This window comes from Apibacter sp. B3706, assembly GCF_011082725.1.
Classification (GTDB): domain Bacteria; phylum Bacteroidota; class Bacteroidia; order Flavobacteriales; family Weeksellaceae; genus Apibacter.
Window position 1 is genome coordinate 461,371 of record NZ_CP049715.1, and the last position, 115,343, is coordinate 576,713.

The window sequence follows — 115,343 nt, forward strand, 5'->3', positions numbered from 1 at the left end:
TTTTTCAAAAATATAATATTTAGTTATAAAATAGTTCAGCAAAATTAGAAAAAAAATTATTCATAATTAAGAACATAGGTCATGTAATAATTATTTATTTTCTTATAGTAGGCATAATATTTAACACTCGCTTTTTCATCAATAATCCAACATACAATAGGTTTATCACTTTTCAATTGAAAGGGTTCTACTCTATAGTGATTTAAAAAAGACCATAAGTTTCCATGGTGTATTTTATACAGGGCTTCTTTTAATCCCCATAAAATATGATAATAGTCCTTTTCCTCACCTTTCGGTATGAATTCAAATTCATCTTTTCGAATAAATTTATATTTTATAGTATTAATTTTTTCATCCCTTTCCAATTCAATATCTACTCCAATATTAAAAGACGAAGCACCAACACAGACTACTCCGTGTGAATGAGATACGGAAATATTGTAAGTTCCTTCAACATAGGGTTTACCTTCTTTAGTGTATTTCACGGTACTATCTAAACCTAAAGCCATTAAACAAGCTCGTAATCCCAAATATTCTCGTTTTCTTTTAGGGGTTAACGAATCATATTTACCTTGTCTTATGTTATCTAATTTTAATATCCGTAACAATTCCTCATTAGTTTCACTGACTTTCCAAGTAACTATTCTCGTAAAATAATCAGGTATAATAAAATCTACAATAGGCATTTAAGATAATTTAAATAGATTAGTAAGTAAATATATAAAATTATAATAATTCTCTTATAACTCTGAATTGTAAAATACTTTGTAATAAAACATTTTCTTTTCTTCATCATACCCTTGCTCAAGAAAATCTTCGGAAGCTTCAGGTCTGTTAATGTCTAATTTAATTTGAATATATGTATCTAATTTGATATCAGTTTTAATTTTTCTTTTTTCCCTAGCTAATGCATTGGTGGAAACATCAAAAATTTCCGAAAATTGAACCCCTGAATTTTCTGAATAATCTTTTTTATATGATTTGAATTCATCAACCATATCATAATTATCCAATAATTCCTTCTCTAAAATTTCTTCAGTTATCGTTTCATTTTCATTAAATACTTGAAGACAATTACTGATAAATTCAGTTTGAATTTTCTTTCCTTTTTCCTCAAAAATTACTTGTTGTGAAAAATCAGATAATAAATTAATGTAATTTTTAGTTTGATACGAATCATCTTTAATATAATCTACTTCCAGAAATGACTTTTTCCAATATTCGGATTCTACATGAGCATCATCATGTACCAATATTTTATAACCACTTTCTTTATGTGTATTAAGTATTAAACAACTCTTATCAATGGATGAATCTAATCGAAAACCTTTCTGTATGGCGCATTCAACAATGTCAGAATGTTTAAATCGAAGAAATTTGTTCTTATTTTCAAGTTTGAATATCCCGATGCCGGAAATTTTAGATTCCTGTCCAATATCAATATCATTGAATAAAGCGATAAAAATTTCGCCTTTTTTAATTTGTGGGTGATTGGATCTTTCGTAAAGATGATCCAAAACTTTGTCTGAAAAACTTACAAAATCGATGGCATCTTCAAAAACATCTTTACATAAAGAATATAAAATATTAAAATTTATGTCTTGGGTATAATGAGTAAATTCATAGTATTCCAAATTTTTTTTAAAAGGAGAAAGAAAATAGGGTTGCATAGCCTCTTCCTCTTTTTCATTTAAATGAAATAAATCACCGGCATAAATATTTTTTTCTTCACGTAGTTTATTACCGGAAAATTGTAATGTTAATTTGGAAATTACAGCATGTTTTAAATTAATCGTCATAAATTTGCCTGATAAAGAATTACAAAAGTAATTCATTTAAAAATATCAGTAAATAATATTCATTACTAATTTATTTTGATTAATGAAATAATGTAATTTACTCAAAACAAACTCCTTGTCCTAAATTAATTTGTGAAATCCAAAATCAAAAAATCTTATTTTCATTTAAAATGATATCAATATTTTTTTAGAATTCAGTATAAAGCTATTTAAAATAAAAACATTTATAAATTGACTCTAATATTCTTCTAAAAAAATTGAATAGAATTTTTATTAATTTTTTATCTTATTTATTACAGAAATTCTACGAAAAACTAATCAGTTACATTAAAATTAGAAATTTTAAATAGTTTATATTTGCAAACATTTAATAAAATATGGGAACCACTCTAGAAAAAGAAATTAAAAGAAGGAAAACTTTTGGAATTATATCCCATCCGGATGCTGGTAAAACAACCTTAACAGAAAAATTACTTTTATTTGGTGGAGCGATTCAAGAAGCAGGAGCTGTAAAAAGCAATAAAATCAAAAAAGGGGCAACCTCAGATTTTATGGAGATTGAAAGACAAAGAGGTATTTCGGTTGCTACTTCCGTATTAGCCTTTGAATATAAAGGAAAAAAAATAAACATATTAGATACACCCGGGCATAAAGATTTTGCCGAAGATACCTATAGAACACTAACTGCCGTAGATTCAGTAATTGTAGTTATAGATGTAGCCAAAGGAGTTGAAGAACAAACCGAAAAATTGGTTCAAGTTTGTAGAATGAGGAATATTCCTATGTTGGTATTTATCAATAAACTCGATCGCGAGGGTAAAGATGCCTTTGATTTATTAGATGAAGTTGAACAAAAGTTACAATTAAGGGTTACACCATTATCTTGGCCCATCGGTATGGGATTAGATTTTCAAGGAATCTTTAATATGTGGGAGAATAATTTTAAATTCTTCACCGAAGAAAAAAAACAAAAAGTAGGGGAGAGTATTGAGATTAAAGATATTAATGATCCAATAGTAAATGAACTTATTGGCGACCAAGCAGCAGAAAATCTAAGGAATGAACAAGAATTAATACACTCGGTTTACCCAAAATTTTCAAAAGAAGAATATTTGAACGGAACCTTACAGCCGGTATTTTTCGGTTCCGCATTAAATAATTTTGGAGTTCAGGAATTATTAGATGCATTCGTTGAAATTGCACCCAATCCGCTACCTAAAATGAGCGATATACGATTAGTTAAACCGGAAGAAACGAGTTTTACGGGATTTGTATTTAAAATTCATGCCAATATGGATCCTAAACATCGGGATCGTTTAGCTTTTGTAAAAATTGTATCCGGAACTTTTAAACGAAATACCAATTATCTGCATGTACGTCAAAATAAAACCATGAAATTTAGCAGTCCTGCAGCTTTTTTTGCCGATAAAAAAGAGGTTGTTGAAGAAAGTTTTCCCGGAGATATTGTTGGTTTGCACGATACCGGTAATTTCAGGATCGGGGACACCTTAACAGAAGGAGAAAAATTAAATTTCAAGGGAATTCCATCGTTTTCACCGGAACATTTCCGTTATATAAATAATGAAGACCCTATGAAAACCAAGCAGTTGGCAAAAGGTATTGATCAATTAATGGATGAAGGAGTTGCGCAATTATTCACATTGGAAATGAATAACAGGAAAATCATAGGAACAGTGGGTGCGCTGCAATTTGAAGTAATACAATATCGTTTAGAACATGAGTATTCAGCAAAATGCAGTTATGAACCAATTCATATACATAAAGCATGTTGGGTGGAAACAGAGGATGAAAAATCATCGGAATTTTTAGAATTTAAGAGGGTGAAACAAAAATTCTTAGCTAAAGATAAGTTTGGGCAATTAGTCTTCTTAGCTGATTCTGCATTTAGTATAACCATGACTCAAGAAAAATTTCCATCGGTAAAACTTCATTTTACGAATGAATTTTAGGTAAAATATATAAAAAAACATTGTAAAAGAGAGCTAAAAAAAATTTAGCTCTCTTTTTTTTAACGAACAATAGTATCTGTTACTATTATCTTAAAATATAAAATGCTATGCCTTCATATCTATAGACATTAATGGGAATATAACTTTTACCTTTACCTAAAACTAACGAACCATCTTCGGATATCCAGATTTTAAGTTCATTTTTGTTGGTGGTGAGCAAATGATCCGATTTCTTTTTATATGATTTGTAAAAACGATAAACCGGAATTGTATTAGGTTTTTGAGTATTGAATGCATAACCGGATATACCTTCAAAAATCCATCCTCCTTGTCCACCGTTTTTTAATTCGTTCCAATCAAGTGTAGATAAACGATCACCGTTTAAAAAATTATAATATCTGTATATAGGATAAGATCCTTCCACTTGATTAGCATAAATTTTTCCTAATATCCCCTCAAAATGTTTATTTCCTAATTCATTATAATTTGATGTATAAAAATGCTGTCCGTTTATATTATATCTGTAGAAATTTTTTGTTTCCACATATGTATACCTGCCGGGATATTGTTCAGATATAAATCTTTTATCCATTTCGCTAAGTACGGTATTCCAACCGCTTGACCACCCATTTAAAGTTAAAGATGCAGGAATAGAATAAAGCATGATTGATTGACTGTCAAAAGAAGAATAATTAGTTGTAGTTGAATTATATTTATTTAAAACATTACTATCAACATACGCTTGGTTCCAATAATTAGGTTCTCCGGCATAATATTCATATACTTTCTGTCTATTCCACTGAATATTAGCAGCGGGGCTTTGATGCTCATGTTGTAAACCAAGTGCATGTCCGAATTCGTGAATTATTGTCCTTGAAAACTCGTAATCAGGAGTTGAATCTGTAAACCACCCGAAATTCATGGTAGGAATACGTTGAGTAATAGATCTAGCATCAGTTCCAATATAAGACCAAGACTGACCACTATTATCAAAATTTATTTTTATATCAGCATATTGATAAGCAGGAACATATTCAAAGTTTAAATTAGCATATTTCAACCATTCACCGGCAAATTGTTTTACTTTATTCTGTAAATAAGAGTTTCCGTTTAAAAATTTAATTTTTATAGTTTGTCCTGTATTCCATTTATTAAATTTATTAATTACTCCATTAGCAATAACGTCTTGAGTTGAATCTTGGGGTTGAATAATGTCATTTGGTAAATAAGCATCTAAACAAAAATGTTCTTTTTGAACTGTACTTTTGTCCGGTACAATATCAGAATTTAATGAATCTTCAGTACAGGAAACTATATATACAAATAGACTTACAATTAATAAAAATAAATACGTAAATTTTTTCATATTTAAGATTTTTTAAGGTTTTATAAATCCAGAATAAATGTTTAATAATATTACTTTATATAAAATAATTAGAGTTATATAAAGTGATTTTAACATTTATTTACTTTTTGGATATTGCTTAGCAATAAATTTCTTGTCAGTAGAAGATAATTTATAATTGGGTTGACTATGCCAATGATTTAAAGTGAATGAAGAAGGAAATGAAATAAGCATGATAGAATGTTTATCAAATGCCGAATAATTAGTTAATGCCTTGCTGTATTTATAAAAAATTTCAAAATCCACTTTGTCCTTATTCCAATAATTAGGTGCACCTTCAAAATAAGCATATACTACCGGTTTATTCCATTTTATATTTGAATTAGGGTTTTGATGTTCATGATGTAATCCAAGAACATGACCGAATTCATGAAGAATTGTTTTAGATAATTCATTTTCAGGAGTAAAATCCGTAAACCAACCAAAGTTCAAAGAAGGACTTTGTTGAGAAATGTATTTTGAATCGGTGCCCACATAAGACCATGATTTTCCACTGTTATCAAAATTGATTTTAATATCGGCATATTGATCCGCAGTAACATATTTGAATGTTAAATTAGCGAAATGAAGCCATTCACTTGCATATGTTCTGACTTTATCTTGCAAATACGATGAACCATTTAAAAATTTGATTTTAATAGTATCTCCGGGATTCCATTTTTTTATAATGGTGGTTACACCATAACCGGAAACTTCTTTATCCAATTCTGGGGTCTGAAAATTATCTCCGGGTAGAAAGACATCTACACAAAATTTTTCATTTTCTGAGGATTTATTCTCAGGATAAATGTCAGAAGTTAATGATTCCTCATTACAAGAAACCAAGAAAGCAGATGAAAATAATAGTAAAAAAAAAGTAAAATTTTTCATAATCATAATATTTATAAATTTATCAAATATAGGAAAAAATATTTAATTTTATATTCTGAATTAAAATTAAAAGTATATATAATATTGTGATTATGTGATATAATTGTGTTTTTAAATTATTATATGATAATTATATTTGATTAACCAATTGTCTTTTATAAAATTTTAAATACTGCAAAAAGCAGAAGTTGAATAAAAATTTAATTATTTAGATTTTATAAAAAGATAAAAAAATAAGTTTATTATAATTCAAATAATAAGTAAGTTTGCCTATCAGTTTAATAGGAATTAAATTTTGTTGTTTTTTTTTATATTGAATAAAATAATATTGCTTGTGAATAATCAATTATTTAAAATAGATCTTCGATTTTACACTTTGTTTTCTAAATATGTATACGTGCTAATCTTTCTATTTAGTACAACGATTTATCAATCACAAACTCTAAAAAAAGGCGAATTAGCGGTTGGTATTGATCTAACTTATGCTCCCTATGCCTATTTAGAAGGAATTCCCAGTGGTTTTGACCCTGATTTAATGAGATTAATAGGGGAAAAATTAAATCTTAAAGTAGTCTTTAAAGATACCAGAATAGAAAATATAATTATGGGCTTAAATGCAGGACATTATGATCTTATAGCATCTGCATTGTATATTAATCCGCAACGAGCTCAACAAGTTTCATTTTTACCCTATCTGCAAACCGGAGGTGTATTAGTTGTTAGAAAAGACGAATCCTACCGACCGTTATCTTTACAAGACTTATGCGGAAAGAAAATTTCTTCCATGAAAGGGGCGGCATGGATTCCTAAATTAAATGATGTTACCAAGAATTTCTGTTTTAAGAATAATAAACAAGCAATTGAAGTTAAAGAATACCCCAGTGCTCCCGAGGCTTCACAGGCGCTATTATCCAAAGGCGTGGATGTACAATATGAAGATGCGGCAGTAGCTAAAATGTTAATTGACAGATTAGGAGATAAATTGGTAATTTCTACACACGAAATGATAGATCCCGTATTAATAGGTTTAGCATTTAAAAATGAAAACATAGCCTTAAAAAATAAAATCGCACAAGTTATCCAAGAACTAAGAAAATCGGGAGAATATCAACAGTTATTGGATAAATATAATTTGGCTTATCCAAGTCAAGAATTAGTACATAAATATCAGATAGAAGAAGAATCGATTTCATCTCAAAAAAAGAATACAATTTTAAATTGGAAATATTTTAAAAATCAATTTATTAACACAGATTTTTGGAAAGCTTGTTTAACTGTATTCGAGTTAAGTACATTAACTTGGTGTATAGGAGTAGTTTTAGGCTTTTTAGTAGCATTAATGGGACAGAGTTCTCATTCATTTATAAGAACTATTTCCAAAGGTTATATTTGGTTTTTCAGGAGTTTACCTTTATTGGTATTATTAATATTTATATATAATCTACCTCAAATTTGGCCTCAAAGCTCGATAATACTATCCAATCCCTTCATATCCGGTTTAATAGCTTTAGTTTTAAGTGAAACAGCCTATATAGCGGAAATACATAGAGGAGCATTACAAGCGATACCCAAAGGACAATATGAGGCGGGAAAAGCACTGGGGTTATCCTACTGGGGAATCATGAGATTGATTGTTGCCCCTCAAACATTTAGGATAGCCTTACCGTCACTCGCTAATCAATACGTAACCATAGTTAAGTTAACCTCACTGGTATCGGTGATTTCCTTGACCGAAATATTGATGGTTGGACAGCAATTGTATACACGTAACTTTCTGGTTATGGAAACCCTGTTAGCAGTTGCTATCTATTATATACTAATAGTTACTTTGGTAACATGGATTATTAACAAATTTGAAGCAAAATTTGATGTCCATAAAAAAAGCACAGACATTGATAGTTCAATACAAGTTGATTTTGAAAAAATAAGAGAATATTCGAACATAAAAAATACGAAGAAGGGGTCAACCGCTTTAGAATTAAAAAATATAACAAAAACATTTGGAACTACTTTAGTATTAAAGAATATATGTTTAAGCGTTCCTTGGGGAAAAGTAATTAGTATTATAGGTCCATCAGGATCCGGAAAAAGTACCTTAATAAGATCCATAAACGGTTTAGAAACAATAGATGAAGGAGATATTGAAATGGGAGAAGTTTCTCTTATAGCTAAAAATAAAAGTAAATTTCATAAATCAAAAATGAAACTTCAGGAAATGAGGATAGGTATGGTTTTTCAATCGTATAATCTTTTTCCACACAAAACGGTATTAGAAAATGTAATGTTGGCTCCTTTATATCATAAAAAAAACAATGATAAACAGCTGCTGCGTATGTATGCATTGGCAATGTTAGATAAAGTAGGTATGTTGGTTCATGCCAATAAATACCCTCACCAATTATCAGGAGGGCAGCAACAGCGGGTAGCCATAGCAAGAGCATTGGCTATAGAGCCCGATATTATGTTATTTGATGAACCAACATCCGCTTTAGATCCCGAATTAGTTCAAGAAGTATTGAAAGTTATAAAAGAATTATCTACTGAAGGCATGACTATGATAATTGTTACTCATGAAATGAAATTCGCATTTGAGGTATCAGATAGAATTGTTTTTATGGAATCAGGAAAAATTTTATACAATGAAGAACCTCAACAAATGAAAAAATCCAAGGATGAAAGATTACTAAAATTCATTGGAAATGTTGCTCCCATCGATTATACTATTTAAAATAAACATAAGTAAATACAAGTATGAAGAATCAAAAAGAAGAAATAGGTATTTTACAAAGACGAAAAATTGAAGCAGAAATAATAAAACCTATATACGATATTTTAAAGAGAGAGTATGGACTTGAACAGGCAAAATCGATTATTGAAGAAGCCGTAGCTAATGCAGCCATTCAGGCCGGAAAAGATTTTGCCCAAAAAGAAGATGAGCCAACCTCAGTACAAAGTTTTGTAGCTCTCCAATATTTATGGGAAAAAGATGATGCACTAGAAACAGAAGTGGTTGTTAATAATGAGAACCAATATGATTATAACGTGAAAAGATGTCGATATGCAGAAATGTATCATGAAATGGGTTTGGGCGAAATTGGATTTTTACTTTCCTGCAACAGAGATGCTAAATTTATTGAAGGATATGCTCCAAATGTAAAATTAACTCGTCCCCATACCATAATGAACGGAGACGGTTTTTGTGATTTTCATTATAAACTTGAAAAAGGGAAAACAGATATTTCCAATGAATGATAATTTACATATAAATTCTAAGAGACTACAAACGTGGTTAGCCGATTTCGCTACCATAGGAGGTACGCCAAATGGAGGGGTACATCGTTTAACGCTCACAGATTTAGATAAACAAGCTCGTGATTTGTTTGTATCTCTGGCGAAGAAAGCCGGGTGTTCAATAAAAATAGATGCAATGGGAAACATTTTTGCCAGACGATCCGGTGAAAATAACCGTTTGAATCCTGTCCTTATAGGTTCTCACATAGATAGTCAGCCCTTAGGAGGTAAATACGACGGGATCTATGGGGTATTAGCAGCCCTGGAAGTTGTTTACTCATTGAATGACCATAATATAAAGACTGATCGCCCCATAGATGTTGTAAGCTGGACCAATGAAGAAGGTTCACGATTCGCTCCTGCCATGATAGGTTCGGCCGTTTTTTCAGGTTTAACTACTTTACAAGATGGTTGGTCGTGTAGAGATAGTGAAGGTAATACTATTAAACAAGAATTAGAAAGAATCGGATATGATGGAAAAGATAATTTTTCAAATTATAAAATCCATGCTTCGCTGGAACTGCATATTGAGCAAGGGCCGATATTAGAAAACCATAATGAAGTAATAGGAATCGTGACCGGCGCTTTAGGTCAAAAATGGTACGATGTAGAATTCACAGGGATGGCCTCTCATGCCGGAACAACTCCTATGGAAGTACGTCAAGATGCCTTACTTGGGCTTGCCGAGGCAGTTCTTGAAGTCAATACGATAGGAAAAAATGAAAAACCGGAGGGCAGGGCAACCGTTGGAATGATAAAAATTACCCCAAATTCCAGAAATGTTATTTCCGATAAAGCTTGGTTTTCAGTTGAATTTAGACATCCTTCAGAAAAGGGATTACAAAGGATGGATCAACAATTGTCCGAAAAAATACATCAAATAGCCGAGAAATTAAATCTAACCTATAACATCCGTCCTATATTATCCTTTCCTCCCTTACCTTTTGATGATACCTGCATTGAAGTGGTACGCCAAGTAACTAAAAATCTAAACTATCCCCATAGAACGATGGTTTCAGGAGCCGGGCATGACTCGTGTAATATTTCTAAAATAGCCCCGACTTCCATGATTTTTATACCTTGTATTAATGGAATAAGTCATAACGAAAAGGAAGAAATTAAACCGGAATGGATGAGTTCCGGTGCTAATGTTTTACTAAATGCAGTAAAACATTTATCTAAGAGATAAAGAATAAGCCAATTTATAGATTAAATAGATTAAGTGGGTAAGGTAGAGCATTAAAGTTCTACCTTTTCAATTACCATTATAGATGAAATTGTAAGGTGAAGTAAAAATGCTTAGACAATATGTCAGCTTGAAAAAAATTAATTATGACAAATGTTTATATAATGCTTCATGGCATAATCATTGAAATTGCATAAACAATTATATAAGTAATAGTAGTATTTAGTATAATTAATAACCATAAGTAATTAAAGAAAAAATATAAACATGAGTAAAATTATAGGAATTGATTTAGGAACAACGAATTCTTGTGTAGCTGTAATGGAAGGTAGCGATCCTACCGTTATTACTAATGCTGAAGGAAAAAGAACTACTCCATCCGTAGTTGCTTTTATGGAAGATGGAGAAATTAAAGTGGGGGACCCTGCTAAAAGACAAGCAGTAACCAATCCACACAATACCGTATATTCCATAAAAAGATTTATGGGTACTAGATTTTCATCAGATGCAGGTGAAATTTCAAGAGTTCCTTATAAAGTAGTAAAAGGTGATTCCGATACTCCAAGAGTAGATATTAACGGAAGATTATATACTCCGCAAGAAATTTCTGCTATGATTCTTCAAAAAATGAAGAAAACAGCAGAAGATTTCTTAGGAGAAACTGTAGATCGAGCAGTAATTACAGTTCCTGCTTATTTTAATGATGCGCAAAGACAAGCAACGAAAGAAGCAGGTGAAATTGCCGGTTTAAAAGTGGAAAGAATTATAAATGAGCCTACCGCGGCAGCCTTGGCTTACGGATTAGATAAAGCTCATAAAGACCAAAAAGTAGCAGTATATGACTTAGGTGGAGGTACTTTTGATATTTCTATTCTTGACTTAGGAGACGGAGTATTTGAAGTATTGTCAACTAATGGAGATACACACTTAGGAGGGGATGATTTTGATGATGTAATCATTAATTGGTTGGCAGAAGAATTCAAATCTGCAGAAGGTGTAGATTTAAAAGCAGATCCAATTGCATTACAAAGATTGAAAGAAGCCGCTGAAAAAGCGAAAGTAGAATTATCTTCATCTACTCAAACAGAGATAAATTTACCTTATATTACCGCTACAGCTTCCGGTCCAAAACACTTGGTAAAAACGTTAACAAGAGCAAAATTTGAACAATTAGCAGCCGATCTTGTTAAAAGATCTATGGAACCTTGTAAAAAAGCGTTAGAAGATGCAGGATTAAAAACTTCAGATATTGATGAAGTATTATTAGTCGGAGGTTCAACACGTATACCGGTGATCCAAGAAGAAGTTGAAAAATTTTTCGGTAAAAAACCTTCCAAAGGAGTAAACCCTGATGAAGTGGTTGCTATTGGAGCTGCAATTCAAGGAGGTGTATTAACGGGAGATGTAAAAGATGTTTTATTATTAGATGTTACTCCGCTTTCTTTAGGAATTGAAACTTACGGAGGTGTATTTACCAAATTAATTGATGCCAATACCACCATTCCAACTAAAAAATCTGAAACGTTTTCAACTGCAGCAGATAATCAACCGGCAGTTACTATTAGAGTAGGGCAAGGAGAACGACCTATGTTCAACGATAATAAAGAAATCGGAAAATTCGATTTAGTGGATATACCACCGGCACCAAGAGGAGTTCCACAAATTGAAGTAACCTTCGATATTGATGCTAACGGTATTTTAAGCGTATCGGCTAAAGATAAAGGAACCGGAAAAGAACAATCCATAAAAATTCAAGCATCTTCCGGATTAAGTGAAGCAGAAATTGAAAAAATGAAGAAAGAAGCAGAAGCTAACGCTGAAGCAGATAAAAAGAGAAAAGAAGAAGTTGAGAAATTAAATTCTGCGGATGCAATGATTTTCCAAACAGAAAAACAATTAAAAGAATTTGGAGAAAAATTACCAGCAGAGAAAAAACAACCGATTGAAGATGCGTTGGCAGACTTGAAAAAAGCACATGAAAGCAAAGACATTCCGGCAATTGAAACGGCAATGGAAAAAATTAATGCTGTATGGGCTTCCGCTTCAGAAGATTTATATAAATCCGGTCAAACAGCTGAAGGAGCAAATCCGGGAGCTCAAGGCGGAGGAGAAGGATCATCAAGTAATCCTAATCAAGGGGGAGATAATGTTGAAGATGTAGATTTCGAAGAAGTGAAATAAAAATAGAAATAATACACAGTATAATTGGAAAACCTCAGAATTAAAATTCTGAGGTTTTTTTAATGTATATATAAGAGGAAAAAACAAATTGTACATTTTTGATAAATTAAAAAATTAGGAAAATTCAATCTAGTAAAGGGTTTAAATGATTTTGAAAATATTGGCTAGAAAAATAAAATTTCTACTTACTACCATTAAAAATGCTTAATACCTCATCTTTATTGATAAACATTCTAAAAATCCTTGAATCCTATAGAGGCATAATTTAAAAGGGTTTATTTAATATTTAAAACTAAAAAAGAGTATGTATTATCATAACTCTTTTTTTATTTGTTTTATATAATAAAGAAAAGTTGGTTAGTCTATTAATTAGTCAAAACATGAAAAAACAGTATATTAATGTATGAATATTGCTTTAAAATGGTAAAAAAAGCAGAATAATAAATTATTCAAAGTCATAATATATTTAAAAAAAATAACTGACTATGGATTTAAGTAATTAATAATCAGTCATTTGTTTTAATTGTATTAAAGTTAAATGTGTATATTAAAGTAAATTTTATTATATGAGATAATTGATAGATATGATCTGCATAATTAAGTGGGGTTGTTAACTTATTTGGATTCAATTTTATATATAATACTAAAAAGATATCAGGCTATAATCATTGCGAAGACTTTTTAGCATATGTTACTTTTGATGAAAAAAAGCAGATGCAATCCTTATTTAAACTTGTAAACAAGAATAAATTATCATTTTATTATTAAAGCAAAATATATTATACAAAAAAAGCCTTTTATTTTTAAGGCTTTTTTTGCGTTTTATGTACAATTTGTTTTTCTAAAATGACACATTTTATTTTTCCAATTATAAATTAAAACAAATAAAAAAAATGTTAAAAATTGTATTTGGTATATAACCAATTAAAAATGCAGCAATATTTGTTAAAAAAATCATTTTAAATTTTTATTTACAAATATTTTTTCTTAAAAAATTAATATTAATTTAATAGAAAACGCAAAATTTGCATGTAAAAAAATAAATTAAGTATCAAATTACTTTATAAGAGAGTATTTAATTATATTTGCATGCTAAATTTAGATATTGTTTATAAAAATATAACTGAATAATTATGCAAAGTTAATTTATTTGTATATTGATCCAATATAAATTAATAGTAAATATGATGTTTTTTTTAACATAATGTTAACTTTGGCACGGTATTTAGTATAGTTTTAACACGAAATTAGCTAAATTTAGGTTCTACTACGTTTTTAAGTGGAAGAATTAGAATTAAATAAATTTTGAATTAAATTATTTTACAAAAAAGAAAATTATGAAAAAGTTAGTGTTGTTTGCAGCAGTAGTTTTTGGATTATCAACTATGAATGCACAAAAAAACAGTATTTTATTAGGAGGTAATGTAGGTTACAACCACACCGAAAACAAATTTGGAGGAAATTCAGGAAAACAAAAATTGGACACTTACGAATGGGCTCCTTATTTAGGATATCAATTTACTGATCATTTAACTATTGGAGCAAAAGTAGCTTTTACAAAAGCGGATTTAGATAGTAAAGCACTTCAAGAATCTAATTTACTTGATGGAGATACTAAAACTTCAAAAATCGGAGGTTTTATACGTTATTCACAACCATTAAGTGAAACTTTTGCAGTGTATGCTGATTTGGGTGCAGGTTGGCAAGAGCAAAAAACCAAAGGACATGATGCTTTCGCAAAATATGAAAATAAAGCAGATGGATTTTACATAGGATTTAACCCTGCACTATTCATTAATTTCAAAAATAATTTTGGATTGAATTTTAGCATTGGTGGAGTTGAATACAACCATTTAAAAGAAAAAGGAACAAAAAATAAATCTAACGGGGTTGATGTAACGTTTGGAAATGCTTTCAATATTGGTATTTCTAAAAACTTTTCACTATAATTTAATTATAGGATAAAATTATTTAACGAAAGTTATATAACTAATTAAAAAGAAAAAGCATGAAAAAAATTATAATAGCAACCCTTACCCTTTTTAGTGTGTTGTCTGCTCAAGCTCAAAAGAATTCTATCCTTTTGGGTACAGATTTTAGCCTTAAAAGAGTTAATGGTTATAATGAAGAAAAAACCAATAATGTTACTTTTACACCTGTAATAGCTTATGAAGTAGCTGATAATTGGTTTGTAGGAGCCAAAACCAGCTTATCTTATGATAAACATACTTATGAAAAGCTTCCAAACTACAGTATTCAAGATAAAGCATACGAAAGTAGAATTGGCGGTTTTGTTCGTTATTATAAACCTTTTAGTGAAATTTTTGGTGTATACGCAGATTTAGGAGCCGGGTATCAACAATACCGTTCTGACAGCAAAAAAACTCCAGGTAATTCTATCTACAATGAGGCAGATATGTTAGTTGAAAATAGAGTTAGAGGATATGGATATTACATCGATTTTGCCCCTGCTTTATTTATAAACTTTAAAAATAATTTTGGTTTAAATGTTTCTTTTGGAGGAGTTGAATGGAGCGATACAAAAGAAAACGTAGCCTTGGATTATAAAAATTATAACAAAAGCAAAGATTTTGACTTAACGTTTGGAAAATCTATTCACGTAGGAGTTACTAAAAAATTCAGTTTTTAATTTTATAAATTAAAAAAAATAATATAAAAAACCTCTGATTTATTTCAGAGGTTTTTTTGTTGATTACATGTGATAAATAAGTAAATTTGCTAGTATTTACTAATAAATAAATGTATTATGGCATTATCTAAGATTAATCCAACAGAAACCCGTGCATGGCAATTATTAAAAGAACATTACGACCAAATAAAAGATAAACACCTTCGTCAATGGTTTAAAGAAGATCCTCAAAGATTTAATAAATTCTCAATACAATTTAATGATATTCTTTTTGATTATTCTAAAAACAGAATTGAAGAAAAAACATTGAAATTATTAATCCAACTGGCTGAGGAAACCCAAGTTAAAGAAGCAATTGAAAAACAATTTAGTGGCGATAAAATTAATGAGACAGAAAATAGAGCAGTTTTACATACAGCATTAAGAAATCGAAAAAATACACCGGTTATAGTTGACGGGGAAGATGTAATGCCTAAGATAAACAAAGTCCTTTCGCAAATGCAAAAATTTTCTGAATTAGTAATTTCAGGCGAATGGAAAGGGTATACAGGAAAAGCAATTACTGATGTGGTTAATATTGGTATTGGTGGTTCTGACTTAGGACCTTTAATGGTTGTAGAAGGGCTAAAATATTATAAAACCAGACTCAATTTACATTTTGTATCCAATATTGATGGAACTCACATAGTAGAAACATTGAAACCGTTAAATCCGGAAACAACAATGTTTATTGTGGCATCTAAAACATTTACTACTCAAGAAACTATGACCAATGCTCAAACAGCAAAAGATTGGTTCTTAAAATCAGCAAAATTAGAATCTGAAGTAGCTAAACATTTTGTTGCCCTATCAACCAATCAAGAAGCCGTTACAAAATTTGGAATCAACCAAGACAATATGTTTGAATTTTGGGATTGGGTAGGTGGAAGATATTCTATTTGGTCAGCTATTGGACTGAGCATATGTTTAGCTGTCGGATATGACAATTTTACCGAATTGTTAGAAGGAGGAAATGAAGTTGATATACATTTTAGAAATACGGAACTAAATAAAAACATACCGGTAATTTTAGCTTTATTAGGTATTTGGTATAATAACTTTTTTGGCGCTGAAGATGTTGCTTTACTTCCCTATGAACAATATTTACATCGGTTTGCAGCCTATTTTCAACAAGGAGATATGGAATCCAATGGAAAATATATAGACCGGAGCGGTAAAAAAGTTGATTATCAGACCGGACCAATAATTTTCGGAGAACCGGGTACAAATGGACAACATGCATTTTATCAATTGATACATCAAGGAACAAAACTTATTCCTTGTGATTTTTTTGCAGGTGCCCAAACACTAAATAAAGTCTCAGATCATCATGAAAAACTTATATCCAACTTTTTCGCACAAACAGAAGCTTTAGCTTTTGGTAAAACGGAAGAAGTAGTTTATAAAGAATTAAAAGATCAGGGGAAAAATGAAGAGGAAATTAATAAATTAAAACCATATAAAATATTTGAAGGAAATCGTCCAACCAATTCCTTTTTATATAAAATTCTTACACCTAAATTACTAGGAAAATTAATTGCTATATATGAGCAAAAAATATTTGTACAAGGAGTTATCTGGAATATTTTCAGTTTCGATCAATGGGGCGTAGAATTAGGCAAACAATTGGCCAACAAAGTGCTGCCTGAATTATCAGGAGATCAAGAAATAACTACACATGATTCTTCAACTAATGGGCTGATAAATGCCTATAAAAAAATGAGATAATTTTATATATGTCTAAATAAAAAAAAGATCGTCTCATCAGACGATCTTTTTTTTATTCGTAAAATCAAAAGTTTACGGTTCACTATAAAAAACAAATTACAGCTTTATCATAGGTTTTTAAAATAATATAGAGTTAAACGCTTTAGGTCTGATATTTGCATTTTATAAATACAAATCAAATATTAATAAATAGAAAACTAAAAATTTAAAATTATGATCAAAGAACAAAACGTAGTGAAAAGCACTTACAACGACTCTTCAAAAAACAAAAAATTAGGTAAATTTTTTGGTGAAATTTTTTCATATAACAGCAGTTTAAAACTATATCATTGGCAAGTAACCGGCAAAGGAAGTTATGCAACACATATTGCTTTAGATCAGGCTATTGATTCAGTATTAGATGTAATTGACCGCTTGGTTGAAACAGCTTATGCTCAATTTGGAGATATTGAAGTAACTATCAAAGAAACTCCTACGCCTAAAGATATTATTAAACATTGTGAGAATTTTTACCTATTACTACAAGACGGTAGAGAATTATTTGTCGATGACTATGCATTGTCCATTTTTGATGATTATCAAGAAGCCATTCAACAATTATTGTTTAGATTGAAAAGGTTACAATAATCATTTATTTATTATTATAGAGTATGTAAAACCTATAAAACATAAATTTATTTTGAAAACAAAAACCAAAAAACCTGTGTCTGAAAAAGTAAGGCACATAGAAGCCAACATAGGGCTTAGTGAAGAAAATAAACAATTAGTGTCCGATGCACTAAACAGATTGTTAGCCAATGAATATTTTCTTTATACGAAAACCAGAAAATTTCATTGGAATGTAGAAGGTCCACATTTCAGATCTATACATTTATTATTAGAAGAGCAATATAAAGAAATTGCAGAAATTATTGACGAAGTGGCAGAAAGGATAAGGAAATTAGGTCATTATGCGCTGGGATCATTTAAACAATTCAGTGCAGTAGTTGACTTACTAGAACATGACGGAGAAGAAGTAGATGACGAAAAGACTATATTAGTAGAATTATGTCAGGATCATGAAACGATCATCCGTTTGATCCGGGCAGGATTTATACCAACTGCTGACAAAAATAAAGATGATGGAACCAGTGATTTTTTAACCGGAGTTATGGAACAGCACGAATCTATGGCATGGATGCTACGTGCCTCAGCTAAATAATTATAAATTAAGTACAAAAAACCTCTTTTAAAGAGGTTTTTTTTGTTACAAACCTGAATATTTAGCTATAATTTTTTCAAACCACAATTGTGGAATTATGGTTTTAACCCAAATAGATAATTTTTGGATAGCTGTTCCAAAATAATAATGGGGTTTTAATTTATTTTTTTGAGTAAATAATTTTTCTATAAAGGGAGCAATAGTCTCGGGGTCTAAACCATTTGAAACATCCGCATTCATATGATCATATACTTTATCAAAAACTTTAGCATAGTCAACCGAAATATCACTTTTAATCCTATGAGCTGCTATATCTGTTCGTATGTCCCCTAAATTTACTGTACATACCTCAATACCCGAATTTTTTAATTCATAACGCAACGATTCTGTAATCATGTCTAAAGCAGATTTTGAACCCGAATAAAAACCTCTGAATGGTAGACCCATTTCACTTCCAATCGATGATATATTAAAAATTTTACCTTTATTACTTTTACGCATAATTGGTAAAACCTTTGAAGTCAGATAAGAGGGTGCCACAATATTTAGGGTGAATAAATCTATAATTTCATTTTTTTTAGCGTTTTCAACAGGCCCAACCATACCTTTACCTGCATTATTGATTAACAGATCAATGGTTGAATTTTTAGCAAGAATTTGATCTAATGCATCATCAACTTCTTTTTCATTAGTTATATCAGTTGGAATAGTAGTAAATTTAGCATTTTTAGGTACTGAACGACTCAAACCGTATACATTGTAACCCTTCTTAAATAAATAATTTCCCAAAGCCAATCCCACGCCGGATGAGGTTCCTGTAATTATAATTGTTTTAGACATTTTTATAGTTTAATACTAAACAAAAATAAAATTAATTTTAAAATCTAGCTATCCAAAAAGAAAAAAGGAATGACATACTCATTCCTTTTAAACCAATTAAAATTCAAATTTTAAGTAAGTCTATGAGTACAGATATAGTCAATTAGACCATCAATAGGTCTTCGTAAAGCTATACCTAATTTCATTCCATTTTCAGATAATTTTTTCTCTAATTCATCTTTTAAATAAAAACCGATAGAACCATTAAAATTGATTGGGACTTGAGTACAATTATCGTATTGTTTTATATATAAATCGATAAAGGTTTGAATTTGTTTATCAATGATTTGCTGGATAAATTCATGATCTTTGTTTTGAATAATAAATTTAGCAAATGTGGCAAGATAAGCATTGGGATTAGGTTTTTTATATAGATTTTCTTTTATAAAATCTATATCCATATTATACTCTTTCGACAATTTTATTGATAATTCATGAGGAAGTGTTTTAAAATTATAGGCACGAATCAAATCTGCTCCTAATTTATTACCGCTGCAATCATCCATTAAAAGATATCCTAGAGATAAAACTTTTTGATGTAAAAGTTCTCCGTCATAATAACTGCAATTGGATCCGGTACCTAAGATACATACTATGGCTTGAGTTCCCGGAGGCGTGGTTGCATAAACGGCTCCATAGGTATCTTCTTCAACCACAATTTCTTCAGCATTAGGGAAAGATTCTGTTAATGCATTTCTTACAATATCTTTCATATTATCAGTTCCACATCCTGCCCCATAAAAAAATATTTTTTTTACAGCGGGTTTATTTTGGTAAATGTCAAAACGTTCATTTAATCTTTTGATCATTTCCTCTTTATTTATGGCTTCGGGACTTAAACCTTTAGTTTGTGTTGAGAATAGACGATTGCCATTATTATCAATGGCTATCCAATCGGCTTTAGTAGCACCTGAATCTGCTAGAAGAATCATATTTTTTGTTTTTAATTTTAGTTATGTTTCAAAAGTACAAAATAAAAATATTTATAGTAAAAATAAATATTCTATAAATGTTGGTTAAATTATCTTATTAGTAATGGTTAAGATGCTCAATTTATTACAACTAATAAGTATATATACTAATGTTTGAAATAGCTTAACTATCTCTTTACAGACTAAAATTAATAAAAGATATCATTGAAACTGTAAATATTTATCAAATGTTGATTTAAATCATACGATTAGGTATAAAAAATAAAATAAATTTAAATTTATGCATATTAAATTTATAGATACCCTGTTCTGCCAATAAAATATGGAGAAATTAAAATTTTGTTAAAAAATTAACATTTACTTCAAATAAGTCAATGAAATGGTAAGGTTTCCAAGTATCAAAAACACCATTTTAACCTTAAAATTAGATAAAATTAATCATTTCTAAATATGATATTAATCAATTAGAATATTGTTAATTATATGATAATGATATATTTAAATGTATAATGATTTAAGGTTAGCTTACATATCTTTGATAATTTATATTATCATAGGATATTTAATTTATATTTGTATAAACACGTAAAACTTACATGTTTATAGTAATTTTTATAAAAAATAAATTAAAAACTACATATATGAGAAGAAAGATTTTTACTACTTTAACAATCTTGTCTCTTTTTTTTTCAAAAGCGCAGCAAAAAGAATTTATTTTAATCGATAATGGAAATGGAGTCAATTTAGGGTATTCCCCATTATCAGGTGTAAAAATTATAACTGTTGACGGTTTGAAATTCAAAGACCTTAATAGAAACGGAAAACTTGATAAATATGAAGATTGGAGATTATCCGCAGATGAAAGGGCTAAAGATTTAGTTCAAAAAATGTCCTTGGAACAGATCGCAGGATTAATGCTTTATAGTAATCATCAAGCTATACCTTCAAACGATAGTGGATTTGCATCTGGAACCTATAATGGAAAAATCTCTTCTGCCAGTGGAGCACAACCTTGGGAACTATCAGACGCACAGAAAAAATTTCTGCAAAAGGATAATTTAAGACATATATTAATAACTTCGGTTCAAAGCCCTGAAGTTGCAGCACGATGGAATAATCAAATGCAAGCATACGTGGAGGGGTTGGGATTAGGAATTCCGGGAAATACAAGTTCAGATCCCCGACATTCTGACCAAGTTACCGGAAATATAAAATCTGAATTTAATGCAGGAGCAGGAGGCGCCATATCACTTTGGCCGGATGGGTTAGGCTTAGGAGCAACATTTGATCCGTCACTTGTACAAAAATTTGGTAATATAGCAGCACAAGAATATAGGGCTTTAGGAATAACTACAGCTTTATCTCCTCAAATAGATTTAGGAACAGAACCCCGATGGTATAGAATCTACATGACATTTGGAGAAAGCCCGGAACTAACTACAGATATGGCCAGGGCCTATATAGATGGTTTCCAAACTTCTTTTGGTAAAGATGAAATTGCAGACGGATGGGGATATAAAAGTGTTAATACAATGGTTAAACATTGGCCGGGTGGAGGACCGGAAGAGGGCGGTAGAGATGCACATTGGGCGTTTGGAAAATATGCAGTATATCCAGGGAATAATTTTGATACACACATGAGCCCTTTTGTTAACGGAGCTTTTAATCTCAATGGAAAAACTTCCAAAGCTTCAGCAGTTATGCCTTATTACACCATTTCATATAATCAATCAAAAGACGGAAGTAATTATGCAAATGGCTTCAATAAATATATCATTACCGATTTACTTAGAGATAAGTTTGGGTATGATGGGGTGTTATGTACAGATTGGCTGATAACAGCCAATGAGGGTAAAACTCCGGATGAATTTAAAGGTAAGCCTTGGGGAGTGGAAAATAAAACCATAGCTCAAAGACATTATATTGCCTTAATGGCCGGAATGGATCAATTTGGAGGCAACAATATTATGCAACCCATATTAGAAGCCTACAAAATGGGAGTAAAGGAATACGGGAATAAATATATGAGAAATCGTTTTGAGCAATCAGGAATACGATTATTAAAAAATATTTTCAGGCTGGGATTGTTTGAAAATCCGTATTTAAACGTTGAGCAAAGTGTTAAAACAGTTGGAAATCCTGAATTTATGCAAGCGGGTTATGAAGCACAAATAAAATCAGTGGTATTGCTTAAAAATAAAAAACGAATACTACCTATAAAAGATAAAAAAACGGTATATATACCAAAAAACTATCAACCTTCCATAAAAGATTGGTGGGGAAAATGGTCTGAACCAAAATTAGATTATTCGGTTAATATAGAGTTAGTTAAGAAATATTATCATGTTACAGAAGATCCTGAAAAAGCAGATTTTTCCATAGTCTTTGTTTCAAGTCCTCAAACTAACAACGATGGCGGGGGATATGATATAGCCGATAGAAATAATGGAGGAAATGGATATGTTCCCATTTCCTTACAATATAACAGCTATACGGCTTTAAATGCGCGTGAGCACAGTATAGCAGCAGGAGATCCCGTAATAGATCCTTCAATTAAAGATCGAAGTTACAAAGATAAAACGGTTACCGTTTCCAATTCATCCGATCTATCTACCATATTAACTACAAAAAGTCAAATGGGAAATAAACCGGTCATAGTAGTAGTAAATATCAGTCGCCCTATGATTTTTAATGAATTTGAATCTAGAGTTGATGGAATAATAGCAAGATTTGGAATTGGAGAACAAGCCATAATGGATATTATTTCCGGGAAATACGAACCCTCCGGATTATTACCCCTTCAAATGCCTGCAAATATGAACACGGTTGAAAAACAGAAAGAAGATATTCCTTTTGACATGGAATGTCATCAAGACAGCGAAGGGAATGTCTATAATTTTGGTTTTGGTTTAGATTGGAAAGGTGTTATCAAAGATTCTAGGACCGCAAAATACGGTATAAAAAAATAAATATAAATTTAGGTTAATAATATGCTATAAATAAAAAAAACAAATTATAATGATATAAAATATAAAGTCATAATTAAACTAAAACCACAAAAAGATTAATTAAGTATGAGAAGAGCAGTTAAGTCTCTTAGTGCTATTATGATTGTTTCTACTATGAATTTGATACAGGCACAAGAGAATAAATCTGATAGTTTAAAAACTAAAACAGATGTAAAAAAAGATCAGAACACTTCCGTGATGTTAAATGCCTCAGCCGATAACGGGCCAAGAAATGTAAACATTGGTTTACCGGCAAGTGTGGGAGGAACTACTATTTTAGAAAATGGGTTACCGGTTGTGATGGACTACGTCGTACAAATGCCCGTGAGGGCCTGGAGGTCAGATTCCAGTTTTGAAAAGATGGACGTATTAGATGTTGCAAAGACCGCTATAAGCGTAGGGGATGTGGGAGTATCAGTAAATACTTATACCAATAAAGGAACAGATAAATTACAAGGTAAAGGTGAATTTGTCACCAATTCTTACGGATTATTAAGAGGAAGCTTTAATGTAAGTGGACCGATGAAAAACGGATTTTATTATTCGGTTAGTGCTTATGCTAACATGGATCCCGGAACATTTACATCTGCCTTTTCGCAATTTTTAGATAAAACTCAAATTTATAAAGTATTTATAAATAAAAAATACAATGACGGAAAAGGAGAAATTGGAGTACAATATAAATTTATCAGTTCACAAGCGATAACAACTAAACAAAATCCTTATTACTATCGTTCCAACGGAAAAGTAGATGCAGTAGAAGGATTCAAATTAGGCAGAGATTCCTATCTGGAAAAATCCGGATTGGTGCATTATATAGATCCGCTTTCAGGAGAATATACTACTCGAGATATAATGAAAGGAAGTGGAGGTGAAAATCATATTTTCGATATCATCGGAAAAAATAGTCTTACAAATGGGATGAAGCTGGATTATATTTTTAGATATCAATATGCTGAATCCGGATATTTTAATCCGTACTATTCATCCATAAGTAACCCGGTTGAAGGTAAAACACGTTTCCGCTATGTAGGTTCCGATAACATTTATAATGGAAAAGTACAATCGGTTTTAATGCTTTTCACCCCCCGAGCTCCATTCAATACTTATATGAGCCGCGTGGAATTAAGCAAAAAAACGTCTAAACACAATTGGAATATCGGATTTAATGAATGGTATTACCATATCAACAATTATAATACGGCCTCTTATTCCTATTATCATGAAGTGGCTCCAAATCCATCACTGTTAATTCAAGAAAATTACGATCCACTTACCGGGACTTGGACACCAAGAAAAGGTTCAGACGAATTTGGAGGATATAATCATAATGGCGCTATGCAATATTATACCGGTGGAGAAAATAAGATGGCTGTATATGGTACTGAAAAATGGACGCCTTCTGATAAAATACAAGTGGGTGGAGGTGTGAGATTGGAATGGCAAAACATTAATGGAGAATGGTATAAAGGGGAAGACAGAAAATTAGCCGGAACAAATTGGGTATCCGGAAATAAAACAAAAGTTAAAAAAGATTGGATTAATAAAACTTTTACAGTCAATGCACTATGGAAAATCATCCCTTCATTTGGACTTCAAGGAGAGGCAACCTATGGGGAATTAGGTGGAAAGTTAAGTAGTTATGCTGGTGCAGACGACCCGGGAATTAAAAAGTCAAAAATACCCGGAGCTTCATTCGGAATATACTTTAACCATGCTTTGGTAAGAGTAGTATCTAAAGTTACCTACATTCAGAGAAGTAATTTTACGAATAATTCCACTTTTACCAATCCAAAAGATCCAACCGATTATATGAAAAAAACTATTAGCTATGATGTTAAAACCATAGGATGGACAACCGATGCTTTGGTTACACCATTTAAAAATTTTCAATTTCATATGTTACTTACCCTACAAAATCCCGAATACAAAAATTACAAATTTGAAGCGTATGATGTAAAATATGATTACGATGGGAATATAGCAAGAAGCGTATCAAAAACCATAATAGAATTAGACCCAAGCTATAATTGGAAGAAATTTAAATTTTGGGGAAGTGCGCGATATTTCAGTAAAGAATATGCAAATTATACGAATTCATTATTTTTTGCAGGAAGATGGGAAACGTTTGCGGGTATAGATTTTAAATATAACAGTAACCTGAGTTTTGGAGTAAGTGCGGTTAACTTATTAAACCAAAGTGGTGCACAAGGCTCTATTTCTGGAACTAATACAGCTGTAGATCCTACTCCTTATTATAATAAACCGGTAGCAGGAACTTACATCCGACCTTTTACCCTGGAATTTAAAACTAAGTTTAAATTTTAAAAAATAAAAAATGAGCAAGTATTGGATTTATTTTAAATATAGGTTAGTATTCTTTTTATTCCTTCTAATTCCTTTAAGCCCTATTCATGCACAAGGCAATATCAAAAAGAAAATAATGAAGTTGATTAGCTACAATGTTTACTGGGGAATGAAACAGGACTCAACTAAAGATAAATTCAAATTTGCTGAATGGATTCGTAAACAAGATCCGGATATTTTGGCCCTGCAGGAAATGAATGGATTTACTGCAGGAATTTATGAGTTTGCCCCTGAAGGAGCAAATCCAAAAAATTTAAGAAAATTAGCAGAAAGTTATGGTCACCCTTATTGTGTTATTGTCAGAGAACCTTCTACCGATGGCTCTGTAACTTTTCCGGTGGCTATAACTTCAAAATACCCGATTGTAAATGTTCATCGGGTATTAGATAATAATATTCATGGATATATAGAAGCTGAAATTGAAGGATTTCATTTTATAGTTACTCATTTTCACCCATTTTCATCTGAGAAAAGAGGTTATGAAGTGGATCAAATTTTAGCTACCATCCAATCCAAACCATCTAGTGATAAATGGTTGTTTATGGGGGATTTAAATTCAGTTTCTCCATTGGATAAAAGTGCATATAAAGATAATAAACTCAGAAATTTTATACGGGAAGACAGAAAGAAAAGACCGTATAATTTGAATTTGGGTAAAGACAACGAGTTAGATTATACTATCCAGCAAAAAATACTTGATTTTGGATTTATAGATGCACTTCGTTTATTCCATCCTGAATTTGAAGCGACCGCGCCAACTAAATTATTTTATGATCAATCTAAATCTCCGGTAAGATATGATTATCTCTATGTTAGCGGAAATATGAAAAATGATCTTATAAAATGTGATGTAATTAAAGATGAATTTACTGATCTCTATTCAGATCATTATCCGGTGGTGTTGAATTTTAATAATTAAATAAATAAAATGTAAATAAATGAAAAACTCTGTACTATTAAATGTTAAGTTGATAGTTTTCATGCTATTGACCGTATCAATTAACCCACAAGTTTATGGGCAAAATAAAAAATCAACGAAACAAGATAAGACGGTAATCTTATATGTGACTCGCCATGGTAAGACTATATTGAATACCATGGATAGAGTGCAAGGTTGGGCAGATACCCCTTTAACACCCGAAGGAGTGGAAGTGGCTAAGTTTCTAGGGGAAGGAATTAAAGATGTTAAATTTAAATCAGCTTATTCCAGTGACTTAGGAAGGGCCAGGCAAACAGCTCGTATAGTCTTAGATACTAAAGGTCAAGAAAAATTAGCAATAACAGAAGTACCTCAACTAAGGGAAACCAATTTTGGTAGCTACGAAGGTGATTTAAACTCGAAAATGTGGGGGGATGCGGCTCTCTATTTACACTATAAATCATCAAAAGAACTTTTTGCCGATATGGCAAAAAATCCTGAAATATTAAAAAGAGCCATGAACACATTTAAAACGTTAGAAACCTTAGGAATAGGAGAAAATTATGAAGATGTTAAAGCGAGAGGCCAGAAAGCCATTCGTGAAATAGCTGAAAAAGAGGCTTTATCAGGAGGAGGAAACATATTATTAGTCGCTCATGGAATGGCAATTAGCGTTTTTCTTTCAGATTTAGACAGTAGCGGTAAAAAAATAACAGGAACACATATGGGAAATGCAGCAGTTTCAAAGGTAATCTACAAAGACGGAAAGTTTACGATTGAATCTTTTGGAGATATGAGTTATGTGGAAAAAGGAAAAAAGGTATTAGGCAAATAAAAATAAATCAAGTAAGAAGTTAAAGAACAACTAAGATTTACTGCATTCTAAATAATTGAATAAGATGTTTTATACGCATTTACATAATAGTATAAATACTTTAATTTATTTGTAATATATGGTTTTCATGAAAAACTATCATTTAGTCGGCTTAAAAAATTTTTAGTGTTTGATACTGTTATAATTCATCAATTTCAAAGAACATAAAACTCTGTGTATATAAAAAAGAACAGAGCACGTAACCACTGAAATAAAATTTATAAAAGATGAGAAATAAAAATAGTATATATTCATTGTCAGTACTTTTATTACTGATTAGTACCAATGAAATATATAGTCAAAATCAAACGAAAAATGATACGATAAAAGTAGACATAGAACAGAAAAATGATAGGAATGTCATGTTAAATGCAGCAAATAGTACCGGTCCCAGAGATGTAAATATCGGTCTACCCGCTTCAGTAGGAGGTACTACTATTCTTGAGAATGGTCTTCCGGTAGTATTCCACTATTGGCCGGAACTACCTACTAAAGCATGGAGATCCGATGTTACGCTTAATCGTACGGGTTTGTTTGACTTAGGACAAACCTTTATCAATATTGGAGATGTAGGTTTTTCCTTAAATACGTTTGATAATCTAGGCACAGATAAGCTTCAAGGTATAGTTAATTTAGAATCCAATCATTTTGGATTAATGAGAGGAAGTGCAAATGTGAGCGGACCTATAAATACTAAGGGACTTAAATATTCAGCCGGTGCTTATCTGAGCTTTGACCCGGGAACTTTTAAACCATCAATTATAGATAAATATTATGCCGATAAAACTCAAATGTATAAAATGGCCTTAACTCAAGATTATAAATACAGAGGAGGAGAAGGCTCAGTTTCAGTATTATATAAATATGTTAATGTTAAAAATCTAACGTATAATTACAGCCCTTTTATGTATGGAAAAGATGGGGATGTAAGTGAAATATCGGGATTTAAAATTGGGCGGAAATCGTATCATGAAAGATCCGGAAAAATAACATTAATGGATGCTTTTACCGGAAATTTGGTAGAAAAAGATATATTAGACGATTTCGGAACAGAATCCCATACAGTTGATTTACTAGGTAATAACAAATTTGATAATGGATTTTATTTAAATTACATGGTTCGTTACCATTCATCCAAAGTGGGAATTTACATACCTATTATGGCAGGAGTTTCCGAAGCAAAACCGGGAGAGTATGTATATGCTGATACGGGAGAAGCTTATATGGGAAATAACGCACAAGGGGTATTAATATTAGCAACAAGAAAAACTCCTGTTAAATCTATAACCGGTACTGTTGAATTAGGTAAAAAGATAGGAAACCACGATTTGAAAGTTGGTTTAAACGAATGGCATTATAAAGTGGATAAATATGCTACAGAATCTGCTATGTATTTTCAAGAGGTGGCACCGAATCCAAGAAAATTAATTCAAGTAGGAGGTACGGCAAATGCCAATGGAGATTTTAATTTAAATCAAGGACTAGAATATCATAATGGGAATGAAAATAAATTAGCATTATATATATTAGATAAGTGGTTATTGGCCGATAAATTAGAATTAAATTTGGGTGGACGTATTGAGTATCAAGCATTACGGGGAGATTACCAGGACAGAAATTTAGGATTGCAAACATTAACAGGACCTAAAACTGATATAAATAAAGATTGGGTTAATCAATCCTACATGTTAAATGCAGTATATAAAATGACCACTAAATTTGGTTTACTAGGTGAGGTTAATTACAATGAACAAGCCGGACACCTAGAATATTATAACATTGGAGTTGATCCTAAAATCAAAAAATCTAAAATACCAACTGCAGGGTTTGGAGTATATTTCAATCATCCGTTAGCAAGTATAGTTTCTAAGGCAACCTATATCACTCGTAATGAATATCGTTCAACAGTAAATTTTTCCAATCCCAATAATCCGGGAGAAGTGAAAAGAGAAACTACAAATTATGATATTGAAACTATAGGATGGACTACAGATATCATATCAAAACCCATAAAAAACTTTGAATTACACTTTTTGATCACTTTACAAAGTCCAAAATATAAAAATTTTGTCGGAGAAGTTAAATTTAAAGACGGTGCAGCAGCTAAATATGATTTCACAGACAAATATGTAACGGGTATTTCTAAAGTTTTATTAGAGATTGATCCGAGTTATGTTTGGAAAGATTTAAGGATTTGGGCGAGTGCAAGATATTTTAGTAAACAATATGCCAATAGACCGAATACAATATATTTTGCAAGTCGTTGGGAAACTTTTGCCGGTTTACAATATGCTATTACCAAAAACTTAAGTTTCTCATCAACTGTGATAAATTTATTCAATCAAAGGGGAGCTAAAGGAGATATGGGGGATTCTGATTTGATCTTAACTTCCGAAGAAGCTAAAAAGAAGGAAGGAACTATTCTTTCAGGAACTTACATCCGTCCTTTTACAGTTGAGTTTGGTCTTAAATACTCTTTTTAACCTATAATAATAATTAAAAAATAATACTAAATATGACTAATAAAGAAAAAAATTACGCATTACCTATAGCAATGATGTTTGCCCTGTTTTTTATGATTTCATTTGTAACAGGCTTACAAAATCCGATGGGAATAATTGTCAAAAATCAATTTGGGGCATCCAACTTTATGTCTCAACTAGGTAATGCTGCAAACTTTATAGCCTATGCATTTATGGGTATTCCGGCGGGTATGCTGTTACAAAAAATAGGATATAAAAAAACAGCCTTAGTAGCCATTGTGGTTGGATTTTTAGGCGTTGGAATTCAATACTTATCCGGAGGAATGGAAAGTTTTGTTGCCTATTTAATCGGAGCTTTTGTTTCCGGTTTCTCTATGTGTATGTTAAATACCGTTGTAAATCCTATGTTAAATACGTTAGGAGGAGGTGGTAAAAAAGGGAATATTTTGCTACAATTAGGCGGTTCAATAAATTCAATGGGAGCAACTATTGTACCTGTGTTGGTAGGATATTTAATCGGAAATGCATCTCGAGCAACCATAAAAGAAGCGAATCCCGCTCTTTTCTTGGCTATGGGGATATTTGTCCTTGCCTTTATCGTGTTGTTGTTAGTAAATATACCGGAACCTTTTTTAGATAAAAAAGAAAAAATTGAAGGAAAATATAGCGCATTTTCATTTAGACATTTTTGTTTAGGAGTAGTAGCCATATTTATATATGTAGGTATTGAAGTAGGAATTCCCAATACCGCCAATTTATTTATGACTTCTGCACCAGACAAAGGAGGTTTAGGTATTGATACAACTGTGGCTGGAACGGTGGTAGGAACCTATTGGTTTTTAATGCTCATTGGTCGATTAATAGGAGCATCATTAGGAGCTCGAATTTCCAGTAAGGCTATGTTGGCCTTTACCTCACTTCTAGGTTTAATATTCATAATTTTAGCAATTATTAGTCCTATTTCTTCTACGGTAAGTATGCCAGTATTTAAATCGGATATATCTATAGGTTTTGCAGAATTACCTATTACCATCGTATTTTTTGTATTGTGTGGTTTGTGTACTTCCGTAATGTGGGGAGGTATATTTAATTTAGCGGTAGAAGGATTAGGAAAATACACATCAGCAGCATCCGGAATTTTTATGATGATGGTATGTGGAGGAGGAATTTTGCCCCTCATACAAAATTATTTTGCTGATTTATTTGGCTTTTTATCCAGTTATTGGTTAATTATCATAGAATTTGCTTATATCCTTTATTATGCATTAATCGGAAGTAAAAATGTAAATAAAGATATACCCGTCAACTAATCATATTTTTATATAAAGATCTATTCCCCTAACATTTTAGGGGAATTTTTTTATAGGTAAAACCGCATATTTAAACTACAGAAATTAAAAAACCTACGAACATTCCACTAAATACTAAAAGTAATTTTTGCCAATTTAAGGAATGCTTCTCATTACTTTCAAATATAATCACAGAAGAAATATGTAAAAAAATTCCGGCTACGATACCCAACAATTTAGGATAAATATGAGGATCTAAGAATGAACCAAAGAAAGCCCCAATAGGAGCTGAAACGGCAAACAAAACGAGAATAGAGAAAGAATATATCCTTTTAATAGGTAAAGAAAATAAAAAGGTAGATAAAACAATGGATTCCGAAACTTTATGGATGCTTAGCGCCCATAAGATATTTGAAGAATGCATGGAATGATCATGAGCACCATGATTATGTATATGATGAACTTCCAATGGAGTTCCTTCTAAAAATGAATGAATAAACAAACCCAGCATTACACTAATCGGAATAACGCTGTCCGCATGATGTTCTGAGCTGTGTAAGTGACCGTGTTCGATTCCCTTAGATAATCCTTCTAAGATTAATTGTATGGAAACCCCGATAATAATCCATACACCTGCATTTATTCCTCCATCTATATACAAGGAAGGAAACATGTCTAATACAGTTATTGCTAAAAGCAATCCCGCACTAAACATTAAAAGTTGTTTATTAAATTTTGAATTATTTTGGAAAAAATAAGCTATTCCTGCTCCGATGATTACAGCAGAAATTAATACGAAATAATCCATTTATTTTTCAAAAATTAAAATTAGACGGGGGGAATTTTTTTCATCAAATGGGAGAAGTTGATAATCACCGAATACATTTTTTAAAGTAAATCCTACTTTTTTGGCCAGACTTTCAAAATAATTCAGTTTAAAAGTTCTTACTCTTTCTTGAAAATGAAAATTTTTACCTTTATCTTGAAATTTAATATCTTTTATAATAAAACCATCTTCAATTTTCCTTTGCAGATGAAATAAAATACCGTCTACTTCTTTGTCCTCATGTTTAACAAGCGTATCCATTGCTAAGGAAACATTCATAAAATCCATCACAAATATTCCTTTACTTAACAATTGTTCAAAAACAGATTGAAAAACTTTTAAATTATCTTCATCATCACTAAAATAGCCAAAACTGGTAAATAAATTGAAAATGGCATTAAAATGGTTCGGGAAATTACTTCTTCTCATATCTGCAACAAAGAATTTAAGATGTTCATTTTCAAAACTCTTTGCATAAGCAATGCTTTCCGGTGCAAGGTCAACGCCGATAACATCGTATCCCAATTTATTTAAAAAAATACTATGCCTACCTTTACCACAAGCCAAATCTAAAATTTTACTTTCCTTACGTAAGGCAAGATATTTTAATAAATTTGTTATAAATCCTTGAGCTTCCTGATCATCACGATTTTTATATAATATATGATAATAAGGAGTATTAAACCATTCTGCAAACCAATCCATACCTCAAATTTAATACAATTTTTTTACCTATTAATAACATTATTCCTAGAATTAGTAAGATTTTTATTTATAATAGATAAGTCTTATTTTAACTTATTTTAATTTTAAAAACCAAAAGATCATTATAGTATATCTAGTATAAATTGTATTATAATTTAATTTAATAATTGAACCGGGAATATAAATTTATATGGCTTTGTGTTCAGGATACTCGAATTCATGAGTTTACAAAAACTTATTTGGAGTTATCATTTGATTTTTATTTTAATGGTTAGTATTTTTTACTTAGTATTTTTGTAAAGAAAATTAGTTTTTTATATAGTAGTCATCTGAAATATAGGTGGTTAATAAATTAAATAAAGGTATAATAAACTATTTTTTTAATTATTTATATTTCTATGAGCTAAAAGGGACTAATTTTTAATAAATATTGATTAACTTAAAGTAAATCAGCAAAAAAGAAGATAAAAATTAAGTTTAATTAAAATTTTTTTAGTATATTTGCGCCTCGATTTGGCGAAAGTAAGAAAATCGTAATAACATCAAGTATAACCACTTCCTAAGCATCAATTTCGCCTTTATCTTACATTGAAAAGCAAAGGAATACAATGTTTATAAAAATATGTCCGAAGAGACTAAAAATTTAGTAGAAGAGCAAGAAACTCTTAAAAATGCAAATGTTGCTCCTGAGCAATTTGACTGGGATTCATTTGAATCCGGATTAAATGCTGAGGATAGAAAAGAAAAGTCTGAGTTAGAAAAAATGTATGATACTTCTTTGAGAGAACTTGACGAAAATCAAGTTTTCAAAGGTAAAGTTGTTCGTATTACTGACAAAGAAGCAATCGTTGATATAAACTTTAAATCAGAAGGAGTTATCTCTTTGAATGAGTTCCGTTACAATCCAAATCTTAAAGTTGGAGATGAGGTTGAAGTTATGGTTGCTCAAAGAGAAGATAAAACCGGTCAATTACAACTTTCTCATAGAAAAGCAAGAATGCTTAAAGCATGGGATAGAGTTAATGAGCTTCATGAGACCGGCGAAATCGTTGAAGGTTATGTAAAATCAAGAACTAAAGGAGGAATGATTGTAGATGTATTTGGCATCGAAGCTTTCTTACCGGGTTCACAAATTGATGTAAAACCAATCCGCGATTACGATCAATACGTAGGAAAAACTATGGAATTTAAAATCGTTAAAATTAACCACGAATTTAAAAATGTAGTTGTTTCTCACAAAGCATTGATCGAAGCAGATATTGAAGATCAGAAAAAAGAAATTATCGGACAACTTGAAAAAGGTCAGGTATTAGAAGGAGTTGTTAAAAATATAACTTCTTACGGAGTATTTATTGATTTAGGGGGTGTGGACGGATTAATCCACATTACAGACCTATCTTGGAGCAGAATAAATCATCCATCTGAAGTAGTTCAATTAGATCAAAAAGTTAATGTGGTTATTCTTGATTTTGATGATCAAAAATCTAGAATCCAATTAGGAATGAAACAATTAGAACCACACCCTTGGGATGCATTAGATCCAAACTTACAAGTAGGAGATAAAATCAAAGGTAAAGTAGTTGTTTTAGCAGACTATGGAGCTTTTGTAGAAGTTGCACCGGGAGTAGAAGGATTAATACATGTTTCTGAAATGTCTTGGTCTACTCATTTAAGATCAGCTCAAGATTTTGTTAAAATCGGGGATGAAGTAGAATGTGTTATTCTTACCTTAGATAAAGAAGAAAGAAAAATGTCTTTAGGTATGAAACAATTAACTCCGGATCCATGGACTGATATAACAGCAAAATATCCAATTGGTTCTAAACACAAAGGAACAGTAAGAAACTTTACCAATTTTGGAGTATTTGTTGAATTAGAAGCAGGAGTAGACGGGTTAATTTACATTTCAGATCTATCTTGGACTAAGAAAATTAAACATCCTTCCGAATTCTGTTCAGTTGGTGACGTATTAGATGTAGTAGTTTTAGAATTAGATACTGATGCTAGAAGATTGAGCTTAGGTCACAAACAATTAACAGAAAACCCTTGGGAAAAATACGAAGTTAAATATGCTGAAGGAACTGTACACACAGGTAAAGTAGTTCAGCTGTTCGACAAAGGAGCTACTGTTCAATTTGAAGACGCTGAAGTAGAGGGTTTCTGTCCATCTAGATTATTAGAAAAAGAAGACGGTTCCAAAATTAAAAAAGGTGATGAAACTGAATTCAAAGTAATTGAATTTAATAAAGAATTCAAAAGAATTGTAGTTTCTCATACCGGAACTTTCCGTGAAGAAGAAAATAGAGAAGAAACTGAAAAACAAGTTAAATCACAAAATCAAACTGTTGAAAAATCTACTTTAGGTGATTTAGACGAATTACAAGAATTAAAAAGAAAAATGGAAGAAGGACAATAACCTTATAATATAAACATTTCCTAAAATAATTCATAAAGAACCGTATTTATTTACGGTTCTTTTTTTATTTAATATAACCAATATGTAAATTTGTTATTTAGATTAACTTATTGAATATAAATTTATTACCTATTATACCGCCTGTTTATATTTTATCTTTAAAAAAATAAACTTTATATCGGAAAAAATTTATATATAATTTTGTACAATATTTGTAATTATATAAAAATTAAGTTTAATGATAAAAATTTAAATATGAAGGTATCATTTTTTTCAACACAGCCCTATGATATAAAATTCTTTAATGAATGTAACAAAAATTTTAATTTTGATTTAGAATATTTTGAACCCAATTTGGATGAACATACAGTCAATATAATTGAAGAAGGAACCGATGCCATTTGCGTTTTTGTAAATGATAAATTAAACGAAGGGGTAATTAAAAAACTAAAAAAAAGAGGAATTAAATATATAGCATTAAGAAATGCAGGATTCAACAATGTAGATTTAGAAGCTGCTAAAAAATATGAAATAAAAGTATGCAGAGTTCCTGCATATTCTCCTCAAGCAGTAGCAGAGCATACCTTGGCGATGCTTTTAACCTTAAACAGAAAAACACATAAGGCATACAATAGAGTTAGAGAGCAAAATTTTTCCCTTAATGGATTACTGGGTACTAACATCTATAAAAAAACGGTGGGTGTTATAGGAACAGGTAATATTGGTAAAGTATTTTGTAAAACAATAAAAGCCTTAGGTACAAACGTTTTAGCTTACGATGTCTATCCCAATGAAGAACTAAAAAAAGAAGGATTTCAATACGTTACCTTAGAAGAATTACTAAAACAATCCGATATAATTTCTTTACATTGCCCTTTAACACCTGAAACACATCACATAATAAACAAACATACGATAAGCTTAATGAAAAACGGCGTGTATTTAATTAATACCAGTAGAGGAGGTCTAATTAATACACAAGATATTATTGACGGATTAAAATCTAAAAAAATTGGTGCATTAGGAATTGATGTTTATGAACAAGAAGATAAATTATTCTTTAGGGATTTATCTGAAACCATCATTGAAGATGACAAAATACAATTATTACTTTCGTTCCCTAACGTTTTAGTAACGGCGCATCAGGCATTTTTCACAGAAGAAGCATTAACACAGATAGCATTAGTAACATTAGATAACTTAAGACAATTAAGCAAAAATAACAGTATTGACAATAAAGCGGCAGAATTAGTATAGGTAGCGAAACTTTATTTTCATTTTTGAAAGCTTAAAAGAAAATAAAATCGAATTTCAACTTCATATAGGGTAAAAAATAAATTCTATATATATTATATTTCTTTATAAAATAAAATATATTTTAAGTATTTTTTTTAAAATTATAAATAATTTGATAAATGTTTGATATATAAATAAAAAAAAATTGATTTTATCAGGTGATTTTAGATAAATAAAATAAAATGTTATTTTTATTAATCAAATTTTATTTTAATAACTTATAATTCAAAAAAAGTACTTATTTTTACCGATGTGAAGATAAAATGAGAATCGATACTAAATTTTTTCAAAAAGAAGCATTTTTTGTAGCGCAGGAATTATTAGGGAAAAAAATCGTAAGAGCTTATGATTCCGGAGAAATAGTAAAATATACTATTACGGAAACAGAAGCATACGGAGGAGAAGAAGATTTAGCCTGTCATGCAAGTAAAGGTAGAACCAAAAGAACAGAGATTATGTACCATGAAGGAGGAAAAGTATATGTTTATCTGATATATGGAATATATTGGATGCTAAACTTTGTTACGGGTAAAAAGAACGAACCTCAAGCAGTATTAATAAGAGGCGTTGAGGAATGTTCCGGTCCGGGACGAGTTGGCAAATTATTACAGTTAAATAAAGATTTTTATGGAGAAGATTTAGCTTCTTCTAAAAAAATTTGGGTTGAAGATTCTCAAATTAAACCAAATTTTATTACCACCGTACGAGTAGGAATAGACTATGCAGGAGAAATTTGGAAGAATAAACTTTGGAGATTTATAATAACTAGAAACTAACAATACTTATGAAGATATTAACATCAACGCAAATAAAAGAATGTGCAAGTCAATTCATCGAAAGTGAAATGACAACATCCTTAGATTTAATGGAAAAATCAGCTTTAGCTTGTTTTGATTGGCTAAAAAGCAGATACTCGAACGAATATACCTATTACATTTTTTGTGGAAAAGGAAATAATGGAGGAGATGGTTTAGCTTTAGCTAGATTGTTGAATAATGAAAATTATAATGTTGAAGCTTTTATTATACAATCCTCTTCTGACTTTACAGAAGATACTCAGATCAATTTTGATAAATTTCCAAAATCAGTAGATTTTATTGAAGGAGACGATTTTGAAGTTAATGAAGAAAAAGCGATTATTATTGATGCTTTATTTGGTATAGGATTAAATAACAAATTGAAAGGAGAAGCTGAAAAAATAGTTTCAAAATTAAATGAAATCAATGCTATAAAAATTTCAATTGATATACCTTCAGGATTATTTACAGATTCACTTCCCGAAGAAAACCAAACGGTGTTTAGGGCAGATGAAACCTTGACTTTTGAATTTTATAAAAGATCTTTTTTACATCCTGAAGCAGCACAATATGCCGGTAAAATACATGTACTGGATATAGGTTTGGATAAAAAATTCATTGAAAATGAACAAACCGATAATTACCTTATAGAAAATGATTTTTTTGAAAAAAATTATAAAAGAAGAAGTCCGTTCAGTAATAAAGGAACTTTCGGAAAAGCCATTATAATAGGTGGGAGCTATGGAAGAATGGGATCTATTACCTTTTCTACATTGTCAGCCTTACGCGTGGGTACCGGATTAGTATTTACCGGAGCTCCGGAATACGGAAGTTTAGTACTTCAAACCGTTGCTCCCGAAGCTATGTTTTTCTCATGCGGAGATAAATACATAGAAGATATACAAATTCCATTTAAAAATTATACCATAGGTATAGGTCCGGGGCTAGGTACAGAGGTTTTAACAAAAATGGCATTTGAAAAAATGCTGCAAAATGAAAAAAATCCGATGGTTTTGGATGCTGACGCACTCAATATAATTTCAGAAAGCAAAGATTTATTAAATTTAGTTCCTAAAAATTCTATTATCACTCCACACCCTAAAGAATTTGAGCGATTGTTTGGTAAAACTAACTCTACTTTAGAGCAATGCGAACTTGCCAGGAAAAAAGCAAAAGAGCATGAAATTGTTATAGTCATTAAAGGACATAACACAGCAATTTTATTACCGGATGGTCTTTGTTATTACAATGCTACAGGTAATGCCGGAATGGCAAAAGGGGGAAGTGGAGACGTTTTAACAGGTATTATCGCCGGACTATTGGCACAAGGTTATGACTCGAAATTGGCAGCTATTTTAGGGGTTTACATTCATGGTAAAGCAGGGGATTATGCCTCAGAGAAATTTTCTCAAGAAGCTATGACAGCTCAAAGTATTATACAGTGTCTTTCCGATGTTTTCTTGGAATTAAATAAGTAAACACAAATAAACATAATTTTTTAGTAAACATTACCGGCATTACACTTAATACTTAGCGACATAAGAAATCTATTATTCCAATAGTTTTTAATTCCGGTAATGTATTATTAAATAAATAACTTAATCTTCTGAAAAATCTACGATTAATTTTCGGTATTTATCCAATAATCTAGATTTAGAAAGCATTCCGATAAATTGATCATTTTCAACAACCGGTAAATACAATGAATTTGACTTATCGAAAACTCTAAAAATAGTTTCATTATCATCAAGTAAAGAAATACACTCAGACGGCTGGGTTATAAGATCAACAATATGTAAACTTTCATAACGTTCCTTATGGAGCAAAATATTAATAAGATCATCCAAAATGATATATCCTTTAAATTTCTGATCAGAATCTTCAACGATAAAAAACTTTTTACTTGAAGAAGGAATTACCTCATTTATAAACTCAGAAAAAGATAAAGATAAAGAAATTTTAACGAAATTCTTTTCTATAAGATTTTTAATATTCATTCTACGAATAGCCTCTTTGTCTTTATTATGAGTAATCATCTCATTATTTCTTTTTAAATTATAGGTATACACAGAATGTTTATCAAAATGATATTTCACAAGATAAGCAATGGTAGAAGTAATAATTAAAGGAAATAATAAACTATATCCGCCTGTAATTTCAGCAATAAGGAAAATCGAGGTCATGGGAGCATGCATGATACCTGCCATTACACCCGCCATTCCCACTAAAGTAAAATTATGTTCAGAAAGCTTGGTAAAGCTAGTAAGATTAATAATTTTTGTAAAAACAAAACCTAAAATTCCGCCGGTAAAAAGAGCAGGAGCGAATACCCCGCCAATACCCCCGGACGAAGTAGTAAAGCTACTGGCAACCACTTTTATAAACAAAATGCCTACTAAAAAAAGAATAAGAAAATAATCATTTTCTCTCAATATATAAAAGAAAGAATTTTTTGCTATACTTTCCGGGTGAGAACTCATTAAATGTTGCAGCCCGATATACCCTTCACCAAAAAGCGGAGGAAAAATAAAGATAAGGATACCTACTGCTAAACCGCCCAAAATAGCTTTTAAATAGATGCTTTTACTGGTTGAAAATTTCTTCTCAATTAAACGACCGATTTTTATAAAATACAATGAAAAAAAACCACAAATGACACCTAAAATTATATAGTAAGGAATTTTCGATTTATCGAATGGCTCAAAAATCGCAAAATAAAACGATATATTATCACCTAATAAAAAATAAGAAATTAAAGCCCCTGTGGTTGAAGAAATTAAAATAGGTATTAATGACCACATACTTAAATCGATCATAATAACTTCAAGCGAAAAAATAATGGCAGCTATCGGAGCCTTAAAAATACCAGCAATGGCTGCTGAACATCCACAAGCAATGAATAAAGTTCTTAATTTTAAGTTAAGTTTAAATTCCTGGGCTATATTAGAGCCAATGGCTGCTCCTGTATATACAATGGGAGCTTCGGTACCTACAGATCCTCCAAAACCGATGGTTAAACAACTGGCTATAATCGAACTGTATGTATTTTTTTTATCTATTATACTACGTTTCTTGGATATGGCAAATAAGACTTTTTCAACTCCATGACTTATATCCATTTTAACCCAATATTTAATAAAAATAACGGTCAAAATAATACCGATGGTAGGGAAAAAAATAGTCCAATAATTGAAATTAAAATTTTTATTATGATAAATCAGTTCTTCAGTTAAACTAACTAAATTTTTTAAAATTACCGCACTTATTCCTCCAATTATTCCAATTAATGTACTTGCTAAGTAAATAAATGCTTGAGGATTTTGATTCCTGAATTTTCGTATTACGATGTTATATTTTACTCGTAATTTTTTAATTGAATCCCAATAGGACTCAAAATGTTTTTTTATAATAGATTGATTAATTTTCATTTATTTCATCATCAACATCTATTGAGCCAACAGTATTTTTATACAAAGAATAAACCATGGCTTGAGAAAAAGAATACGTGAAAATTATACCTACAACACACAAAAAGATTCCTAAAACTTTACTAACCAAACATGAAATTACTAATAATAAAAATATTTTTCCAAATTTCTTATTTACGATTCTAAAACTATAAGTAATAGCTTGAATTAAGGGGACATCATCAATAATTATTAAAGCTCCGGCTAAAATAAAAGCAGGTGTAAAATAAAGAGAAGGAATAAACAAAAAGAAAGTACTAATGAAATGTAAAATTAGTACAATGAAAGCTAATCCAATAAGTTTAAAAAACTTAGTACCTTGATAGCCACTTATAAACTCTTTAAAACTTGCTTTTTCGTTTCTATCTGTTTGATAAGCACAATAAACAACGCCTGCAGTTAAGGGATATAAAAGAATGCCAATAACTGAAGACAATAAATTTTTTACAATTATTAAAGGATTAGATATATAGTTTTGAACTAATGGGATAATTTTGTTGAACGCTTGAGGATTATTTAATTTATTAATCGCTTTAATAAATTCCAGATCAATTATATTAGTTCCTAGATAGCGACCCAATAAATTATTAATCAAGTTAGTAAAAATATAGGTAAACAAAACACTAAATACTCCATAAAAAATAATATTTTTCCAAGCAGTAAACCCATCCATAATTACTTGATTCATAGATAAATTATAACCGTTCTCCTTTAATTTATCTAATTTACTTTGTAGAGTACTATTCATAAATAATTTATTAGCTTACAAAATTAAACAAATATTACCTATAATATATATATTTAGGCGCATTTCGTAAGGGTAAGCCCGTTAAAAATAAATATCTGAAAAATAAAATATAAAAACCATTGGAAAAGCTAAGTAACTATATTATTACGATATAATTAATAGGATTATATATTTTAAAAAAATATAAATTCATGGATATGTAACATTTAATTTAAAAATATACTAATTAAGTGATTGTCTATAAGTTAATAAATTATTAACCCTATATATTTTTATCATATAAACTCTAGGTGAAAAATAGTATCTATGTTATAAAATAAAAATATTTACTTTTGTATGTCAAAATATTATTAAAACAATGTCACGAGAAAAAAATTTAAGAGAAGCTGCTTTAGAATATCATAGTTCCAAACCAGAAGGTAAAATAGAAGTTATACCTACCAAACCACATTCAACTCAAACAGATTTATCATTAGCCTATTCTCCGGGAGTGGCGGAACCCTGTTTAGAAATACAAAAAAATAGTGCAGATAGTTACAAATACACCTCAAAAGGAAATTTGGTAGCAGTAATTTCCAACGGAACCGCCGTGTTAGGATTGGGAGATATTGGTGCAGATGCCTCTAAACCTGTTATGGAAGGTAAAGGTTTATTATTTAAAATTTTTGCCGGAATCAATGTTTTTGATATTGAAGTAAATGAAAAAGATCCGGACAAATTTATTGAAATAGTTAAATCGTTAGCTCCAACCTTTGGAGGTATTAATTTAGAAGATATAAAAGCTCCTGAAGCTTTTGAAATCGAAAAACGATTAAAAGCGGAATTAAATATTCCGGTAATGCATGATGATCAACATGGAACAGCAATTATATCAGCCGCTGCCTTATTAAATGCATTGGAAATTTCCAAAAAAAATATAGCAGAGGTAAAAATTGTAGTCAGTGGCGCGGGTGCAGCGGCCATTTCTTGTACCCGATTATATAAAGCATTAGGAGCCAGCCCACAAAATATATTAATGTGCGACAGTAAAGGGGTGATTTATAAAGGACGAACCGGATTGAATGAAGAAAAGCTTGAGTTTGCTGTAGATACTCCGGATAGAACTTTGGAAGATGCTATGAAAAACAGCGATGTATTTATTGGATTATCTAAAGGAAACTTGGTTTCTCCTGAAATGCTTTTGTCTATGAATGAAAATCCGATTGTTTTTGCCATGGCTAATCCAACTCCCGAAATTGATTATAATTTGGCGGTTGAAACTAGAAAAGATGTTATTATGGCTACCGGTAGAAGTGATTATCCTAATCAGGTAAACAATGTTTTAGGTTTCCCATATATTTTCAGAGGAGCATTAGATGTTAGAGCAACTGACATAAATCAAGAAATGCAATTAGCTGCAGTAAAAGCCTTAGCTGATTTAGCTAAACAAAACGTCCCTGAGCAGGTGATACAAGCCTACAATGTTAAAAATATGAAGTTTGGAAGAGATTATATCATCCCTAAGCCATTTGATAAGCGATTAATAACTAAAGTTTCAATGGCAGTGGCTAAGGCTGCAATTGATAGCGGGGTAGCACAACACATTATTACTGATTGGAATGCGTATGAAGAAGAATTGTTAGATCGAATGGGAAGTAACGATGAAAAAATTATAAGACAATTTAAGGCAAAGGCTAAAAGTAATCCAAAAAGAATAATTTTCGACAATGCTGAAGAGTACAATGTATTAAAAGCTGCGCAAATCATAGCTGAGGAAAAGATCGCTCAACCAATTTTGTTAGGTAAAAAAGATCTTATTGAAAAAACAAAGCGATACTATAATTTAGAAATTGAGGCAGAAATATTGGATATTGATACGGTTTCGTCTACTCATAAATTTGACAAATATGTAGAGTATCTTTATGATCTAAAGCAAAAAAATGGAAAAGGAATAACCTCTCAACAACAAACTGCTCAATTATTAAATAACAGCGAATATTTAGGAGCCATTGCTGTTGAAATGGGTGAGGCAGATTCATTTTTAACCGGATTTACTAAAGATTATACAGAAGCTTTAAATCAAATTATAAAAGTGGTAGATTATTCTGAATCATCAAATATAAAAGTAGCATCTGCCATGGTTCTTCTTTCTAAAAATGGACCGATATTTATTTCGGACACTTCATTAAGCAGAAATCCTTGCAGTAATGACTTAGATTTAATAGTTCAAATTACAGCCGATTTCGTAAAGAAAATGGGTATTGAACCTAGAATAGCTATGGTATCTAATGAAAATTTTGCTGGAAATTCAGTAGCATCTAAAAGTGCTGATGCAGTAGTTAAGAAACTTAACCAAACAAATCCTGATTTGCTGATTGACGGAGAAATTCAGCCCGAATATGCATTAAATGATCAATTAATCAGTGAATTTCCTTTTAGCAAATTAGGAGGTAAATCGGCAAATATTTTAATATTCCCTGACATAACCTCAGCTAATTTAAGTTCGAGTTTAGCAAAAGGTATTGGGTCTATAAAATCTATTGGTCCGGTTCTATTAGGATTAGATAAATCTATTCAAATAATTACAGAAAATTCTAAGGTAGAAGATATAGTAAATCTGGCAACCCTAGCTGCCCTTGCTGCTCAAGAAAGAAAATAATTAGTATTTCCGTAAAATAAACAAAAATGATAACCCATTTGTCAGGAATTATTTTTGAAATATCCCCTTCCAGTGTAGTTATAGATTGCAATGGAGTGGGGTATTTTGCCACTATAAGTTTACAAACCTATAAAGACATTCAAAACGAAAAAAAAGCCCTAGTATATATTCAAGAAATTATACGGGAAGATTCCCATTCGTTATATGGTTTTTCAACTAAAACCGAGCGATCCTTATTTAATCTTTTAATAAGTGTTAATGGAGTAGGTCCGGCTTCTTCCATTATGATGTTGTCCTCAATGTCTGTATCGGAAATAACCTCGGCTATTTCCGGCGGCAACAACCTGACACTTCAAAAAATTAAAGGAATAGGTGCTAAAACCGCTCAAAGAATAATAGTTGATTTGCGGGATAAAATTTCTATATTTGAAACGTCTGAAATATTAGATTATAATTTAGGCAATAAAAACAAATCTGAAGCGTTAAGTGCATTGGAGGTGTTAGGTATTTCTAAAAAAATTACCGAAAAAATAATTGATAAAATTTTAAAGGATAATCCGGATATCGAAGTAGAAGAGCTTATCAAGGATACTTTAAAAAAACTATAAACGTTGAAAGTGTTAAGGTATATTCGTGACTATTTGCTATTGGCAACCATATTTTGTTTAAGTGGTAGTGTTTTATTTGCTCAAGAAAATGATGATGAACAAGTTTTGCAATTGGATGACCCTGTAAAATATGAGGCGTATTATGATTATAAAAGTGGAAATTACATATTATATCCCAAGCTGGGAGGTGTAGTTGTCGGTACTCCGATAACTATGACAGCCGAGGACTATACTAAATATGTAATGCAACAAAAGTTTGATGAATATTACAAAGAACGTTCACGTTTACAAGATGAAATAGGAAGAGCGAAAAAAGAAGGAAGAGAAGTAGAAAAAAAAGGTTTTATTCCGGGAATTACGGTTAAATCCAAATTATTTGAGCAAATATTCGGAGGTAATAAAATTGAACTAAAACCTTCAGGATTTGCATCCTTTGATTTAGGAATATTGCATCAAAAAATAGACAATCCGCAAATTTTACCACAAAACAGAAAGAACTTTACCATCGATTTAAGGCAAAGAATACAAATGAGTCTTATAGGAAATGTTGGTAATAATGTACATTTAGGGGTAAACTATGATACTCAGGCAGGTTTCAACTTCGAAAATAAATTAAATTTAGCATGGATTCCGGGCTCGGGAAGTGGGGCGAACTTACCCAATGGGACAAGCGGTGGAGAGGATAATATAATTAAGAAAATCGAATTTGGTAATGTAAATATGCCCCTAAGCACCAGTTTAATTACAGGCGCTGAATCACTTTTTGGAATCAAAGGGGAATTTCAATTCGGGAGAACATTTTTGACTACCGTATTTTCAGAACAACAATCCGAAGCACGAAATATAACAGTTCAAGGAGGAGGAGTAATTAATACATTTAAAATTAAAGCAATTGATTACGATGAAAATCAACATTATTTCTTAACGCACTATTTCAGAAACAATTACGATAAAGCTCTGGAGAATTATCCGGTAATTGGTTCAACCATTAATATCACTAAGATGGAAGTGTGGAGAATCGATTTAGGAAACTCAAACCTTCAAGAGCAGCATCCCGTTATAGCATTAAGAGACTTAGGAGAAAGTACCACGGGACAACTTCCCGATAATTCAAATTTAAATTTATATAGTACCATTTCAAATTTATCTGGAATCAGGGACGCTTCCACAGCATACAATAGCGTGAATGGTGTTTCTTTACCGGTTGTACCCACCTCAAGTTCTTCAGCAACTATGAAGAATTATGAAAGTGGAAAAGAATTTGTTGTTCATAAAAGAGTAAAAAAACTTTCTGAATCAGAATATACTTATAATCCACAATTAGGATATATATCATTAAATCAAAAACTAAATAATGATCAACTTTTAGCGGTAGCATTTCAATATACAGATTCTAAAAATCCGGGCAAAATATATAAAGTTGGGGAATTTTCCAATGAAGTTACCGGAGTATTGATCTTAAAATTGCTAAAACCTAATCAAATCGTCTCTCCCGAATCACCTATGTGGGATTTAATGATGAAAAACATCTATTCAATGGATGCATCTCAAATTTCTCCTGATGGTTTTATGGTTAATGTTATGTACCAAGACGCCTCTCAAGGGAAAATCAATTATTTACCGGATCCCAATGTAAGAAATTTACAGTTATTGCAATTATTAAATTGGGACAGGTTAAATCAAAATAACGATGCTACCGGTACAGGTAAAGGAGATGGTATATTTGACTTTGTAGAAGGAATTACCATAAACTCAGAGAAAGGTAAATTGATATTTACTAAAGTAGAACCATTCGGGGAATTCTTAAAAAGTAAACCAGTAGACGAAAAATTTATATTTGAAAATTTATACAAAAATCTAAAAGGAGGTAATATAGTCACATCAGATCCTCTAGCTAATCGATACACCATTGAAGGTAGATTCAAAGGAAGTATAGGTAACGGCATATCCCTGGGAGCATTTAACGTTCCGAGAGGGTCAGTTAAAGTTACGGCAAATGGTCAAACATTAAATGAAGGAATTGATTATGTAGTGGACTACCAAATGGGAATGGTAACCATTATTAATGAAACCTACAAAAATTCAGGTGTTCCAATCAATATAAGCCTGGAGAATCAATTTGCATTCAATATGCAGAAAAAAAGGTTCATGGGATTAAATGTGGAACATAAATTCAGTGATGAATTTATAGTGGGAGCGACCTTTCTTAATTATAAAGAAAGACCGTTAACGCAAAAAGTACAATTTGGTTCTGAACCGGTTAATAATTCAATGATCGGATTTAATATGATGCTGAATAAAGAATTTCCTTTTTTAACAAAGCTTACCAACTGGATTCCGGGAATTAAAACGGAAGCAGAATCCAATGTAAGTTTTAAAGTAGAAGGAGCAGCTTTATTACCGGGTGAAAATAAAACAATAAATGATAACTCTTACATTGATGATTTTGAAACAACTGCATCAAAAATAAGTCTTAAAGAACCCGGCTATTGGGGAATCGCAAGTAAACCCGAAAAAGGTGGATTTGGTAATACTTATATGAATGATATAAGAAATGGCGATGGAAGGGCATTGATTAGTTGGTATAATATTGACCCTAGATTTTTTGGAATTGGTGGAGGTCAACCGGCGGGTATAGATAATAATGCATTATCCTTACACTTACAACGAAGAGTTAAATATCAAGAAATATTCACGGATAGAGATTACATTGCCGGAGAACAATTATACATGAATACGTTTGATGTATCTTTTTATCCCAAAGAAAGAGGGCCGTATAATTTTAATACACGTAATGAAGATCCTGAATCAGAACGATGGGGAGGTTTAATGAGACCCATATCGGTAACAAATTTTGCTGAAGCGAATATAGAATATCTTGAATTTTGGATGATGGACCCGTATGCTGACAGTAAAACACCGGGATCTAATCCGTTAGGAAATAAGCCTGAACTAATTCTTCAGTTAGGAAATGTGTCTGAAGATGTGTTAAAGGACGGCTTTATGCAATATGAAAATGGTATCACTGACGATATAAGTCAAATGACAACCACTAATATTGGGAAACAACCTAAAAATTATCCGTTAGTATATGCTTTTGATACAGAAGGAGAAGCCAGGAGAAAACAAGACGTTGGATATGACGGATTAACAAGTTTTGAAGAAGCAGATTACTATAAAAATAAAGGATACGATATAGGCAGTAACGCCAATTATGTAAATCCTATAACGGGTGAAGTTGACCCGTCTGCAGATGATTACGTATTTTATTTACATGGCGCCTGGGATTCATCTAATGAAAAAAATTCAATCATAGGAAGATATAAATATTACAGGAATTTAGAAGGCAACTCACCTTCAAATTCTATGGACGCTTCTTCAGCATCTCCGGATACAGAAGACTTGAATAAAGATTTTAACTTAGATGAAACAGAAAATTATACACAATATCGTCTTTCTTTACTAGATTCCGATTTAAGAAATAATCAAAATCCATTGGTTGTTGATAAAAAAGAGGTTGAAGTATCACTACCCAACGGAAAAAAAGGAAATACAACTTGGTATTTGGTTCGAATTCCCGTGAGTGCATATGAATTTGGTTCCGCTGAAATTTTAAACAACGTACGATATATACGTATGTTAATGAAAGGATTTTCCAATACTGCAACGTTACGTTTTGCAACTCTAGATTTAGTTAGAAGTGATTGGAGAAAATACGAAAAAAATATTTCCTCAGTTAGTGGAGAAAGCAAACAAGATACAGACGAAGGAAATGCAACCCTATTACCGGTATCAAATGTCATCATCAGCGCTGTTAACTTAGAAGAAAATTCTACATCGCGACCACCATATGTATTGCCTCCGGGAATAAGCAGAGAAATTTTAGGTAATACTACCGGAACGCAAATGCAAAATGAATCCTCATTAAAGTTAGAAATAAAAGATTTAAAAAATTCAGAACCTAGAGGTATTTATAAAAATATTGCATTAGACATGAGACGTTACAAAACATTAAAAATGTTTGTACACGCTGAAAATATGCAAGATGCCTCAAGTAATATTGTAGATAAAGAAGCTAAGTTTTTCATCCGTATCGGTAGTGATTTGTCAGATAATTACTATGAATATGAATTCCCATTAAAATACACTCCGAATACTGCTACGTCTGCTATTGATATATGGCCGATTGAAAATACGATTGAATTAAAATTAAAAGATTTAGTAGCTGCAAAAAATGAAAAAGATAAGAATAACTTATATAATAGTACTGTTCGATATCGTAGTTATGTAACTGGTAGTGATGATAAAATCATCTATGTTAAAGGTAGACCTTCCATAGGAAATGTTAATTCCATAATGATGGGGGTACGAAATACTTCCAGCATAGACAAGCATGTAGTTTTATGGCTGGATGAACTTCGTTTATCTGATATTGATAACGAAGGAGGATATGCAGCCAATGCAAGTATTAATTTTAATTTGGCTGATTTTGCTCAAGTATCCGCATCCGGAACGTATCAATCGGTTGGTTTTGGAGCAATCGATAGTAAACCGAGTGAAAGAAGCCAAGACGAAACCAAACAATATATGGTAAGTGCTGCCGTAAATGTAGATAGAGTTCTTCCGGATAAATGGGGAATGAAAATACCGGTTAGCATTAGTATGTCTGAAACATTTATAGATCCAAAATATAATCCGTTGGATAATGATGTGAAGTTAAAAAATGATCCAAGAAAAAATGAACTTAAAAAAGTGGTGAGAAGCTATTCCTCACAAAAAAATATTTCTATTTCGAATTTAAGAAAAGACAGAACCACCGGTAAAACACCTAGATTTTATGATGTAGAAAACTTATCGGCTTCTTTTTCTTATTCCACGGATTATTTTAGAGATATATATACAACTTATAACATATACCAAAATTTACAAGCCTATATTGATTATAACTTCTCGCCTAAAGGTGTTTATTATCAACCATTTAAAAAAATGAGAGCGGTGCAAGATACCAGCCGATTTGCTAAATATTTAAAATGGTTAAAAGAAGTTAACTTTAATCCGGTTCCTTCTCGTTTATCTTTTAAAGCTGATATTGCGAGAACCTATAATGAATTCCAATACAGAGATATCAATGCTTATCTCAATAATAATCCTAACAGTTATACTCCTATTTTTGCCAATAATTTCTTGTTCGGTTGGCAATACAATATAGGATTTAATCTAACACGTTCGCTTAAATTAGATTTCTCTTCAGGAACAAGAACCATATTAGATGATATAGGAAACGGAGTACCGGATGACGGAATGATCTGGAATGGATTGTTTACTGCAGGAAGACCTATCAATTTTAATCAAAGATTCCAATTAAATTATAGAGTACCTATACATTTACTTCCTTATTTAGATTTCACGTCTATAGAAGTTGGATATACAGGTCAATACGATTGGCAGGCCGGTTCTAATTTCCAAACTTCATACGATCCTGCAAATGCCGATCCAAGAAAAAGAAGTTTGGGAAATACTGCACAAAATGCTCAAACTATAACAGTCATAGGAAATGTTGATTTCAGTAAATTCTATAATTATTTTTCAAACTATAAAAAATTTGAAGAAAAAAAACGTAAGAGACAAAGAGAAATAGATTCTTTAAATAGGGCTTATGAAACAAATTTTGCCTTAAAAAAACCTAAATCCTTTAAAAAATATACTATTAAAAATAAGTATAAGGCTACGGATTATTTATGGATGATTGCAAGTAGTTTTAAAAGAGGTCAAATTCAGGTAAACGAAAATAAAGGAACAATTTTGCCGGGATTCTTGCCTGAACCAAGTTTTTTTGGAGTTGGTAGATATGCCGGTTCAACAAGTGGTCCTACATTCGGATTTTTATTTGGTTCTCAATTCGATTTAAGGAATAAAGCAGTAACAGAAGGTTGGGTTTCGTTAAATGAATATATGACCAGTCCATATGTGAAAACAAATAATTCGCAATTGTCAGCTACCCTTCAATTAGAACCGATTAACCATTTACAAATTGATTTAAATATCATGCGTAATCATCAAAAGACATTATCTCATTCAGGGTTTAATTCTATAGATCCATTGACAGGACAAATTGCTAATACATTCGTCAATCGATCTGCAATGTTCAGTTCTTCAATTATATCTTTTGCGACTGCATTCAAATCAGGAGATTATGTATATAATAAAATGATTAGCAACTCAATGATTTTATCACAAAGAGTGGCTGCAAAACAAGGGCAACCTTTAATCGATACCAATAATGACGGATATGTAGATGGTTATGGGTTAACCAATTCAGAAGTTTTATTACCTTCATTTGTATCTGCATTTTCAGGAAGAAGTGCAGGAAGTCAAAAGTTAGGTTATAAACGCAGTATGCCGGTTCCAAACTGGAAAATTACCTATGGAGGATTAAAAAACATTCCATTTATTAATTATTGGTTCAAAGAATTTAGAATTAATCATAGTTATATTTCAAACTATACCGTTAATGGGGTACAAACCAATCCCGATTATTATTTAGCACAAAACGATTCGACAGCACCTGAACGAGATTTAAACGGGAACAGATACAACTATTACACCTACGGAACAGTAGTCATGTCTGAAGGGTTCAGTCCACTTGCAGGAGTAGATGTCACTATGAGAAATAATATCCAAATTAGAATAGCTTACAATAAAGATAGAATCTATTCTTTAGGATTAACAAATTACACCCTACAAGAAGATTATGGCAATGAAGTAGTTTTCGGTCTGGGATATATTGTAAAAGATGTTAAGTTAAAATTGCGTTATCGAGGAGCTACTAAACCGGTAACGGGCGATTTAAATATTAGAGGAGACGTTTCAATTAGAGATAACAAAACCACCATTAGACGATTGGTAGAGTTAGATTCTCAAGTAACGGGTGGACAAAATTTAGTTTCATTGAAATTTTCAACAGATTATAACTTTACTAAGAATTTTAATCTTAAATTCTTCTATGAGCAAATGATTACTAAATACAAGGTTTCAACTGCATATCCGCTTTCAACGATAAGAGCGGGATTAAGTGCTACATTTACTTTTGGAAATTAATTATATAGGTAAAGATAAAATATTGATATGAAGACTCCATCGGATTTACTTTATAGTTCTAAACATATTTGGATAAAAATTGAAGGTAACACAGCACTTATCGGTATAACTGATTACGCACAACAACAATTGGGAGATATTATTTATATAGATGTAAATAGCATCGGTAATCAACTAAAGTTAGATGAAATTTTTGGAACTGTGGAAGCTATAAAGACCGTATCAGACCTTTTAATGCCTCTTGATGGAAAAGTGCTTGAAATGAATCTTGAGCTTGAAAATTTGCCGACATTAGTAAACACCGATCCTTATGGAAAAGGTTGGATTATAAAAGTTCAAATACAAAATAATACTTTACTAGATCAACTATTGAATGCTGAAGACTATAAAAAACTGCTTACTTAAACAGTATAAAAAAGTACGTATTATACTTTTCTTATATTTTGGGATATTGACATGGTTATTATTACGAGCCCCCCAAGGAAATAAAAATTTATTAAACTATTTTCCTCATTTCAGTGATAAGTTAATCCATACCCTAACATTTTTAGGATTAGCTTTTTTAGCTAAAATTTCATTTCCTAAAAAAAATCAATTGCTAATAATAGGAATAGGTACTCTCTATGGAATTTTGATTGAATTTTTACAAGAATATATGAAATTGGGAAGAACCTTTGAATATTCTGATATGGTGGCGGATTTTATAGGTTGTATAATTGGTTATTATATGGCAAAAAAAATGATTGAAATATTATAAGCTATTTTTTTACTTGAAATCAATGATTATTCGAAAATATAATTTCAATTAAAGTTAAAATTTCATTAATCAAAAGAAATTTTAGAAATTTAAAAATACACCCGTTCGCAACATATCGCAGATTTACTTCTAAATTAGATAAAATAAAAATATTTTGCATTTAAATTTTATAATAAAATACTCTTAAAATTTAAGATAAGTGTAAAAACTAAGTATGAAAAGCATTTTTTTATTCTTATAAAAAATAAAAAATAAAATTAGAGTTTATTGATAAAATTGTGTAAATTAGCACGTTGAGATTGTTATTATACTTCCTTCTACTTTTTAATTTGAATAGCTAGTTTTTAGTCTGATTTCTTCTCAATTAATTTTTTACCAATTTTTTAAAATTTTTATATGAACATTTTTATTTCAAACCTGAATTACAGGTTGACCAACGAAGATTTACATGACTTATTTTCAGAGTACGGAGAAGTTGAATCAGCAAAAATAATACAAGATCGTGAAACCGGAAGATCCAGAGGTTTTGGATTTGTTGAAATGGCAGATGCAGAAGCTAAAACGGCAATTCAGGAATTAAATCAAAAAGAATTTGACGGTAAAGTTATTAATGTCTCAGAAGCTAGACCAAGAGATGAAAAACCAAGAAATAACTTTAGAAGAAGTTATTAATTATGGGTTTACTAATTAATAAGTAAAATAAAAAACGACTGAATAGAATTCAGTCGTTTTTTGTTTACAGGTCAATGTAAATAATTTTTATAATTTAAAATCAAATCCCAAATAAAACATTGAAGATACAATAGGAGCATAAATTAAAGAAGTATCGAAATAAGAACCAAAAGGGTTTTCCGGATTTATAATAGGATTTTTTTGTTTATAGCCTCCCAAATTTTCCACTCCTAGATAAGATCTAAACTTATCTGTAAAATATCTGGATAGTTGAGCATTCATTAAAGTATAATTAGGCGAAAACGATTTTCGCTGATATTCTATCGGATTTTTAGAGGTGTCCGGAAGTCTTTGTTTTCCTATATATTGCAATGTAAAGTCCAATGCCCATTTACTTTTGTTTTCAGTTTCTAGAGTAGAATATGATATAGAAAATAAGCCTCTGTTTTTAGAAGTAAAGGGAACTTGTCGCCTGCCATCCAAATAATCGGCTTTAATATCATACCATTTATAAGCAAAATGCAATTCCAGATTGGAAATAGGAATAATATCCCATACTGCCTGAAAAGTATTTGAAAAAGATTTTCCATCTAAATTATAAAACCAAAGCGCTTGAGACGATCGATCCAAGTCTATAAGAACTTGTTTTTTAAAATCCGTTCGGTAAAAATCGATCGTAAACGTATTCTTGATAGCTCCAATTTTAAAATCCTGAATTATACTACCTCCATAGTTCCATGCAATTTCATGTTTTAAACCATAAATATCGCCATGGTTTGATTGAATATGTACCTTACGAGACGAAGCAAAATACTGCATATTTTCAGAAAATATATTGGCTGTTCTCATGCCTTTTCCCGCAGCTAATCGAAGGGTTGTTTTAGGCAAGAAAGAATATTTAATATTAATTCTTGGTAACACTTGGTTTCCCGCCAAATTGTGAAAATCAGTTCTGGCGCCCAATACTAAAGTTACATTTTTAATTGCAGTAGTAGTATATTCGGCAAAAATCCCGGGTACATTTTCAGTTCTTTTATAATTGGAATTTTCAAAATCCTCATTGAAAGCATCATGAAGATAACTTGCACCTAAGGTATATTTGTGATTCGTGTTACCAATGATACTCTCAAATAATAAATTGGTAAAAAATGAATTTTCATTACCATTATATACCCTTTGACCGAAATAACTATCAATAGTATGATGAATAAATTTAGTTTGTAAACCTATGCTTTGATAAGGTTTAGTAAGAAAGACAAATCCGGTTTTATTCCAGATTTCAAAATGTGTATTTTCAATACCTAGTCCATAATGATTTTGAGTCAAACGGTCTGTTGATTCTCTGAATTTTTTTTGACCTCCGATTTGTTTATCATAAAGCGCCTGAATACCTATTTGAGAACCCCATCCGTTTTTTTTAATACCGTCATAATGGATGATATCCATTACATTTAGTTGTTTGGAAAGAGGACTATCAAGATATCCGTCATGATTCATATCTTCTTTAGCAAACCTTCCGCTCAAATGAGTTAATGTGGTATTACTCCAATTATTGGAAATAGAAGATGCATTGACAACATTAAATTCCAAACGAGCATTTTGATTTGCAAAAAAATTGATAGTGGTAAAATTTTTATCTTTATACTTCATCAATTCAGTATTTATTTGACCGGTTATAGCCTCGTAGCCATTAGTAACAGTGCTGCCTCCTTTGGTAAGTTGAATACTGTTTATCCATGTGCCGGGTATAAAATTTATTCCACTGGCGGTGGACAATCCTCTTACCTCCGGCATATTATCAACGGTTAAGGAAGTATATTTTTGATCTAATCCTAACATTTTAATCTGTTTTGAACCCGTTACTGCATTGGTTGTAGAAATATCCACAGTAGGATTTGTTTCAAAACTTTCAGCCAAATTACAACAGGCGGCTTTCAACAATTCCGTTTTATTAATTGTATAGGTAAGAGCAGCAGAATTGGCTTTTATACTTACCGCCTTGGCTCTTTGTCGGACAACAACCTCATCCAATACTTTCTCTGAAGAAGAAGGTTTGGGTTCTAAAAAAATATCTAGGGGATGATCAACATCATCAATTTTAATTTCTTGAGAAATAAAGCCGTCCTTTGCAGCTTCAATAGTATAGAGACCGTCGTGGTACATCAGCTCAAAATTGCCTAAGCTGTCAGTAACAGTTTTCATGATCGGGTGTTCTTTCCAATTTACATCAGCTCCCCGAACGGGTATATTTTCTCCATTTTCCAAAGTAGTTAGTATACGACCTTTTAATGTTTTATGCTGGGCTACAGCCAATAGACCGTAAACGAGCAAAAACATACTTATATATTTTTTCATTTTTTGTTATTTAGTTATAAAAAATTGATTTTTAAACCGGCATTACTGAATGTTGATTATATACAATAATGCATCTTATCCTATCTTATATAAAATAGAATAAACTGAACCATGAAAAAATATACGTTATCCGTAGTAGGTATAACGACAATAAAATTTATATAATTGATAAACAGGGGGAGGAGGGTTACAATAAAGTTGTGCTATACCCTCTTGTTGAGAAGATGCCCAATTAAATAGATTCCAATTTACATTGGGAATAATTCCCAGAACTGTAAAAATTAAATGTTGAAAATTGGAATCAAATGAAAAAAAGCTATTTTCGTTCGATTTTATTAGGACGTCCTTACAGCAAAAATCTCTTTCAAAAGAAGGATAATCCTTTTTCTCAGAATGTTTTAATTCGTTGGAAAATTTTTTGAAATTAATGGTATAGCCAATATTTTCTCCGTGACACCAATTTTGGTATATGAAGAGATTAAGATTTGCAAATAAAACCAAGCAAATCAAAAGTATAGACTGAATTAATTTCATCAAGTAAAGATAAAAAAATTATTTGGATTGGCCGGTTGAAATTAATTGCATGATATAAAAATCAATGATACTAATGCTTAAAATGACGTATTCCCGTAAATATCATAGGAATATTGTATTCATTACAAGCCTCAATGCTTTCTTTATCACGTATGGAACCTCCGGGCTGAATAATAGCAGTTATACCATTCTTTGCGGCGGTATCTACTACATCTCGAAAGGGAAAGAATGCATCAGAAGCCAAAACCAAATGATCGGTTCTTTTTTCTTTGGCACGTTCAATTGCTTCTTGAGCCGCCCATATTCTATTAGTTTGTCCCGAACCAATACCCAGGGCTTGGAAATCAGAAGCAACCACAATAGCATTGGATTTGGCATGTTTAACTATTTTTTGAGCAAAAATTAAATCTTCCAATTGTTTTTTGTCAGGAGCTGAATTTGTTACTTGAGTAAAATCAGTAGCTGCAGCATGATCCACGTCCTGAACTAATAAACCGCCGTCGACCTTAACGAATTCAATTGAATCCGATACAGGGTTGTTTACTTTTATAACGCGCAAACTTTTTTTAGAAGATAATACTTGTAAAGCTTCACCCGTAAATGATGGAGCAATAACTATTTCTAAAAAAACGGTTACCAATAAACGAGCTGTTTCCTCATCAACAGTTCGATTAAAAGCGATGATCCCTCCAAAAATTGAAATTGGATCACATTCAAATGCTTTTTGATAAGCTTCAACTATAGTATTTCCCAGAGCTACTCCACAGGGAGTAGAATGTTTTACCGCACAACAGGAAATTTCTGAAAATTCATTAACAACCTTATACGCCATATCCATATCTCGGAAATTATTAAATGAAAGTTCTTTGCCTTGTAATTGTTCAAAGTCCTTCATAGCTCCGTTTTTGGTTTTATCTATATAAAAGGCTGCTTTTTGATGCGGATTTTCTCCATACCTTAGATTTTCAACTTTTTCAAAAGAAGTGTTCAAATACTGTGGATAATCATCCTGCAAAAGATATCCGGATATGGCTGCATCATAAGAAGATGTCAGGTTAAACACTTTACCGGCCAATTTTTTTCGTGTAGTTAAAGAAGTATCTCCATCTTTTTTTAACTCTTCTATTACTAAACTATAATCTTCAATTTGAGATATAACCGTTACAGAGTGAAAATTTTTTGCAGCTGATCGTAGCATAGTAGGTCCACCTATATCAATAAATTCTATCATTTCCTGCTCTGATAATCCTTTATTTAGTTTATCGAAAAACGGATATAAGTTCACAATAACCAGATCTATAGTTTTTATTTTAAGATCATGAATGGATTGTAAATGTTCTTCTTTTGTTCTGGAAGCCAGTATCCCTCCATGAATAGATGGATGTAACGTTTTAACTCTTCCATCCAATATTTCAGGAAAACCGGTATATTCACTAACTTCGGTGACATTAAGGCCGTTGGATATTAGATGCTTATAAGTTCCACCGGTTGAAATAATTTCATACCCTTGAGATTGTAAAAAAATTGAAAAATCAATTATATTGGTTTTGTCTGAAACACTTATTAAAGCTCTTTTCATTACTATGATTTTACATTTATTCGGTAATTAAATAAAAGGCTTTTCCTTTTACATCATCATCAACAGATTGAGGGATATCCTGATATTCTTCCCAGTAAATATTTTTAAGTTTAACTCCGTTTTCTTTAGCATATTTATCTAAAATGTAACGGGTTTTAAAAAGGGTATGAACGTTTTCATTTATAGGGGTAGTGATAGCTTTTCCGGCAGGTACAGTTATCAAGCTCATAGCAGAATTAGGAGGGTTTATATTGGATTCCACGGGATAACCTGTATAGAAAATGGTACTTTTAGCCAATGTGTCAAAAGTACTATAATAAACAATAGGATTATCAATATCTTTATAAGAATATTTTAAACTATCTGTTAAATAATTTGATATTTCATGTAAAGATTTATACATAGCTTTATAAACATCCTCAGCATTTGTGGAAGTTTCATTTTTAATGGCTAACAATTGAATCCCTTTGAAATCAATATATTCAGCATCACCTTCGTGGAGTTGTTTATTCGATCGCCCATTCTGCAACAATATAGAAAGTTTATCAAGACTTTTATTTAAGCTTTCCTCCAATTTTTGAGAATATAAATAAGCAAAAATGCGAGTAAAATAAGTAAAATTTTCTGTTGTGAGGTGGATGGTTACATTGGTTACTCCTCCGTTTGATTGAAAATCTATATCCTCGATACAAACTACACCGTTTTCAACAAAAATTATTTGAGATTTTATGGTGTTATTTATTTTACTTTTTAAAATTTTATATTCTCCTTTACCTATGGAATGGTCCTTAGCATTATTCCAAGTTAAACTGCTTCCTGTACCTTTATAAGGGGCAAAATAATTAATCCGTGTATTTACAGAATCTTCATTAATTAACAAGCCCCAAGAAGCGTAATTTTCAAGATCATTAAATTCCGCAAAGACTTCACTGATTGGATTGTTAAATTCTTTAGTAGTTGTAATTTCTATTTTTTTTGGAAGAAAAGATGGCATTATGCATCCGGCAACAATTATCAAAAAAACTAAAAAAAGAAAAATATTAACAATCTTTTTCATGTAAATAAGAAGTTATTAGACGTAAATAATGAATTTAGTGTGAAAACACAAAGCTACAAAAAACATATATACAGACTTATAAAAAGACTATTAATTTTAAAAAGTAAGGACACTGAACTATGCAATGTCCTTACTTTAAATATTTTAAATTATTACAATTATTTATCAGTACTAGGATTGCTTTCAGGAGCTAAAACAACACCTTCTATTCTTACCGGTAAATTGGGTTTTTTCTCATCATTAGAAGATATGGTAATGGTTCTGCTGAATCTTCCTACATTAGAAGTATTGTAGGTTACCGTAATTTCTCCTTTTTTTCCCGGAGCGATAGGTTCTGTAGTCCATTGAGGTACAGTACATCCGCAAGAAGTGTTTATATTGGAAATAATTAACGGTTTATCTCCCACATTTTGAATTTTTATAATTCTTTTACCATTAGATCCTTTGTTTACATTCCCATAATCCACCGTATTATTTTCATAATTGGTAATTTTAATTTCCTGAGCATTGCTGAAAATGTATGCTCCCAATAGGAATGCCGAACTTAAAACGAACTTTTTCATGTTTGATATATATTTAACTATTTTTTTAACTATTGAACTTCCCCTTTAATTTTTAAAAGTTTTCTTGAAATTTTAGGATCATTACTGAATACCTCAATTGATTTGGAAAATTTACCAAGATTCTTTGTATTATACTTAACGTTTATCTCACCTGATTTACCCGGTAAAATAGGAGTTCTGGTCCATGAAGGTACAGAACAATCACATGATGATTTAACGTTGGAAATAATCAAAGGTTTGTCACCTGTATTGGTAAATTTGAAAATTTGATTACCGTCAGAATTTTTTTTAATTATTCCATAATCTATTTGATCTTGACTGAATGTTATAGATTGAGCGGAAATGAAACTTCCTAAAAATAGGAGAAAAACTAATATAGCAGTTTTTTTCATACTTGTAAAGATATAAAATTTTAAATTCACTTTAGCTTAATTTTATTTTCAAAAATAATACCATCTAATAATATAATTGGTAATAAAAATGAATTTTTTGAAATCATAAACAGAAGGTCTTATCTAAATTTAGCTCTTTCATAGGGTAGGGGCCATAAAGTGTCTATTTCTAAAATATGGGCGGCTTCTAAAGCAAAGTATGGATTACGTAACAGCTCTCTACCCAGGAAAATTAAATCAGCTTCGTTATTTTCGAGTATTTCTTCTGCTTGAACAGCTTGGGTTATCAATCCAACCGTTCCGGTTATTATGGCAGAATTATTTTTTATTTTATTGGCAAAAGGCACTTGGTAATTAGGTTTATTGGGTATTTTAGCATGGGGAGTTAAACCACCGGATGAGACATCTAAAACCTCTACACCTAAATTTTTTACTATTTCGGCCAATTCTACAGATTCATCAACACTCCAACCGCCTTCTATCCAATCGGTGGCAGAAATTCTAACCCATAGAGAAATTTTTTTAGGAAGTATCTGTTTAATTGCTTCTATAATTCTAACCAACAATCGAATTCTATTTTGAAAATTACCTCCGTAATCATCTTTTCTTACATTACTAAGAGGAGATAAAAATTCATGAATAAGATATCCATGAGCAGCGTGTATTTCAATAATATCATAACCTGCTTTCACAGCTCTTTCTGCACCTTCTTTAAAATCATTGATAATGATATTTATTTCATCAATAGAAAGTTCCCTTGGTTTTTGGGAATTGCCGTCGAAAGGAACAGGAGAAGGCGCCACAATAGCCCATTTTTTATATCCTTCATCCAGTTTTTCATTGGGAAGCCAAGGAATAGGAGTACTAGCTTTTCGTCCTGCATGAGCTAATTGGATACCCGCTAAACAGTTATTATCGTGAATTGATTGCACAATTTCACTTAATTTAAGAATATGTTCGTCTTTCCAGATACCCAAATCTTTATAAGTAATTCTACCTTGAGGAGAAACGGCAGAGGCCTCTTGAATAATTGCCGCAACTCCTCCCACCGCACGGGTTCCATAATGTATTAAGTGCCAATTATTGGCAAAACCATCATGAGCAGAATATTGACACATGGGAGACATTATGATCCTGTTTTTTAGCGTGTTACCCTCTAAAGGTAAGGGTTTAAATAATTTTGACATACTATTTTTAGGTTTTTATTGTTTTTTTAGATAATATATAATAACTATGATGTTGTTTTTAAAACATATACAAATCAAAGTTAATAACTTTACAATGGATACCCCAATTAAAAATAAATTATATTAAAAAATATTATATTTTTGTAATTATAATATTTATAAAAGTATGATAGGATATATCAGAAATTCCTTGACATTAGTGTTAGCTTTTAGCATATCTTTAAGACTCTGTTCTCAATCACTATCATTTTCTGAATCTCAGATTATTATGTATAAAGAAAATAATCTGATTAAAGCAGCCGAGAAGCAAGAAGAAGCCTATCAATTTGACTTAAAATCTTACAAAGGATTACGTTTTCCTCAATTAGACATTTTTGGAGCCGGTATATACCGAGATAAAAAAATTGGAACCAATTTAAATGGTGCCAGATCAGAAGTTGCAGATGCTTTAAATATTTCAGATCCTGAAGAATTAGGAAATTGGGATGTAAATCTTCTCAAAAGAGATATAGCCTTAGGAGGACTTAAATTTACTTGGCCATTGTTCACAGGAGGAAAAATTAATGCCGCTATTGAAGCTTCAAAATTAAAGGCAGAAATAGGTAATAAAGAGTTAGTAAGTACTAAAAATAAGCTGATTTCGGAATTAGCCGAAAGATATTTTCAAGTTAAACTAGCTGAAGATGCAGTTTTAGTAAGAAAACAAGTGTTGGACGGAATGAATCAACATTTATATAATGCAACTAAAATGGAACAACAAGGGTTGATAGCACCTGTTGAAAAACTTCAAGCAGATGTTGCCGTATCAGAAGCTAATCGACAATATCTTGCCGCTCAAAAAGATGCTGAATTGGCAAGAGTAGCCTTGGCAAATACCTTAGGTATAGATCAAGTTAATGAAGAATTAACAACTCCATTTTTTATTGTTCCTTATTTACATCCGTTAGATTATTACCAGGATTTCGCCGTTGAAAATTATCCGGAATTACAAAAGCTTAAACTTCAAGTTGAATTAACCGAACAATCAATTAAATCCAAAAAATCAACCTATTACCCAACCATATCAGCCTTAGGAAATTCAATTTTAATTCATAATAACCCGATAGGAGGTATGAAAAAAAATAGAAAACCCTGGTCTTTGGGTGTAGGAATGACCTATACTATTTTTAATGGTCTGCAATACAAAAATGAAATAAAATCAGCAAAAGCAACTAAAGAAAGTGTGTTATATTCTCAAGATAAAGCTAAAAAAGACATTCGGACTCTGATTGAAAAAATATTTCAAGACATACAAAAACAAGAAGAACAAATACAAAACTTAGATGTTCAAATAGTTCAAGCAGAAGAATTACTTCGAGTGAGAGTAAAAGGATTTTCAGAAGGGGTTCAAACCTCAACAGATGTGGTCGATGCTGAAGTTAATTTATCGGGTATAAAGCTGCAAAAAATACAAGCCAGTTATAATTATGTGGTCGATTTAGCATCTTTATTAGAATATAGCGGATTAAGTCAAGATTTTATAAAATATACGAATCAATAATCATTTTATATGAAAAGTAAACTTATAAGTTCCATCATAAGTATCATAATAATTGTAGCCATAATAGGCCTTTCTATATGGTTTATGAATAAGCCGACTCAAGTAACCATTCAAGGTCAAGTAGATGCTACTCAAATTAATGTATCACCTAAAATTGCAGGAAGACTCGAACAGGTACTAATCAAGGAAGGAGACATGGTAAAAGAAGGTGATTTGTTGGCTGTCTTAAGTACACCGGAGTTAGATGCTAAATTAGTACAAGCAGAATCTGCAAAAGCTGCAGCAGAAGCACAAGATAAAAAAGCCAAAAAAGGAACTCGAACAGAACAAATACAAGGGGCTTACAATCAATGGCAACAAGCTAAAGCATCAGCAGAGCTGGCAGATAAGACTTATGAAAGAATGCAGAATTTATATAACGATAAAGTAATATCTGCGCAAAAAAGAGATGAAGCGTACACTCAAAGTAAGGCTTCCAGAGAATTAGAGAAAGCAGCCTATGCAAATTATAAAATGGCAATAAATGGGTCAAGAAGTGAGGATAAAGAAGCAGCATCTGCACAAGTTAATCAGGCACAAGGAGCAATAGAAGAGGTATTAGCTTATAAAAAAGAAGCTAAAGTACTTTCACCTTCAAATGCCGAAGTATTAAAAATAATTCCGAATAGAGGAGAGGTTGTGAGTGCGGGATATCCAATTGTAAATCTGGTTGATTTAAATGATGTTTGGGTGGTGTTTAACATCAAAGAGAATTTAATGTCAAGTTTTAAAAAAGGTTCCACTTTCGAAGCACAAATTCCCGCGTTAAACAATAAAAAAATTAAATTACAAGTTCGTTATATTGCAGCTCAAGGAGACTTTGCTACATGGAGTGCTACCAAAACTCAAGGCGATTTTGATATGAAAACCTTTGAGATTAAAGCATATCCCATGGAAAAAGTGGAGGGCTTAAGACCCGGTATGAGTGCATTAGTTGATGAAAAATCATTGAAAAAAGATTAATGCAAAAAGGCTTTTTTTCCATATTTTTAAATGAGGTTCAAAGGCTTTTGACCAGTCCAAGATTAATGTTTTTGGCTGTAATTTTGCCTTGTGGATTGTTTTTATATTATGCTAGTCTTTTGCAGGAAGGAGTACCTCGAAAATTTCCCGTTGTTTTATTAGATCAAGACAAATCGAATACATCCAGAGAATTGGGAAGGATGCTGAATGCAACATCTTCTATGGATATCGTAGCTGAAGTGGAGAATCAACAAGATGGGGAGAAAATGATACGAACGGATAAGGCTTTTGCCTTAATAATTATTCCGGCAAATTTTGAAAATGATATTTATAGAAATATCGATACTCAGGTAGCTTGTTATTACAATAATAACTATCTCTTAGCCGGAGGATTGATTAATAAGGCCTTTCAATCAACGGTGGGATCTTTTGCTGCCGGAGCTCACATCAGCGGTTTAACACAAAAAGGACTTACTCAACAACAAGCTTTAGCAGCTACATCTCCCATAAATTCAAAACAACATATACTGTTTAATCCCTACACAAACTATTCCTATTATCTTACTATTGCTTTAATGCCTATGGCCTTGCAAATAATAGTGATGGTAGTATCAATCTATGTGTTAGGATCAGTACTGAAAGACCGAAAAGGCAGAGAACTATATGTAAAAAGTAGAGGAAATGTATGGGTTTCATTTTGGGCCAAAACTTTACCGTATACCCTTTTGTTTTCTTTAATCGGTTTTTTTATGAATAGTTTATTGTACTATAAAATAGGAATTCCTTTAAGAGGTAATTTTCTTATTGTGAATATTTATTTTATAGTATTTGTTATCGTTTGTCAGTTATTTGGATTATTTTACGTCAGCTTTAATAAAGATTTGCGTTCGGCCTTGACCCTAGGCGGTTCCTATTCAGCCATAGCATTTTCATTTACCGGATATACTTTTCCTAAGGAAGGCTTACCGGATGTGATACAATATTTAAGTTATACATTTCCATTTACTTCTTATTTACGGTTTATTATTGATTATGCCGTCAGAGGAATTGCGATAGGTAGCCTTAACTTCGGTTATATAATAGCTTTTATGATATTTTGTCTGATAGGATTTGCGTCCATGCCCGGCTATAATCGATTATTAAAAAAAGGAGGATATTATGTTTAAAGATCTAGTAGAATATATATCGGTAATAGGCAAAACATTTGTAAAAGAAATTCGTCTTATATTTTCAGATGCAGCCGTAAAATCATCCTATCTTATTAGTCCCATAATAGTTGGCTTTTTATATTCATATATTTATTCTAATGAAATAGTTACTAAAATACCCATAGCTGTTGTAGACCAGGACCAGTCACAGATGACTCATACCATTACACGAATGGTAAATTCATCTCAACAGGTTAAAATAGATCATTCTGCTACCAGCTTATTAGAAGCTGAAAATCTTTTTAATTTAGGAAAGGTTAAAGGTATTATTCTTTTACCTAAAGATTTTACCAGAAAATTACAAAGAGGGGAAGTACCTTCCATTTCTGTATATTGTGATGCATCATACATGCTTTATTACAAACAGTTTTTAACTTCTGTAACCGCTTCTATAGGAACTTATAGTGCTCAAATTGAAGTTAATAAATTGATGGCGGGTGGAACGCCTCAAAAACAAGCAGTTGCCTCAAGAAGACCTATTGATACGGTATCCGTTCCGTTATTTAACATAGATTCGGGATATGCAACTTTTGTTATGCCGGTTGTATTTTTAATTGCCATACAAACGCTGCAAATTTCTGCTATGGGAGTTTTGGGAGGAACACAAAGAGAACGAAAATCATATACGAAATTATACCCTTTTATTAAAAAACCGTTGGGTACTATTCCGGTATTGTTGGGTAGATCAGGTGCTTATTTGTTAATATCAATGATCTTGATGGTAATTCAAGTAGGATTGGTTATGGGACTTTTTAAATTTCCACAACGGGGTAATCCTTTTGAGGTATTTGTATTTTTAATTCCCTTTCTCTTTTCCGTTACATTTTTAGGAATATTTTTGATGAACTTTTTTAAAAAACGAGAAGATGCCATTATGATCGTCACTATATTTTCCATCCCCTCATTATTTCTTTGCGGGGTATCTTGGCCTACACTGGCATTTCCTGAATGGATAAAAGTAGTATCCTATGTATTTCCGACAACGTTAGCCGTAAAAGGATTTTTGGAAATAACCCAATCGGGAGCTTCACTTATAGAAATAAAAGAATTGTGGTTGCAAATGTGGATCATGTGTCTGATTTATTTCGTAATTGCTGCATTAACATTAAAAAGATTAGCTTATGTGAATTTAAGCAAATAAGATAAAAATAAGCCACTTTAGAACATAATACTCAAATTAAGCTGGGATCTGTTATTTTAATATTCTGATAATTTGCCATAAATTTTAATTTTTTAATAATTACATTTTTTCGACTAGTGAGTTATATCATATATAAGAGAAAAAAATATGTAGATTTATATTGTTAGATTTGTATATACAAAAAAAAGAAATTAATTTATTTTAAATTATGGAAAACTTAATAAAATCACTAGAGAAACATGGGATTTCAGGTATTAAAGAAATTGTTCACAATCCAACCTATGAACAACTATATCAAGCGGAAATGGATCCTAAAAATGAGGGGTATGAAAAAGGAGAATTAACTACTTCAGGAGCCGTAGCCGTTAAAACAGGAGTTTTCACCGGACGTTCGCCAAAAGACCGATATATTGTAAAAGATTCAGTAACTGAAAATACTATATGGTGGGATGGTAAAATTAATGTACCAACAACTCCACAAACTTTCGATAATCTAAAAGGTTTAGTAGCTAAACAACTATCTAATAAAAAATTGTACGTGGTTGATACTTTTTGTGGAACCAATAAAGATACAAGAATGAAAGTAAGATTTGTTATGGAAGTAGCATGGCAGGCACATTTTGTTACCAATATGTTTATACGTCCATCTCAATACGAACTTGAACACTATGGAGAACCGGATTTCTTTATTATGAACGGATCTAAGGTTACCAATCCAAACTGGAAAGAACAAGGGCTGAATTCAGAAAACTTTGTTATGTTTAATCTTACCCAAAAAGTTCAAATTATTGGAGGAACATGGTATGGAGGAGAAATGAAAAAAGGTATGTTCTCCATGATGAATTACTATTTACCTTTAAAAGGAATGGCCTCTATGCACTGTTCAGCAAATGTTGGAGAAGCCGGAGATGTAGCCATTTACTTTGGTTTATCAGGTACAGGAAAAACTACTCTATCTGCTGATCCGAAGCGTTATCTAATTGGTGATGATGAACACGGATGGGATGATAACGGAGTATTTAACTACGAAGGAGGTTGCTATGCAAAAGTAATTGACCTTTCCGAGGAAAAAGAACCGGATATTTGGAGAGCTATCAGAAGAGATGCTTTATTAGAAAATGTTGTTGTAAAATCAAATGGAGAAGTAGATTTTAAAGATAAATCTATTACAGAAAACACCCGTGTTTCTTATCCTATTTACTATATCAATAAAATTGTTCTTCCATCTAAAGCCGGACATGCTAAAAAAATAATTTATTTGTCAGCAGATGCTTTTGGAGTATTGCCTCCGGTTTCCATTTTAGATGAAGAACAAGCACAATATCACTTCCTATGTGGATATACTTCCAAATTAGCAGGAACTGAAAGAGGAATAACAGAACCTCTACCATCTTTCTCACCGGCTTTTGGTGAAGCTTTTCTTTCATTACACCCAACCATGTATTCAAAAACATTGGTTTCTAAAATGAAAAAACATGGAGCTAAAGCGTATTTAGTAAATACCGGATGGAACGGAACAGGAAAACGTATATCTTTAAAAGATACTCGTGCTATTGTAGATGCTATAATTGATGGATCTATTGAGAAAGCAGCTACTAACAAAATCCCATATTTAAATCTAACTTTCCCTACTAAAGTGCCAAACGTTTCCGATATATTAGACCCAAGAACTACCTATTCTAATGTATCAGAATGGGAAACAAAAGCTAAAGACTTAGCAGCTAAATATATTGCAAACTTTAAGCAATATACGGATACTGAAGAAGGTAAAAAATTAGTAGCAGCAGGACCGAAATTATAAATAACAAACATAATCACATTTTTAAATTCTCTGATTAGTTAAAATCAGAGAATTTTTTTTGAATTAAAAACTGTTAACACTATAAATTGAAAAACTTTGAAATTTGATTTACCTTCAAAATCATTATATAGAAATTTAATGAATAATTCCTAACTTTGACTTCGTATGAAAGATTTATTTGCAGATTTAAACGAAGTTCAAAAACAGGCAGTTAGTACAACAGAAGGCCCCTTAATGATAATAGCAGGTGCAGGTTCAGGAAAGACCAGGGTTTTAACTTACAGGATTGCCCATTTAATAGATAAAGGAGTAGATTCCTTTAATATTCTTGCGCTTACCTTTACGAATAAAGCAGCACGAGAAATGAAAGAAAGAATAGCTGCATTAATTGAAGGAACTGAAGCTAAAAATTTATGGATGGGAACATTTCATTCCGTTTTTGCTAGAATTTTACGTGCAGAAGCAAATAAATTAGGGTTTCCTTCTAATTTTACTATTTATGATCAACAAGATTGTCTTAATGTTATAAAAAAAATAATAAATGAACTACAGCTTGATACTGATATATATAAACCCAAACAGGTTTTAGGACGCATATCAAGTTACAAAAATAATTTAATCACGGTTCGTGCATATTTTAATAATCCGGAATTAATTGAAGCAGATACTGCCGCTATGCGACCAAAAATTGGTCACATATATCAAGCCTATGTAGATCGTTGTTTCAAATCGGGAGCAATGGATTTTGATGACCTTTTGCTTCGAACCAATGAATTGCTTACCCGTTTTCCGGAATCCTTGGCCAAATACCAAGACCGTTTTCGCTATATTATGGTGGATGAGTATCAAGATACGAATCATTCTCAATATTTAATTGTAAAAGCACTTGCATCCAGATTTGAAAATATATGTGTGGTAGGAGATGATGCGCAATCTATATATGCATTTAGGGGAGCAAATATTAGAAATATTCTAAATTTCAAAAAAGATTATCCGGATGCCAAAATAATTCCTCTGGAACAAAATTATCGATCCACCCAAATTATTGTGGAAGCAGCGAATGAGGTGATTGCCAAAAACAGGGATCAACTTGAAAAAAATGTATGGACGCAAAATCCTTCAGGAGATAAAATTCCTGTTTATAGAGCTCTCTCGGATGCGGATGAGGCAAATTATGTAGCATCAGAGATATTTTCATTGAAAATGTCTCAACAGAAAAAAAATAAAAATTTTGCCGTACTTTATCGCACCAATGCCCAATCAAGAGCTATAGAAGAAGCCTTACGAAAGAAAAATATATCTTATAAAGTATTTGGAGGACTTTCTTTTTATCAAAGAAAAGAAATTAAGGATCTCTTGGCTTATTTAAGAATATTAGTGAATCCAAAAGATCAGGAAGCACTATTAAGAATTATAAATTATCCTGCCAGAGGTATAGGAGATACAACTGTAAACAAGCTAATTGTAGGAGCAGATCAACAGCAAAAGTCTTTGGATGAAATTCTGGAACAGATTGAGTTTTTAGGAAATTCTTTAGGATTAAATAAACCAACCATTGATAAATTAGTCAACTTTTGGACTATGATTAAAAGTTTTCAGGTTTTACTGAAGACAGAAGACGTATATGAAGTTGCCATGAAAGTTGCCGTTACCTCAGGAATTCTAAAAACATTAAAAGAAGACGACACACCTGAAGGAATTTCACGAGTAGAAAATATACAAGAATTATTAAACAGTTTACAAGGTTTTGTAGATGAACAAAGACAGTTGGATGAAGGGGATTCTAGTTTGAATTTTTTCCTGGAAAATATAGCTTTGGCGTCAGATTTAGATTCAGGTGAAGAAGACGATGATAAAGTTTCATTAATGACGATCCATTTAGCCAAAGGGTTGGAATTTCCGGTGGTTTTTATAGTTGGTTTAGAAGAAAATTTATTTCCTTCACAAATGTCATTAAATACTCGTCAGGAATTAGAAGAAGAAAGAAGATTATTTTATGTAGCATTAACCAGAGCTGAAGAAAAAGCCTATTTTACATACGCTACTACACGTTTCAGATGGGGTAAAATAGTGGATGGAGAGCCGAGTAGATTTTTGGAGGAAATCAGCGAAAAGCATTTGGAAGTCTTGAATATCAGTTTTACGAATTCGATAAGAAATAATTCGGGATTGAACTCGGATATCTTTGCCGATGATTTTGCACCTAGATATCCCAAAGGACCCAATCCTGTTTATCAGAAGTCGAAAGATCCGATTAAATCACCTCAAAACTTAAAGCCCATATCTAATGCAAAATTAGCAAATCCGGTAGGTGGTTCGATTGCCAATTTAAAAATAGGAGATCATGTCTTGCATGACCGTTTCGGAAAAGGTACAGTAGTATCTATTGAAGGGGATCCCGAAAATGCTAAAGCACTTATAAATTTTGAAAATGAGGGAGATAAAAAATTATTGTTAAAATTTGCTAAACTCAAAGTTTTAGAATAAATAACTATTTTCAAAAATATATTTAATCTTTTTGCACAAAAAATTCAAACCCCATAAAGACAGAAAAATTAATAATAAAATGTAATAAAGAAAACGGTTGATAAAACCGTTTTTTTTGTTTAATCGTTTTAAATTATTTCCATTCTATTAAAAGCTTCAGATTTCAATCAAAATATCTATGAATGTTGACTTATCTAATTTTAAAACCTAATATCTAAATTATTCACATTACCTATTCTTATGTCTTTATAAAATATTAAAAATGAATTATCTAGTATAAAAGAGGATATGATTTTAAAAATTATTTTTTTGCTTTTTAAAGGAAATTAAAAAATTCATTTATTTAAACGTTAAAATTTTATATTACTAACAAAAATCATATAATTTTTATTAATTACTATAATATTGTTTTTTATAATTAAAATCGATATAATATATATTATATATATTTTAATATGTTAATTATACTGTTAATTTTTTTTTATATACATAATGTTAAATTTTAAAAGTAAAAATAATATTGGATAATAATTTGTAATTTGGCATAGTAATAGCTATATTGCATGTAAATATTATAATATGAGGAATATTTATACTATATTAAAATCAATCAATTGATTTGATGTAAAGGTTTATTAAACACTCAAAAAAAACTTTATTAACACTTAAAGAGCAATTCAAATGAGCAACGAGAAGTTGACTACTACTGCTGGAAATCCGATAGCTAATAATCAAAAATCATTGACGGCAGGCATAAGAGGTCCGGTTTTAATACAAGACTATCAACTAATTGAAAAATTAGCCAATCAAAATAGAGAACGTATACCGGAACGAGTAGTTCACGCTAAAGGTTGGGGGGCTTTCGGGACCTTTACGGTGACTCATGACATTACCCGCTACACACGGGCAAAAATCTTTTCAGAAATCGGGAAAAAGACCAGGATGTTGGCACGTTTTTCTGTAGTTGCAGGTGAATCAGGAGCATCAGACTTAGATAGGGATGTTAGAGGTTTCGCACTGAAATTTTATACAGAAGAAGGAAATTGGGATATGGTTGGAAATAATACACCGGTATTCTTTATTAGAGACGGTTATAAATTCCCTGATTTTATACACACACAAAAAAGACACCCTAAAACAAATTTAAGATCAAGTGAAGCCATGTGGGACTTCTGGTCATTGACTCCGGAAAGCTTACATCAAGTTACCATATTGATGTCAGACCGAGGTATACCTAAAAGCCCGATGCATATGCATGGATTTAGTTCACATACTTTTTCGTTTTGGAATAATAATGGAGAACGTTTTTGGTTTAAACTTCATTTCAAAACTCAACAAGAGATACAAAACTTAACCAATCAAGAAGCACAAGATATCACCGGTAAAACCAGAGAATATTATCAAGAACAATTGTTTGGGGCAATCGAAAAAGGAGACTTTCCCAGATGGACCGTATATGCTCAAATCATGCCGGAAGAAGATGCCTTAAAAACTCCTTATAATCCTTTTGATTTAACTAAAGTATGGCCTCATTCAGACTATCCGTTAATTGAAATTGGAGTTATGGAATTAAATGAAAATCCGAGCAATTATTTTCAATACATTGAAAATGCGGCATTTTCACCATCTAATATAGTTCCCGGTATATCCTTTTCACCGGACAAAGTTTTACAAGCCAGAATTTTCTCTTATGCTGATGCGCACCGTTATAGATTAGGAACTCATTATGAGTTTTTACCTGCAAATCATCCCTTATCAGAGAATAATCCCTATTATAAAGACGGACAAATGCGTTTTTTTGAAAATTTAAACGAAAATCCGGATGCCTATTATGAGCCAAATTCTAAAAATGGACCGGTTGAAGATCGCTCGTTTCAAGAACCGCCTTATAAAATCCATGGAGATATAAATCGTTTCGAAGAAAATGATACTTATGGTGATTTTAAGCAACCCGGAGACTTATTTAGATTATTTACGGAAGAAGAAAAACAGAGGCTTTTTAATAATATCAAAGATGCTATGCAAGGAGTATCCAGAGAAATAATTGAGAGACAATTGAAATTATTTGATCAAGCAGATCCTGAATACGGAAATGGTGTTAGAAAAGCACTTGGAATTTAAAAAAATACACTAAAAATTAATATTCACTAATAAACTTTTACTCTGCCGAAATACTATTCGGCAGATTTTCTTTAATATTTTTTATATGGGAAATCCAGAAGTATTATTTCAAGCAATAAGAGATAACAATTTAGATCTTGTAACTGAAATTTTGAAAAAAGATTTATCTCTATTAACTTATAAAGACAGACGCGGTTATAATCCTTTACTTTTAGCAACTTATTATGGTCATGAGGAAATCGTTGATTATTTATTGGAATTTGATTCTAGGGTAGATGAAAAAGATGCTTCGGGTAATACCGCATTAATGGGAGTATGTTTTAAAGGGTTTGATACCATTGCTGATAAATTAATAAATGCAGGTGCAAACGTTAATGAAACTAATTATAGCGGAGCTACTGCATTAATATATGCTGCTTCATTTAATCGGCCTTCTATAGTAAAATTATTATTAGAAAGTGGGGCAGATCCATCGATCGCAGACCTAAGAGGAAATACTCCGGCCATTCATGCAAAAATTCAAGGTTTAAAAGAAATATCCGCTTTATTGGAAAAGATATATTAACTTTATAGATTCAATATATTTATTTTTACTTGTATATCGTTATAATTAATTTATGACGATATGCACTTGTTCATAGAGTTTACAGATAAAAATACAATATATAAAATGAGATGTTAAAGTTAGTCGGAAGATAAAGATGGAAGAAAAATTAATTAAGATTTTAAATAATAGAGAAGAGCGTAATTTTTTACTGAGTTTGCTAAAATACGGTAGGAAAAATTTTGATAACTCTATTGATTTTATAGACTATATTACCAACTTATTACATACTAATGATTCCATAAAAGAAAAATTTATCGGGCGTCTTATTCCTTTATTCAGGAATATATACATGCAGAAATTTTTAACGGATTTTGGAATATTTACTAATGATAAACTGATATCATTATTTTTCAGACAAATAGGTAATAAAATTTTACCTCAAATTTCTGATGACCAAACGCTGCTCTCATTAGCTAATGAAGTTCTTTATTCTAATGTAAACCATAATTTCATGAAATTGATTCCGCTGGACCGATGGGAAAAATTTTATGAAGTTTTATTTAATGATGATGTAATTATTTGTAATAGGGGATATGTAATTAAACAAATCAGAGAAGGGGCTCTCATATTAATTGACAGGGTTATAGGAGGAGCTGCAGATACAGAAGTTTTTAAAATGAGTTACATAAGGAATATTGAAGAAAACCCATTTCAAAAATTAACCAGCAGTCTTATAAAGATATTACAAGATCATGAAATTATAAATCAAGAAAAAATAGATACTTTATCCGATCAAATCAAATTATGTAAAATTTACTTAGATAATATCATTGATCAAAAAGAAAGTAAAGGTATATCTTTACCGATTACGATTAAAGTAACCTGTTTAAGACAACAATTGGATCGTATACTTATACTTTTAAATGCTCTCTATCTACTGGATAATAAATCTTTATCCCTTGCAATGGCTAACATTACTAAAAAATTATTGGGTATATACTCAACAAAAAGTAGTGTTACAAACTCATTTCAAAGTACACTTTATGTAGTTGCTTCTTTAGTAACATGGCACAATAGACAAGCGGGAAAAAAATACATAACCAATACATCAAAAGAGTACATCCAAATGCTTTATTCTGCAATGGGAGGAGGTTTTTTGGTGGCTATTTTATGTTTTATAAAAGCTCAAATAGGTATGCGTACTTATACGCCTTTTATCCAAGCCTTATTGTACAGTCTAAATTATTCCTGGGGATTTGTTTCTATATACCTAATTCATTGGACCTTAGCAACCAAACAACCCGCCATGACAGCGGCTACATTGGCTCATGCTTTAAATCAAGATGAAAAATCTGCCAATGATTATACAGAGTTTGGATTGTTATTTTCAAGAATATTCAGAAGCCAGTTTATCGCTTTTATAGGTAATGTTTTTGCAGCTTTTGTTGTTGGCGTAGGATTATATTACTTTTTGTCCTATTTTACAGGAATTCAGCTATTGAACTTGCATAAAGCAACCGATTTTAGAGATGAAGTGGTTCACCTTGATTTTAAAATTTTTTGGTTTGCTTCCATTGCAGGTCTATTTTTGTTTATATCCGGCTTAATATCAGGAATCACAGAAAATTATACCCGCTATCACAATATACCGGAAAGGCTTTATAATCATCCTTTACTAAAACGTTTTGTCAAAGAAAAAAGAAGAAGGAGCTGGGCCAATTGGTATAATAAAAAAATAGGAGGTATCTCGGGAAATGTTTTTTTAGGTTTTTGTTTGGGGAGCGCATTTCTGATCGGTAACTTTTTAGGCGTACCTTTCGATATTCGCCATATTACATTTTCAGGAGGTAATTATGCAATGGCCTTATCGTTTTTTAACTTTGATATTTCATGTGGAGACTTTATTTTAGGATTTGTAGGAATTTTCGGAATAGGATTATTTAATTTTCTGGTAAGCTTTTCGTTATCATTATGGGTTGCTATGAAATCCGTTAATGTCCCGACTAAAGAAATGGGAAAAATACTTTATTCAGCATTAAAATTATTTATAAAAAATCCGGCTCGTTTTTTCTTACCAATAGAATAAAAAAAACAACTTTCAGTGATCTTCTGAAAGTTGTTTTTAAATCCATTATCTCTTAAGATTTATTTTATAATACTTATTTTCTTGGAAATTTTTTTACCGTCATCTAATTGAAAATGTATAAAATATATTCCCGGTTGTGAAATATAAAAGCTATCACTAGTCAATCCGTTAATAGTTTTAGATTGAATAATCTGTCCCAAATTAGTAAAAATGGTAATTTGTGTAGTATTTGAAGGAAAATCACAAGTAAATTTATATTTAGCCGGATTAGGATATATTTTTACGCTTTTTTTATTTAAATCATTATTTTCATCAATAATTTTTTCTGAAAGAGCACGATAAGCATTGATTCTTCCATATCCGTAATATTTATCCCAACCGGGGGTATCCTCTAAAGGATTTCCCATTTGATCGTCAGCTGTTTTTTCAATAATAGCTTTAATATCGGCGGGAGTTCTGCGTGAATCTTGAGCCAAAAGTAGAGAAGCTAATCCCACAACATGAGGAGTAGCCTGTGAAGTGCCACTTAAGCAATTATTTAGATTAAATATTGAATTATCATATATACTGCAAATAACATCTCCGGGAGCTACAACAGAAATATGATTTCCATAATTACTTCCGGTATTCGATGTGCGAAAAAAAGGATTAGAACGGTTAGATTCAGCATTTATAGCTCCAACCGCAATAACACCGGGATAGGCTGCGGGATAATTCTCCTGAATGCTATTTTCATTTCCCATAGCTGCTACTACGACCACATTATTTTTTATGGCTTTTTCAATTGCCGTACTCATTAATTGGGAATAATTTCTACTACCCAATGACAAATTAATTACTCTGGCGCCATTATCAACGGCGTAATGTATTGCATTGGCAATAGCAGTTGTATACCCGGAACCGTCGTTATCCAAAGTTTTTAGAATCATTAGCTTACAATACCAATCAATTCCGGCAAATCCCATACCATCATTAGCATTTGCTGCGATAATACCTGCAATATTGGTTGCATGGTCATTGGTGGAAGATAAGTCGTTGGGGTTTTGATTCTCGATAAAATTTTTACCTATATTAGACCAGAATCGGTTTTTAAGTTCCGGATGATTTATATTTAATCCTGTATCAATTATTGCCACAATTATAGAATCACTCCCTTTTTCAATTTCCCAGGCTTTTTCCATATTTATATCCGCTCCTATTTTGGAAGGATAATTATTTATAGCGGTTGAAATCGATCCGTCATTATGCAATCCCCATTGATATTTATAAAACGGATCATTTGGGTGAACAGTTGTAGATTGAACTTGAGTAGTATAAATATAGTCCGGTTCGGCGTATTCAATTTCTCCGGTTTTATAATATTCTTCAATAATTTTTTTTAAATCAGAATGTTCCGGGAATTCTACGGTGTAAATGGTATTATGGTCTTTTTCGCTCAGTACGATTTTCTCTGCTTTACTCGACGAAAATAATCTATTTATGCCGGATACTTTATTCGCGCGATTCAATTCTCCATGAGAACTATCTTTCAGCTTAACAATAATTTTGTTACCTGTTTGAGCATTTATAAAAAGTAGAGAAAAAAGGTAAAAAAGAACAGCATATTTTTTTTTCATACGGAGTGAATTTTAATTTTTACTTTATATTTTGAGAAATCTCTATTATTACTTGAGTTGCTTTAATCATAGATTCTAAAGGTACAAATTCATAAGGTCCGTGAAAATTAAGACCTCCGGCAAATATATTCGGACAAGGCAATCCCATATAGGAAAGTTTCGAACCATCTGTGCCTCCTCTGATTGCTTTAATATTAGGGGTAACTCCAACCTTTTCCATTGCGGTTTTTGCAATGTCAATGATGTACATTTTATCTTCAATTTTTTCCTTCATATTGAAATATTGATCTTCAATTTCAATTTTAAAAGTTCCTTCGCCGTATTTGGAGTTAAGTTTCGTACTAACATCCTTCATAAAGGCTTTTCTTGATTTATATTTTTTAAAGTCATGATCTCGAATGATATATTGCAATTGAGCTTTTTCAACGTTACCGGTAATTTTTGTCAAATGATAAAATCCTTCATAGCCATCGGTGTTTGCCGGTGTTTCATCTGAAGGCATGGCATTTGCAAATTCAACAGCCAGTAAGCCCGCGTTAATCATTTTTCCTTTTGCAGATCCGGGATGAACACTTTTACCGATAATTGATATGACAGCTCCTCCGGCATTAAAATTTTCAAATTCCAGCTCGCCAACTTCACCGCCATCTACAGTATACGCCCATTTAGCACCAAATTTTTTTACATCGAACAAATCGGCACCTTTTCCAACTTCTTCATCGGGAGTAAATCCAATGGCTATTCTTCCATGTTTAATTTCGGGATTCTGTAATAAATATTCCGCAGCGGTTACTATTTCTGCAATTCCGGCTTTATCGTCAGCTCCTAGTAAGGTTGTTCCATCGGTAGTTATTAAAGTTTCTCCCATGTGATCTTTAAGCTCAGGAAATTCAGTAACTTTTAATGTAAAACCGGTGGCTTCATTTAAAAGTAAATCATTACCATCATAATTCTTCCAAATTTTAGGTTTTACGTTTTCTCCTGAAAAATCAGGTGAAGTATCATAATGAGATATAAATCCCACGGTTGGTATTTCTTGAGAACTGTTTGAAGGAATAAAACCCATAACATAACCGTTTTCATCAATGGAAACATTTTCCAATCCTATGGATTTTAATTCATTGAAAATGTAGTTGGCTATATTCCATTGTCTTTCAGTACTAGGTATTTTTTCTATACCTGCTTCGCTGGTAGAATGAAAGCTAACATATTTTAAAAAACGATTAAGAAGTTTATCTTCCCATTGTGAGGTTAAATTTGTTGACATTATTTAATAGATAGTGATAATTTCATCAAATTTATAAAAAAATATATTTGTTATTAAAAGATTTAATAAATGATATAGATGAACACTTAAACTTTTTATTGAGTCTAATGGAATTTAATCATTTAATTAGTTATATTTTTAATTAAAATCTTTGGATTTTAATTTGAATGAAAACCCATATTCCCTAAAATTTAGTATAAAATATAAAAAATAATATAAATACTCACGTTGTAAATAATTTTCCTTTAATGAAGTAAATATATTTTTTTAAGAAATATTATTCAGAAAATGACCGAAGAAATCCTTTTTAGTTTTTAAATATTCTAAATTTTCTTTTTCCGGATTAATTTCAAGAGGGATTCTATGGATTAATTTAATCGAACTATCTTTTATAAACGATATCTTTTCCGGATTATTAGTTAATAAATTTACAGATTGGATACCCAAGTCCTCCAAAATTTCCACGGCAATTTTAAAATCTCTTGCATCGGCTGGAAATCCTAATTCAATATTAGCTTCAGCAGTATTGAGACCTTTATCTTGAAGATTGTATGCTTTGAGTTTGTTGATAATTCCGATATTTCTACCTTCTTGTCTTAAATAAAGGAGAACCCCTCCATTTTCATGAATATATTTCATGGCCGCATCTAATTGCTTTCCACAATCACATCGTTTCGAATGAAATAAGTCCCCTGTAATGCATTCAGAATGTATACGAATATTTACGGTTTTACTTAAATCCGTATTTTTACTGATCATTGCCAGATGAGGCATCCAATCGTTTTCATTTTCCGAATATGCTATTATTTCGAATTCTCCCCATTCGGTGGGTAAATTAGCTTCCGCTTGTCTTTTCATCTTCATTATTTACAAATAGCAAAATTAATACAATTATTGATATGTGAAATTGGCAGTATTCATTAACTTTATTTAGGATAAATCTAAATGAGTAACTATATAGCAATCAATTTTTAACCTAAAAGCAGTATCTTTGTAAGTACAAATAAATTAATTTATGACAAAAATTTTAATTGTTGAAGATGAGGGAACTATACGAAGAGTTTTAAAAAACATACTGCTTGATGAAAATAAAAAATTTGAGATTGATGAAGCTAAAGATGGATTGGAAGCTAAGCAATTAATTGACAAGAATGAATATGACCTCGTAATTTGTGATATCAAAATGCCAAAGATGGACGGTGAGGAATTATTATGTCAGGTCATGAAAGAAAAACCTTTATTGCCCTTTATTATGATTTCGGGACACGGTACTATTGAAATTGCAGTTGATTGTATTAAAAAAGGGGCTTTTGATTATATTTCCAAACCCCCGGATTTAGGCAGGTTATTAAGTGCAGTAAGAAACGCATTGGATAAGAAAAATTTGATCACTGAAAACCAAAAGCTATTTTCTCAGAATAAAATACTAAAGAAGAAAGTAAGCAAGAAGTATGAAATGATCGGAAATTCTAAAAAGCTAAACGAAATTAAAGAAATAATTGATAAAATAGCTGCAAAAGATGCCAAGGTATTAATTACCGGTCCCAATGGTACAGGTAAAGAATTGGTAGCTCATTCCATACATGAAAAAAGTGATCGAGCCGCAATGACTATCGTCGAAGTAAATTGCGCAGCTATCCCTTCTGAATTAATTGAAAGCGAGCTTTTCGGTCATATGAAAGGATCTTTTACGGGAGCAGTAAAAGATAAGCAAGGTAAATTTGAATTAGCTGACAAAGGAACCTTGTTTTTGGATGAAATAGGTGATATGAGTTTATCAGCTCAGGCAAAAGTTTTAAGAGCTTTACAAGAGGGAAAAGTTAGCAGAGTCGGTAGTGATAATGAAATTTCTGTAGATGTTCGTGTAATTGCTGCAACGAACAAAAATTTAAAAGAAGAAATTAAACAAGGAAGATTCAGAGAAGATTTATATCATAGATTGTCTGTTATTGAACTAAAAGTTCCGGCATTGAAAGACAGAATTGAAGACATCCCTCTGTTAATTGAACATTTTTCAGGAATTATTGCAGAAGAACAGGGTTCTAAAGTTAAAAAGTTTGATAAAGAAGCTATTGAATTATTAAAAACTTTTGAATGGACCGGAAATATCCGTGAATTAAGGAATGTTGTGGAGAGATTAATTATTTTGGGAGGAGATACAATCACTAAACAAGATGTTATAAATTTTTGTTAATACTAATCAAGCTAAAAATACTTTTATTTTATAAAATCTATAATTTTATTTTCTTTTACTAATTTTAAATTGTATAATATAAATTAATATATATTCATATAAATATATTTAATAGGGCTAAATATTGAATTATTTATGTTATTTTAAATAATTATTTGGTTTTAATTAATTGTAGTCAATAGTGCTATAAATTAAATACATTTTACCATAATTTAACATATATTTATTATATGGAGTAAATATGTTATAAAGCCGTAAATGCTGGATGTAGAGATCTATTATAAATTTTTTAAATTTGCAGAATTTTAATAATAAAACTCTGTTTAATTTAAAATTCAGCCGGAACTCATTTTGAAATATTTAAACCAATGATTCAAAAATATATACATTAATTTCAGTTTAGTAAAAACTGATTTTAAGTACATATACATATCATAAGGTTTTTAATTTAAATAAAGTTCATCGGTGGCATTAAAAATATATTTATACGATACTTAATGAAAAATGGAATTATCATTTTGGATTTCGGTTCCCAATATAATCAATTGATTGGACGTCGAATCCGCGAATTTGGTGTATACTCTGAAATTTTACCCTACTATACTCCATTAGAAGAAATATTATCACACCGGCCTAAAGGAATTATACTTTCCGGAGGTCCTTCGTCCGTTAATTCAAAGGATGCTCATCTGGTTGAAAAGGAACTATACGAGCAAAATATACCTGTTTTGGGAATTTGCTACGGTATGCAGGTTACGGCTAAAATTTTAGGAGGCGAAGTATCGGAAGGAATAAAAGGAGAGTATGGGAAGTCTGATTTTAAAATTGTTAAGAATACTCCGTTACTGACTAATTTACCTGAAAACTCTACAGTATGGATGAGTCATTTTGATGAAGTTACTAAATTACCCGAGGGTTTTGAACTTATTGGAACATCCACTAATTCTATAGCATGTATTGCTCATGAAAATAAAAAAATATATGCTGTTCAATTTCATCCTGAGGTTTCCCACAGTGACTATGGAGAGCATATATTAAGAAATTTTGTTTTTGATATTTGTCAATGCAGTAAAAACTGGGAGATTTCTGATTTCATAGAAACTGAAGTCAGAAAGATCCGAGAGAAAGTTGGCAGCAAAAAAGTAATGCTCGGACTTTCCGGAGGGGTAGATTCTTCTGTTGCAGCTGTTTTAATACATAAAGCCATAGGAAATCAACTTACCTGTATTTTCGTAGATACGGGCTTATTGCGTAAAAATGAAGGAGACAAGGTGATGAAAGTGTACGGAGAGCATTTTCATATGAATATAAAAAGAGTAAATGCAGAAGAAAGGTTTTTCTTTAAACTTAAAGGTGTAGATGAGCCGGAAAGAAAAAGAAAAATTATTGGTAATGAATTTATACGAGTTTTTGAAGAAGAAGCTTTTAAAATGGAAAATATAGATTTCCTTGCTCAAGGAACTATATATCCCGATGTAATAGAATCCAAATCTATAAAAGGACCTTCAGCAGTAATTAAATCACATCATAATGTAGGCGGATTACCTGATGAGCTTAATCTCCAATTATTAGAACCTTTGCGAGAATTATTTAAAGATGAAGTTAGAAAAGTAGGTATTGAATTAGGCATTCCAAAAGAATTGGTATACCGTCATCCATTCCCCGGACCCGGTTTGGGAATACGCGTGATAGGTGAAGTTGACGAAGAAAAAGTAAAAATTTTACAAGAAGCAGATGATATATTTATTGAGGAATTAAATAAACACGATTTATATGATAAAGTAAGTCAGGCATTTGTAGTTCTTTTGCCCGTGAAATCGGTTGGAGTTATGGGGGATGAAAGGACTTATGAATATACAGCAGTGATACGCTCAGCCAATACTGTTGACTTTATGACGGCTACTTGGTCAAAATTCCCTTATGAATTTTTAGAATTGGTTTCTAATCGTATTATCAATGAAGTTAAAGGTATAAATCGCGTGGCCTATGATATTTCTTCTAAACCACCGGCTACTATTGAATGGGAATAAAATAGTATATATAAAAAAAACGTCCTGAATTAATTCAATTCAGGGCGTTTTTTATTTTAACATTTCATGAATAAGTGGACAAGATAACTAAATGTTCATATTTTTGTAATTAAATATAATGTTTATTGATATATTTGTATATAGTAAATAAAATGGCATGTTGCATAAAGAATCTATAAATTTTCTATCAGAATTAACTAAAAATAATAATAGAGAATGGTTTGCTGAAAATAAAGATTGGTATGAAAATTCACGAAAAGATTTTGAGCAATTAGTGACTGAGTTGCTTCAATCAATTTCTCAATTTGATATCCAAACTAGATATTTAAATCCTAAAAAATGTATATTCAGGATTTATAGAGATATACGATTTTCAAAAGACAAAACTCCTTATAAAACTCATTTTGGAGCGGTATTCAATGAAAAAAAAGGATCAGGATTTTATATACACATACAACCGAATAATAATTTTCTAAGCTGCGGATTTTATGATTTGACTTCGAAACAAGTAAAGAACGTTCGAAAAGGTATTGAAGAAAATTTTGAAGAATTTAAATCGATTCTATCTGAAAGCAAATTCAAAAAAGAAATCGGCGATTTATCCAGAGATTTCGATGTTTTAAAAAGAGTACCTGTAGGATTTAATATAGAAAGCCCGGCAGTTGAATATTTGAAATTAAAACGATTTTATGTAACCAAACCCTTCGCCCAAGAAAAATTATTTACTAATAGCTTTATAGAATATACTACGAATCTATATAAAATTATGCATCCGATTTACGAATTTTTAGAAGAATTCGCACACGAATAAATCCAATTAAGGTATAATGATTGATGATTAATTCATTATGATGGAAAAAAAATCTTATACCTCAGAAAAACATTATGTTCATAAGATCGGTTGGTTGCGTGCAGCAGTTTTAGGAGCAAATGACGGCATACTTTCTACAACCAGTTTAGTAATAGGAGTTGCAGCAGCTAGTACCAATAGAGAATTTATTATTTTATCTGCCGTATCGGGGATAATTGCCGGAGCCATGTCTATGGCTTCAGGAGAATATGTTTCGGTAAGTTCCCAGGAGGACATTGAAAAATCGGATTTAATCAGAGAGCAAAGAGAATTAGATGCGACACCTGAAGTTGAATTAGAAGAACTAGCTAAAATATATCAAAAACGGGGTTTAGATAAGGAATTATCGATTAAAGTAGCTGAACAACTTACGAATCATAATGCGTTAGCAGCCCATGCAAGGGATGAGCTGGGAATTAATGAAATATCTAAAGCTCGTCCTTTACAAGCAGCTTTAGCATCCTTATTTTCTTTTTTATCGGGTGGAATTTTACCTTTACTTCTTTCGATTTTTGCACCTCTCACTCATATGGTTTTAATGCAATATTTATTTTCAATTATCTTTCTTATTATACTTGGAGCCATATCTGCAAAGACCGGAGGGTATAGCATGCTAAAAGGAATGTTCAAAATTGCTTTTTGGGGCACTCTTTCAATGGGTTTAGCAGCCTTAGTTGGACATCTTTTTGGCGTTCAAGTCGGATAGTATAAATTCATAAGAATTAATCTGTTAAATTGTTTTTATCTAATGGAATGTTTCAGAAATCAAATGTATTACCTGTATTTTAGTTAAGGTACAATTAAACCTTTAAATCATTAATGATTACAATAAATACTAACTAAAAATAATATGGAATGATTCAATTTATAGAAAATATATATACACATAAATTTAAAAGCCACGATTATATAACGAAATAGGCTAAAAAAGGTTAAAATAGTAAACAATTATTTATATTTGAAAAAAATTTCCGAGTTGAATTTTACCTGGTTTATATCCAAAAAAATAGCTTTATCAAAAAGTAATAAAAATAATCTTTCGCAAACCATCATTCGTATCGGTCAAACGGCTATTGCAATAGGTATCGTAGTATCTGTTTTAACTATGGCTATAGGGCTTGGATCTAAAAAAGCCATTAAACAAAAAATGGCCGATTTCAACGGTCATATCACCATTAGAAGTTACGACAGTAACAATTCATTCAATAGTTCTAAACTAAATAGAAAAAATGTACTGCTTGAAAAAATAAAAAATAATCCTGAGGTTTCCAATATTCAAGAATATGCTACCCGAAGCGGCGTAATTAGAACAAATATAAGTTTTGCCGGAGTTATTTTAAAAGGAGTTTCGGAAGATTTTGACCGCAAACGATTTAAAGAATTCATGATTAAAGGGGAAATTCCCAACTATTCTAAAAATTCGATAAGTAATGAGGTGATTTTGTCCGAAAAAATTGCCAAGGAAATGAAGCTGGATATTGATTCAACCTTTGTCATGTTTTTTGTAAGAGAAAATCAAACACCTATTTACAGACGATTTACGTTAAAGGGGATTTTCAGAACAGACATAAAACAAATTGATGATGTCTTTTTGATAGGAGATATACAACATATCCAAAAATTAAATCATTGGAACGGAGATGATATAGGAGGATATGATATTTTTATAAAAGATATTGAAGATTTAGACAAGGTTTTCCCTAAAATTGAAGAATGTGCCGGATTTAATAATTATGCAGAAAAGGCAACAACAACATTTTCACAAATCAATGATTGGATACGTATTTTTGATACCAATATTTTCATAATCATGTCGATTATGATGGTTGTAGTTGTCATAAATATTATCATGGTGCTTCTTATTCTGATTATTGAGCGAACCAATTCAATAGGAATGTTAAAAACGTTGGGAGCATCAAATAAACAAATTAGAAAAATTTTTATAAATTATACTCTTTTCATAATGATTCCGGGATTGTTGGTGGGAAATTGTATTGCTATTGCATTATTATATATTCAAAAGTATTTTGAGGTTATAAAATTGAATCCTGATAATTACTATGTAAGTTCAGTACCGGTTTACATAAATTTCTTTTATATTTTTATTATATCTTTGGTTTCTTTAGTTATTAGCGGAATAGTATTACTTTTACCTTCTTATTTAATAACTAAAATATCTCCTATAAAAGCTATAAAATTTCAATAAATATGTTAAATAAGAAGAAAATAAAAGTAAGTATAAGCGGTTTATTATCTTCACTTTTGTTGCAATTTTTCATATTTCAAGTTATAAAATTGAGTTTAAATCCGACAGATAGTTGGTATTATCATTTTGTAATAAAAGTAAAGTTTTTTTTAAATTCAGTATTCGGAAATATTTCAATTTCAATAGGAGATATATTTTATATAATTTTAGCCGTATTTATCTTAGCATGTTTGATACAAGCATTCGTTTTTTTTATTAAAAAGAAGAAAGAAAAAATAACAGCATGTTTTATCAAGATCTTACTTCTTTTAAACATTTTATACGGATGGTTTATGTTGTCGTTTGGGCTTTTATACAACTATAGAAATTTCTCCCAATATGAAAATTCTCAAGAAAAATTATTTCTAATTGATTATAAAATTGTTGCGGGTCATTTGTTGAATGAATGTGTTAAACTAAAGGAGGAAGTTTCCAACAATAAAAAAGGAGAATTTACGGTCAACCGTGAAAAAATGATTCAAATAATTAATCAAGAACAAAGTGCTTTTTATGGTATTCCGAGGCAAAATGAAAACGTTAAAAAATCAATCTTTAATCCCATTTTAATTAAATTGGGAATACTGGGATATTATAATCCATTTACAGGAGAAGCTCAAGTTGCTAAAGGAATTCCCGATACATCGATCCCCTTTACCATAGCACATGAAATGGGACATCAGGTAGGAGTAGCCAGAGAAGATGAAGCAAACTTTTATTCCTTTTATATGGGAGAATCTTCACCCAATAAAGATTTTCAATATAGTGTTAAATATAAAGCATTAAATTATCTATTACGAGAAATCTATGTAAATGATTCTGCATTTGTGCATTTACTTTTACGAAATTATTCGGAAGGAATGAAATTGGATCGAGAAAAAGAAAAAAAATATTATCTGGGAATGTCAGGGTTAGGATCAGATGTATTTTCTTATATGAATAATATATACCTTAAATCAAATTCGCAAAAAGAGGGAATTATTGCTTATAATCTTGTATCTCAAATGATTGTCAGCTATTACAAAAAACAATATCCTTCCTTGTTTTTAAAAGAAAACCCTTTAATTCAATAAAATAAAAATTAAGAGTAGCAATAGTATATAGTTATATAAATTTATATCTTCACTAATCTCATAAACTTTGCATATAATCAACTGGTTATAGTTAATATCATATCCGGTTCCTCCCTTTACTTTAGTGCCCGGTCATACATCAGATTATCATGATTTATTGAGTCAATAAAATCAGGTATTTTCAAGTATAAAACAAAAATTTACATCGATGAAGATAAATTAAGAATTAAATACTTGACAATGGGACACAATAAGTATATTTGTAAACACTATACTAAACTTTGTATATGTATAAAATAATTAAAATTCTTGTAGTAAGCAGCCTAATAATTTCATGTGCACGAGTTGGGAGTCCAAGCGGAGGTCCTAAAGATATTACACCCCCTAAATTTTTAGGCTCTAAACCGGATACATTAGCTACAAATGTTAATCCTAATACTAAGGAAATTGTATTAAATTTTGATGAATATGTGATTTTGAAAGATATAGCACAGCAGGTCATCATTTCACCCCCCCCCGGAATCACTCCTACCATTTCTCCTGTAGGTACGGCAAGGAAATATGTAACCGTTCGTTTTTATGAACCGTTACTTTCGAATACTACCTATACTATCAATTTTGGATCGAGTATTCAAGATAATAACGAAGGAAATAAATTAAACAATTTTTCCTATACATTTTCTACGGGAAATACAATTGATAGTCTACAAGTTAATGGTACGGTTAGGCAAAGTTTAAAAAAAGAATTGGCAAACCCGACGATCGTATCCTTGTATAAGATTGAAAAAGATAAATCAGGTAAAGATTCCGTAAATTTAAAAAATAAACCCTATTACATTTCAAGAGTAGATTCTGCAGGAAATTTCAAATTAAAACATTTGCATGAAGGAAAGTATAGATTATTGGCATTTAATGATCTAAATTCAAATTTAATTCCTGACACGGATAAAGAAATGGTAGGATTTGCAGCACAAGATATTAATCCTTTGTATCCGGAAACTTATTCATTAGTATTGTCTCCTGTAAAGCAATCGTACAAATTTTTAAAAGCAGAACAAGAGGGTCAAGGCATAATAAAAGTTAAATTTAAAGGACACCCCGATAAATTAAGTATAACTCCTGTTGATCGTGATTTTCCTTCTTATAAAATAGAACATCAGCCCTTTGCAGACAGTTTATATGTATATTTTAACAATGCAGAATTCAAAAAAACAGAAAAGAAATTTAGAATAAAATTACTTTTAAAATACCTTCAAAAAGTAGATACGCTTAATTTATTATATGATAATACCTTAAAGTCTGAGTTGTCAATTACACCCATCGAAAAAGAAGTTTCTCCCACTGCCAGTTTTATGTTAAAAGCATCCAATTACATTAATCGGATTGACAAAAACAGAATAGAAGTTAGTAAAAATAATGAACCCATAAATTTTAATGCGGAAATAGATTCTTTAAATGCTAAAAATATTGCTATTAAATTTCCTGTAGCTTATGATACGGAATACAAGGTAACCATCAAAGATCAATCATTTAAAGATTTTTTAAATCAAACTAATAAAGATACGTTGTCATATGTTATTAAAACCAAAAAGCAGAATGAATTTGGAAATTTAAGTATCAGATTACAAAATAAGCCTGATTCAAAATTTTTCTTTCAACTGGTAAATGAAAAATACGAAGTGTTGGAAAATATTTATGGATCGCAAGATACTTTTATATTTCAAAACATGAAACCGGGAAAATATTTGATTCGTATATTGGTAGATCAGAATAATAACGGAATTTGGGATTCGGCAGATCTGGAAAATTTCAAACCGGCAGAACCTACCTATTTATATCCCAATGTTATCGATGTCAGACCTTTATGGGATATTAATGAAGTTTGGATTTTATAAATTCAGTATCCATATTTAAACTATAAACGGTAATTGATTACTGATGAAGAAAATATTGCTTTATGGAATTTTCATTTTTTTGTCTTTCCAATTAATTCAAATAGATAAAGAAAATCCATCGGTTGACAAAAAAATAGACTATAACCGGGTAACATATGCATCTCCGGAAATACAAAAAATTTTAAAAAAAGCCTGCTACGATTGTCATTCCAATGAAGTAAATTATCCATGGTATTCTTCCATTGCTCCTATATCTTGGTTTATTAAAGAACATGTAAATCAAGGAAAAGAATACGTTAATTTTTCAGAATATGGAAAATATAATCGTTATCAGAAAGAACATATTAATTCATCCCTATACCGAGTAATTGAAAATAAAACCATGCCCCTCAACAGTTATCTTTGGATGCATAAAGACGCGAATTTATCGGAAAAAGATTATATCCTTTTACTTAATTGGTTTCGGACACAATGTAGCATAAAAAATTAAAAATGCATACATTTTGTAGATACCTGTTAGATGGAAAAAGTAAAAGAAAATTAAATCAATCAACAGAACAGGATAGTAATGAGTCTATATCATAATTTTATGAAACCTATTAAAAAAGGAGATACTATTTTAATTGTAGCACCGGCAGGAGCAGTTAAAAAAGAGGACATTCAACCGGCGATAGATATAATTACAAAACAAGGCTGGAAGTATGAAATAGGTAAAAATACATTCAATCATTATTACTTCGGATATAATTATTCGGGAAAAGTAAAAGAAAGGTTGGAAGATTTGCAATGGGCATTAGATCATCCTCATGCTAAGGCTATATGGTTTGCTCGAGGCGGCTACGGAGGTGTGCAACTAGTGGATTTTTTAAAATTGAATAAATTTAAAGAAAATCCTAAATGGTTAATCGGATATTCGGATAATACGGTTTTTCATCAGCATTTTAATAGAAGAGGAATTCCTACTTTACATGCAACCGTTTGTAAATCATTACCGCAAGGACAGTCAGATGAAACCTATACAACTCTTGTTGATGCCTTAGAGAATAGAAAACTTGAATATGAAATAGAAAGCACTTCTTTTAATAAAACAGGAAAAGTTGAAGGAATTTTGACGGGAGGCAACCTATCGATTTTATACAGTCTGTTAGGAAGTAGATCCTTAGATCATTGGGAAGATAAAATTATATTTATGGAGGATTGGTATGAGAATTATTATCATATTGATCGAATGCTGATCGCATTGAAAAGAGCGGGAGTACTTAATAAAATTAAAGGATTACTGGTAGGAGCTTTTACGAAAATGGATTCAAAAGATGAAAATAAATTCTATGATGAACCGTTTGATCAAGAAGCCTATAAAATTATTGCTTTACGGTTTCAAAAATACAATATTCCCATGGCATTTGGTTTTCCCGGGGGACATATTTTCGATACACGCGCCTTAATGATGGGAGGAAACATAATTCTAGATATACAAAAAGATAAGGTTTTTCTTAGAAATACAATTTAATCAATAGATATAGTTAATAGAAAATAAATATATCAGATCCGAAATACGATCTTTTTTCAATATATATAGGTAGTATTAAAACTTACCTCAAAGCATGAAAATCCTAAATACAGTAAATATTATACTGTATTTAGATTATAAGATTATAAATTTTTATTAATTAGAAAATACTATTTTCTTTTTTGCGATATAATTGATTATAGATACTGCGAAAATAGCGGCAGCTTTACAAAATACTATGTCTCCTATAGTATAAAAGTAAAAATTAATGGGTTTGTTAACGAAAAAATGAAAAAACGCAAATGCTCCCCAGCTCATAAACATAGTAATTATAGAAAGGCTAAAAAATAATACAAATTCCTTTCTTCTGGAATGTTTACCTCGTTCAAAAACATAGCGAATGCTAAAAAAATAATTGCTCAAAATACCCGCTCCGGTAGATAAAAGATTGGATAATGGGTAGGCGTTGGACTTGTTTTCAAAAGAAAAAAAATGAGGCAGCATATTAGGCAAGCTTAGTAATTTCATACAAAAAATTTCAATTACGGCACTTAAGGCTCCTGCTAGAAAAAACAAAACTAATTGTTTTTTGTGCTTATTTATGGAAGTGATCACTTAATAGAAATTATTAAAAATTTTTACAAAAATAGATTAATTTTTTTTATTTCTGTAATTTTGGATTAAATAAATAATAATTTAAAACATAGACTGAATATGTCAAGCAAAGATTATATGAAATATACTCCGCAAGAATTTTTAAATAAAACTCCTAAAGAATTGGGATTCTTTTTTCCGGCTGAATTTTATCCTCATAAATCTACTTGGTTATCTTGGCCGCATAAAGAATTATCATGGCCGGGTAAAATTGAAAAAATCTATGCTCCGTATGCGCAATTTATTGCAGAAGTATCTAATGGGGAAGAAGTTAATATAAATGTGGTTAGTGTTGAGATGAAAGACTTTGCCATGAATTATATAGAAAAAACAAATGCTAATTTGGATATGATCAATTTTTATATTCATCCGACTAATGATGCATGGTGTCGCGACCATGGTCCCGCGTTTGTAATTAATCCCCATTCATTAGAACATAAAAAAGCCATTGTAAATTGGAATTATAATGCCTGGGGTGATAAATATCCTCCCTATGATTTGGATAATGAAATACCTCTCCATATAGCCAAAGAAGAAAGATTACCTGTTTTTAATCCGGGCATAGTGATGGAAGGTGGTTCCGTTGAATTTAACGGTAGAGGAACGGTCCTAACATCTAAGTCATGTCTACTTAATAAAAACAGAAATCCTCATTTAAATCAAAGTCAAATCGAAGAATATCTGAAAAATTATTATGGAGTAAATCAAGTCCTTTGGATCGATGAGGGAATTGTTGGCGATGATACAGATGGTCATATAGATGATACCGTACGTTTTATAAATGAAAATACCGTACTTGCTGTGGTAGAAAATAATAAAAATGATGAAAACTATCACATATTACAACAAAATTTAAAACAATTAAAAGCTATGAAACTTTCCGATGGTTCTCCTTTACAAATTATAGAATTACCTATGCCAGAACCGGTATATTACGATGGATGTCGTTTACCTGCTTCTTATGCAAATTTTTACATAGCTAATAAATCAGTGATTGTACCAATTTTTAATGGTGAAAATGATAAACGAGCGTTGGATATCATAAAAAAATGTTTTCCGAATAGAAATGTAATAGGAATAGATTCCACTGATATCATTTGGGGATTAGGTAGTTTCCATTGTTTGAGTCAACAGGAACCGGCGATTTAATAGCTATCAATTAAAAAAGTGGAATGGATCTTTTTAACGATTTAATTTTAAACCAAATCATCTGAAACAAAGAACACTTTGTAATTTACAAATGGAGAGATAAAAATACTAGTTTTTAGCAAATTAAAGTAAATAATAAAGTCGCAATTATATTGCGACTTTAATTATTTGTATGATATAATTATGCGTATCTTTTTTAAATAATATTGTTGATCTAACCTTATAATGCTCAACATTAAAAACTGTTTATTTCTTAATTAGCCAAAGCTAAACAAGAAAAAACAGGTTCAGGATAAACTCCCAAAAGGATTATTAAAATTACCAATATAACAGCTATAACATTGTAAATAATTGGAGCTTTTTTAGCTTCATTTAATTCTTTATAACCCGGTTTAAAATACATGGCAATGATAAGCTTAAGATAGTATCCAATACTGATTGCAGATCCTATAATAGCTATAATGACTAATATCGGTTGAGTATATAATGCTTGTGAAAACAACGTAAATTTAGCAATGAATCCGGAAGTTAACGGAATACCTGCCATTGATAATAGAGAGATTGTAGTTACCAAAGCTAAGATGGGTTGTTTCTTAGCCAATCCGTTGAAAGCATTTATATCGGTAATACCATTTGAAATTCTTTCGATGTAAATAAGGCTGATAAAAGCACCTATAGTTGAAAGTGAATAAGCTAATAAATAGAATGCTAATGTATAGATAGAATTAGCATCTGTATTAAAATAAATTAGCAATAAATAACCAGCATGCGAAATACTGGAATATGCCAACATTCTTTTAGCATTTTTTTGCAATACACCTACAATATTGGCAGATAATAATGTTAAAATTGCTGCATAGAAAATTATATATTGCCATTGGTTTAGTTGCCCGATAAAAGCTGTTTCAACCAATTTATATAAAGCAACAAAACCTGATATTTTTACCACAGAAGCCATAAAAGCGGTGATCAGGGAAGGTGATCCTTCGTATACGTCCGGAGCCCAAAAATGAAAAGGAACTATGGATATTTTAAAAAGTAACCCGACTAACAATAGAATTATACCGGTTATGTACATAGTAGGGTAGTGAGTCGCTTGTATGCTGTATAAACGAATAGTTTGTAAATCAAAAGATCCGGTTATACCGTATATTAATGCAATTCCGAAAAGTAAAAATCCGGTTGCAAATGCTCCTAATAGGAAATATTTAATGGAAGCTTCATTGGAACGTAAGTCATTCTTATTGCTTCCTGCTAATACATATAAAGGAATAGATAAAATTTCAATACCTAGAAATAAAGTAATTAAATTTTGGTAGGAGAAAAGGACTATACCGCCACAAAGTGCAAAAAGCATTAAGCTATATACCTCTGCCTGATGATGATCTATGAGACGAAATGCATATTTTCCTAAGAATACGATTAGCAAAGTGGTCAAAATAGATATTTGAGTAAATATTTTAGCTGTTTGATCAAAAGCAAACATGGAGGCATATCGTGTGAAAAAAGGACTATCTCCGTAAAAAGAGACGATCAAAGCGATAAGTAATCCTAAAATTGCAAATGGTTGAGAGTATTTTCCTTGCCCGAAAACACCTGAATATAAACTCAGAATGGCTGCTGCGAAAATAATGATGATGATGCTCATTATATTTTTAGTATTTTTTGTAAAGTTTTGCTGCCAAAGTTACAATTTTTGATTAAACTGTGAAATTAAAAAATGAAAATAGTATCGTATTATAATAACGCCGATATATTTGATAAATTTATGAAATATAATAAGTTGTTTTAAATTTCAGATGCCTTGCCAATTTTTAGATTTTATCTTAACATTTAGCAATAGTATTATTTATTTACCCATTTTTCATCAGTTTTCCGACAATATTTTTATGCTATATAATAGGTAGGATATTAAGATATAGTACCAAAAAGTAAAAAGATTGTTGAAAAACAATCTTTTTACTTTTTTTAAAGCTATAGTAGTTTAAAAAATTTATTTACTTACTAAAGCAAAATGTCCTGGAGATACGCCGGTTGATTTCCACCATTGTAAGTCGCCATTTTTTGAGAAATAATATATTTTTCCATTGGAAACAAAATCCATAGCATCCCCAATATAAAAGCTGCCATTTTCAGGATCAACAATTATCCCATATGGGGACATAATTTCAGACTTTGAACCCTCTTTGATTAATTCGGAACTTATCACTTTTTGCGTATCTATATTTATAATACCATAATTATTTATAGTTTTTCCTGAAGAATATTCCGATCCATAAAAATAAAGTTTTTCTTTATAAAAAGTGAAGTCTGAAACCGCTATATCCAGTTTATTAATGACTTGATCAGTCGATGGATCAATAACAGCAACGAAAGGCTTTAAATTAGCATAATCGCCTCTTGAAGTAACCCAAATATGATTATTCTTATCTTTACGTATTCTATGTAAGTTTTTACCGACTTCTATATCATTAATTTTTGTAAAACTGTTCATGTCAATTACAGAAACCGTTGTGTCATAATCCGGAGAATAATATCCTCCTGAATTAGCAACATAAAGCTTATTATTTACAATAGTCATTTCTTCCGGATTGCGTCCGACAGTAACTTCATTTACAATGGTGCCGTTAGCAAGATCAACTTTGGCAACATATCCTTGTCCGTTGGGAGTAGAACCGGCATATGAAGACACATACGCATAGTCGCCGTTAAATGTAATGTATCTGCAATTTGGAATAGTTATTTTTCCTATATGCTTGGCTGTTTTAGCGTCCATAATTTCAACATAATTAGAACCATTGATTACGGCATACATTTTATCTTTATAAATTTTTAAATCATTACCTGTATCGCCCAATCCACCTTGATCAGGGTTGATTTTAGTAAAATAGTTATTAAAAAAATCGGCTGTATCATAATCAAAATAGGATAGAGAAGAGTTGTTTTGTTGATAATTACCTTCATTTAAAATATATAACCCTTTTTTGGCATCCGGTTGGGATATAATGTTTGAATCATCTTCAGACCATGAATCGTCATTACTACAAGAAACAATGAACCCTGTAATAATTACTAAAATTGGTACTAAAAATTTCCTTGCTACCATAGTTTCTAGTTTTTTCATATGTTTAATTTAATGATGATCGTATAGTTTCTACCCGGCATGGGATAATTGGCTACTATGTCGTAATATTTATTAAAAATATTATTAATTTGTAAAGATGCTTTGCATTTGATATGAGTGAAAAATAATTCTCTTGAAAGTTGTATATCATGAGTATACCAAGCTTTTACATGATTTTCAGGATTATTAGAAGGAGAATTGTACCGTTCTCCCGTATACATAAAGCTATAATTTAGATTCCAATCTCTGTAAGCAGCTTCTAAAGTAAATGTTCCACTGTGCCAAGGTATATAAGGAAGTTGATTTTTATAATTTAAAATAGGAGAAGATAAATTTTGTGCATCTTCATACGTATAGGTTATAAAGGTTGAAACTAAAACGTTTTTTACTAATATTGAAGTCTTAGAAGATAAATCTAATCCTTTTATGCGTGCTTTACCAAAATTTAACATGGTCCAACGAAATTGTTGTCCTTTGGGATAAGCTATGATTTTATCTTTGACCGTATTATAATAGGCATCGATAGTAAAATCAAAATGAGTACAACTACCGGAAGTAAAGTTTTTATTTATACGAATACCTGCATCAAACTGATTAGTATATTCAGGTTTTAAGTTTGAATTTCCAAAATCCGTATAGTATAAATCATTAAATGTTGGCATTCTAAAAATTCTCTTGTAAAAACCATGAATGCTAATATCTTTAGAATGTAAAGGTTGGTAATTTAAGAAAACAGCTGGGGTAAATTCATTTCTGTCTGAAGCTGTACCCATACTGTTCATGTGTTTCGTTATTTCTTGCACAAATGTACCTAAAACACTTGTTTGAATTTTAATTTTATCCCAATGAAAAGCAGTAGCCAAAGCGATCATTTCTGTATTTCTCGAAGGAGAAGAGAAATTTTTTAAATCGGCATTCATTCCATTATGTTGGTAATCTGCAGATAAAGAAATATCCCAGAAAGAAAATAAAGTAACCAGTTGTGAAGATGAAATATATAGTTCATCTTGCTTATAAGTATTATTAATACGATTGGAAAATTTATTTCCCCAAATAGGGTCATTAAAAACTTCTAAATTTTTATAATGGGTAAAATCATGAGCATATTTAGCGTTTAATGCTATTCTGTATTTTGTGCTGATTATTTTTTCAAAAGAACCCTGCAAAAAGAAATTACGATCCCATTGTTGAGCAAACTGATACCTTTTATACGAATTTTTTAAAACGGCACCGGGTATTCCTCTGCTTGAATCATAATAATATCCTTTCAGATTCCATTTACCATTAGGTAGGGTACCAAATAAATTTCCTTCTGTTCGAAAAGCACTTATGTTACCATTTTGTCTTACAGCGATCGTATCCCAATTACCTTTCTTTTGTTGAAATTTATATTTTCCATCTGAATTAATATATTCCATAGTAAGAGAAGATGAAATTAATGAGGATAATTTTTGTTCCCATAGGAGGGAGGGGTTAATTAAATGAAACGATCCGGAACGATAGGTGGCACCTATATTAGTTTTTTTTTCACCCGTAAAAACAGGACGTTTGGTAGTTAAATAGATACTTCCCGCAGAGCCGAAATCTTTAGCGGGTTGGAAAATTTGACTTTTTTGTCCGTTGTATACTGATATTGATTCTAAATTATCCATGGAAAATTTTCCTAAGTCAACCATACCATTTTGAGCATTTCCTATGGCTATTCCATCATAAAATACCCCCACGTGTTCGCTTCCCATTCCTCGAATGTTAACTGTTTTCATTCCTCCTACACCTCCATAATCTTTAAGTTGAATTCCTGAAAATAATCGTACGGCATCAGCTACCGAAGAGCTGTTTCGATTTTCTAATTCTTTTCCTTTCAATTCTTGGAAAGGAATTATTCCCTTATCATTTCTTTTTCCCGTTGCCAGTATTTCCTGTAATTCTGTTACAGTAATGCTGTCTTTTTTTTCTTGGGAATAAGATAATGGACTCATCAGGCTTAATAAAAAAGCAAATACACTATATTTATGATTGATGTTCATCATCATGGAGTCGAATATCTTAAATTACAGATATAGTAAACTAGTTTCCGGAAAAGTAAACAGGAAAAGTGAATATGAAATGCTTTTAATGTTTCAGCCTTGTTCCACGAAAGCTTGTAAACTTGTAAAACTATAGTTAAATTTGGCAGGTATTCTGACTTACTTCATTTTAAGAACCTTCCCAAGAAAGCAACTCCTCAGTGGTATATCTCTTAAAACGTACTAGAAGATTACAGCAGCGGGCCTGTTTCGGATTTTCACCGAATTCCCTTTTAAGATTGCGTATTTATCGGTAAATAACAATCACCAAATTTAGGCAAATATAAATAAATATTTTTAGGGCATCCTTATAGATTATTTGGGTAGTACTAATAATTCTAAAAAAAGATTAATTTTTTAAACGAACAATAGTAAGTTGAATTAAAAAATCATTAGATTTGAATAATGAACGTACAACTTCCTGAAAAATTATATTATTCTATAGGCGAAGTAGCACAGGCTTTTAATGTTAATACTTCACTTATAAGGTTTTGGGAAAAAGAATTTGATAGTATTTCACCCAAAAAGAATAAAAAAGGTGACCGTTTTTTTACCCCAAAAGATATTGAAAATTTTAAAATAATTTTTCATTTAGTAAAAGAAAAAGGATATACCTTAGAAGGAGCAAAAGTTGTTTTACAATCACAAAAAAATTTATCCAAAAAAGTTGAAATCATTGCTCGTTTAGAGTTAGTGAAGGCAGAATTAATTAAGTTAAAAGAATTATTAGACGAATAAAAATTTAAATAAAGACAATATGAAATTACCTAAGTTTTTAATGGCAGACAATTCAGATTTTCCTGAAGATTTATTTGTTGTGCATACAGAGTATCCTAGATTTATATTAAATGTAGAAGAAGAGGAGGTTGAATGGTTTGATGATTTGGAAGGAGAAGAGGAAGAGGTTGCTAATGAAGTAAATTCATTGATTCAACAAGCATTCGATTTTTGCGATGCTGAAATCGAAAAATACGAAGATGATGAAGAGGAGTAATGACTTCTTAGATTAATTTATGATATTAAAAAAAGTAAGCAGTAAATCACTGCTTATTTTTTTTGCTCTTTGATTTGATTAATTTAATAAATGATATTTTTAATCATCAACAACACACCCCTGAATCCTATATTGATTTTTAAATTTTTCTGACCATTTTTTCCATTCTTCCGGTTTTATTTTTTGGTTATTTTCAATTTTCAAAAATGATAGGATGTAATCTTCTGAGAAATCCTTAGGAAAATTTTGCATGGGATCAAATGCATCATTATACCATTTTTCATTAATTAAATAATTAAGTTGATTAACATCAAAATCAAATCCATAATTATGATAGGAATTGGTAGCAGAAGAATTAAACGTAGTTTTCATAACTTCATGATTTAATTGAGCGATCATGTTTTTGTGTTTATGCTTTCTAAAATACAGGGTAGCATTGTATAATTGTTTTTTTTCATCAACTTTTCCATTAATATTTTCCCAAGTTTTAAGCCAAAATTCTTTTTTATGAACACCCATAAGTATTGAAATTAATATCCAATATTTAGTTTTAGTAGTGTTAGATACCAAACCCAATTTATATAAAATACTAAAAAACTTATATTTATTATAAAAAAAACATTTCAGAATGAAAGGAGGAGCAGTAAAAAGATCCGGATAAATGGAAATTATATCGGAATTGATTTTATCATGTTTAAACTGATCAACAAAATTTTTATTTCCCGACCAACCTAATTTGAGTAAGGATATATTTTCTTTTTCCATTACTTCATTGATTTCATTCACATTAATTTTTCTCGTAAACCAAACATCATCTTCCGTTATAATGAAATAATCTGAAGCTTCTTTTACTGAATTGACCCAAAGTTGAGTAGGAATTTTAAAGCCATTAATATCTTTTCCTGACTTTAAATTATCTTTAATTGCTTCTTCCTTTTCTATATAATTTTCAGATTTTATAATTTTAATGGACGGGTATTTTAATTTAATTTTATTTAGATATTTTTCAGGAGTTCCATCATCTAATACTTTAACTGAATAAGTACCCACTACATATTTTTGGATACTGGCTAAGCATCTGTCCAAATAAAAGGGGCGGTTAAAAGATTTAATTAAAATATCCATAGTTTAAAGTTTGGAATAAATTTTACAAATGAGATTAAAAGTATTTTTATTTAGGGAAGATAAAGAATAAAGTAAATAATCTAAAGATATAGGATAATACTTACGATATTTTTTTACTAAAAATTTTAATTGGTTTGCATCTTTTCTGTAAAAACAAATTTTCATGGCATATAACAAATCTTTTTTATTAATTGGGCAATGAATATCTTCTATATTAATAAATGATTGTGGATTAAACGCATCATAACTGTCTTTACCAATACTGAGCCTTTCTTTATAAAATTCACGGGCTTTATTGATAAACAACCATTGCACTAGTCTGTTTTTGGTTTTTGAAAGTGAATGGTTGGTTTGTCTGTATGATATTAAGATATCAGGTAGATTTACAATTTTTTTACCTTCTGAAAATAACCGTAAGATGAGATCATAGTCTTCCGAATAAATCATTTTTTCTCGATAAAAAACTTTTTCGTTTCTAAATAGTATAGAAGAATGATAGAATAAATTGTTTTTGAGGATATTTCTTTTTAATTCATGATAATCGGTTAAAGCTATAAAATTATTACAAATAGTATTGTTTTCATCAATTATATGAGCACTGCTTCCTATTAAAAATACATTCGGATTATTCTCCAGAAATTCAACTTGTTTTTCCAATCGATTGGGTAATGCAAGATCATCAGCATCTAATATGGCCAAATATTTACCTTTAGCATTTTCAATTCCGATATTACGAGATTTTATAACAAATAAGTTTTTATCATTGTTAATAAGCTTGATTCGGGAATCTCTTTTACAAAATTGTTCTACAATTGATTGAGTTCTATCGGATGAGCCATCATTAATAACCAGCAATTCAAAATTAGCATATGTTTGATTGATTACCGATTCAATTGATGCAGATATATGTTTTTCTGCATTGTATGCAGCCATAATAACCGATACCAAGGGAGTCATAAGTAAGATATATAAATACAAAAGTAAAATATTTTTAATTAAACCGTGTATATCAGCTTTTTTTAAGATAAAAAATTTTAGAAAGTGAGTCTTACGTAAACTTATAGGTATCCGCAACGAAAAATGTATAGGAGTAATTAAAAATATAAATAAAATTCTATTAAGATATTTATAATTAATTTGAGTTAAATTCAAAGAAAATTTTTAATTTAGCAAAAAATTTAGGGCGTTCATATATAGTAGAGATTCTGATAATTAAAGCTCAGGTTTTTATAACAGTATGTAGAGCACCTGAATATAACTTTTTTAGTTTAGTGTTTTAATTAATTCAGAAAAAAATAAATAGATCATGGTACAAATTCTTTTTAAGATGGTGTTAGTTATTATGGATTACATAATGTCAATGTTAAGTTAATTAGAAAATTATATACATGTGAAAAGTTCAGTTAATGTAAATTAACTGAACTTTTTAATTATTTTTAATAAGTAATCAAATTATGAAAAAATTACTAGGAAGGTTAATGCTGTTCGTTATGGGATGGAGATTTAAAAATGAAGTATCTGTTAATGAATTAAGAAAATGCGTATTAATTTGTGCTCCCCATACCTCTAATTGGGATTTATATTATTGTTTAGCCAGTTTTTGGTGTTTAAAAATTCCTTATAAAGTAATGATTAAAGACGCTTATACCAAACCTTGGTATGGATTCTTTTTCAAAGCACTCGGATGTTTAGGAGTCGATCGAAGTCAATGGAATAATTTGGTTCAATATTCATCGAAACTAATTAAAAATTCCGATTCGATGGCTTTAATAAATACTCCGGAAGCCACTCGCTCCCGTGCCTTACAATGGAAAAAAGGTTTTTACTATATAGCTAAGCAAGCGAATGTTCCTATAGCTCTAGCCTATGCCGATTATAAAAATAAAGTAACCGGTGTTTCCAAATTAATTTATATTGGCGATCAAACGATTGAAGAGATATTTGATCAAATAGAAGACTTTTATAAACCGGAAATGGCTAAATTTCCCGAAAACTATAATCCTAAAATTTATTAAATTAGATTATCTAAATTCTTAGGTATAAAAATATTTTTTGACTTCTAATATTGCTGAGACGATCGAGCAACTTTCAGATTTTATTTGTAAAATCAGAATTCCGACAAGAATATTCTGTTTATAACTATTGCCTATAATTTTGATTAATATATAACATATATCGACGTTAGGGATGATCGTAATAAGACTCATGATCTGGATTTGCACCGTATTAAACGTCATTGATTTCAATGTCCTTCCGCATTATATAGAAGAACATTTTACTGATTCTGCTCAGCAAATCTATTTGATGTATAAAAAAAATAACTTAAATTTAGCTTCCATCAATAATTAACAGAGCATAATTGTTGATAGCAATGGGTTATATGATTGTCTGAACGATAGATTCAAACAATATATAAAATATATAAATTTAATTACACGTTTGATCTTGAGGGCAAACTTTATACAATTCAAAATTTAAAATGAATGTAGCATCTTTACTGTTTATATAATTGGATTCTCTACCGTATGCCAATCGAGAAGGCACGATAATTAAACCTTGTAATACGTGGTAAAGGTCATTTTTAGATTTATTAGTTGGCTTGAAATTCTTTAAACCGTCAACAATACCTTTAATTACATAATAGTTTTCACTTTGAATTGTATCGTTTTTGGGCTTTTTATAAAAGAAAGGGTCTTCTTGTGCAACCCCTGAATTATCAATTGTGCTTGATGAAGTATTCAAGGTTGAATATCCATTACCTCCTTCAGTTGCAACAAAATATTTTAATGAATAATGAATAAGTATATTGCTTTTACCGTCAGCTATATTGGAGGTGTTTATACCCTGATCTGCCTTCGGATTTTTAACTACCCAGTACCCTAAAGGAGATTTTATTGCATTTTTGCTCAAAGGCTCTTTATCAGTTGGAGTAACCGTATCAGAAAATTTGGTTACTTTCCCAAGATCATCGAAATAATAGTTATTTAAAAAATTAACAATAGCCATATCATCTGCTGTATTTTGCTCATCAACGGATAAGGTTGAGGCGTTATTATCATCGCTACCACACGAAACAAAAAATAAAAGTGAAAATATACAGGCGGCTAAAAGGGATTTTTTAATCATGTAAATAAAATATGTTAATTTAGTTGCTAATTTACGATTAAATTTAATTTTAAAGACCAATTTTTTCAATCAATGAGAATAGATAAATTTTTATGGTGTGTGCGTTTTTATAAAACGCGGGCAATTGCTACCGAAGAATGCAAGAAAAACCGTGTATTTTTAGATGATGCTCCCTTGAAGCCTTCAAAAGAAATATTAGTTGGTGAAACGTATAAAATTAGAAAAAATCAGATTGACTATACGATCCAAGTTATACAAATTCCTCCCAATCGGGTAGGGGCAAAATTGGTTCCTTTATATATAAAAGACCTGACAGATCCTGAGCAGATTGAAATGATGAAATCAAGAACACAAACGCAAAACTATTACAGGCAAAAAGGATTAGGCAGGCCCACCAAAAAGGATAGGAGAGAATTAGACGATTATACTCTGGAATGGGAAGATGAATAAATACACTAAATGTTTAATTAGTATTTTTTAGAACGGCTATAATTTCATTGCTTATTTCTTCCGGAGTTTTTTGGTTAACCGCTATCTTATAAGCAGCCGACTCATAAAATGTTGAACGTTCAAATAAATGCTTGGCAATAAATTCCGGTAAAGATTTTTCTTCTAAATGCGCAATAAGAGGGCGGTGTTCTTTTTCATTACTTAACCTTTTTGCTAATTCCGAAGCATTCATTTTTAAATAGAACGAGAAGCTTTTTTCTTTAATTTTATCCATGTTACGATGATAAATAGGAGTACCTCCTCCTAAACTCAACACTATATTGTCACCGTTCAATAATTCATTCAGATAAAAATTTTCTTTTTTACGAAAATAAATTTCTCCATGGATTGAAAAAATTTCTTGAATAGACTTATTTTCTTGAGTTGAAATATACTCATCTAAATCAATAAAAGTTATGTTGAGAGATTTCGCAAGATATTTGCCAACAGTAGATTTCCCACTTCCCATATAACCCAATAAAGAAATAACCATACGATCAGATTTTTTACAAATATCATATTTTTTTACCAAATATATTTGCATACCCAAAAAAAGTCATTATATTTGCACTCGCTAAACGAAAATGCTTAGCAAACACTAAATAAAGACCTGGTAGCTCAGTTGGTAGAGCACAACACTTTTAATGTTGGGGTCCTGGGTTCGAGCCCCAGCCAGGTCACAATCTATTCAAAGAATAGATTAAATATACATTTAGGGAGACCTGGTAGCTCAGTTGGTAGAGCACAACACTTTTAATGTTGGGGTCCTGGGTTCGAGCCCCAGCCAGGTCACATTTTGAAAATTCGCGCTTGAGATTCTCAAGCTTTTCTTGTTTATGACTCCGTAGCTCAGTTGGTAGAGCAATTGACTCTTAATCAATGGGTCGAGAGTTCGAGCCTCTCCGGGGTCACTTAAAAATCAATGAGTTACAAATTTTTTGTAGCTCTTTTTATTTCACGTACGTAAACAAACTAGAAACAACAACAGAAAAAAAAAGTTCGACTTCAGTTCTAGTATTTATTTTATTCATTTATACTATTTCAATATTTTTTTAAATTAACGGCTAATAAGTTATTAAAAATATTGTTGGAAGTTTTTGTGCAAAAATTTTTGTCTTACTATTATCTAAAAATTTAACTTTATATTGTAAAAATTTATTGTTTGAATTATCTTCTGGTTTCTTGATCTAATAATTTAAGGAGGGTGGGAATTCTATAATTACCATGCATATTTTGAATACATTGAGAAGCTCCATTAAGTGAAATTCCGACAGAACTAATATATAAGGGCTTTTTACTTTCGCCTCTTGTTATTTCCTGAACAATAGACTTGCCGGTAGAAAAAGGATTTTTAGCTACCCCTATAATTGGAATTTTCTTTTCCAATGCATCAAATAAGTATTTACCCAAGCCCGGCCGATGGGTGTCATCTAAATATACGAAGCCGTCAACTATAATCTGACTCATATCTTTTAAATTTATTTGTTTCAATAACTCTAAAATACAAGGAAGCTCTCTTTTATAAAACAATCCCGATTCATATTCAGATATTTCATAAATATAAGTAGTAATTAAGTCATTAGGAATGGGTTGATCCCAGTTTTTAAATAGTATACCAACAACTTTTGCTCGGTTCGGGTAGTAATAAACATCAATAGCAAGTTTCATTTTTATTTAATTTTAATTTATTCCAAAAGTGATAAATTTTTTTAATTGAAGATATAGGGTTAAATAATTAATAGGATAAACATTTATTTTTAAATAATGTTAAAATAAAAATAAATATACTAAATTAGCATAATTAATCTAAAATAATTAAAAATGTTATGAAAAAAAATCTACTTTTTATTTTATTGTCTTGTATTATAACTGCGCCACTGTTGGCAACAGATAATATTTCTAAACAAGAAAATTACTTGAGAGAACATTTTGTATCATCCACCACCACCAACTATGATGCGATGGATGTATATGGAATATTAAATTTTTTTATGCAATATTCGGAAAGTGAAAAAAAATGGAATTATGAACTGGCGGGGTTAACCTGGGAAGAAATGGCTAAGGCTATTAATGGTAATCCGGAGGTTATTTTTACCAAATTATCCGGAAAATTTGGTTGGAAAAATATCAATAGTTTAAAAGTTTTAACTCAATTAAATTTAAACTACAAAAATTATAATGGAGTTTTCAATGGCAATTATTTTAAGAACTTAGAAACATTATATTGTACTGGCAATCGATTAACGACTATAGATGTAACTAAAAATGTTAATTTGAAGGGTTTATATTGTAATTCGAATCAATTAAAAATCTTAGATCTATCCAAAAATCTTAATTTAATTTATTTAAATTGTTCTTCCAATCAGTTAACAACCTTGGATATATCTAAAAACGTTAATTTGAAAGAATTATATAGTTATTCCAATAAGCTAAAGTCCTTGGATGTATCTAAAAATGTTAATTTAATGCTTTTAAATATTTATTCAAATCAACTAACCGCCTTGGATGTATCTAAAAATGTTAATTTATTTGTTTTAAAGTGTTTTTCGAATCAATTAACAACCTTGGATATCTCTAAAAATGTAAATTTGTATAGTTTAAATTGTAATTTCAATCAATTAACAACCTTAGATGTATCTAAAAATAGTAAACTAACTTTTTTAGATTGTTATTCCAATAAGCTAAAAGCTTTAGATGTATCTAAAAATGTTAACTTGACAGAATTATATTGTTATTCCAATCAATTAACCACCTTGGAAGTATCTAAAAATGTTAATTTAAAAATTTTAAATTGTAATTTGAATCAATTAACAACCTTAGATGTCTCTAAAAATCCTAATTTAACAACATTAAATTGTTATTCGAATCAATTAACAAATTTAGATGTCTCTAAAAATGTGAATTTAATATATTTATATTTTAGTGATAATAAGATAGCTCAATTGCTTATTCCGAAAGTTCATAAAATAAGTGAATTAACTGGTGATCATAACAATCTAAAGCTATCCACTTTAAAAGGGAATTTTCTTACAATTAAATCTTTAAAATTAAGCCCGCAAGCAACGCTTCAAGGTGGGGCTAAAGGTATTTTTGAAGTGTTGGATATATCATCAGAATATACTATTGATGGAAAATATACTACTTATACCTGGTATGATAAAACAACTCAACAAGAAGTCGGCGCCTATGCACTAAAAGGTAAATTTTATGCCGGTCCGGAAAATGCAGGCAAAACTTTGATCTGTAAGATGAAAAATGAATTATTTCCAAACTTTGTTTTAGAATATGAAGTAAAGATAAAAAATACCGTATCTTTTGCATCAAGAAATATAAAAGAAAACATACCGGAAGGTTTTGTATGGGTAGATACTCAAAAAAATGAAACAGAATCAATACAATTATTTCCTAATCCGGTAATAGATATATTAAAAATAAATACTACAGCAAAGGTAACATCAGCAAGTGTTTACAATTATGCAGGAAAAGAAGTTAAAAGATATCTAAGGATAATAAATAATGAATTGGATTTACAAGATTTATCTGCGGGAATTTATATTGTAAATCTTACAACCGATCAGGGAATACTTTCTAAGAAAATCATAAAAAAATAATTTAAAAATTAAAAGAGTGAAAACCTGCTATACAGCAGGTTTTTTTTATTGAAAATAAATTATAGAATAAAAATTAAAATATTTATTTTCAAACAAGGTTAAAATAAAAATAAATATATTATATTAGCATACATAAATAATAAATAAAAAAATGTTATGAAAAAAAATCTACTTTTTATTTTATTGTGGTGTTTTATAACCACACCAATGTTGGCAACAGTTGATATTTCTAAACAAGAAAATTACTTGAGAGAACATTTTGTAATATCCACAACCACCAATTACGACGCGATGGATGTATATGGAATATTGAATTTTTTTATGCAATATTCGGAAAATAAACAAAAATGGAATTATGAACTGGCGGGATTAACCTGGGAAGAAATGGCTAAGGCTATTAATGGTAATCCGGAGGTTATTTTTACAAAATTATCCGGAGTATTTACATGGAAAACTAGTAATAATTTTAAAGTTTTAACTAAATTAAATATAGGCGCCAAATTCTTTAATGGAGTTTTTGATGGAAGATATTTTAAGAATTTAGAATATTTAGATTGTGATGGGGATTACTTAACATCCTTGGATGTATCTAAAAATGTTAATCTAACAGAATTATATTGTGATGGAAATCAATTAAAAACTTTGGATGTATCTAAAAATGTTAATCTAATAAATTTAAATTGTAGTTTTAATCCGTTAACATTCTTGGATATATCTAAAAATGTTAATTTGAAACAATTAAAATGTTATTACAATAAGCTTAAAGCTTTGGATGTATCTAAAAATATTAATTTAACATATTTAAATTGTTATATGAATCAATTAACAACTATAGATGTGTCTAAAAATGTTAATTTAACATATTTAGGTTGTTTTTATAATCAATTAACTACTTTGGATGTATCAAAAAATGTTAATTTAAATGATTTATTTTGTTATTCAAATCAATTAACAACCTTGGATGTATCAAAAAATGTTAATTTAAAAAATTTACGTTGTTTTGAAAATCAATTAACAGTCTTGGATGTATCAAAAAATGTTAATTTGAAAGAATTAATTTGTGATAGAAATCAATTAAAATCTTTAGATGTAACAAAAAATGTTAATTTAGATGCTTTATATTGTGAATCTAATCAATTAACAAATTTAGATGTCTCTAAAAATTTTAATTTAAAATACTTTTATTTTAATAACAATAAGATAGCTCAATTGCTAGTTCCAAAAGTTCATAAGATAAGTAGCTTAAAAGGAATTAATAACAATTTAAAGTTATCCACTTTAAAAGGTAATTTTCTTACAATTAATAACTTAAAATTAAGCCCGCAAGCAACGCTTCAAGGAGGAGCTAAAGGTATTTTTGAATTGATAGATTTATCTTCAGAATTTAGTATTGATGGAAAATATACCACCTATACCTGGTATGATAAAACAACTCAACAAGAAGTCGGCACGTATGCGCTAAAAGGTAAATTTTATGCCGGCCCGGAAAATGCAGGCAAAACTTTGATTTGTAAAATGAAAAATGAATTAATTCCAAATTTTGTTTTAGAATATGAAGTAAAGATAAAAAATACCGTATCATTTGCTTCAAAAAATATAAATGAAAATATACCGGAAGGATTTGTGTGGGTAGGTCCTCAAAAAAATGAAACAGAATCGATACAACTATTTCCTAATCCGGTAATAGATATATTAAAAATAAATACTACAGCAAATGTAACATCGGCAAGTGTTTACAATTATGCAGGAAAAGAAATTAAAAAATATCTAAGGGTAATAAATAACGAATTGGATTTACAAGATTTACCTGCGGGAATTTATATCGTAAACCTTACAACCGATCAGGGAATTCTTTCTAAGAAAATTATTAAAAAATAATTTAAAATTTAAAAAAGTGAAAACCTGCTTTTTAGCAGGTTTTTTTATATAAATTAAATTTAACAAATTAGTAAGATTTTTAAAAGTATTTTTTAATATATCTAATATTTTTAACAAATCTTATCGATAATTATCAATTAGAATTTACCGTTTTTATTTTTATGCTCAGCATTCGCAGGTATGGTTTCCACAATATCCCAATGTTCAGCAATTTTACCATTTTCAATTCTGAATAAATCATAGAAAGAAGTGGGTTTATTGGCCATTATGCCTTCAGAAACTACTAATACAAAATTTCCTTCTCCTAAGATTTTATGAATTTGAGTATATTTGAAAGTAAGTCCCATTTTATTCAATTTCTCTAAGCCGGCTTTTAATCCGTCTAACCCGTCACCAATGAGTGGGTGGTGTTGAATGTAATTATTTCCGTTAAAATAATTTTCCAAGTTGGAAGGATTTTTACCCATCAATACATCCGTAACAAAACCTTCGGCTACTGCTTTGTTTGCTTTCAATCCGGTCTCATCGGTTTTTTTGATAGTAGTATCCCCATCTGTTAACGTATGTCCACTTGGATTCTTCGGTTGTTCAGCTTGTAAATTATCCCAATGTTCTACAATTAATCCGTTTTCAAAACGGAAGATATCAAATCCAACAGTTGGAGTTTTATACCCATACTCCGTTTGGGCAACAACATAATCCCCGTCACTTAACATACGTACAATGTTAACACTCGGTTTAGAAGCTGATAAACTTTTCACAAGGGTCTTAAAACCTTCAACGCCGTCAGCTGCTCCCAAATTGTGTTGAATATACTTATTTGGGTTAATGTATTTTAACGGTGCTTCATTTCCTGTGCTAAATGAAGAAAGTAACTCCCTAACTTTTTCTTTATTAGAGGGTTCTTCGTTTTCCGCGGTAAGATCTTCTACCTTTTCAGTGATCGTTTGATCCGTAGCTTCAACAGGTTCTTTTTTAGTTTGGTTGCAAGAAACTGCCAACAAAGCTATTCCGACTACCGCTGCTAGATAACTTATTTTTTTCATATTATTAAAAATTTATTATTTATTATTCATCAATTCACTTATAGGTATTTTTAATTTATTATGTTTATAAAAACAGGCGTATTCAGTGTTTTTCAACTGTTGTAAGAATTTTATTCGTGTAAAGGTAAGTGTGGATTTTATGAGTGTAATGATAAAAAGTATGCCAAAGCTGATAAATTTAGGACAGGTGTTGCTTTTTAAAATCGATAGGGCTAATACCTACCCACTTTCTAAAAAATTTGCTGAAATTGGTGGGTTCGTCAAATCCCAGTTCAAATGAAATTTCCTTTATATTGAGTTCACTGTAAACCAAAAGTCTTTTTGCTTCTAATAAAATTCGTTCATCAATATATTCTTTGGGACTTTTACCGACAGTGTTTTTAAGAGCTTTTGATAAAACTTTGGGCGATATACCCAAACTGGAGACATAATCGTTTACTTTTCTCAGGATCTTGTAATTTTTTTCTACTGCGAGTGAAAACTCTAAAGTAACAGAATAACACGAAGAATAAAGAATATTTAACGAATGACTAGTAATTTTTTTTGAATAAATAAGAAAACTACTCAGTAAATGATGTAAAATATCGGGAATATAAGGATCTTGTTCAGGAGAATAGATTTTTTTCATCAATTCCCAAATGGAATCTAAATATTCATGCGTTTCAATAGGAATATTTTTTGTGAAAGGGTTGAAAAGCTCTGATTGCTTAATCAAGCGCCTTTCGTATTTATTACGAATATAAAAATCATCGGTAAACAAAATAATTTCACCCGTATAGGTAGATTCCACATCAAAAGATAAAACTTGATCTTTGCCGATAAATAAAATTTGTCCTTCCCTGAGTTCAATCGGACTAAAATCTACTTTTTGAATTGTTTTACCGCTTGTAATCCGTATAATTTGATAAAAATTTGTTCTATGTGGCTTACTGGTTATAGAACATGCCCTTTGATTCATCTGAGTCAAATTTTTTATTTCAAAACCAAAAGGTAAAAGTTCATTAAAGGTGTAAGATTTCAAAAGAAAATTTTATACAAAGATAAAAAAATCGAAGTCATATAAACAACGCATTATTTTATACACATTTTTATGATACTGTTTATGCTTTTGCATAAAAAATATCTCTGTTTCGAAAAACTAATTGATTATTTTTTATAATTTAAAAATCGTTTACGTAACCATTCTCGAATCGGCATATCATAAAATTTCATGGACAAATAAGCAACAATGATGGAAATTAAAACTACCAGCAATCCATATTGCCATGATTGCTCCAATGAAAGTTGATGATTGGCAATGTAAGCCATATAAATATTAATAAAGGGAAAATGGGTAATATAAATAGGGTAGGAGATGTCTCCCAAAAATTTACATACTGTCATGGCTTTCGGATCCTTTATTTTTCCTCCTGCGCCCAGCCATATAATCAGAGGAAAGAAAATCATTAAACATATACACTCATACCAGCGATTCCATAGGTTATTTTCACCGCCTAAATGAGGTACGGATAAAAGTATGATCAACAAAAGAGAAGTTATTAAAAATGCATGATTAATAAAACGAAGTTTTCCAATTCTGGCTAACAATAATCCGGCTAAAAAAGGAAAAGCCAAACGAGTAAAACCGATTCTTAACTGAATAGGGTCATCAATAGACCATCCCCCGATGATGTCACCTATAGGATTTGTAAACGCATATTGAATCGTAACTCCGGCAGCAACAAGTACCAAAATAGAAAGCATTAATTTGCTGATTCTTCGTAAAATAAGGGCATAAATGATATTGGCTATATATTCAAGAAATAGAGACCAGGCAGGGCCATTCAGAGGATACATTTCATTCCAACCGCGAATGTCTAAGCCTTTTCCTACAGGAATTAAAAACATGCCGATAATCATCAATAGAACTAATTTCAAAAGAGAAACATCAGAAGTAGCTTTCCATCCCAATGAAGGAGCATCCTGGAAATAATATAATAAAGCCCCTAAAAGCATCCCGGCAATAATCATAGGATGAAGTCGAATGATACGGCGTTTAAAAAAATCTTTTAAAGTCATGCTTCCCCACCGATCATCGTATGCATATCCCAAGACAAATCCGGATAACATAAAGAAAAAATCTACAGCCAAGTATCCATGATTTATAATTTGTAAGCTATGATCACCGCCCGTATAAATTTCAAGAACATGGAATAAAACCACCATAATAGCAGCAACTCCTCGTAAACCGTCAAGAATTACATAATGTGGCTTGGAAGCTTTTAAATCCGTTATATTTTTCATCATTGGAAGATATTGATTTCTTATTTGAATAACAAAAGTAAACTAATGATAAGTTGAACTATTGAAATATATTCTATTATTATTGTCTTATATTTGTATACAAATAATGCATAATATTAGTAAGTGTATAAAAACATCAAATACATTCACTTGCCAACATTTGAAAATCAATCTTTTCGATTTGATCATGTAAAAATATATTGGAATGAACAGGTAACTTTCCATGAACAAAAAACTTGGGAATTATCCTACATAATAACCGGCAGTGGAACCAGAAAAATGGGGGATCGGCTCGAACCCTTTCAATGCAGCGAAATCGTTCTTATCCCCCCTCATATCCCTCATTGTTGGCTTTTTGAAGAATCCGATTATGATGCAGAAGGTAAGATTGAGAACATTACCCTTACATTTTCTGATCGATTTCTTGATAATTGTAAATTAACTTTTAGCGAATTGCACCCATACATCCAAAAAATACAAAATTATAAACAAGCAATATCATTTATAGGAGCTCATCTGGCGAAACTTCAAAAAATTTTGAAACAGATGATTGATCAATCGGAGATTGAAAGGATTTCATCTTTCATTCAAATATTAACATTACTAGGTAATTCCGATCATAGGATTTTAGCAGGTAACCGAATAGAGGAAGATAAACAAATCCTTCGGTTGCAAAAAATACAGCTTTATATAATGAACAATTATCAAAATACCATCACTTTAGAAAAAATGTCCCAATTAGTGAATATGAATAAATCGTCATTTTGTATTTTCTTTAAAAAGATGATGGGTAAATCTTTGATGACTTACTTAAATGAATTTAGGGTAGAATCTTCCTGTCAAATGATTCAAAAAACCAATATGACCATTGCAGAAGTATGTTATTATTCAGGTTTCAAGGATGTGCCTTATTACAATAGAATTTTTAAGAAAATTAAAAATTGCACACCCAATGAATATCGAAAAAGATTTTTTCAAACGGGAAGATAAGTAACTATCGAAAGATTACACTATAAAAAAATTGCTTATCTAAGTGTGGAAAAATTTAAAATTACCTTAGAGGTGAAATACTAATATTAGTATATTTGCAAAGCTAAAAATAAACAACTTTTAAACTCACGTGGTGGAATTGGTAGACACGCCATCTTGAGGGGGTGGTGTCCATAGGATGTGCCGGTTCGAATCCGGTCGTGAGTACTTTTCTTCTAAGTAATAAAATAAATTTTCCCTTTTTTTACAATAAATTGCTAAACTTTATTTTTAATATCCCCATCCATAGCATAGTTACAACAAATGTAAAAAAGTATTAAACTCAAATATTAAATTTTATTATAAATTTACGTGAATAAAAATTTGACTTGAAAATGAACGAGGCCCAACTTTGGAGTAAAATTGAAGTATTTTTCAAAGAGAAGTTTGCACATGAGGATATTCCCGATTTAAATACGATGATATTTTTAATTGGTTTGCAAGAATTAGGATTAGGATATAAAAAGTATAAAAAAGACGAAAAAATGAACCTGATACATATAGCCGTATGCAGGTTATTGGAACCTTTCGGATATTATAAACTCGATGGATATGATCAAGATAACTGGCCGCATTATAAATTAATTGAAAAGCTGCCCGATTTAAAGCCTAATGAGCAAACTTTGCTTATGAAAAAAGCGATCATCCAATATTTTATGGATGAAAAATTACTGGATATTTAAAATAAAAAAGACAAACTTTCGTCTGTCTTTCTATTCAAAATTATATAAAGTATAAAATATATTAATTAGTTGGATTCAGCTTTTGCATCACGAATCATTTTTTCGTTGGCAGTAATAGAAAATTCAACTCTTCTATTTAAAGCTCTACCGGCTTCAGTGCTGTTATCTCCAATTGGATCTGCTTTACCAAAACCTTTAATAGTGAATCGGCTGGAGCTGATACCATTACTGGATAAATAATTAGCAACACTTTTTGCTCTGTTTTCAGATAAATTTAAATTATATTGATCTGCACCTTTTGCGTCGGTATATCCGAAAATACCAATATTAGTATCCGGGTATTGTTTAAAAACAGATACAATTTTATCTAAATTTTGTTGAGCAGTTGGAGTTAAAGTAGCTTTATCAAAATCAAAACGAATAGCATTTTCATTAAGTACAACTTTAATTCCTTCTCCTACACGTTCAACAGAAGCACCCGGTACACTTTCCTGTATTTGTCGTGCTTGTTGATCCATTTTGTGTCCAATTAAACCTCCGGTGGTACCACCCACGGCAGCACCAATAACGGCTCCTAAAGCAGCATTGTTTTTATTACCTACATTATTTCCAATTACAGCACCTAAAACACCTCCTGCAACAGCTCCTAAACCGGCACCTTTTTGGGTGTCGTTAGTGTTACAAGACATTAGTATGCTAACAGATAATAAGATTAAAGTTAATCTTGTAAATATTGATTTCATAATTATATATATAGTGTATTTCAAGTTATTTATTTTAATTTACCGGATGATAATTTACTGAAATGATAAGTAATAGTAACCCCGCTGATAACCTGACTTAATTTAAATTCATTTTCGGAAAGAATTTCATATAAATACGTAGTTCCTGTAGTTACTTTTCTTGCTTTATCACCTTCATTAAGCAATTTTAAAACAAGCATGTTTTGCTTATCGATATACCAAGTAAAGTTTTGAGTTAAAGCCGGACAAGTATTGCCGCCTTGCAAAGTAAAATTACCTCTGTTATTATTAGCGATAAAATACCACACACTGTTTTTTAAACATTGAGCATCATATTCATCAAAAGCTTTAACCTTTACCAGGTTTTCAGAATATGAAACGCGGTCAAGATTCCATGTACCTCTTACATCCCGTTGAGAAGATCTGTCGAGAGCAACAGAATTTGAAGAAGAGCAAGAATAAAAAATAAACATGCTCAGAATTCCTAAAATCATTAATTTTTTCATAAAAGAAATTTATTTTAATTCATAATTATTATTAATTAAAAACTTACGTTGAATCAATCGATTAAAAATTTAATTTTCCACTTTCAGAGCCTTTTTTACACACTAAAGATTTCTTTTGGCCATTGACGATAAAATTTATAAAATTCTGCTGATCAGGAAATTTATCCAATAACAAAGAATTCTTTATAGTGATTGATGAAACCGAATTGATACCCGATACCTCATAATAAATCCAAACTACATTTCCATCCGGATTTTTAGAAGAAAAAGTAAAATTCACAGGAGTATCATCTATACTTATTTTAACGTTATTTTGAAGATATTTATTAAGTGCAATATCAAAATCGTTGGAATTTACTTTTTTACCAATGGTTTGTTCAATATGTTCAAGGTTAACTTTTGAAGAAACTTTTAATGTTTTGCTGCTGGAAACATATTCCACTTTAGTTATCGAAGTAAAAAAATCCGAAGAATAAAAATTATAGAAACCTAAACATATAAAAGATAAAACAAAAAAAAGAATAAACTTTTTCATTATGGGTTGAATTATATTATCACTCATTCTGCAACTGCAAACAAATTTAATGCCAAATAGTTTTAAAAATTTTGTTTAATACTGTATTTGTTATAAAAAGCATGAATGTGTCCTACAGCTTCATCAGCAGTATCAACAAGTCGGAACAAACTAAAATCAATTTCCTTAATATAATTATCTTCAAGCATAGACTTTCGCATCCATTCCAATAATCCGGTCCAATAATCCGTACCCACCAATACAATCGGGAATTTACTTGTTTTTTTTGTTTGAATTAAAGTTAACGCTTCAAACAGCTCATCCATAGTTCCCAAACCGCCGGGCATAACAATAAAGCCTTGCGAATATTTGAGAAACATAACTTTCCTGACAAAAAAATAATTGAAATTCATACTTAATTTATGATCAACATACGGATTACTTCCTGTTTCAAAAGGTAATTCAATATTTAAACCAATTGATTTTCCTCCCGCAGCCTGTGCTCCTTTATTTCCAGCTTCCATAATTCCGGGTCCTCCTCCCGTAATAATACCAAAACCTATTTTAGTAAGCTTATAAGAAATTTCTTCCGTTAATTGGTAATATTTATTATCAGGATTAGTTCGAGCAGAACCGAATATGGATACACAAGGGCCTATTTTAGTCATTGTTTCAAAACCATTGGTAAACTCAGCCATAAGTTTAAAAAGCATCCAACTGTCCCGAGTTTTTATTTCATTCCAATTTTTTTGATTAAAATTTTGAGCTATAAACTCTTTATTTTCTGAATTATGCATTTTTTAATATTTAATTTACATGTACAGCAAAATTACTGTTTATTACGATTTCTGCGTCATAAAATTGTTAATCATTTTATTAAAATTTTACTATTTTTACGAAGAAGTATCATTTTTTTTAGCAAAATATTCGATATTTTTTAAAATAAG

Annotated in this window: 91 protein-coding genes, 4 tRNA genes, 1 pseudogene and 1 riboswitch (1 of these 97 running past the window's edge); of the genes and pseudogenes, 59 read left to right on the forward strand and 37 right to left on the reverse strand. The window is 30.7% G+C overall.

What is annotated here, in order from left to right:
* The 3 genes in view from G8C41_RS02105 to G8C41_RS02115 are tightly spaced (at most 54 nt apart) and all read right to left on the reverse strand, a layout consistent with a single transcriptional unit that may run on beyond the window.
* Positions 1–8, reverse strand: the start of a protein-coding gene (locus G8C41_RS02105; protein ID WP_166005960.1) for a glycosyltransferase. It extends 1,867 nt beyond the left edge of the window; the window shows 8 of its 1,875 coding nt (coding positions 1–8); its start codon is at positions 6–8; its stop codon lies beyond the left edge, outside the window.
* Between the two features lie 48 nt (positions 9–56).
* Positions 57–686 carry a 4'-phosphopantetheinyl transferase family protein gene (locus G8C41_RS02110; RefSeq protein WP_160541985.1) on the reverse strand — a complete coding sequence of 210 codons (630 nt, stop codon included), beginning with the start codon at positions 684–686 and terminating at the stop codon, positions 57–59.
* A gap of 54 nt (positions 687–740) precedes the next feature.
* A complete protein-coding gene (locus G8C41_RS02115; RefSeq protein WP_255466982.1) occupies positions 741–1,835 on the reverse strand; it encodes a nucleoid-associated protein in 1,095 nt (364 codons plus the stop codon).
* A gap of 341 nt (positions 1,836–2,176) precedes the next feature.
* Between G8C41_RS02115 and G8C41_RS02120 the strand changes: the two genes are divergently transcribed.
* Positions 2,177–3,769 (forward strand): peptide chain release factor 3, encoded by a 1,593-nt coding sequence (locus G8C41_RS02120; RefSeq protein ID WP_105297977.1) that lies wholly within the window; start codon positions 2,177–2,179, stop codon positions 3,767–3,769.
* An 85-nt stretch (positions 3,770–3,854) separates the two neighbouring features.
* On the opposite strand, the gene G8C41_RS10075 is transcribed toward G8C41_RS02120, so the two are convergent.
* Both G8C41_RS10075 and G8C41_RS02130 read right to left on the reverse strand, forming a co-directional pair.
* Positions 3,855–5,135, reverse strand: a complete 1,281-nt coding sequence (locus G8C41_RS10075) for a matrixin family metalloprotease (protein WP_185152302.1) — start codon at positions 5,133–5,135, stop codon at positions 3,855–3,857.
* Between the two features lie 96 nt (positions 5,136–5,231).
* Positions 5,232–6,044, reverse strand: coding sequence for a M12 family metallopeptidase (locus G8C41_RS02130; RefSeq protein ID WP_166005961.1), 813 nt, complete (start codon positions 6,042–6,044; stop codon positions 5,232–5,234).
* A gap of 397 nt (positions 6,045–6,441) precedes the next feature.
* Here G8C41_RS02130 and G8C41_RS10210 point away from each other — a divergent pair.
* The 10 genes and pseudogenes from G8C41_RS10210 to G8C41_RS02175 form a co-directional block, all read left to right on the forward strand.
* Positions 6,442–7,899, forward strand: a pseudogene (locus tag G8C41_RS10210) (ABC transporter substrate-binding protein/permease); the annotation flags it as partial.
* 87 nt (positions 7,900–7,986) lie between these two features.
* Positions 7,987–8,772 carry an amino acid ABC transporter ATP-binding protein gene (locus G8C41_RS10215; protein WP_255467093.1) on the forward strand — a complete coding sequence of 262 codons (786 nt, stop codon included), beginning with the start codon at positions 7,987–7,989 and terminating at the stop codon, positions 8,770–8,772.
* Positions 8,773–8,795: 23 nt separating this feature from the next.
* Positions 8,796–9,296 carry an L-2-amino-thiazoline-4-carboxylic acid hydrolase gene (locus G8C41_RS02140; protein ID WP_160557196.1) on the forward strand — a complete coding sequence of 167 codons (501 nt, stop codon included), beginning with the start codon at positions 8,796–8,798 and terminating at the stop codon, positions 9,294–9,296.
* The gene (locus tag G8C41_RS02145; RefSeq protein ID WP_166005963.1) at positions 9,289–10,524 is read left to right on the forward strand and encodes a M20 family metallo-hydrolase; all 1,236 of its coding nucleotides are present in this window, start codon (positions 9,289–9,291) and stop codon (positions 10,522–10,524) included. Before G8C41_RS02140 ends, G8C41_RS02145 begins: the two co-directional genes overlap by 8 nt.
* A gap of 264 nt (positions 10,525–10,788) precedes the next feature.
* Positions 10,789–12,702 (forward strand): molecular chaperone DnaK, encoded by a 1,914-nt coding sequence (gene dnaK / locus G8C41_RS02150; protein WP_105297971.1) that lies wholly within the window; start codon positions 10,789–10,791, stop codon positions 12,700–12,702.
* 1,337 nt (positions 12,703–14,039) lie between these two features.
* On the forward strand, positions 14,040–14,651 hold the full coding sequence (locus G8C41_RS02155; RefSeq protein ID WP_105297970.1) for an outer membrane beta-barrel protein: 612 nt from the start codon (positions 14,040–14,042) through the stop codon (positions 14,649–14,651).
* A gap of 59 nt (positions 14,652–14,710) precedes the next feature.
* Positions 14,711–15,352: a hypothetical protein gene (locus G8C41_RS02160; RefSeq protein ID WP_105297969.1), complete on the forward strand. Its 642-nt coding sequence runs from the start codon at positions 14,711–14,713 to the stop codon at positions 15,350–15,352.
* 117 nt (positions 15,353–15,469) lie between these two features.
* Positions 15,470–17,119, forward strand: coding sequence for a glucose-6-phosphate isomerase (gene pgi / locus G8C41_RS02165; RefSeq protein WP_166005964.1), 1,650 nt, complete (start codon positions 15,470–15,472; stop codon positions 17,117–17,119).
* A gap of 213 nt (positions 17,120–17,332) precedes the next feature.
* A complete protein-coding gene (locus G8C41_RS02170) occupies positions 17,333–17,746 on the forward strand; it encodes a hypothetical protein (protein WP_185150282.1) in 414 nt (137 codons plus the stop codon).
* Between the two features lie 52 nt (positions 17,747–17,798).
* Entirely contained in the window at positions 17,799–18,320 is a 522-nt protein-coding gene (locus G8C41_RS02175) for a Dps family protein (protein ID WP_255466985.1), read from the forward strand.
* Positions 18,321–18,365: 45 nt separating this feature from the next.
* On the opposite strand, the gene G8C41_RS02180 is transcribed toward G8C41_RS02175, so the two are convergent.
* Positions 18,366–19,160: an SDR family NAD(P)-dependent oxidoreductase gene (locus tag G8C41_RS02180; protein WP_185150448.1), complete on the reverse strand. Its 795-nt coding sequence runs from the start codon at positions 19,158–19,160 to the stop codon at positions 18,366–18,368.
* 110 nt (positions 19,161–19,270) lie between these two features.
* Complete coding sequence (locus tag G8C41_RS02185; protein ID WP_105297966.1) at positions 19,271–20,131, reverse strand: N-acetylglucosamine kinase; 861 nt, start codon at positions 20,129–20,131, stop codon at positions 19,271–19,273.
* A 641-nt stretch (positions 20,132–20,772) separates the two neighbouring features.
* On the opposite strand from G8C41_RS02185, the gene G8C41_RS02190 reads away from it, so the two are divergent.
* The 6 genes from G8C41_RS02190 to G8C41_RS02215 all read left to right on the forward strand — a co-directional run bounded on the left by G8C41_RS02190 (position 20,773) and on the right by G8C41_RS02215 (position 31,092).
* Positions 20,773–23,100: a glycoside hydrolase family 3 protein gene (locus G8C41_RS02190; protein ID WP_166005965.1), complete on the forward strand. Its 2,328-nt coding sequence runs from the start codon at positions 20,773–20,775 to the stop codon at positions 23,098–23,100.
* A gap of 105 nt (positions 23,101–23,205) precedes the next feature.
* A complete protein-coding gene (locus G8C41_RS02195) occupies positions 23,206–25,467 on the forward strand; it encodes a TonB-dependent receptor (RefSeq protein ID WP_166005966.1) in 2,262 nt (753 codons plus the stop codon).
* A 10-nt stretch (positions 25,468–25,477) separates the two neighbouring features.
* Positions 25,478–26,425 (forward strand): endonuclease/exonuclease/phosphatase family protein, encoded by a 948-nt coding sequence (locus G8C41_RS02200; protein ID WP_166005967.1) that lies wholly within the window; start codon positions 25,478–25,480, stop codon positions 26,423–26,425.
* Between the two features lie 19 nt (positions 26,426–26,444).
* Entirely contained in the window at positions 26,445–27,260 is an 816-nt protein-coding gene (locus G8C41_RS02205; RefSeq protein WP_160566836.1) for a histidine phosphatase family protein, read from the forward strand.
* A gap of 266 nt (positions 27,261–27,526) precedes the next feature.
* Positions 27,527–29,782: a TonB-dependent receptor gene (locus G8C41_RS02210; protein WP_221411313.1), complete on the forward strand. Its 2,256-nt coding sequence runs from the start codon at positions 27,527–27,529 to the stop codon at positions 29,780–29,782.
* A gap of 32 nt (positions 29,783–29,814) precedes the next feature.
* The gene (locus G8C41_RS02215) at positions 29,815–31,092 is read left to right on the forward strand and encodes an MFS transporter (RefSeq protein ID WP_166004261.1); all 1,278 of its coding nucleotides are present in this window, start codon (positions 29,815–29,817) and stop codon (positions 31,090–31,092) included.
* A gap of 70 nt (positions 31,093–31,162) precedes the next feature.
* Here the strand turns inward: G8C41_RS02215 and G8C41_RS02220 are convergent, their stop codons facing one another.
* The gene (locus G8C41_RS02220; RefSeq protein WP_166005968.1) at positions 31,163–31,879 is read right to left on the reverse strand and encodes a ZIP family metal transporter; all 717 of its coding nucleotides are present in this window, start codon (positions 31,877–31,879) and stop codon (positions 31,163–31,165) included.
* Positions 31,880–32,602 carry a class I SAM-dependent methyltransferase gene (locus tag G8C41_RS02225; protein WP_166005969.1) on the reverse strand — a complete coding sequence of 241 codons (723 nt, stop codon included), beginning with the start codon at positions 32,600–32,602 and terminating at the stop codon, positions 31,880–31,882.
* Between the two features lie 622 nt (positions 32,603–33,224).
* Between G8C41_RS02225 and rpsA the strand changes: the two genes are divergently transcribed.
* The 4 genes from rpsA (at position 33,225) to G8C41_RS02245 (ending at position 38,589) form a co-directional block, all read left to right on the forward strand.
* Positions 33,225–35,018 (forward strand): 30S ribosomal protein S1, encoded by a 1,794-nt coding sequence (gene rpsA / locus G8C41_RS02230; RefSeq protein ID WP_105297958.1) that lies wholly within the window; start codon positions 33,225–33,227, stop codon positions 35,016–35,018.
* A gap of 255 nt (positions 35,019–35,273) precedes the next feature.
* Complete coding sequence (locus G8C41_RS02235) at positions 35,274–36,275, forward strand: 2-hydroxyacid dehydrogenase (protein WP_105297957.1); 1,002 nt, start codon at positions 35,274–35,276, stop codon at positions 36,273–36,275.
* Between the two features lie 302 nt (positions 36,276–36,577).
* Positions 36,578–37,090: a DNA-3-methyladenine glycosylase gene (locus G8C41_RS02240; RefSeq protein WP_166005970.1), complete on the forward strand. Its 513-nt coding sequence runs from the start codon at positions 36,578–36,580 to the stop codon at positions 37,088–37,090.
* 8 nt (positions 37,091–37,098) lie between these two features.
* A complete protein-coding gene (locus tag G8C41_RS02245; RefSeq protein WP_166005971.1) occupies positions 37,099–38,589 on the forward strand; it encodes an NAD(P)H-hydrate dehydratase in 1,491 nt (496 codons plus the stop codon).
* Between the two features lie 120 nt (positions 38,590–38,709).
* Here the strand turns inward: G8C41_RS02245 and G8C41_RS02250 are convergent, their stop codons facing one another.
* A complete protein-coding gene (locus tag G8C41_RS02250; RefSeq protein ID WP_166005972.1) occupies positions 38,710–40,539 on the reverse strand; it encodes a chloride channel protein in 1,830 nt (609 codons plus the stop codon).
* Complete coding sequence (locus G8C41_RS02255; RefSeq protein ID WP_166005973.1) at positions 40,529–41,326, reverse strand: hypothetical protein; 798 nt, start codon at positions 41,324–41,326, stop codon at positions 40,529–40,531. Before G8C41_RS02255 ends, G8C41_RS02250 begins: the two co-directional genes overlap by 11 nt.
* 358 nt (positions 41,327–41,684) lie before the next feature.
* Between G8C41_RS02255 and G8C41_RS02260 the strand changes: the two genes are divergently transcribed.
* The 6 genes from G8C41_RS02260 (at position 41,685) to G8C41_RS02285 (ending at position 53,099) form a co-directional block, all read left to right on the forward strand.
* The gene (locus G8C41_RS02260) at positions 41,685–43,964 is read left to right on the forward strand and encodes an NADP-dependent malic enzyme (protein WP_166005974.1); all 2,280 of its coding nucleotides are present in this window, start codon (positions 41,685–41,687) and stop codon (positions 43,962–43,964) included.
* A gap of 26 nt (positions 43,965–43,990) precedes the next feature.
* The gene (ruvA, locus tag G8C41_RS02265) at positions 43,991–44,572 is read left to right on the forward strand and encodes a Holliday junction branch migration protein RuvA (RefSeq protein WP_166005975.1); all 582 of its coding nucleotides are present in this window, start codon (positions 43,991–43,993) and stop codon (positions 44,570–44,572) included.
* Between the two features lie 9 nt (positions 44,573–44,581).
* Complete coding sequence (gene sprA / locus G8C41_RS02270; protein ID WP_255467006.1) at positions 44,582–51,670, forward strand: cell surface protein SprA; 7,089 nt, start codon at positions 44,582–44,584, stop codon at positions 51,668–51,670.
* 27 nt (positions 51,671–51,697) lie between these two features.
* Positions 51,698–52,075: a glycine cleavage system protein GcvH gene (gene gcvH / locus G8C41_RS02275; protein WP_160566807.1), complete on the forward strand. Its 378-nt coding sequence runs from the start codon at positions 51,698–51,700 to the stop codon at positions 52,073–52,075.
* 46 nt (positions 52,076–52,121) lie between these two features.
* Positions 52,122–52,427, forward strand: coding sequence for a VanZ family protein (locus tag G8C41_RS02280; protein ID WP_160566804.1), 306 nt, complete (start codon positions 52,122–52,124; stop codon positions 52,425–52,427).
* A 396-nt stretch (positions 52,428–52,823) separates the two neighbouring features.
* Positions 52,824–53,099: an RNA recognition motif domain-containing protein gene (locus G8C41_RS02285; RefSeq protein WP_105297947.1), complete on the forward strand. Its 276-nt coding sequence runs from the start codon at positions 52,824–52,826 to the stop codon at positions 53,097–53,099.
* A gap of 87 nt (positions 53,100–53,186) precedes the next feature.
* On the opposite strand, the gene G8C41_RS02290 is transcribed toward G8C41_RS02285, so the two are convergent.
* The 7 genes from G8C41_RS02290 to G8C41_RS02320 all read right to left on the reverse strand — a co-directional run bounded on the left by G8C41_RS02290 (position 53,187) and on the right by G8C41_RS02320 (position 60,766).
* Positions 53,187–55,454, reverse strand: a complete 2,268-nt coding sequence (locus G8C41_RS02290) for a TonB-dependent receptor plug domain-containing protein (RefSeq protein ID WP_166005977.1) — start codon at positions 55,452–55,454, stop codon at positions 53,187–53,189.
* 126 nt (positions 55,455–55,580) lie between these two features.
* Positions 55,581–55,988 carry an HYC_CC_PP family protein gene (locus tag G8C41_RS02295; protein WP_160566798.1) on the reverse strand — a complete coding sequence of 136 codons (408 nt, stop codon included), beginning with the start codon at positions 55,986–55,988 and terminating at the stop codon, positions 55,581–55,583.
* 70 nt (positions 55,989–56,058) lie between these two features.
* Complete coding sequence (purH, locus tag G8C41_RS02300) at positions 56,059–57,567, reverse strand: bifunctional phosphoribosylaminoimidazolecarboxamide formyltransferase/IMP cyclohydrolase (RefSeq protein ID WP_166005978.1); 1,509 nt, start codon at positions 57,565–57,567, stop codon at positions 56,059–56,061.
* A gap of 16 nt (positions 57,568–57,583) precedes the next feature.
* Positions 57,584–58,624 (reverse strand): hypothetical protein, encoded by a 1,041-nt coding sequence (locus G8C41_RS02305; RefSeq protein WP_166005979.1) that lies wholly within the window; start codon positions 58,622–58,624, stop codon positions 57,584–57,586.
* A gap of 158 nt (positions 58,625–58,782) precedes the next feature.
* Positions 58,783–59,187 carry a DUF1573 domain-containing protein gene (locus G8C41_RS02310; protein WP_166005980.1) on the reverse strand — a complete coding sequence of 135 codons (405 nt, stop codon included), beginning with the start codon at positions 59,185–59,187 and terminating at the stop codon, positions 58,783–58,785.
* Between the two features lie 29 nt (positions 59,188–59,216).
* Entirely contained in the window at positions 59,217–59,579 is a 363-nt protein-coding gene (locus tag G8C41_RS02315; protein WP_105297941.1) for a DUF1573 domain-containing protein, read from the reverse strand.
* 119 nt (positions 59,580–59,698) lie between these two features.
* Positions 59,699–60,766, reverse strand: a complete 1,068-nt coding sequence (locus tag G8C41_RS02320) for an NADH:flavin oxidoreductase/NADH oxidase (protein WP_166005981.1) — start codon at positions 60,764–60,766, stop codon at positions 59,699–59,701.
* A 166-nt stretch (positions 60,767–60,932) separates the two neighbouring features.
* Between G8C41_RS02320 and G8C41_RS02325 the strand changes: the two genes are divergently transcribed.
* The 9 genes from G8C41_RS02325 (at position 60,933) to G8C41_RS02365 (ending at position 74,699) form a co-directional block, all read left to right on the forward strand.
* The gene (locus tag G8C41_RS02325; RefSeq protein ID WP_166005982.1) at positions 60,933–62,306 is read left to right on the forward strand and encodes a TolC family protein; all 1,374 of its coding nucleotides are present in this window, start codon (positions 60,933–60,935) and stop codon (positions 62,304–62,306) included.
* Positions 62,307–62,315: 9 nt separating this feature from the next.
* Positions 62,316–63,308, forward strand: a complete 993-nt coding sequence (locus G8C41_RS02330; protein ID WP_160542023.1) for an HlyD family secretion protein — start codon at positions 62,316–62,318, stop codon at positions 63,306–63,308.
* Positions 63,308–64,474, forward strand: a complete 1,167-nt coding sequence (locus G8C41_RS02335) for an ABC transporter permease (protein WP_166005983.1) — start codon at positions 63,308–63,310, stop codon at positions 64,472–64,474. Before G8C41_RS02330 ends, G8C41_RS02335 begins: the two co-directional genes overlap by 1 nt.
* Positions 64,467–65,657, forward strand: coding sequence for an ABC transporter permease (locus tag G8C41_RS02340; RefSeq protein ID WP_166005984.1), 1,191 nt, complete (start codon positions 64,467–64,469; stop codon positions 65,655–65,657). The genes G8C41_RS02335 and G8C41_RS02340 overlap by 8 nt, the downstream gene beginning before the upstream one ends.
* A 208-nt stretch (positions 65,658–65,865) precedes the next feature.
* A complete protein-coding gene (pckA, locus tag G8C41_RS02345) occupies positions 65,866–67,458 on the forward strand; it encodes a phosphoenolpyruvate carboxykinase (ATP) (RefSeq protein ID WP_166005985.1) in 1,593 nt (530 codons plus the stop codon).
* A 165-nt stretch (positions 67,459–67,623) separates the two neighbouring features.
* Positions 67,624–69,945: an ATP-dependent helicase gene (locus G8C41_RS02350; RefSeq protein ID WP_166005986.1), complete on the forward strand. Its 2,322-nt coding sequence runs from the start codon at positions 67,624–67,626 to the stop codon at positions 69,943–69,945.
* 681 nt (positions 69,946–70,626) lie between these two features.
* On the forward strand, positions 70,627–72,066 hold the full coding sequence (locus G8C41_RS02355; protein ID WP_160566763.1) for a catalase: 1,440 nt from the start codon (positions 70,627–70,629) through the stop codon (positions 72,064–72,066).
* 85 nt (positions 72,067–72,151) lie between these two features.
* Positions 72,152–72,631, forward strand: a complete 480-nt coding sequence (locus G8C41_RS02360) for an ankyrin repeat domain-containing protein (RefSeq protein WP_105297932.1) — start codon at positions 72,152–72,154, stop codon at positions 72,629–72,631.
* Between the two features lie 136 nt (positions 72,632–72,767).
* Positions 72,768–74,699: a site-specific recombinase gene (locus tag G8C41_RS02365; RefSeq protein ID WP_166005987.1), complete on the forward strand. Its 1,932-nt coding sequence runs from the start codon at positions 72,768–72,770 to the stop codon at positions 74,697–74,699.
* A 59-nt stretch (positions 74,700–74,758) separates the two neighbouring features.
* Here G8C41_RS02365 and G8C41_RS02370 read toward each other — a convergent pair whose 3' ends face one another.
* The 3 genes from G8C41_RS02370 to ribA form a co-directional block, all read right to left on the reverse strand.
* Positions 74,759–76,315: a S8 family serine peptidase gene (locus tag G8C41_RS02370; RefSeq protein ID WP_166005988.1), complete on the reverse strand. Its 1,557-nt coding sequence runs from the start codon at positions 76,313–76,315 to the stop codon at positions 74,759–74,761.
* Positions 76,316–76,334: 19 nt separating this feature from the next.
* Positions 76,335–77,582 carry a peptidase T gene (gene pepT / locus G8C41_RS02375; protein WP_166005989.1) on the reverse strand — a complete coding sequence of 416 codons (1,248 nt, stop codon included), beginning with the start codon at positions 77,580–77,582 and terminating at the stop codon, positions 76,335–76,337.
* Between the two features lie 267 nt (positions 77,583–77,849).
* Positions 77,850–78,440, reverse strand: coding sequence for a GTP cyclohydrolase II (gene ribA, locus G8C41_RS02380; RefSeq protein ID WP_160542033.1), 591 nt, complete (start codon positions 78,438–78,440; stop codon positions 77,850–77,852).
* 157 nt (positions 78,441–78,597) lie between these two features.
* On the opposite strand from ribA, the gene G8C41_RS02385 reads away from it, so the two are divergent.
* The 9 genes from G8C41_RS02385 to G8C41_RS02425 all read left to right on the forward strand — a co-directional run bounded on the left by G8C41_RS02385 (position 78,598) and on the right by G8C41_RS02425 (position 89,376).
* Complete coding sequence (locus tag G8C41_RS02385; protein WP_166005990.1) at positions 78,598–79,776, forward strand: sigma-54-dependent transcriptional regulator; 1,179 nt, start codon at positions 78,598–78,600, stop codon at positions 79,774–79,776.
* Positions 79,777–80,273: 497 nt separating this feature from the next.
* Positions 80,274–81,806, forward strand: a complete 1,533-nt coding sequence (guaA, locus tag G8C41_RS02390) for a glutamine-hydrolyzing GMP synthase (protein ID WP_166005991.1) — start codon at positions 80,274–80,276, stop codon at positions 81,804–81,806.
* A gap of 157 nt (positions 81,807–81,963) precedes the next feature.
* Positions 81,964–82,617, forward strand: coding sequence for a DUF2461 domain-containing protein (locus G8C41_RS02395; RefSeq protein ID WP_166005992.1), 654 nt, complete (start codon positions 81,964–81,966; stop codon positions 82,615–82,617).
* A gap of 40 nt (positions 82,618–82,657) precedes the next feature.
* Positions 82,658–83,362, forward strand: a complete 705-nt coding sequence (locus tag G8C41_RS02400) for a VIT family protein (RefSeq protein ID WP_160566746.1) — start codon at positions 82,658–82,660, stop codon at positions 83,360–83,362.
* 270 nt (positions 83,363–83,632) lie between these two features.
* On the forward strand, positions 83,633–84,862 hold the full coding sequence (locus G8C41_RS02405; RefSeq protein ID WP_166007653.1) for an ABC transporter permease: 1,230 nt from the start codon (positions 83,633–83,635) through the stop codon (positions 84,860–84,862).
* A 2-nt stretch (positions 84,863–84,864) separates the two neighbouring features.
* Positions 84,865–85,971, forward strand: a complete 1,107-nt coding sequence (locus tag G8C41_RS02410) for a DUF3810 family protein (RefSeq protein WP_166005993.1) — start codon at positions 84,865–84,867, stop codon at positions 85,969–85,971.
* 287 nt (positions 85,972–86,258) lie between these two features.
* Entirely contained in the window at positions 86,259–87,866 is a 1,608-nt protein-coding gene (locus G8C41_RS02415; protein ID WP_166005994.1) for an Ig-like domain-containing protein, read from the forward strand.
* Between the two features lie 43 nt (positions 87,867–87,909).
* Positions 87,910–88,356, forward strand: a complete 447-nt coding sequence (locus G8C41_RS02420; RefSeq protein WP_166005995.1) for a heme-binding domain-containing protein — start codon at positions 87,910–87,912, stop codon at positions 88,354–88,356.
* Between the two features lie 99 nt (positions 88,357–88,455).
* The gene (locus G8C41_RS02425) at positions 88,456–89,376 is read left to right on the forward strand and encodes an LD-carboxypeptidase (RefSeq protein WP_166005996.1); all 921 of its coding nucleotides are present in this window, start codon (positions 88,456–88,458) and stop codon (positions 89,374–89,376) included.
* A 156-nt stretch (positions 89,377–89,532) separates the two neighbouring features.
* Here the strand turns inward: G8C41_RS02425 and G8C41_RS02430 are convergent, their stop codons facing one another.
* Positions 89,533–89,991 carry a GtrA family protein gene (locus G8C41_RS02430; RefSeq protein ID WP_255410613.1) on the reverse strand — a complete coding sequence of 153 codons (459 nt, stop codon included), beginning with the start codon at positions 89,989–89,991 and terminating at the stop codon, positions 89,533–89,535.
* Between the two features lie 99 nt (positions 89,992–90,090).
* Between G8C41_RS02430 and G8C41_RS02435 the strand changes: the two genes are divergently transcribed.
* A complete protein-coding gene (locus G8C41_RS02435) occupies positions 90,091–91,179 on the forward strand; it encodes an agmatine/peptidylarginine deiminase (protein ID WP_166005997.1) in 1,089 nt (362 codons plus the stop codon).
* Between the two features lie 253 nt (positions 91,180–91,432).
* Here the strand turns inward: G8C41_RS02435 and G8C41_RS02440 are convergent, their stop codons facing one another.
* The 3 genes from G8C41_RS02440 to G8C41_RS02450 form a co-directional block, all read right to left on the reverse strand.
* On the reverse strand, positions 91,433–92,827 hold the full coding sequence (locus G8C41_RS02440; protein ID WP_166005998.1) for an NADH-quinone oxidoreductase subunit N: 1,395 nt from the start codon (positions 92,825–92,827) through the stop codon (positions 91,433–91,435).
* A gap of 345 nt (positions 92,828–93,172) precedes the next feature.
* Complete coding sequence (locus G8C41_RS02445; RefSeq protein WP_166005999.1) at positions 93,173–94,303, reverse strand: YncE family protein; 1,131 nt, start codon at positions 94,301–94,303, stop codon at positions 93,173–93,175.
* Positions 94,300–96,336, reverse strand: a complete 2,037-nt coding sequence (locus G8C41_RS02450; RefSeq protein WP_221411734.1) for a TonB-dependent receptor — start codon at positions 96,334–96,336, stop codon at positions 94,300–94,302. Before G8C41_RS02450 ends, G8C41_RS02445 begins: the two co-directional genes overlap by 4 nt.
* A gap of 120 nt (positions 96,337–96,456) precedes the next feature.
* A riboswitch (cobalamin riboswitch) is annotated at positions 96,457–96,656 on the reverse strand.
* Between the two features lie 118 nt (positions 96,657–96,774).
* On the opposite strand from G8C41_RS02450, the gene G8C41_RS02455 reads away from it, so the two are divergent.
* Together G8C41_RS02455 and G8C41_RS02460 are read left to right on the forward strand one after the other, a co-directional pair.
* Positions 96,775–97,107 (forward strand): MerR family transcriptional regulator, encoded by a 333-nt coding sequence (locus tag G8C41_RS02455; protein ID WP_105297915.1) that lies wholly within the window; start codon positions 96,775–96,777, stop codon positions 97,105–97,107.
* Positions 97,108–97,126: 19 nt separating this feature from the next.
* Positions 97,127–97,363 carry a hypothetical protein gene (locus G8C41_RS02460; protein ID WP_105297914.1) on the forward strand — a complete coding sequence of 79 codons (237 nt, stop codon included), beginning with the start codon at positions 97,127–97,129 and terminating at the stop codon, positions 97,361–97,363.
* Positions 97,364–97,462: 99 nt separating this feature from the next.
* On the opposite strand, the gene G8C41_RS02465 is transcribed toward G8C41_RS02460, so the two are convergent.
* Positions 97,463–98,488: a glycosyltransferase family 2 protein gene (locus tag G8C41_RS02465; protein WP_166006000.1), complete on the reverse strand. Its 1,026-nt coding sequence runs from the start codon at positions 98,486–98,488 to the stop codon at positions 97,463–97,465.
* A gap of 3 nt (positions 98,489–98,491) precedes the next feature.
* Positions 98,492–99,445, reverse strand: a complete 954-nt coding sequence (locus G8C41_RS02470; protein ID WP_166006001.1) for a glycosyltransferase family 2 protein — start codon at positions 99,443–99,445, stop codon at positions 98,492–98,494.
* A 497-nt stretch (positions 99,446–99,942) separates the two neighbouring features.
* On the opposite strand from G8C41_RS02470, the gene G8C41_RS02475 reads away from it, so the two are divergent.
* Both G8C41_RS02475 and G8C41_RS02480 read left to right on the forward strand, forming a co-directional pair.
* The gene (locus tag G8C41_RS02475) at positions 99,943–100,503 is read left to right on the forward strand and encodes a 1-acyl-sn-glycerol-3-phosphate acyltransferase (RefSeq protein WP_166006002.1); all 561 of its coding nucleotides are present in this window, start codon (positions 99,943–99,945) and stop codon (positions 100,501–100,503) included.
* Positions 100,504–100,693: 190 nt separating this feature from the next.
* Positions 100,694–100,837, forward strand: a complete 144-nt coding sequence (locus G8C41_RS02480) for a hypothetical protein (RefSeq protein WP_166006003.1) — start codon at positions 100,694–100,696, stop codon at positions 100,835–100,837.
* 78 nt (positions 100,838–100,915) lie between these two features.
* Here G8C41_RS02480 and G8C41_RS02485 read toward each other — a convergent pair whose 3' ends face one another.
* Positions 100,916–101,614 (reverse strand): hypothetical protein, encoded by a 699-nt coding sequence (locus tag G8C41_RS02485; protein ID WP_160566712.1) that lies wholly within the window; start codon positions 101,612–101,614, stop codon positions 100,916–100,918.
* A gap of 72 nt (positions 101,615–101,686) precedes the next feature.
* Between G8C41_RS02485 and G8C41_RS02490 the strand changes: the two genes are divergently transcribed.
* Positions 101,687–102,064, forward strand: a complete 378-nt coding sequence (locus tag G8C41_RS02490) for an RNA-binding S4 domain-containing protein (RefSeq protein ID WP_105297909.1) — start codon at positions 101,687–101,689, stop codon at positions 102,062–102,064.
* 13 nt (positions 102,065–102,077) lie between these two features.
* On the opposite strand, the gene G8C41_RS02495 is transcribed toward G8C41_RS02490, so the two are convergent.
* Positions 102,078–102,596: a shikimate kinase gene (locus tag G8C41_RS02495; RefSeq protein WP_160567200.1), complete on the reverse strand. Its 519-nt coding sequence runs from the start codon at positions 102,594–102,596 to the stop codon at positions 102,078–102,080.
* A 114-nt stretch (positions 102,597–102,710) separates the two neighbouring features.
* On the opposite strand from G8C41_RS02495, the gene G8C41_RS02500 reads away from it, so the two are divergent.
* From G8C41_RS02500 to G8C41_RS02510, 3 genes are all read left to right on the forward strand, one after another.
* Positions 102,711–102,783 (forward strand) — tRNA-Lys (locus G8C41_RS02500).
* A 39-nt stretch (positions 102,784–102,822) separates the two neighbouring features.
* A tRNA-Lys gene (locus G8C41_RS02505) sits at positions 102,823–102,895 on the forward strand.
* Between the two features lie 46 nt (positions 102,896–102,941).
* A tRNA-Lys gene (locus G8C41_RS02510) sits at positions 102,942–103,014 on the forward strand.
* A gap of 256 nt (positions 103,015–103,270) precedes the next feature.
* On the opposite strand, the gene G8C41_RS02515 is transcribed toward G8C41_RS02510, so the two are convergent.
* On the reverse strand, positions 103,271–103,771 hold the full coding sequence (locus G8C41_RS02515; RefSeq protein WP_166006004.1) for an endonuclease V: 501 nt from the start codon (positions 103,769–103,771) through the stop codon (positions 103,271–103,273).
* A 158-nt stretch (positions 103,772–103,929) separates the two neighbouring features.
* Between G8C41_RS02515 and G8C41_RS02520 the strand changes: the two genes are divergently transcribed.
* Together G8C41_RS02520 and G8C41_RS02525 are read left to right on the forward strand one after the other, a co-directional pair.
* Positions 103,930–105,714 (forward strand): T9SS type A sorting domain-containing protein, encoded by a 1,785-nt coding sequence (locus G8C41_RS02520; RefSeq protein ID WP_166006005.1) that lies wholly within the window; start codon positions 103,930–103,932, stop codon positions 105,712–105,714.
* A gap of 156 nt (positions 105,715–105,870) precedes the next feature.
* Positions 105,871–107,592: a T9SS type A sorting domain-containing protein gene (locus G8C41_RS02525; protein ID WP_160566701.1), complete on the forward strand. Its 1,722-nt coding sequence runs from the start codon at positions 105,871–105,873 to the stop codon at positions 107,590–107,592.
* A 137-nt stretch (positions 107,593–107,729) separates the two neighbouring features.
* Here the strand turns inward: G8C41_RS02525 and G8C41_RS02530 are convergent, their stop codons facing one another.
* The 3 genes from G8C41_RS02530 to G8C41_RS02540 all read right to left on the reverse strand — a co-directional run bounded on the left by G8C41_RS02530 (position 107,730) and on the right by G8C41_RS02540 (position 110,924).
* Positions 107,730–108,638 carry a nuclear transport factor 2 family protein gene (locus G8C41_RS02530; protein WP_160566698.1) on the reverse strand — a complete coding sequence of 303 codons (909 nt, stop codon included), beginning with the start codon at positions 108,636–108,638 and terminating at the stop codon, positions 107,730–107,732.
* Positions 108,639–108,816: 178 nt separating this feature from the next.
* Positions 108,817–109,659 (reverse strand): AraC family transcriptional regulator, encoded by an 843-nt coding sequence (locus G8C41_RS02535; RefSeq protein ID WP_160566695.1) that lies wholly within the window; start codon positions 109,657–109,659, stop codon positions 108,817–108,819.
* 125 nt (positions 109,660–109,784) lie between these two features.
* Complete coding sequence (locus G8C41_RS02540; protein ID WP_317164259.1) at positions 109,785–110,924, reverse strand: acyltransferase; 1,140 nt, start codon at positions 110,922–110,924, stop codon at positions 109,785–109,787.
* Positions 110,925–111,071: 147 nt separating this feature from the next.
* Between G8C41_RS02540 and G8C41_RS02545 the strand changes: the two genes are divergently transcribed.
* The 3 genes from G8C41_RS02545 to G8C41_RS02555 all read left to right on the forward strand — a co-directional run bounded on the left by G8C41_RS02545 (position 111,072) and on the right by G8C41_RS02555 (position 112,633).
* Complete coding sequence (locus G8C41_RS02545; protein ID WP_166006006.1) at positions 111,072–111,911, forward strand: helix-turn-helix domain-containing protein; 840 nt, start codon at positions 111,072–111,074, stop codon at positions 111,909–111,911.
* 124 nt (positions 111,912–112,035) lie between these two features.
* A tRNA-Leu gene (locus tag G8C41_RS02550) sits at positions 112,036–112,118 on the forward strand.
* Between the two features lie 167 nt (positions 112,119–112,285).
* The gene (locus tag G8C41_RS02555; RefSeq protein ID WP_160566689.1) at positions 112,286–112,633 is read left to right on the forward strand and encodes a hypothetical protein; all 348 of its coding nucleotides are present in this window, start codon (positions 112,286–112,288) and stop codon (positions 112,631–112,633) included.
* 65 nt (positions 112,634–112,698) lie between these two features.
* On the opposite strand, the gene G8C41_RS02560 is transcribed toward G8C41_RS02555, so the two are convergent.
* From G8C41_RS02560 to G8C41_RS02575, 4 genes are all read right to left on the reverse strand, one after another.
* Positions 112,699–113,376 (reverse strand): OmpA family protein, encoded by a 678-nt coding sequence (locus G8C41_RS02560; RefSeq protein ID WP_105297898.1) that lies wholly within the window; start codon positions 113,374–113,376, stop codon positions 112,699–112,701.
* A 29-nt stretch (positions 113,377–113,405) separates the two neighbouring features.
* Entirely contained in the window at positions 113,406–113,882 is a 477-nt protein-coding gene (locus G8C41_RS02565; RefSeq protein WP_105297897.1) for a lipocalin family protein, read from the reverse strand.
* Positions 113,883–113,943: 61 nt separating this feature from the next.
* Positions 113,944–114,417, reverse strand: a complete 474-nt coding sequence (locus G8C41_RS02570; protein ID WP_166006007.1) for a DUF6702 family protein — start codon at positions 114,415–114,417, stop codon at positions 113,944–113,946.
* A gap of 62 nt (positions 114,418–114,479) precedes the next feature.
* Positions 114,480–115,193, reverse strand: a complete 714-nt coding sequence (locus G8C41_RS02575; RefSeq protein WP_160557261.1) for a TIGR00730 family Rossman fold protein — start codon at positions 115,191–115,193, stop codon at positions 114,480–114,482.
* Positions 115,194–115,343 lie beyond the last annotated feature (150 nt).

What these genes read in the sequence shown, in the direction of transcription:
- G8C41_RS02260 (WP_166005974.1), top strand. Translation starts at nt 41,685, where the DNA reads ATGTCACGAGAAAAAAATTTAAGAGAAGCTGCTTTAGAATATCATAGT.
- G8C41_RS02225 (WP_166005969.1), bottom strand. Translation starts at nt 32,602, where the DNA reads ATGGATTGGTTTGCAGAATGGTTTAATACTCCTTATTATCATATATTA.
- G8C41_RS02305 (WP_166005979.1), bottom strand. Translation starts at nt 58,624, where the DNA reads ATGAAAAAGATTGTTAATATTTTTCTTTTTTTAGTTTTTTTGATAATT.
- G8C41_RS02195 (WP_166005966.1), top strand. Translation starts at nt 23,206, where the DNA reads ATGAGAAGAGCAGTTAAGTCTCTTAGTGCTATTATGATTGTTTCTACT.
- G8C41_RS02120 (WP_105297977.1), top strand. Translation starts at nt 2,177, where the DNA reads ATGGGAACCACTCTAGAAAAAGAAATTAAAAGAAGGAAAACTTTTGGA.
- guaA (WP_166005991.1), top strand. Translation starts at nt 80,274, where the DNA reads ATGAAAAATGGAATTATCATTTTGGATTTCGGTTCCCAATATAATCAA.
- G8C41_RS02540 (WP_317164259.1), bottom strand. Translation starts at nt 110,924, where the DNA reads ATGATGAAAAATATAACGGATTTAAAAGCTTCCAAGCCACATTATGTA.
- pckA (WP_166005985.1), top strand. Translation starts at nt 65,866, where the DNA reads ATGGAAAACTTAATAAAATCACTAGAGAAACATGGGATTTCAGGTATT.
- G8C41_RS02435 (WP_166005997.1), top strand. Translation starts at nt 90,091, where the DNA reads ATGTCAAGCAAAGATTATATGAAATATACTCCGCAAGAATTTTTAAAT.
- G8C41_RS02115 (WP_255466982.1), bottom strand. Translation starts at nt 1,835, where the DNA reads ATGAATTACTTTTGTAATTCTTTATCAGGCAAATTTATGACGATTAAT.
- G8C41_RS02520 (WP_166006005.1), top strand. Translation starts at nt 103,930, where the DNA reads ATGAAAAAAAATCTACTTTTTATTTTATTGTCTTGTATTATAACTGCG.
- G8C41_RS02350 (WP_166005986.1), top strand. Translation starts at nt 67,624, where the DNA reads ATGAAAGATTTATTTGCAGATTTAAACGAAGTTCAAAAACAGGCAGTT.
- G8C41_RS02560 (WP_105297898.1), bottom strand. Translation starts at nt 113,376, where the DNA reads ATGAAATCAATATTTACAAGATTAACTTTAATCTTATTATCTGTTAGC.
- G8C41_RS02515 (WP_166006004.1), bottom strand. Translation starts at nt 103,771, where the DNA reads ATGAAACTTGCTATTGATGTTTATTACTACCCGAACCGAGCAAAAGTT.
- G8C41_RS02335 (WP_166005983.1), top strand. Translation starts at nt 63,308, where the DNA reads ATGCAAAAAGGCTTTTTTTCCATATTTTTAAATGAGGTTCAAAGGCTT.
- G8C41_RS02330 (WP_160542023.1), top strand. Translation starts at nt 62,316, where the DNA reads ATGAAAAGTAAACTTATAAGTTCCATCATAAGTATCATAATAATTGTA.
- G8C41_RS02160 (WP_105297969.1), top strand. Translation starts at nt 14,711, where the DNA reads ATGAAAAAAATTATAATAGCAACCCTTACCCTTTTTAGTGTGTTGTCT.
- G8C41_RS02245 (WP_166005971.1), top strand. Translation starts at nt 37,099, where the DNA reads ATGAAGATATTAACATCAACGCAAATAAAAGAATGTGCAAGTCAATTC.
- G8C41_RS02360 (WP_105297932.1), top strand. Translation starts at nt 72,152, where the DNA reads ATGGGAAATCCAGAAGTATTATTTCAAGCAATAAGAGATAACAATTTA.
- G8C41_RS02155 (WP_105297970.1), top strand. Translation starts at nt 14,040, where the DNA reads ATGAAAAAGTTAGTGTTGTTTGCAGCAGTAGTTTTTGGATTATCAACT.
- G8C41_RS02565 (WP_105297897.1), bottom strand. Translation starts at nt 113,882, where the DNA reads ATGAAAAAATTAATGATTTTAGGAATTCTGAGCATGTTTATTTTTTAT.
- G8C41_RS02200 (WP_166005967.1), top strand. Translation starts at nt 25,478, where the DNA reads ATGAGCAAGTATTGGATTTATTTTAAATATAGGTTAGTATTCTTTTTA.
- G8C41_RS02495 (WP_160567200.1), bottom strand. Translation starts at nt 102,596, where the DNA reads ATGGTTATTTCTTTATTGGGTTATATGGGAAGTGGGAAATCTACTGTT.
- G8C41_RS02235 (WP_105297957.1), top strand. Translation starts at nt 35,274, where the DNA reads ATGAAGGTATCATTTTTTTCAACACAGCCCTATGATATAAAATTCTTT.
- G8C41_RS02250 (WP_166005972.1), bottom strand. Translation starts at nt 40,539, where the DNA reads ATGAAAATTAATCAATCTATTATAAAAAAACATTTTGAGTCCTATTGG.
- G8C41_RS02385 (WP_166005990.1), top strand. Translation starts at nt 78,598, where the DNA reads ATGACAAAAATTTTAATTGTTGAAGATGAGGGAACTATACGAAGAGTT.
- G8C41_RS02315 (WP_105297941.1), bottom strand. Translation starts at nt 59,579, where the DNA reads ATGAAAAAAACTGCTATATTAGTTTTTCTCCTATTTTTAGGAAGTTTC.
- dnaK (WP_105297971.1), top strand. Translation starts at nt 10,789, where the DNA reads ATGAGTAAAATTATAGGAATTGATTTAGGAACAACGAATTCTTGTGTA.
- G8C41_RS02555 (WP_160566689.1), top strand. Translation starts at nt 112,286, where the DNA reads ATGAACGAGGCCCAACTTTGGAGTAAAATTGAAGTATTTTTCAAAGAG.
- G8C41_RS02575 (WP_160557261.1), bottom strand. Translation starts at nt 115,193, where the DNA reads ATGCATAATTCAGAAAATAAAGAGTTTATAGCTCAAAATTTTAATCAA.
- pgi (WP_166005964.1), top strand. Translation starts at nt 15,470, where the DNA reads ATGGCATTATCTAAGATTAATCCAACAGAAACCCGTGCATGGCAATTA.
- G8C41_RS02400 (WP_160566746.1), top strand. Translation starts at nt 82,658, where the DNA reads ATGGAAAAAAAATCTTATACCTCAGAAAAACATTATGTTCATAAGATC.
- ruvA (WP_166005975.1), top strand. Translation starts at nt 43,991, where the DNA reads ATGATAACCCATTTGTCAGGAATTATTTTTGAAATATCCCCTTCCAGT.
- purH (WP_166005978.1), bottom strand. Translation starts at nt 57,567, where the DNA reads ATGAAAAGAGCTTTAATAAGTGTTTCAGACAAAACCAATATAATTGAT.
- G8C41_RS02525 (WP_160566701.1), top strand. Translation starts at nt 105,871, where the DNA reads ATGAAAAAAAATCTACTTTTTATTTTATTGTGGTGTTTTATAACCACA.
- G8C41_RS02490 (WP_105297909.1), top strand. Translation starts at nt 101,687, where the DNA reads ATGAGAATAGATAAATTTTTATGGTGTGTGCGTTTTTATAAAACGCGG.
- G8C41_RS02355 (WP_160566763.1), top strand. Translation starts at nt 70,627, where the DNA reads ATGAGCAACGAGAAGTTGACTACTACTGCTGGAAATCCGATAGCTAAT.
- G8C41_RS02480 (WP_166006003.1), top strand. Translation starts at nt 100,694, where the DNA reads ATGATCTGGATTTGCACCGTATTAAACGTCATTGATTTCAATGTCCTT.
- G8C41_RS02475 (WP_166006002.1), top strand. Translation starts at nt 99,943, where the DNA reads ATGAAAAAATTACTAGGAAGGTTAATGCTGTTCGTTATGGGATGGAGA.
- G8C41_RS02425 (WP_166005996.1), top strand. Translation starts at nt 88,456, where the DNA reads ATGAAACCTATTAAAAAAGGAGATACTATTTTAATTGTAGCACCGGCA.
- G8C41_RS02255 (WP_166005973.1), bottom strand. Translation starts at nt 41,326, where the DNA reads ATGAATAGTACTCTACAAAGTAAATTAGATAAATTAAAGGAGAACGGT.
- G8C41_RS02410 (WP_166005993.1), top strand. Translation starts at nt 84,865, where the DNA reads ATGTTAAATAAGAAGAAAATAAAAGTAAGTATAAGCGGTTTATTATCT.
- G8C41_RS02220 (WP_166005968.1), bottom strand. Translation starts at nt 31,879, where the DNA reads ATGGATTATTTCGTATTAATTTCTGCTGTAATCATCGGAGCAGGAATA.
- G8C41_RS02190 (WP_166005965.1), top strand. Translation starts at nt 20,773, where the DNA reads ATGAGAAGAAAGATTTTTACTACTTTAACAATCTTGTCTCTTTTTTTT.
- G8C41_RS02170 (WP_185150282.1), top strand. Translation starts at nt 17,333, where the DNA reads ATGATCAAAGAACAAAACGTAGTGAAAAGCACTTACAACGACTCTTCA.
- G8C41_RS02530 (WP_160566698.1), bottom strand. Translation starts at nt 108,638, where the DNA reads ATGAAAAAAATAAGTTATCTAGCAGCGGTAGTCGGAATAGCTTTGTTG.
- G8C41_RS02470 (WP_166006001.1), bottom strand. Translation starts at nt 99,445, where the DNA reads ATGACTCCCTTGGTATCGGTTATTATGGCTGCATACAATGCAGAAAAA.
- G8C41_RS02295 (WP_160566798.1), bottom strand. Translation starts at nt 55,988, where the DNA reads ATGAAATTAATTCAGTCTATACTTTTGATTTGCTTGGTTTTATTTGCA.
- G8C41_RS02210 (WP_221411313.1), top strand. Translation starts at nt 27,527, where the DNA reads ATGAGAAATAAAAATAGTATATATTCATTGTCAGTACTTTTATTACTG.
- G8C41_RS02320 (WP_166005981.1), bottom strand. Translation starts at nt 60,766, where the DNA reads ATGTCAAAATTATTTAAACCCTTACCTTTAGAGGGTAACACGCTAAAA.
- G8C41_RS02440 (WP_166005998.1), bottom strand. Translation starts at nt 92,827, where the DNA reads ATGAGCATCATCATCATTATTTTCGCAGCAGCCATTCTGAGTTTATAT.
- rpsA (WP_105297958.1), top strand. Translation starts at nt 33,225, where the DNA reads ATGTCCGAAGAGACTAAAAATTTAGTAGAAGAGCAAGAAACTCTTAAA.
- G8C41_RS02370 (WP_166005988.1), bottom strand. Translation starts at nt 76,315, where the DNA reads ATGAAAAAAAAATATGCTGTTCTTTTTTACCTTTTTTCTCTACTTTTT.
- pepT (WP_166005989.1), bottom strand. Translation starts at nt 77,582, where the DNA reads ATGTCAACAAATTTAACCTCACAATGGGAAGATAAACTTCTTAATCGT.
- G8C41_RS02110 (WP_160541985.1), bottom strand. Translation starts at nt 686, where the DNA reads ATGCCTATTGTAGATTTTATTATACCTGATTATTTTACGAGAATAGTT.
- G8C41_RS02450 (WP_221411734.1), bottom strand. Translation starts at nt 96,336, where the DNA reads ATGATGATGAACATCAATCATAAATATAGTGTATTTGCTTTTTTATTA.
- G8C41_RS02465 (WP_166006000.1), bottom strand. Translation starts at nt 98,488, where the DNA reads ATGGATATTTTAATTAAATCTTTTAACCGCCCCTTTTATTTGGACAGA.
- gcvH (WP_160566807.1), top strand. Translation starts at nt 51,698, where the DNA reads ATGAAGACTCCATCGGATTTACTTTATAGTTCTAAACATATTTGGATA.
- G8C41_RS02445 (WP_166005999.1), bottom strand. Translation starts at nt 94,303, where the DNA reads ATGAAAAAACTAGAAACTATGGTAGCAAGGAAATTTTTAGTACCAATT.
- ribA (WP_160542033.1), bottom strand. Translation starts at nt 78,440, where the DNA reads ATGAAAAGACAAGCGGAAGCTAATTTACCCACCGAATGGGGAGAATTC.
- G8C41_RS02570 (WP_166006007.1), bottom strand. Translation starts at nt 114,417, where the DNA reads ATGAAAAAGTTTATTCTTTTTTTTGTTTTATCTTTTATATGTTTAGGT.
- G8C41_RS02140 (WP_160557196.1), top strand. Translation starts at nt 8,796, where the DNA reads ATGAAGAATCAAAAAGAAGAAATAGGTATTTTACAAAGACGAAAAATT.
- G8C41_RS02485 (WP_160566712.1), bottom strand. Translation starts at nt 101,614, where the DNA reads ATGATTAAAAAATCCCTTTTAGCCGCCTGTATATTTTCACTTTTATTT.
- G8C41_RS02215 (WP_166004261.1), top strand. Translation starts at nt 29,815, where the DNA reads ATGACTAATAAAGAAAAAAATTACGCATTACCTATAGCAATGATGTTT.
- G8C41_RS02340 (WP_166005984.1), top strand. Translation starts at nt 64,467, where the DNA reads ATGTTTAAAGATCTAGTAGAATATATATCGGTAATAGGCAAAACATTT.
- G8C41_RS02325 (WP_166005982.1), top strand. Translation starts at nt 60,933, where the DNA reads ATGATAGGATATATCAGAAATTCCTTGACATTAGTGTTAGCTTTTAGC.
- G8C41_RS02130 (WP_166005961.1), bottom strand. Translation starts at nt 6,044, where the DNA reads ATGAAAAATTTTACTTTTTTTTTACTATTATTTTCATCTGCTTTCTTG.
- G8C41_RS02460 (WP_105297914.1), top strand. Translation starts at nt 97,127, where the DNA reads ATGAAATTACCTAAGTTTTTAATGGCAGACAATTCAGATTTTCCTGAA.
- G8C41_RS02205 (WP_160566836.1), top strand. Translation starts at nt 26,445, where the DNA reads ATGAAAAACTCTGTACTATTAAATGTTAAGTTGATAGTTTTCATGCTA.
- G8C41_RS02285 (WP_105297947.1), top strand. Translation starts at nt 52,824, where the DNA reads ATGAACATTTTTATTTCAAACCTGAATTACAGGTTGACCAACGAAGAT.
- G8C41_RS02420 (WP_166005995.1), top strand. Translation starts at nt 87,910, where the DNA reads ATGAAGAAAATATTGCTTTATGGAATTTTCATTTTTTTGTCTTTCCAA.
- G8C41_RS02455 (WP_105297915.1), top strand. Translation starts at nt 96,775, where the DNA reads ATGAACGTACAACTTCCTGAAAAATTATATTATTCTATAGGCGAAGTA.
- G8C41_RS02365 (WP_166005987.1), top strand. Translation starts at nt 72,768, where the DNA reads ATGGAAGAAAAATTAATTAAGATTTTAAATAATAGAGAAGAGCGTAAT.
- G8C41_RS02395 (WP_166005992.1), top strand. Translation starts at nt 81,964, where the DNA reads ATGTTGCATAAAGAATCTATAAATTTTCTATCAGAATTAACTAAAAAT.
- G8C41_RS02185 (WP_105297966.1), bottom strand. Translation starts at nt 20,131, where the DNA reads ATGATTCTTCTAGCAGATTCAGGTGCTACTAAAGCCGATTGGATAGCC.
- G8C41_RS02310 (WP_166005980.1), bottom strand. Translation starts at nt 59,187, where the DNA reads ATGAAAAAGTTCGTTTTAAGTTCGGCATTCCTATTGGGAGCATACATT.
- G8C41_RS02415 (WP_166005994.1), top strand. Translation starts at nt 86,259, where the DNA reads ATGTATAAAATAATTAAAATTCTTGTAGTAAGCAGCCTAATAATTTCA.
- G8C41_RS10075 (WP_185152302.1), bottom strand. Translation starts at nt 5,135, where the DNA reads ATGAAAAAATTTACGTATTTATTTTTATTAATTGTAAGTCTATTTGTA.
- G8C41_RS02180 (WP_185150448.1), bottom strand. Translation starts at nt 19,160, where the DNA reads ATGTCTAAAACAATTATAATTACAGGAACCTCATCCGGCGTGGGATTG.
- G8C41_RS02290 (WP_166005977.1), bottom strand. Translation starts at nt 55,454, where the DNA reads ATGAAAAAATATATAAGTATGTTTTTGCTCGTTTACGGTCTATTGGCT.
- G8C41_RS02145 (WP_166005963.1), top strand. Translation starts at nt 9,289, where the DNA reads ATGAATGATAATTTACATATAAATTCTAAGAGACTACAAACGTGGTTA.
- G8C41_RS02240 (WP_166005970.1), top strand. Translation starts at nt 36,578, where the DNA reads ATGAGAATCGATACTAAATTTTTTCAAAAAGAAGCATTTTTTGTAGCG.